112 protein-coding genes, 2 tRNA genes and 1 pseudogene (1 of these 115 running past the window's edge) are annotated in these 110,792 nt (G+C 61.0%); 57 read left to right on the top strand and 58 right to left on the bottom strand.

The genetic code is table 11. From position 1 onward, the window contains the following. Together rocD and rocF are read right to left on the bottom strand one after the other, a co-directional pair. On the bottom strand, positions 1–1,155 hold the 5' portion of the coding sequence (gene rocD, locus EX00_RS29765; protein ID WP_047465982.1) for an ornithine--oxo-acid transaminase. The gene continues 48 nt to the left of window position 1, outside the view; 1,155 of the gene's 1,203 nt are visible here — the first part of the coding sequence; it begins with the start codon at positions 1,153–1,155; its stop codon lies off the left edge, out of view. A 17-nt stretch (positions 1,156–1,172) separates the two neighbouring features. Beyond that, positions 1,173–2,108 (bottom strand): arginase, encoded by a 936-nt coding sequence (gene rocF / locus EX00_RS29760; RefSeq protein ID WP_047465979.1) that lies wholly within the window; start codon positions 2,106–2,108, stop codon positions 1,173–1,175. 138 nt (positions 2,109–2,246) lie between these two features. Between rocF and EX00_RS29755 the strand changes: the two genes are divergently transcribed. From EX00_RS29755 to EX00_RS29745, 3 genes are all read left to right on the top strand, one after another. Then, entirely contained in the window at positions 2,247–2,675 is a 429-nt protein-coding gene (locus EX00_RS29755; RefSeq protein WP_047465976.1) for an Lrp/AsnC family transcriptional regulator, read from the top strand. 107 nt (positions 2,676–2,782) lie between these two features. Continuing rightward, positions 2,783–3,553 carry a helix-turn-helix domain-containing protein gene (locus tag EX00_RS29750; RefSeq protein ID WP_047465973.1) on the top strand — a complete coding sequence of 257 codons (771 nt, stop codon included), beginning with the start codon at positions 2,783–2,785 and terminating at the stop codon, positions 3,551–3,553. A gap of 102 nt (positions 3,554–3,655) precedes the next feature. Further along, positions 3,656–4,384, top strand: coding sequence for a haloacid dehalogenase type II (locus tag EX00_RS29745; protein ID WP_047465971.1), 729 nt, complete (start codon positions 3,656–3,658; stop codon positions 4,382–4,384). A gap of 71 nt (positions 4,385–4,455) precedes the next feature. Here EX00_RS29745 and EX00_RS29740 read toward each other — a convergent pair whose 3' ends face one another. The 3 genes and pseudogenes from EX00_RS29740 to EX00_RS29730 all read right to left on the bottom strand — a co-directional run. Further along, the gene (locus EX00_RS29740) at positions 4,456–8,640 is read right to left on the bottom strand and encodes a translocation/assembly module TamB domain-containing protein (protein WP_047465970.1); all 4,185 of its coding nucleotides are present in this window, start codon (positions 8,638–8,640) and stop codon (positions 4,456–4,458) included. 63 nt (positions 8,641–8,703) lie between these two features. Then, entirely contained in the window at positions 8,704–10,629 is a 1,926-nt protein-coding gene (locus EX00_RS29735; RefSeq protein ID WP_080761362.1) for an autotransporter assembly complex protein TamA, read from the bottom strand. 398 nt (positions 10,630–11,027) lie between these two features. Then, positions 11,028–11,282 (bottom strand): annotated as a pseudogene (locus tag EX00_RS29730) (YMGG-like glycine zipper-containing protein); the annotation flags it as partial. 297 nt (positions 11,283–11,579) lie between these two features. Here EX00_RS29730 and EX00_RS29725 point away from each other — a divergent pair. From EX00_RS29725 to hemA, 4 genes are all read left to right on the top strand, one after another. Further along, the gene (locus EX00_RS29725) at positions 11,580–12,068 is read left to right on the top strand and encodes a (2Fe-2S)-binding protein (RefSeq protein WP_007690047.1); all 489 of its coding nucleotides are present in this window, start codon (positions 11,580–11,582) and stop codon (positions 12,066–12,068) included. A gap of 83 nt (positions 12,069–12,151) precedes the next feature. Next, complete coding sequence (locus EX00_RS29720; protein ID WP_047465961.1) at positions 12,152–14,497, top strand: xanthine dehydrogenase family protein molybdopterin-binding subunit; 2,346 nt, start codon at positions 12,152–12,154, stop codon at positions 14,495–14,497. Between the two features lie 18 nt (positions 14,498–14,515). Beyond that, positions 14,516–15,310, top strand: a complete 795-nt coding sequence (locus EX00_RS29715; protein ID WP_047465959.1) for an FAD binding domain-containing protein — start codon at positions 14,516–14,518, stop codon at positions 15,308–15,310. A gap of 219 nt (positions 15,311–15,529) precedes the next feature. After that, positions 15,530–16,741: a 5-aminolevulinate synthase gene (gene hemA, locus EX00_RS29710; protein ID WP_047466385.1), complete on the top strand. Its 1,212-nt coding sequence runs from the start codon at positions 15,530–15,532 to the stop codon at positions 16,739–16,741. Between the two features lie 35 nt (positions 16,742–16,776). Here hemA and dxr read toward each other — a convergent pair whose 3' ends face one another. After that, positions 16,777–17,970, bottom strand: a complete 1,194-nt coding sequence (gene dxr, locus EX00_RS29705) for a 1-deoxy-D-xylulose-5-phosphate reductoisomerase (RefSeq protein WP_047465958.1) — start codon at positions 17,968–17,970, stop codon at positions 16,777–16,779. 206 nt (positions 17,971–18,176) lie between these two features. Between dxr and EX00_RS29700 the strand changes: the two genes are divergently transcribed. After that, positions 18,177–18,443, top strand: a complete 267-nt coding sequence (locus EX00_RS29700; protein WP_047466382.1) for a BON domain-containing protein — start codon at positions 18,177–18,179, stop codon at positions 18,441–18,443. A 36-nt stretch (positions 18,444–18,479) separates the two neighbouring features. Here EX00_RS29700 and EX00_RS29695 read toward each other — a convergent pair whose 3' ends face one another. Then, on the bottom strand, positions 18,480–19,073 hold the full coding sequence (locus EX00_RS29695; RefSeq protein WP_047465955.1) for a GNAT family N-acetyltransferase: 594 nt from the start codon (positions 19,071–19,073) through the stop codon (positions 18,480–18,482). Between the two features lie 145 nt (positions 19,074–19,218). Between EX00_RS29695 and EX00_RS29690 the strand changes: the two genes are divergently transcribed. After that, positions 19,219–19,464, top strand: a complete 246-nt coding sequence (locus EX00_RS29690) for a DUF6074 family protein (RefSeq protein WP_047465952.1) — start codon at positions 19,219–19,221, stop codon at positions 19,462–19,464. Between the two features lie 23 nt (positions 19,465–19,487). On the opposite strand, the gene EX00_RS30860 is transcribed toward EX00_RS29690, so the two are convergent. The 4 genes from EX00_RS30860 to EX00_RS29675 form a co-directional block, all read right to left on the bottom strand. Next, positions 19,488–19,772, bottom strand: a complete 285-nt coding sequence (locus tag EX00_RS30860; protein WP_052211029.1) for a P-loop NTPase family protein — start codon at positions 19,770–19,772, stop codon at positions 19,488–19,490. Between the two features lie 60 nt (positions 19,773–19,832). Further along, entirely contained in the window at positions 19,833–19,988 is a 156-nt protein-coding gene (locus EX00_RS32325; RefSeq protein WP_404944052.1) for a P-loop NTPase family protein, read from the bottom strand. 79 nt (positions 19,989–20,067) lie between these two features. Then, a tRNA-Arg gene (locus tag EX00_RS29680) sits at positions 20,068–20,144 on the bottom strand. Positions 20,145–20,264: 120 nt separating this feature from the next. Continuing rightward, positions 20,265–21,425 (bottom strand): M20 aminoacylase family protein, encoded by a 1,161-nt coding sequence (locus tag EX00_RS29675; protein ID WP_047465947.1) that lies wholly within the window; start codon positions 21,423–21,425, stop codon positions 20,265–20,267. 308 nt (positions 21,426–21,733) lie between these two features. Between EX00_RS29675 and EX00_RS29670 the strand changes: the two genes are divergently transcribed. Together EX00_RS29670 and EX00_RS29665 are read left to right on the top strand one after the other, a co-directional pair. Next, the gene (locus EX00_RS29670) at positions 21,734–22,900 is read left to right on the top strand and encodes a D-alanyl-D-alanine carboxypeptidase family protein (RefSeq protein ID WP_047465943.1); all 1,167 of its coding nucleotides are present in this window, start codon (positions 21,734–21,736) and stop codon (positions 22,898–22,900) included. Between the two features lie 13 nt (positions 22,901–22,913). Then, on the top strand, positions 22,914–24,098 hold the full coding sequence (locus EX00_RS29665; RefSeq protein WP_047465942.1) for a CobW family GTP-binding protein: 1,185 nt from the start codon (positions 22,914–22,916) through the stop codon (positions 24,096–24,098). 13 nt (positions 24,099–24,111) lie between these two features. Here the strand turns inward: EX00_RS29665 and EX00_RS29660 are convergent, their stop codons facing one another. The 5 genes from EX00_RS29660 to EX00_RS31835 all read right to left on the bottom strand — a co-directional run bounded on the left by EX00_RS29660 (position 24,112) and on the right by EX00_RS31835 (position 28,030). After that, on the bottom strand, positions 24,112–24,345 hold the full coding sequence (locus EX00_RS29660) for a sulfurtransferase TusA family protein (protein ID WP_047465940.1): 234 nt from the start codon (positions 24,343–24,345) through the stop codon (positions 24,112–24,114). Next, the gene (locus EX00_RS29655; RefSeq protein ID WP_047465939.1) at positions 24,338–25,645 is read right to left on the bottom strand and encodes a L,D-transpeptidase family protein; all 1,308 of its coding nucleotides are present in this window, start codon (positions 25,643–25,645) and stop codon (positions 24,338–24,340) included. Before EX00_RS29655 ends, EX00_RS29660 begins: the two co-directional genes overlap by 8 nt. Positions 25,646–25,874: 229 nt before the next feature. After that, on the bottom strand, positions 25,875–26,828 hold the full coding sequence (locus EX00_RS29650; RefSeq protein ID WP_047465936.1) for an acetyl-CoA carboxylase carboxyltransferase subunit alpha: 954 nt from the start codon (positions 26,826–26,828) through the stop codon (positions 25,875–25,877). A gap of 63 nt (positions 26,829–26,891) precedes the next feature. Next, entirely contained in the window at positions 26,892–27,848 is a 957-nt protein-coding gene (gene xerD / locus EX00_RS29645) for a site-specific tyrosine recombinase XerD (protein ID WP_202903793.1), read from the bottom strand. Between the two features lie 14 nt (positions 27,849–27,862). Next, positions 27,863–28,030: a hypothetical protein gene (locus EX00_RS31835; protein WP_047465933.1), complete on the bottom strand. Its 168-nt coding sequence runs from the start codon at positions 28,028–28,030 to the stop codon at positions 27,863–27,865. Between the two features lie 160 nt (positions 28,031–28,190). On the opposite strand from EX00_RS31835, the gene EX00_RS29635 reads away from it, so the two are divergent. The 5 genes from EX00_RS29635 to EX00_RS29615 all read left to right on the top strand — a co-directional run bounded on the left by EX00_RS29635 (position 28,191) and on the right by EX00_RS29615 (position 32,446). Next, a complete protein-coding gene (locus tag EX00_RS29635) occupies positions 28,191–28,781 on the top strand; it encodes a shikimate kinase (protein ID WP_047466380.1) in 591 nt (196 codons plus the stop codon). Beyond that, a complete protein-coding gene (gene aroB / locus EX00_RS29630) occupies positions 28,778–29,902 on the top strand; it encodes a 3-dehydroquinate synthase (protein WP_047465932.1) in 1,125 nt (374 codons plus the stop codon). Before EX00_RS29635 ends, aroB begins: the two co-directional genes overlap by 4 nt. Beyond that, complete coding sequence (locus EX00_RS29625; RefSeq protein ID WP_047465931.1) at positions 29,902–31,212, top strand: HlyC/CorC family transporter; 1,311 nt, start codon at positions 29,902–29,904, stop codon at positions 31,210–31,212. The genes aroB and EX00_RS29625 overlap by 1 nt, the downstream gene beginning before the upstream one ends. 188 nt (positions 31,213–31,400) lie before the next feature. Then, positions 31,401–31,862, top strand: a complete 462-nt coding sequence (locus EX00_RS29620) for a mobile mystery protein A (protein WP_047466377.1) — start codon at positions 31,401–31,403, stop codon at positions 31,860–31,862. After that, positions 31,862–32,446 (top strand): mobile mystery protein B, encoded by a 585-nt coding sequence (locus EX00_RS29615; RefSeq protein WP_047465929.1) that lies wholly within the window; start codon positions 31,862–31,864, stop codon positions 32,444–32,446. The genes EX00_RS29620 and EX00_RS29615 overlap by 1 nt, the downstream gene beginning before the upstream one ends. A gap of 67 nt (positions 32,447–32,513) precedes the next feature. On the opposite strand, the gene EX00_RS29610 is transcribed toward EX00_RS29615, so the two are convergent. Next, complete coding sequence (locus EX00_RS29610) at positions 32,514–32,801, bottom strand: BolA family protein (protein WP_007690001.1); 288 nt, start codon at positions 32,799–32,801, stop codon at positions 32,514–32,516. Positions 32,802–32,907: 106 nt separating this feature from the next. Between EX00_RS29610 and EX00_RS29605 the strand changes: the two genes are divergently transcribed. From EX00_RS29605 to EX00_RS29590, 4 genes are all read left to right on the top strand, one after another. After that, positions 32,908–33,531 carry a J domain-containing protein gene (locus tag EX00_RS29605; protein WP_047465927.1) on the top strand — a complete coding sequence of 208 codons (624 nt, stop codon included), beginning with the start codon at positions 32,908–32,910 and terminating at the stop codon, positions 33,529–33,531. Between the two features lie 305 nt (positions 33,532–33,836). Continuing rightward, positions 33,837–34,826, top strand: a complete 990-nt coding sequence (gene cobS, locus EX00_RS29600) for a cobaltochelatase subunit CobS (RefSeq protein WP_047465925.1) — start codon at positions 33,837–33,839, stop codon at positions 34,824–34,826. A gap of 17 nt (positions 34,827–34,843) precedes the next feature. Beyond that, a complete protein-coding gene (cobT, locus tag EX00_RS29595; RefSeq protein ID WP_047465924.1) occupies positions 34,844–36,742 on the top strand; it encodes a cobaltochelatase subunit CobT in 1,899 nt (632 codons plus the stop codon). A gap of 86 nt (positions 36,743–36,828) precedes the next feature. Beyond that, a complete protein-coding gene (locus EX00_RS29590; protein ID WP_047465921.1) occupies positions 36,829–37,845 on the top strand; it encodes an esterase-like activity of phytase family protein in 1,017 nt (338 codons plus the stop codon). Between the two features lie 50 nt (positions 37,846–37,895). Here EX00_RS29590 and EX00_RS29585 read toward each other — a convergent pair whose 3' ends face one another. Further along, positions 37,896–38,534 carry a queuosine precursor transporter gene (locus EX00_RS29585; RefSeq protein ID WP_047465919.1) on the bottom strand — a complete coding sequence of 213 codons (639 nt, stop codon included), beginning with the start codon at positions 38,532–38,534 and terminating at the stop codon, positions 37,896–37,898. Positions 38,535–38,650: 116 nt separating this feature from the next. Continuing rightward, the gene (rpmB, locus tag EX00_RS29580) at positions 38,651–38,959 is read right to left on the bottom strand and encodes a 50S ribosomal protein L28 (RefSeq protein WP_047465918.1); all 309 of its coding nucleotides are present in this window, start codon (positions 38,957–38,959) and stop codon (positions 38,651–38,653) included. Positions 38,960–39,196: 237 nt separating this feature from the next. Between rpmB and EX00_RS29575 the strand changes: the two genes are divergently transcribed. Both EX00_RS29575 and yddG read left to right on the top strand, forming a co-directional pair. Continuing rightward, complete coding sequence (locus EX00_RS29575) at positions 39,197–39,973, top strand: DUF3108 domain-containing protein (protein ID WP_047465916.1); 777 nt, start codon at positions 39,197–39,199, stop codon at positions 39,971–39,973. Positions 39,974–40,021: 48 nt separating this feature from the next. Continuing rightward, positions 40,022–40,927 carry an aromatic amino acid exporter YddG gene (gene yddG, locus EX00_RS29570; RefSeq protein WP_047465913.1) on the top strand — a complete coding sequence of 302 codons (906 nt, stop codon included), beginning with the start codon at positions 40,022–40,024 and terminating at the stop codon, positions 40,925–40,927. A gap of 23 nt (positions 40,928–40,950) precedes the next feature. Here the strand turns inward: yddG and EX00_RS29565 are convergent, their stop codons facing one another. From EX00_RS29565 to gloB, 3 genes are all read right to left on the bottom strand, one after another. Next, complete coding sequence (locus EX00_RS29565; protein ID WP_047465911.1) at positions 40,951–42,108, bottom strand: esterase; 1,158 nt, start codon at positions 42,106–42,108, stop codon at positions 40,951–40,953. Positions 42,109–42,240: 132 nt separating this feature from the next. Beyond that, the gene (locus EX00_RS29560) at positions 42,241–42,669 is read right to left on the bottom strand and encodes a cupin domain-containing protein (RefSeq protein WP_047465909.1); all 429 of its coding nucleotides are present in this window, start codon (positions 42,667–42,669) and stop codon (positions 42,241–42,243) included. After that, a complete protein-coding gene (gloB, locus tag EX00_RS29555; protein ID WP_047465907.1) occupies positions 42,669–43,439 on the bottom strand; it encodes a hydroxyacylglutathione hydrolase in 771 nt (256 codons plus the stop codon). The genes EX00_RS29560 and gloB overlap by 1 nt, the downstream gene beginning before the upstream one ends. A gap of 54 nt (positions 43,440–43,493) precedes the next feature. On the opposite strand from gloB, the gene EX00_RS29550 reads away from it, so the two are divergent. The 3 genes from EX00_RS29550 to EX00_RS29540 all read left to right on the top strand — a co-directional run bounded on the left by EX00_RS29550 (position 43,494) and on the right by EX00_RS29540 (position 46,412). After that, on the top strand, positions 43,494–44,273 hold the full coding sequence (locus tag EX00_RS29550; RefSeq protein WP_047465905.1) for a class I SAM-dependent methyltransferase: 780 nt from the start codon (positions 43,494–43,496) through the stop codon (positions 44,271–44,273). Positions 44,274–44,376: 103 nt separating this feature from the next. Continuing rightward, positions 44,377–45,486 carry a histidinol-phosphate transaminase gene (gene hisC / locus EX00_RS29545; RefSeq protein ID WP_047465902.1) on the top strand — a complete coding sequence of 370 codons (1,110 nt, stop codon included), beginning with the start codon at positions 44,377–44,379 and terminating at the stop codon, positions 45,484–45,486. After that, a complete protein-coding gene (locus tag EX00_RS29540; RefSeq protein WP_047465900.1) occupies positions 45,483–46,412 on the top strand; it encodes a prephenate/arogenate dehydrogenase family protein in 930 nt (309 codons plus the stop codon). The genes hisC and EX00_RS29540 overlap by 4 nt, the downstream gene beginning before the upstream one ends. A 47-nt stretch (positions 46,413–46,459) precedes the next feature. Here the strand turns inward: EX00_RS29540 and EX00_RS29535 are convergent, their stop codons facing one another. The 3 genes from EX00_RS29535 to EX00_RS29525 form a co-directional block, all read right to left on the bottom strand. Continuing rightward, a complete protein-coding gene (locus EX00_RS29535) occupies positions 46,460–46,741 on the bottom strand; it encodes a type II toxin-antitoxin system RelE family toxin (RefSeq protein ID WP_047465898.1) in 282 nt (93 codons plus the stop codon). Then, complete coding sequence (locus EX00_RS29530; protein WP_047465897.1) at positions 46,731–46,979, bottom strand: type II toxin-antitoxin system Phd/YefM family antitoxin; 249 nt, start codon at positions 46,977–46,979, stop codon at positions 46,731–46,733. The genes EX00_RS29535 and EX00_RS29530 overlap by 11 nt, the downstream gene beginning before the upstream one ends. Positions 46,980–47,058: 79 nt before the next feature. After that, a complete protein-coding gene (locus tag EX00_RS29525; RefSeq protein ID WP_047465896.1) occupies positions 47,059–48,072 on the bottom strand; it encodes a DUF2125 domain-containing protein in 1,014 nt (337 codons plus the stop codon). A gap of 51 nt (positions 48,073–48,123) precedes the next feature. Here EX00_RS29525 and EX00_RS29520 point away from each other — a divergent pair, with 51 nt between their 5' ends. After that, positions 48,124–48,657 carry a gamma-glutamylcyclotransferase gene (locus EX00_RS29520; protein WP_047465895.1) on the top strand — a complete coding sequence of 178 codons (534 nt, stop codon included), beginning with the start codon at positions 48,124–48,126 and terminating at the stop codon, positions 48,655–48,657. A gap of 59 nt (positions 48,658–48,716) precedes the next feature. On the opposite strand, the gene EX00_RS29515 is transcribed toward EX00_RS29520, so the two are convergent. From EX00_RS29515 to ftsE, 4 genes are all read right to left on the bottom strand, one after another. After that, on the bottom strand, positions 48,717–49,517 hold the full coding sequence (locus EX00_RS29515; protein ID WP_047465894.1) for a lysophospholipid acyltransferase family protein: 801 nt from the start codon (positions 49,515–49,517) through the stop codon (positions 48,717–48,719). A 99-nt stretch (positions 49,518–49,616) separates the two neighbouring features. Beyond that, entirely contained in the window at positions 49,617–50,333 is a 717-nt protein-coding gene (locus EX00_RS29510) for a YdcF family protein (RefSeq protein WP_047465893.1), read from the bottom strand. Positions 50,334–50,408: 75 nt separating this feature from the next. After that, positions 50,409–51,356, bottom strand: a complete 948-nt coding sequence (locus EX00_RS29505) for a cell division protein FtsX (RefSeq protein WP_047465891.1) — start codon at positions 51,354–51,356, stop codon at positions 50,409–50,411. Between the two features lie 91 nt (positions 51,357–51,447). After that, positions 51,448–52,107, bottom strand: coding sequence for a cell division ATP-binding protein FtsE (gene ftsE / locus EX00_RS29500; RefSeq protein WP_047465890.1), 660 nt, complete (start codon positions 52,105–52,107; stop codon positions 51,448–51,450). Positions 52,108–52,317: 210 nt separating this feature from the next. Between ftsE and EX00_RS29495 the strand changes: the two genes are divergently transcribed. The 3 genes from EX00_RS29495 (at position 52,318) to EX00_RS29485 (ending at position 54,145) form a co-directional block, all read left to right on the top strand. After that, a complete protein-coding gene (locus EX00_RS29495; protein WP_047465889.1) occupies positions 52,318–52,968 on the top strand; it encodes a hypothetical protein in 651 nt (216 codons plus the stop codon). A gap of 88 nt (positions 52,969–53,056) precedes the next feature. After that, positions 53,057–53,605 carry a hypoxanthine phosphoribosyltransferase gene (gene hpt, locus EX00_RS29490; protein ID WP_047465888.1) on the top strand — a complete coding sequence of 183 codons (549 nt, stop codon included), beginning with the start codon at positions 53,057–53,059 and terminating at the stop codon, positions 53,603–53,605. Positions 53,606–53,785: 180 nt separating this feature from the next. Continuing rightward, complete coding sequence (locus EX00_RS29485; RefSeq protein WP_007693627.1) at positions 53,786–54,145, top strand: response regulator; 360 nt, start codon at positions 53,786–53,788, stop codon at positions 54,143–54,145. Between the two features lie 193 nt (positions 54,146–54,338). Here the strand turns inward: EX00_RS29485 and EX00_RS29480 are convergent, their stop codons facing one another. The 6 genes from EX00_RS29480 to argH form a co-directional block, all read right to left on the bottom strand. Next, positions 54,339–55,106, bottom strand: coding sequence for a class I SAM-dependent methyltransferase (locus EX00_RS29480; RefSeq protein WP_047465887.1), 768 nt, complete (start codon positions 55,104–55,106; stop codon positions 54,339–54,341). Positions 55,107–55,137: 31 nt separating this feature from the next. Further along, on the bottom strand, positions 55,138–55,716 hold the full coding sequence (locus EX00_RS29475) for a nucleotidyltransferase family protein (protein WP_047465886.1): 579 nt from the start codon (positions 55,714–55,716) through the stop codon (positions 55,138–55,140). Positions 55,717–55,783: 67 nt separating this feature from the next. Further along, on the bottom strand, positions 55,784–58,555 hold the full coding sequence (locus tag EX00_RS29470; RefSeq protein ID WP_047465885.1) for a TIGR02302 family protein: 2,772 nt from the start codon (positions 58,553–58,555) through the stop codon (positions 55,784–55,786). A 197-nt stretch (positions 58,556–58,752) separates the two neighbouring features. Next, entirely contained in the window at positions 58,753–60,021 is a 1,269-nt protein-coding gene (gene lysA, locus EX00_RS29465; protein WP_047465884.1) for a diaminopimelate decarboxylase, read from the bottom strand. A 13-nt stretch (positions 60,022–60,034) separates the two neighbouring features. Continuing rightward, positions 60,035–60,229, bottom strand: coding sequence for an LPS translocon maturation chaperone LptM (gene lptM / locus EX00_RS29460; RefSeq protein ID WP_047466374.1), 195 nt, complete (start codon positions 60,227–60,229; stop codon positions 60,035–60,037). Positions 60,230–60,329: 100 nt separating this feature from the next. Next, on the bottom strand, positions 60,330–61,730 hold the full coding sequence (gene argH, locus EX00_RS29455; RefSeq protein WP_047465883.1) for an argininosuccinate lyase: 1,401 nt from the start codon (positions 61,728–61,730) through the stop codon (positions 60,330–60,332). Positions 61,731–61,753: 23 nt separating this feature from the next. On the opposite strand from argH, the gene tlpA reads away from it, so the two are divergent. Next, positions 61,754–62,419: a thiol:disulfide interchange protein TlpA gene (gene tlpA, locus EX00_RS29450; RefSeq protein ID WP_047465882.1), complete on the top strand. Its 666-nt coding sequence runs from the start codon at positions 61,754–61,756 to the stop codon at positions 62,417–62,419. Positions 62,420–62,651: 232 nt separating this feature from the next. On the opposite strand, the gene EX00_RS29445 is transcribed toward tlpA, so the two are convergent. The 6 genes from EX00_RS29445 to EX00_RS29420 all read right to left on the bottom strand — a co-directional run bounded on the left by EX00_RS29445 (position 62,652) and on the right by EX00_RS29420 (position 67,230). Then, a complete protein-coding gene (locus tag EX00_RS29445) occupies positions 62,652–63,530 on the bottom strand; it encodes a 3-hydroxybutyryl-CoA dehydrogenase (protein ID WP_047465881.1) in 879 nt (292 codons plus the stop codon). A 149-nt stretch (positions 63,531–63,679) separates the two neighbouring features. After that, positions 63,680–64,609 (bottom strand): electron transfer flavoprotein subunit alpha/FixB family protein, encoded by a 930-nt coding sequence (locus tag EX00_RS29440; RefSeq protein ID WP_047465880.1) that lies wholly within the window; start codon positions 64,607–64,609, stop codon positions 63,680–63,682. A gap of 23 nt (positions 64,610–64,632) precedes the next feature. Then, the gene (locus EX00_RS29435) at positions 64,633–65,382 is read right to left on the bottom strand and encodes an electron transfer flavoprotein subunit beta/FixA family protein (protein ID WP_012652567.1); all 750 of its coding nucleotides are present in this window, start codon (positions 65,380–65,382) and stop codon (positions 64,633–64,635) included. Positions 65,383–65,580: 198 nt separating this feature from the next. Next, entirely contained in the window at positions 65,581–66,159 is a 579-nt protein-coding gene (locus tag EX00_RS29430; RefSeq protein WP_047465878.1) for a cob(I)yrinic acid a,c-diamide adenosyltransferase, read from the bottom strand. A gap of 13 nt (positions 66,160–66,172) precedes the next feature. After that, the gene (locus EX00_RS29425; protein ID WP_047465877.1) at positions 66,173–66,376 is read right to left on the bottom strand and encodes a twin transmembrane helix small protein; all 204 of its coding nucleotides are present in this window, start codon (positions 66,374–66,376) and stop codon (positions 66,173–66,175) included. 20 nt (positions 66,377–66,396) lie between these two features. Further along, entirely contained in the window at positions 66,397–67,230 is an 834-nt protein-coding gene (locus EX00_RS29420; RefSeq protein ID WP_047465875.1) for an SDR family oxidoreductase, read from the bottom strand. A 98-nt stretch (positions 67,231–67,328) separates the two neighbouring features. Between EX00_RS29420 and EX00_RS29415 the strand changes: the two genes are divergently transcribed. Beyond that, entirely contained in the window at positions 67,329–68,264 is a 936-nt protein-coding gene (locus EX00_RS29415; RefSeq protein WP_047465872.1) for a YihY/virulence factor BrkB family protein, read from the top strand. Here the strand turns inward: EX00_RS29415 and gluQRS are convergent. Continuing rightward, entirely contained in the window at positions 68,229–69,110 is an 882-nt protein-coding gene (gene gluQRS, locus EX00_RS29410; RefSeq protein ID WP_047466373.1) for a tRNA glutamyl-Q(34) synthetase GluQRS, read from the bottom strand. The genes EX00_RS29415 and gluQRS overlap by 36 nt on opposite strands. A 43-nt stretch (positions 69,111–69,153) precedes the next feature. Here gluQRS and EX00_RS29405 point away from each other — a divergent pair, with 43 nt between their 5' ends. Together EX00_RS29405 and EX00_RS29400 are read left to right on the top strand one after the other, a co-directional pair. Continuing rightward, positions 69,154–69,798, top strand: a complete 645-nt coding sequence (locus EX00_RS29405; protein ID WP_047465871.1) for a DNA-3-methyladenine glycosylase family protein — start codon at positions 69,154–69,156, stop codon at positions 69,796–69,798. A gap of 111 nt (positions 69,799–69,909) precedes the next feature. Continuing rightward, positions 69,910–70,467: an HNH endonuclease gene (locus EX00_RS29400; protein ID WP_007693658.1), complete on the top strand. Its 558-nt coding sequence runs from the start codon at positions 69,910–69,912 to the stop codon at positions 70,465–70,467. Positions 70,468–70,552: 85 nt separating this feature from the next. Here EX00_RS29400 and EX00_RS29395 read toward each other — a convergent pair whose 3' ends face one another. Both EX00_RS29395 and EX00_RS29390 read right to left on the bottom strand, forming a co-directional pair. Next, on the bottom strand, positions 70,553–71,062 hold the full coding sequence (locus EX00_RS29395) for a disulfide bond formation protein B (RefSeq protein WP_047465869.1): 510 nt from the start codon (positions 71,060–71,062) through the stop codon (positions 70,553–70,555). Positions 71,063–71,077: 15 nt separating this feature from the next. Then, positions 71,078–71,671: a YqaA family protein gene (locus EX00_RS29390; protein WP_047465868.1), complete on the bottom strand. Its 594-nt coding sequence runs from the start codon at positions 71,669–71,671 to the stop codon at positions 71,078–71,080. 55 nt (positions 71,672–71,726) lie between these two features. Between EX00_RS29390 and EX00_RS31605 the strand changes: the two genes are divergently transcribed. Together EX00_RS31605 and EX00_RS29385 are read left to right on the top strand one after the other, a co-directional pair. Beyond that, complete coding sequence (locus EX00_RS31605) at positions 71,727–71,876, top strand: hypothetical protein (RefSeq protein ID WP_155294157.1); 150 nt, start codon at positions 71,727–71,729, stop codon at positions 71,874–71,876. 951 nt (positions 71,877–72,827) lie between these two features. Beyond that, the gene (locus tag EX00_RS29385; protein WP_047465867.1) at positions 72,828–73,016 is read left to right on the top strand and encodes a hypothetical protein; all 189 of its coding nucleotides are present in this window, start codon (positions 72,828–72,830) and stop codon (positions 73,014–73,016) included. Positions 73,017–73,135: 119 nt separating this feature from the next. Here EX00_RS29385 and EX00_RS29380 read toward each other — a convergent pair. Both EX00_RS29380 and EX00_RS29375 read right to left on the bottom strand, forming a co-directional pair. Next, positions 73,136–73,220: transfer RNA gene (locus EX00_RS29380), tRNA-Leu, on the bottom strand. 142 nt (positions 73,221–73,362) lie between these two features. Then, positions 73,363–74,661, bottom strand: a complete 1,299-nt coding sequence (locus EX00_RS29375; RefSeq protein WP_047465865.1) for an MFS transporter — start codon at positions 74,659–74,661, stop codon at positions 73,363–73,365. A gap of 230 nt (positions 74,662–74,891) precedes the next feature. On the opposite strand from EX00_RS29375, the gene EX00_RS29370 reads away from it, so the two are divergent. After that, positions 74,892–75,479 carry a TetR/AcrR family transcriptional regulator gene (locus EX00_RS29370; protein WP_047465863.1) on the top strand — a complete coding sequence of 196 codons (588 nt, stop codon included), beginning with the start codon at positions 74,892–74,894 and terminating at the stop codon, positions 75,477–75,479. A gap of 109 nt (positions 75,480–75,588) precedes the next feature. On the opposite strand, the gene EX00_RS29365 is transcribed toward EX00_RS29370, so the two are convergent. After that, positions 75,589–76,383 (bottom strand): class I SAM-dependent methyltransferase, encoded by a 795-nt coding sequence (locus EX00_RS29365; RefSeq protein ID WP_047465861.1) that lies wholly within the window; start codon positions 76,381–76,383, stop codon positions 75,589–75,591. Positions 76,384–76,696: 313 nt separating this feature from the next. Then, the gene (locus EX00_RS29360; RefSeq protein WP_047465858.1) at positions 76,697–77,677 is read right to left on the bottom strand and encodes an aldo/keto reductase; all 981 of its coding nucleotides are present in this window, start codon (positions 77,675–77,677) and stop codon (positions 76,697–76,699) included. 241 nt (positions 77,678–77,918) lie between these two features. On the opposite strand from EX00_RS29360, the gene lepB reads away from it, so the two are divergent. Both lepB and EX00_RS29350 read left to right on the top strand, forming a co-directional pair. Further along, the gene (lepB, locus tag EX00_RS29355; protein WP_047465857.1) at positions 77,919–78,872 is read left to right on the top strand and encodes a signal peptidase I; all 954 of its coding nucleotides are present in this window, start codon (positions 77,919–77,921) and stop codon (positions 78,870–78,872) included. Between the two features lie 103 nt (positions 78,873–78,975). Continuing rightward, complete coding sequence (locus tag EX00_RS29350) at positions 78,976–80,622, top strand: AMP-binding protein (protein ID WP_047465855.1); 1,647 nt, start codon at positions 78,976–78,978, stop codon at positions 80,620–80,622. Positions 80,623–80,676: 54 nt separating this feature from the next. Here EX00_RS29350 and EX00_RS29345 read toward each other — a convergent pair whose 3' ends face one another. Both EX00_RS29345 and EX00_RS29340 read right to left on the bottom strand, forming a co-directional pair. Beyond that, a complete protein-coding gene (locus tag EX00_RS29345; RefSeq protein ID WP_047465852.1) occupies positions 80,677–81,948 on the bottom strand; it encodes a GNAT family N-acetyltransferase in 1,272 nt (423 codons plus the stop codon). A gap of 2 nt (positions 81,949–81,950) precedes the next feature. Next, positions 81,951–83,366 (bottom strand): lipopolysaccharide biosynthesis protein, encoded by a 1,416-nt coding sequence (locus EX00_RS29340; protein ID WP_047465850.1) that lies wholly within the window; start codon positions 83,364–83,366, stop codon positions 81,951–81,953. Between the two features lie 256 nt (positions 83,367–83,622). On the opposite strand from EX00_RS29340, the gene EX00_RS29335 reads away from it, so the two are divergent. After that, positions 83,623–84,252 (top strand): glutathione S-transferase family protein, encoded by a 630-nt coding sequence (locus EX00_RS29335; RefSeq protein ID WP_047465848.1) that lies wholly within the window; start codon positions 83,623–83,625, stop codon positions 84,250–84,252. 172 nt (positions 84,253–84,424) lie between these two features. Here EX00_RS29335 and EX00_RS29330 read toward each other — a convergent pair whose 3' ends face one another. Beyond that, on the bottom strand, positions 84,425–84,634 hold the full coding sequence (locus EX00_RS29330; protein ID WP_047465846.1) for a 4-oxalocrotonate tautomerase: 210 nt from the start codon (positions 84,632–84,634) through the stop codon (positions 84,425–84,427). A 124-nt stretch (positions 84,635–84,758) separates the two neighbouring features. Between EX00_RS29330 and EX00_RS29325 the strand changes: the two genes are divergently transcribed. Beyond that, positions 84,759–85,652, top strand: coding sequence for a LysR family transcriptional regulator (locus tag EX00_RS29325; protein WP_047465844.1), 894 nt, complete (start codon positions 84,759–84,761; stop codon positions 85,650–85,652). A 101-nt stretch (positions 85,653–85,753) separates the two neighbouring features. On the opposite strand, the gene secA is transcribed toward EX00_RS29325, so the two are convergent. Beyond that, on the bottom strand, positions 85,754–88,474 hold the full coding sequence (gene secA, locus EX00_RS29320) for a preprotein translocase subunit SecA (protein ID WP_047465842.1): 2,721 nt from the start codon (positions 88,472–88,474) through the stop codon (positions 85,754–85,756). 246 nt (positions 88,475–88,720) lie between these two features. On the opposite strand from secA, the gene EX00_RS29315 reads away from it, so the two are divergent. The 4 genes from EX00_RS29315 to mutT all read left to right on the top strand — a co-directional run bounded on the left by EX00_RS29315 (position 88,721) and on the right by mutT (position 92,127). Further along, positions 88,721–89,623, top strand: coding sequence for a peptidylprolyl isomerase (locus tag EX00_RS29315; RefSeq protein WP_047465839.1), 903 nt, complete (start codon positions 88,721–88,723; stop codon positions 89,621–89,623). A 62-nt stretch (positions 89,624–89,685) separates the two neighbouring features. Continuing rightward, positions 89,686–90,927: a bifunctional glutamate N-acetyltransferase/amino-acid acetyltransferase ArgJ gene (argJ, locus tag EX00_RS29310; RefSeq protein WP_047465837.1), complete on the top strand. Its 1,242-nt coding sequence runs from the start codon at positions 89,686–89,688 to the stop codon at positions 90,925–90,927. Beyond that, entirely contained in the window at positions 90,908–91,717 is an 810-nt protein-coding gene (locus EX00_RS29305) for a GNAT family N-acetyltransferase (RefSeq protein ID WP_047465835.1), read from the top strand. Before argJ ends, EX00_RS29305 begins: the two co-directional genes overlap by 20 nt. Beyond that, the gene (gene mutT, locus EX00_RS29300) at positions 91,714–92,127 is read left to right on the top strand and encodes an 8-oxo-dGTP diphosphatase MutT (RefSeq protein ID WP_047465833.1); all 414 of its coding nucleotides are present in this window, start codon (positions 91,714–91,716) and stop codon (positions 92,125–92,127) included. The genes EX00_RS29305 and mutT overlap by 4 nt, the downstream gene beginning before the upstream one ends. 2 nt (positions 92,128–92,129) lie before the next feature. On the opposite strand, the gene EX00_RS29295 is transcribed toward mutT, so the two are convergent. Beyond that, positions 92,130–92,456 carry a hypothetical protein gene (locus EX00_RS29295; RefSeq protein WP_047465831.1) on the bottom strand — a complete coding sequence of 109 codons (327 nt, stop codon included), beginning with the start codon at positions 92,454–92,456 and terminating at the stop codon, positions 92,130–92,132. 387 nt (positions 92,457–92,843) lie between these two features. Between EX00_RS29295 and EX00_RS29290 the strand changes: the two genes are divergently transcribed. Both EX00_RS29290 and EX00_RS29285 read left to right on the top strand, forming a co-directional pair. Next, positions 92,844–93,158, top strand: coding sequence for a hypothetical protein (locus tag EX00_RS29290; RefSeq protein ID WP_047465829.1), 315 nt, complete (start codon positions 92,844–92,846; stop codon positions 93,156–93,158). Between the two features lie 79 nt (positions 93,159–93,237). Then, the gene (locus tag EX00_RS29285) at positions 93,238–93,420 is read left to right on the top strand and encodes a Flp family type IVb pilin (protein WP_047465828.1); all 183 of its coding nucleotides are present in this window, start codon (positions 93,238–93,240) and stop codon (positions 93,418–93,420) included. Positions 93,421–93,462: 42 nt separating this feature from the next. On the opposite strand, the gene EX00_RS29280 is transcribed toward EX00_RS29285, so the two are convergent. Continuing rightward, positions 93,463–94,347 carry a class I SAM-dependent methyltransferase gene (locus tag EX00_RS29280; protein WP_047465827.1) on the bottom strand — a complete coding sequence of 295 codons (885 nt, stop codon included), beginning with the start codon at positions 94,345–94,347 and terminating at the stop codon, positions 93,463–93,465. A 113-nt stretch (positions 94,348–94,460) separates the two neighbouring features. Between EX00_RS29280 and EX00_RS29275 the strand changes: the two genes are divergently transcribed. The 4 genes from EX00_RS29275 to EX00_RS29260 are packed head-to-tail and all read left to right on the top strand — an operon-like array spanning position 94,461 to position 96,832. Further along, complete coding sequence (locus EX00_RS29275) at positions 94,461–95,237, top strand: ComF family protein (RefSeq protein WP_047465825.1); 777 nt, start codon at positions 94,461–94,463, stop codon at positions 95,235–95,237. Between the two features lie 30 nt (positions 95,238–95,267). Then, the gene (gene grxC / locus EX00_RS29270; RefSeq protein WP_047465823.1) at positions 95,268–95,525 is read left to right on the top strand and encodes a glutaredoxin 3; all 258 of its coding nucleotides are present in this window, start codon (positions 95,268–95,270) and stop codon (positions 95,523–95,525) included. 24 nt (positions 95,526–95,549) lie between these two features. After that, positions 95,550–96,407, top strand: a complete 858-nt coding sequence (locus EX00_RS29265; protein ID WP_047465820.1) for a carbon-nitrogen hydrolase family protein — start codon at positions 95,550–95,552, stop codon at positions 96,405–96,407. Next, positions 96,404–96,832: a DUF1178 family protein gene (locus tag EX00_RS29260; RefSeq protein ID WP_047465818.1), complete on the top strand. Its 429-nt coding sequence runs from the start codon at positions 96,404–96,406 to the stop codon at positions 96,830–96,832. The genes EX00_RS29265 and EX00_RS29260 overlap by 4 nt, the downstream gene beginning before the upstream one ends. A 16-nt stretch (positions 96,833–96,848) precedes the next feature. Here the strand turns inward: EX00_RS29260 and ubiG are convergent, their stop codons facing one another. Then, complete coding sequence (gene ubiG, locus EX00_RS29255; protein WP_047465815.1) at positions 96,849–97,592, bottom strand: bifunctional 2-polyprenyl-6-hydroxyphenol methylase/3-demethylubiquinol 3-O-methyltransferase UbiG; 744 nt, start codon at positions 97,590–97,592, stop codon at positions 96,849–96,851. 359 nt (positions 97,593–97,951) lie between these two features. On the opposite strand from ubiG, the gene EX00_RS29250 reads away from it, so the two are divergent. The 6 genes from EX00_RS29250 (at position 97,952) to clpB (ending at position 107,477) form a co-directional block, all read left to right on the top strand. Continuing rightward, on the top strand, positions 97,952–99,226 hold the full coding sequence (locus tag EX00_RS29250; RefSeq protein ID WP_047465813.1) for an aspartate kinase: 1,275 nt from the start codon (positions 97,952–97,954) through the stop codon (positions 99,224–99,226). A gap of 102 nt (positions 99,227–99,328) precedes the next feature. Continuing rightward, positions 99,329–101,596 (top strand): phosphoenolpyruvate--protein phosphotransferase, encoded by a 2,268-nt coding sequence (gene ptsP / locus EX00_RS29245; RefSeq protein ID WP_047465810.1) that lies wholly within the window; start codon positions 99,329–99,331, stop codon positions 101,594–101,596. A 31-nt stretch (positions 101,597–101,627) separates the two neighbouring features. Continuing rightward, entirely contained in the window at positions 101,628–102,707 is a 1,080-nt protein-coding gene (gene prfA / locus EX00_RS29240) for a peptide chain release factor 1 (RefSeq protein ID WP_047465807.1), read from the top strand. Continuing rightward, complete coding sequence (prmC, locus tag EX00_RS29235) at positions 102,704–103,579, top strand: peptide chain release factor N(5)-glutamine methyltransferase (RefSeq protein WP_047465804.1); 876 nt, start codon at positions 102,704–102,706, stop codon at positions 103,577–103,579. Before prfA ends, prmC begins: the two co-directional genes overlap by 4 nt. A gap of 346 nt (positions 103,580–103,925) precedes the next feature. Next, complete coding sequence (locus tag EX00_RS29230) at positions 103,926–104,627, top strand: DUF4167 domain-containing protein (RefSeq protein WP_047465801.1); 702 nt, start codon at positions 103,926–103,928, stop codon at positions 104,625–104,627. Between the two features lie 249 nt (positions 104,628–104,876). Continuing rightward, entirely contained in the window at positions 104,877–107,477 is a 2,601-nt protein-coding gene (gene clpB, locus EX00_RS29225) for an ATP-dependent chaperone ClpB (RefSeq protein WP_047465800.1), read from the top strand. Positions 107,478–107,501: 24 nt separating this feature from the next. On the opposite strand, the gene EX00_RS32180 is transcribed toward clpB, so the two are convergent. Beyond that, a complete protein-coding gene (locus EX00_RS32180; protein WP_267884800.1) occupies positions 107,502–107,624 on the bottom strand; it encodes a hypothetical protein in 123 nt (40 codons plus the stop codon). Between EX00_RS32180 and EX00_RS29220 the strand changes: the two genes are divergently transcribed. Then, a complete protein-coding gene (locus EX00_RS29220) occupies positions 107,623–108,132 on the top strand; it encodes a P-loop nucleotide/nucleoside kinase family protein (RefSeq protein ID WP_047465798.1) in 510 nt (169 codons plus the stop codon). The two genes, EX00_RS32180 and EX00_RS29220, sit on opposite strands and share 2 nt — an antisense overlap. Positions 108,133–108,172: 40 nt before the next feature. Here EX00_RS29220 and EX00_RS29215 read toward each other — a convergent pair whose 3' ends face one another. Together EX00_RS29215 and EX00_RS31875 are read right to left on the bottom strand one after the other, a co-directional pair. Beyond that, positions 108,173–110,122 carry a M23 family metallopeptidase gene (locus tag EX00_RS29215; RefSeq protein WP_047465796.1) on the bottom strand — a complete coding sequence of 650 codons (1,950 nt, stop codon included), beginning with the start codon at positions 110,120–110,122 and terminating at the stop codon, positions 108,173–108,175. A 412-nt stretch (positions 110,123–110,534) separates the two neighbouring features. After that, the coding region (locus EX00_RS31875; protein WP_210165820.1) for a hypothetical protein at positions 110,535–110,792 on the bottom strand (258 nt) is incomplete at its 5' end.

Below are 110,792 nucleotides of genomic sequence, written 5' to 3'. Positions count from 1 at the left end.
GCCTCGGGTGATGACCAGCGGCGGGGCGAGGCGGATCGTGTGGTCGTGGGTGTCCTTGGCGAGCAGGCCGAGATCCTTGAGCTGATAGCAATATTGCCGCGCGCCGCCGGCTTCCGGTACCAGTTCCACCGCCAGCATCAGGCCGCGTCCGCGCACGTTCTTGACGATGTTGGAGCGGATCGAGCGCAGGCCCTCGAGGAAATAATCCCCCATGACGGCGGCGTTCTCGATCATACCCTCTTCGGTCAGGACACGCAGAGCCGCGCGGGCAATGGCGCAGGCGAGCGGATTGCCGCCAAAGGTGGAGCCATGCTGTCCGGGTTTCAGCACGCCGAGCACCTCGGAGTTGGAGAGGACCGCCGAAACCGGATAGTAGCCGCCCGACAAAGCCTTGCCGATCAGCGTCACGTCGGCCTCGATGCCTTCATGCTCCTCGGCCAGCAGTTTGCCGGTGCGGCCGAGGCCGGTCTGGATCTCGTCCAGGATGAGCGTGATGTTGTTGGCAGTGCAAAGTTCGCGCAAACGGGTGAAATAACCGGCAGGCGGTATGATGACGCCGGCTTCGCCCTGGATCGGCTCGATCAGCGCCGCAACGGTGTTGCTGTTGATCGCGGCGGAGAAGGCATCGGCGTCGCCGAAGGGCACGACGCGGAAACCCGGCGTATAGGGGCCGAAGCCAGCGCGGGCATCCGGATCGGTCGAGAAGCTGATGATGCTCAGCGTCCGGCCGTGGAAATTGTCGGCGAAGACGATGATCTCCGCCTGGTTTTCCGGCACGCCCTTGACCTCATAGCCCCATTTGCGCACCGCCTTGATCGCGGTCTCGACGGCCTCGGCGCCGGAGTTCATCGGCAGGATCTTGTGGGAGCCGGTGAGTGCCGCCAGCTCCTCATAGAGATAGGCGAGCTGATCGTTGCGGAAGGCGCGGGAGGTGAGCGTCAATTTGCCGGCCTGCTCGATCATCGCCTCGCGGATCTTCGGGTGGCAATGACCCTGGTTGACCGCCGAATAGGCTGAGAGGCAATCGAGATAGCGCTTGCCGTCGGTATCCCAGACATAGACGCCTTCGCCGCGGGTGAGCACGACGTCGAGCGGCTTGTAGTTATGGGCGCCGAGACGCTGCTCGGTGGCAATCAGATCGGCTGGTGCGCTCATGGTAACTTCCCCCAGAACTATGCGGCCCTTGTCGGGCGGTCGAAGATGCGCCGGCCGAACAGGCTTGCCGCCATCTCCACCAGGACGCGGGCGCTCTTGCCGCGATCGTCGAGGAAGGGATTGAGCTCGACCAGATCGAGCGCCGAGACGAGGCCGCTGTCGGACAGCATTTCCATGATCAGATGGGCTTCGCGATAGGTCGCGCCGCCCGGCACCGTCGTTCCGACGCCCGGCGCGATGTCCGGGTCGATAAAATCGACGTCGAAGCTAACATGCAGCAGACCGTTGGCGGCGCTGACGGTGTCGAGCACCCGGCGCATGATCGCGGCCACGCCCTGTTCGTCGAGCGAGCGCATGTCGAAGACGTTGACGCCGTGCTCGCGGATCTGCTCACGCTCGTGCGGATCGACGGAGCGGATGCCGACCTGGAAGACCTTCTTCGGATCGACCAGCGGCCGCCCGGCCGGCAGCACATTGGCGATCTCCGCCTGGCCGCAGAAGTAGGCGACAGGCATGCCGTGAATATTGCCTGACGGCGATGTCGCCGGCGAATTGAAGTCCGAATGCGCGTCCAGCCAGAGCACGAACAGCGGCCGGCCGACCTCTGCCGCATGGCGCGCCATGCCGGAGACGCTACCCATGGAGAGGCTGTGGTCGCCGCCGAGGATCAGCGGGAATCCGCCGGACGAGGCGACGTCATAGACCTTGGCTTCGAGCGCGCGGGTGAAGGCGCCGACGATCTTCAGATGATGCGCCTTCGGATCGTCCGGCAGGTCGGCGGCGGGGGCGGGATGCAGATCGCCGCTGTCGGTGACGCGATGGCCGAGCTCGGTCAGCATCGTCTCGATGCCGGCGATACGCAGGGCTGTCGGGCCCATGCTGGCGCCGCGGCGACCTGAGCCTTCCTCAAGCGGAACGCCGATCAGGGTGACGGATGTGGATTCTACGCTCATTGGGCGGCGCTCCAAAGGGTTAGGGGCTGTTGATTCGCATTATTCGCCAGGGAGGCGACAGCAAAAAGATGGAAAATTGTCGAAAAGTGAGTAGATCTCGACAGATTGAACAGTTCAACTTAGCAGAATGATAAGTCCATGGATGATCTCGACCGCGACCTCCTGAGTGCATTGCGTCACAATGCCCGTACTTCCGTCTCCTCACTTGCGGCAGAGACCGGTGCTTCACGCGCGACGGTGGCCGCCCGCATCGAACGGCTGGTCGACAACGGTACCATCACCGCCTTCACCATCCGAACCGGCCACGAAACCCGGGCTGCCGGCGTCCGCGCCATCGTGCTGATCGAAGTGCTCGGCAAGCTGGCGGACAAGGTTGCCGATCAGCTTCGCGGCCTGCCGCAGGTGAGAGCGCTGCACAGCACCAACGGCAAGTGGGATTTCATCGCGGAACTCGAAGACCGCGACCTTGCCTCCTTCGACGAAACGCTGCGCCGCATCCGGCTCATCAATGGTATCAACACGACGGAGTCTAATATCTTGCTGAAAACGAGCAAGATGGGATTTTGAATACGAGGCCACAGCGGTGGTCTGGTAGTCTGTTCTGGGGCATAGTTACCGAGAACGATGCCCGCGCGCACAATGGGTCAGATGGAGCGGCTTGCCCCGAGGTCAACATGTCAATCAATCTTGAGATTCGGCAATATGCCGGCCCGGATCGTCATCGTCACGACTATAGCCAGATTCTGTTTCCCATGCGTGGTTCCATGCTGGTCGATATCGAAGGGCGGGCCGATGTCGTCTCAAGCCATAGTCTGGCGATCATCCCGCAGGACCGCATGCACAATTTCACGCCGAGCGCGGATTGCAGCCTCATGGTCATGGATGTGGAGCTCGGGTCTCTTCCCGATGCGCTTGTTCCGTCCGTCTTATGCGGCCCGTCGGCTTTGACGGTCAGGATCGAGCCGTGGCTCTGGCGGGTCTTCAACCAGCTTGGCCGCGAGGTCGAGGCGGATGGGCGTCGCGCCCGGGATGTCGCCCATCTGGCGTTGAGCGGGTTGCAGCTTGTCCGGCAGGAGCAGGTGACGGTAGCTCCACCCCGGAGTCTGGCCGAGCAGCGTGTTCTTGACGCAGCCGGTGCGTTTGGAGATCTCCTTGGGCAAACCAGCGTGACAAACATGGCGCGCAAGGTCGGCCTTGGGCAAAGCCAGTTCCATGCGCTTTTTCGGGAAACGGTCGGTCAATCGCCGAGGCAATACCAGTTGCGGAAGCTCTTCGATCGCGCCGTCGATCTGCTCGTCAACACATCGCTGCCGATTTCGGAAATCGCCTATGATCTCGGCTATCGAAACGCCTCGTCCTTTAACCGGCAGTTCAAGCAGAGATTCGGCCTGACCCCATCGGCCTTCCGCAATGCCGATGCGGATAGCAGGTCCGTTCCGGACTAAGGATCGGAGGTTCGGTCAAGTCATTCGGAGCTTCGCCGCATCACAAGGGCTCCGATTTCTGCGAAATTCCGCCAGACAAACATCTGGCTTCAGGAGGCCCGCTTGACCAAACTGACTGATTTCAAGGCTCTCACTTTCGATTGCTACGGCACGCTCATCGATTGGGAAACCGGCATCTGGAACGCACTTCAGCCGCTCTTGAGCGAAGGCCGGCTAACCATAAGCCGCAATGAGACACTCGAACTGTTCGGCCGGCTGGAAACGGAGCAGGAGCTGCAAACGCCGTCCCTGCGTTATTCGACCCTGCTCGCGGCGATGCATGCGCGCATCGCAAAGGTGCTGGGTGCGCATGTCTCTCCGGATCTGCATGAGCGCTTCGGCGGCTCCGTCTCCGATTGGCCGCCCTTTCCTGATTCAGCTAAGGCGCTTGGCTATCTCAAGAAACACTACAAGCTCATCATCCTGTCGAATGTCGATCGCACCAGTTTTGCTGCCAGCAACCGGAAACTGGGCGTGAATTTCGACGCCGTCTATACCGCAGAGGATGTCGGGTCCTATAAGCCCGATCCGCGCAATTTCACTTATCTGCTCGACCATCTGCAGGGTGATCTCGGCATCGCGCCTTCAGAGGTGCTTCACGTCGCACAGAGCCTCCATCACGACCATGTGCCGGCGGCGAAGGCGGGCCTCGCCCGCGCCTGGATCGACCGGCGTTCCGGACAGCCTGGCGGCGGAGCGACGCCGATTCCGCCCAATATTCCGACGGTCGATTTTGTGTTTACGAGCCTTGCCGAATTCGCCGACGCGCATCGCGCCGCCATTGGCGGCTGATATCTCGAGCAAGATTTCGGGAAGCTATAATCGACGGCCGGGGTGCTAAGAGGCGTCCCGGCCATGTCGCCTTAATATTCGTGCTCGTAGACGATACCGGCTTCGCCCGCGCCATTCGAGCCGGCGGCACCCCGCAGCTTCACCCCGCGCCCGACATCGAGATTGATGATCGCCTTGGTGTTGTTGGCGGCACCTTGCTGTAGTTCGATATAGGTGCGCTTGTTCAGGTACTTGCCGGCGCCGACCTGCGCCTGGCCGTTCGCATCGGTCGAGATGTCGAGATCATCGACGCCGAGATGGCTGCGCAGGCCGTCGAACAGCGAGGTAGAGCGGCCGCCGGCAAGCTGGCTGGCGGCATCGGCGAGCTGGGCGATCTGCATCGCCGAGAGCTTCGACATGGATTGGCCGAAAATCAGCTGCGCCATCACCTCGTCCTGCGGCAGGGCAGGCGAGGAGGAGAAGGCGATCTGCGGGTCGGTGGCCAGACCCGTGACATCCACGGTGATGGTGGTGGAGTTTACCGACGAGGTCGCTTCCATGTTGAGTGCGGGCGTCAGGTCGCCGCCGAAGGTGATCTTGCTGGTGTCGGTGAAATCCAGACGGCGGCTGAGGATGGTCAGGCGGCCGCGCCGCATGGTGAAGCCGCCGGAGACGACGGGATTTGCCGCCGTGCCGCGAACGGTAATACTGCCGCCTAGTTCCGCGTCGATGCCACGGCCGCGCACGAAAATCTGCGACGGCGCATCGAGTTGCAGTTCGATGCCCAGGCTGGTGGATTTGCTGCTCGGAGCCTGCGGTTTCTGACCCTTGAACTGGGCGGTGACCGCGGCCGGTGCGTTCTTGTGCTTGATGTTGATTTCTGAAAGCGAGGCCGGCAGCTTTTCCGGCACGGTGATCGATGCCTTGCTGAGCTTCAGATTGCCGGTCAGCACCGGTGCGGTCATCAGCGGCCCCTTGATACCGAGCGCGCCGTTGACGGTCGCTGTCACCAATGTGCCGTCAACATAGGTGGCGTTGTTGAATTTCAACTGGATATCGGCGGGAAAGCCGCCGTCCTGGACGATGCCGACCGTGCCGCTCGCCGAGACGCTGCCGCCGCTGGCGAGATTGCCGTTGAGGCGCGAGATCGTGGCCTGCCTGCCGTCGAGGGTGACGGTGACGGCAAGGCCGTTAAGGGTGAGATTGCGGCGGACATCGACGAGCTTACTGCCGTCGGTGATGATCGTGCCGGTAACGGCGGGTGCGGCTGTCGTGCCGCCGATCTGCAGGTCGATCCTGGCCGTGCCGGTCATGACCAGGCCCTGTGCCGCGAGCTGGCCGGCCAGCGCGTCGAAAGGCAGGTTTCCTGTGACTTTTATCGCCAGCGCCTTGCTGCCGGCGACAGCGACCGTGCCGCCGCCGTTGAGCGCGAGACCGCTCTGGCCGGTGAGATTGGTGTCGATGGTGACGACGTTGTCGGCGAACTGGCCGTTTGCCTTGATGCCGAGTGGGCCTAGCCCGGCCGATTTCGTCTGGCTGGTCGCAGCCCCCGACCAATCGGTCTGAAACCGGACGACGGGTGCCGCCGGCTTGCCGGTGGCGGTTACCGTGCCGGAGATCGTGCCCTCGGCGGCAAGCATCGGGGCGAAGACATTGGCGAGGCTGGCGGGCAGGCTGGCGATCTTGGCATTGATGTTGAGCGCCTGGCCCGCAGTGCCATCGACGACGACGGAGCCACCACCGGTCTGGATGGTAAGCCCATTCAGCGTGACCGTGCCGTCCTTGATGGTGATCTTGGTGGGCGAGGCCAGCTTCACCGGAATGGTGCGTGGCGCACCGGCGAAGTTGTCGAGGCTGACGACCGTCTGGCCGCCGCCGGTCTCGACATTGCCGCCGGTGGTGAGCGGCGCGTTGTCATAGGTCGACTTGAGATCGAAGACGGTGCGGCTGCCCTGTTGCGTGAAGGTCAGCCCGAGATCGGCGATGCGATTGGCGCCGGAGGCGATGGCGCCGGCGCGGATGCTGCCATTGGCGGAAAAGGCTTTCAGGTCATCGACAGTGAGGGCGATGGCCGGTTTGTCGATGACGAGATCGTCGCGGCGAATGCCGCCGCCGGTGGCATTGACCTTCAGGCCGATCTTGCCATTGGCATTGGAGAGATCGAGCGTACCCTTCAGGTCGCCGGCGGCCTTTTGCCCGGCGAGGGCGGCGATGAGGCTGAGATCGGGAAGATCGAAAGTCAGCGCGCCCGATGGTTCGAAACTCGAAGAGAAATCCAGCTTGCCCTGCAGTCTGTTGGGGCCGATCTCGACGGCAAGCGCCGGGATACTGGTGCGGCCATCTTGCGAGGTAGCGTTAGCGGTGATGCTGATCGGTTTGCCGTCGATGGCGCCGTTCGCCTCTACGTTCGCCTGCGGGGCATTCGGATCGGCGGTGCCGGTCAAAGCGACATCGAGCGTATCCAGCAATCGCCCAGCGAGCTTGACGTTGACGGCCTTCACCGTCGCGTCGACGCCGAGTGCTGTCAGCGGTCCCTTGGTCTTCAGCCCGATGTCCGCCTGGCCCTCGGCATTCGGGATCAGCTTGGAAAGGTCGAGCAGCTTGCCCGTCAGGTTCGAGGCCAGAGTCTGGCCGTCGAGCGTGGCATTGCCGTTGATTTCGCCGACATTCGATTTCAGCGCCAGATTGGAGAGGTTGATCTTCGTCGGCACGGTGCCGGCGACCTGGCCCTCCAGCGAGATCGTTCCCTCGAACTTGTTCGACACACCGTCCGGCAGCACGGCGGGCAGGGCGAAGAGCTTGAAGTTGCCGGTCAGCGCCTTCGACGACAGCGTATATTTGCCGTTGACGGTGCCGCCGATGCTGGCGCTTTCCAATGTCGTGTTGTTGAAGCCGATCGTGTCGGGCGAGATCTGCAACGGCGCGGTCAGCGAAATCGGCGCGCGGATCAGGCGGTTGAGATCCGGACTGACGAATGCCGTTTGGCCGACAACGAGGCGAAGCTGCAGCGGACCGGAGCCGCTGGTCAGATTGAAAGCGTCGCTTGTGGCGCTGAGGTTTATCTGGCCGATCTGGCCTTGCGGCGCGCTGGCGCTGTCGAGCGTGGCCTTGGCATCGATCTTTACCGCTTGCGAGGCGCCTGTCAGCGCGACATCGACGCGCGAGATCATCGCCCGCAACTCGCCGTTTTCCATCGGCCAGCGGAAATCGACTGGTCCGGAGGTGCCGAGCAGGTTGGCGTTGAGACTGTTGTTTCCCGAGGGATCGAGCGTGCCGGAGGCGGCAATGACGACGCTGCCGGTAGCGAGATTGCCGGTCTGGATGTCGATCTTGCCCTTGCCGTCGAAGGTTGCGGAAAGGTCGATCGTCGTCTGGCCGGCAAATAGCGGGCGCAAGGTCGGTGGCAGCAGAGAATCGACGTCGCCGCCGCCCTTGACGTCGATATGGTGCAGCCCATCGGCAGACATGGCGTGATGGCCGTCGATCGATACTGTCGGCTTGCCGTCCAGCGCCGCCTGAAGCTTGCCGGCCCAGTTCGATAGCGGACCCTCGCCGGAGAGTTTGATATTGATCGCGGGGCCGCCCGGCAGATGCAACAGTCCAGCGAGCAGGCCATCCCGAGGCTCTGCGATTTCGGCCTTCAGGTTCAGCCGGTTTTCGGCCGGCGCGAAGGAGATATTGGTCGAGAGCTTGGCATCGGGAACGTCCTGGCGATTGGCATCGAGGATGAGATCGACGCTGCTGTTGTTCGCCTTGACGCTGCCATTGGCCGCAAGGGCGAAATCCTGGCCGGCAATGGCTTGGCCGATGCGCAGGTCCGGCAGGGCGATGGCGCCGATATCGACAGCGATGGGCAGCGAGAAACCGCTGCTTTCGCTGGTCGCAGCCTGGGGTTCGGCTTTCACCGTCGATACCGGCAGGCGCTGGACGTCCACGACATCTGCGGCAACGCGGTCGGCATGGAAGGTGCCCGTCAGCAGCGAGAGCGGCGACCAGTCGATGGCGAGGTTCTGCACCTTGGCGACGGTGCCCTTGGTATCGGCAACGGTGATTGCGCCGACCCTGAGGCTGCCGGTCAGAAGTCCCGAGGGCTGGGCAATCGTGATGGTGCGGTCCGGTGTAGAGACGAGTTCTGCCACCCGGTTCACGGCATAGCCGGTTGCGCCGGGCACAAAGCCGACGACGAGCACGGCGGCAATGGCCAGCACGAGAACTGCCACGACCGCATAGCCGACGAAGCGCAACAATCTCCCGAGAATTCGAATCAACATGCTCATGAGAGCGACAGTAACCTCACTTTTGTAACCGCGTGCTGAACTGATCTCCGATCATACGGCTGGTCAGAAGGATTGGCCGATGCCGGCATAGATGCCGTATGCCGTGCCGTCGGGATATTTCTTCAGGGGAACGGCGACATCGAGCCTGATTGGGCCGAAGGGCGTAGCGTAGCGCACACCGACGCCCGCGCCAATGCGAAGATCGGAAAAGTCGGGAAAACTGCTGTCGGTGACGCTACCCATGTCGACGAAGGGCACGATGCCGATCGTGTCGGTAATCTTGATGCGGGCTTCGAAGGAGGCCGTGCCATAGGAGCGGCCGCCGAGCGCATCGCCATTGGAGTTATAGGGCGAGATTTCCTGGTAGGCGTAGCCGCGCACTGAGCCGCCGCCGCCGGCATAGAATCGCCGGGTCGCCGGAATGTCCTCGATGCTGTTGGCGCCGAGGAGCGAGCCAAGGGAAAGCTTGCCGGCGAAGACGACATTGTTGTTGGCGCCGACGCCCTGATAACCGGAAATCGAACCCTCGAAGGAACTGAACACCGTGCCGCCCATGGCTTCATAGCTCGGCTTGGCGCTAATCGAGGCGCGGTAGCCCTCGGTCGGGTCCAGCTTGTTGTCGCGGGTGTCCCTGATATATTCGAGCGGGATCGCCACCGTCAGATAGTTTTGATCGCCATAGGCGTCCGTGCTGTCTTGTTCATAGGACACTTCACCACCGGCGGAGACGGTGTCCTGATCGGACAGCTCGTAGGCAAGGCCGGCGCTCGCGGTGGCGGTATCGGCATCGTAGGCGTCCGGATGTAGGCTCTGCATCTTCAGGCCAGCGGTGAAGGTTGCCGAGGGATAGAGGGTCGCGGGCCGGACGTAGGTAATGCCGGCGCTATAGTCGAGCTGGCCGACATCGGTGGTTTCGCCGAGCCGGGAGACCGATCCCTCGATGCGTAGCGAGTCCGCCCGGCCGGTCAGGTTGCGGTGACCCCAATAGCCCTGCAGGCCGAAGCCGTCGATGGTGGAATATTGCGCGCCGACGCCAAAATAGCGTTGCTTGCCTTCCGACACTTCGATGGTCATGGGAATGCTGCCGTCCGGCGCCAGTCTGTCGGCCTCGCGGATGGTGATGCTGGAAAAGACGCCAAGCTTGCGCAGGCGGTCGGAGGCCTTCTTCAGCTCTTCCGGGGAATAGGGCCTGCCCTCATTGATGCGGGCATAGCGCTTGATGAAATCCGGATCGACTGACTTCTGGCCGGTGACGCCGACATTACCGACGGGTGCGATGGGGCCACTGTCGACCCTCAGTGTCACCTCGACGGTGCGGCTCGCGTGATCTGCGACGACATCGCGTCTGGTCAGCCTGGCGAGCGGATGGCCCTCGTTCTTGAAATCGGCGACGATCTTGTCGCCGGCCTTGATGATGGTCAGCGATCCCGCGCCATCGCCGGGCACAAGCCCGTATTGCACAGCGTTGCGGCTGGCTGCGTCGCCGAGCAGGTTGACCTTGCCGAGTTTGAAGAGCGGGCCGGGATCGATGCTGACGGTGATGGCTACGGGCTTCGAGCGGCTGAAGGTCGGGTTCGGCGGCAGCGCGTCCAGATTGGTGCCGTCGACGGTGACGGTGACCACCGCGCCGTAACGGGCTTTTTCGTAAAGGGTGGCGATCAGCCGGTCGCGATCGTCGCGTGCCTTGATGACGACGCCGAGGTCGCCGGAAACCGGCTTCTTCTTGTCGGCGACCAGCATCGAGCTGTCGGTCAGGGATTCCTTGAGGTCCTTGTCGATATTGTCGGTCTTCAGATCGACCGTGTAACGGACGGGATCGGAAACCTGATCCTTTGTCTCGTCCTCGCCCCAGAGGGTCATGCCGAACAATTTGAAAGCAAAGGCATTTTTGATGCCGAGCGGGGCGAGCGCAAGCGTCGCCGCAACCGCCATTACGGTGCCTGCTCGCCGATACGCAATACTCTTTCTCGGGTCAGTTCTTCTACGCATACGCCGCTTTACGGTTATATGAGAACTTACTCAGTTTGGTGTTTCCCCGGGGTTAACGCGGGGGCACCATAGAGACAAAACTTCGTCAGGTGTACCTTTTTTAGACTCGAAAACCTGTAAAAGGCGGATGGGAAAATGAAGAATCCCGGATTTTCGTCCGGGACTTAGGGCAGTTGCGATTGTTTCCACGGAGTGGGGGATGGCCGTTATTTCGCACTCCGCGCTTTCGGCCCGACATGGAAATCGAGATCGAATTTTGCCGGCGATCGACAAGAAAAAGCCCCGGACGCAAGATCCGGGGCTTCGCTATCTCGATCTGTAATTGATCAGTAGTCGCTGTTGTAACCGCCACGGTAACCACCACCATCCCGATAGCCGCCACCATCGCGATAACCGCCGCGTGGGCAATTATCGATGTAACGACGGCCATAGCGGTCGCGGTAGTAGCACTGGCCCGGCTGTTCGGAAACGCTGCCGATGACAGCGCCGGAAACGCCGCCGATCGCGGCGCCGACGGCTGCGCCGCGGACGTTGCCGGTGACTGCACCGCCGATAATGGCGCCGGATGCCGCGCCGATGCCGGCGCCCTGTTCAGTCGGGGTGCAGCTTGCGATCGACAAGCCGATCAATGCGAGCATAAGAACTTTCTTCATTCACTCTCTCCAACGTTAGTTAAGCCGGTACCCCCGGCCAACGCCGTCCCATTCTTCAGCTCCACCACGATGGGCTGTCCTTACAGTCCTGCAGCTACGAAGAAATATCGCGTAAAATATGATTGTCCATTGGCTATCTTTATTTTCTTTAATGCTAAAATATATAAATCTACAATAGGTAAGTGAAATAAATTACGTGAAGAGAAAATCCACGATCTTTCTAAAGTAGAGGTTGATCGTACTTCAAAAAAGTCAAATGATGGCAATTGCCTCTGGAGGAGAGGCGTGGAGGAAAATATGGCAAAGGTGACTTTGACGGTGAACGGCCGAACGGTCGGCGGCGAGTGCGAGGAGCGCACGCTGCTTGTCCATTTCATCCGGGAAAAGCTTGGCCTGACGGGAACCCATGTCGGCTGCGACACCAGCCAGTGCGGCGCCTGTGTGGTTCATATGGACGGAAAATCGGTCAAGAGCTGTTCGATCCTCGCCGTGCAGGCGTCCGGCTCGGCGATCACCACCATCGAGGGTCTGGCCGCCAATGGCGAGTTGCATCCCGTTCAGGCCGCCTTCAAGGAACATCACGGCCTGCAATGCGGCTTCTGTACGCCGGGCATGGTGATGACGGCGGTCGACATGATCAATCGTCACGGCGGTTCGCTCGATGAAAAGACCGTGCGGGCCGAGCTGGAAGGCAATATTTGTCGTTGCACCGGCTATCACAATATCGTCCAGGCGGTCCTTGCCGCCAATGCCGAAATGCACGCCGCCAAGCAGGCGGCCGAGTAAGATTTCACCGAGACTGTCTGGCGAACGCCAACGGCTGTTATCTTGGCGGATTGCTAGGCCCGGAACCCCAATGGGAGGATATCATGGGCGTTGAAGGCATTGGTGCGCGCGTTACGCGCAAGGAAGACAAACGATTTCTGACGGGCAAGGGGCGCTATACCGACGACATGGTGACGCCGGGTATGAAGTACGCCTATTTCGTCCGCAGCCCGCATGCGCATGCGAAGATTGCCGGCCTCGACACTGCGGCTGCACTGGCCATGCCAGGGGTGATCGGTGTGCTGGACGGTAAGCAATTGCTTGCCGACGGAATCGGCAACCTGATCTGCGGTTGGATGATCCATTCCAAGGATGGCTCGCCGATGAAGATGGGTGCATGGCGGCCCCTGGCGGTCGATACCGTACGCTATGTCGGCGATGCCGTCGCCATCGTGGTTGCCGACAGTCTGGGCGAGGCCCGCGACGCGGCCGAGGCCGTGGTGGTGGATTACGATGAGCTTCCCGCCGTCGTTGAGGCGATCGAGGCGCTGAAGCCCGATGCGCCGCAGATTCATCCAGAGGCGGCAGGCAACCTGATCTTCGATTGGGAGATCGGCGATGGCGCCGCGACCGACAGTGCGATCGCCGCGGCGGCGCATGTCACCGAGATCGAGATCCATAACAACCGGCTGTCGCCGAATGCGATGGAGCCGCGCGCCACGCTTGGCATCTACGATGCCGCCGAGGATCACTATACCTGCTACACCACCAGCCAGAACCCGCATGTGGCACGGCTGGTGATGAGCGCCTTCTATAATGTCGCGCCAGAAAACAAGCTGCGGGTGATCGCGCCTGATGTCGGCGGCGGCTTTGGCTCGAAAATCTATATCTATCCGGAGGAGATCGTCTGTCTCTGGGCCTCGAAGAAAACCGGCGTGCCGGTCAAGTGGACGTCCGACCGCACCGAGGCTTTCCTTACAGATGCTCACGGCCGCGACCATGTTTCCAAGGTGAAGATGGCCTTTGATGCCGAGAACCGTATCATCGGGTTGAAGGTCGACACCATCGCCAATCTCGGCGCCTATATGTCGCTGTTTTCATCCTGCGTGCCGACCTATCTCTACGCGACGCTGCTGTCCGGCCAATATGCGATCCCGGCGATCCACGCCAATGTCCGCACCGTCTATACCAATACGGTGCCGGTCGACGCCTATCGCGGCGCGGGGCGTCCGGAAGCGACCTATCTTCTCGAGCGCACCATGGAAACGGCGGCGCGCGAGCTTGGCATTTCGCCGGCGGAACTGCGACGCGCCAATTTCATCCGCTCTTTCCCCTATCAGACGCAGGTGATCATGAATTATGACGCCGGCGACTACGAGGCGTCGCTGAATGCCTCCATGCAGCAGGCGGACTGGAACGGCTTTCCGGCCCGCAAGGCGGAAGCGGCGTCGCGCGGCATGAAGCGCGGCATCGGCATGAGCTGCTATATCGAGGCCTGTGGCCTTGCGCCGTCGCAAGCGGTCGGTGCGCTCGGCGCTGGCGTCGGCCTCTGGGAATCGGCCGAGGTTCGCGTCAACGCGGTCGGCACCATCGAGGTGCTCACCGGCTCGCACAGCCATGGCCAGGGGCATGAAACCACTTTCGCGCAGCTCGTCGCCGACCGGCTCGGCGTGCCGATCGACAGTATCTCGATCGTTCACGGCGACACCGACAAGGTGCAGATGGGCATGGGCACCTATGGCTCGCGCTCCGGCGCCGTCGGCATGTCCGCCGTGGTCAAGGCGCTCGACAAGGTGGAGGCCAAGGCGAAGAAAATTGCGGCCCATCTGATGGAGGCCGATGAAAGCGATATCGTCATCGAGGACGGCAATGTCAAAGTTGCCGGCACGGACAAATCGCTGCCCTGGTTCCAGGTGGCTCTGGCCGCCTATACCGCGCATAACCTGCCTTCCGGCATGGAGCCGGGCCTGAAGGAAACCGCCTTCTACGATCCTGCCAATTTCACCTTCCCAGCCGGCTGCTACATCTGCGAAGTCGAGGTCGATCCGGAAACCGGCAAGACCGAGATCATCCAGTTCGTCGCCGCCGACGATTTCGGCAATATCATCAATCCGATGATCGTCGAGGGCCAGGTGCATGGCGGCATTGCGCAGGGGATCGGCCAGGCCTTGCTCGAGGGCGTGCACTATGACGAGAACGGCCAGCTGCTGACGGCGAGCTTCATGGACTACACCATGCCGCGCGCCGACGACCTGCCGTCCTTCGATATTTCGCATCAATGCACGCCGAGCCCGAGCAATCCTTTGGGCCTGAAGGGCTGCGGCGAGGCGGGCGCCATCGGTTCGCCGCCGGCGGTGATCAATGCCATCACCGATGCGATCGGTAACAACGCGCTTACCATGCCGGCCACGCCGCTGAAGGTTTGGGAAGCCGCTCGGGCCGTGGCCTGAGAAGAGGAGGAGAAAGCCATGTATGCAACCAACTATCACCGCGCCTCCTCGGTCGACGAAGCCGTCAAGTTTCTGTCGGGCGCCGATGAGGGCAAATACGTCTCCGGCGGCATGACGCTGATCGCCACCATGAAGCAGCGGCTGGCCTCGCCGACCGATCTTGTCGATCTCCGGCATATTCCATCGCTGAAGGGCATCCGCGTCGATGGCCGCAGGGTCACGATCGGAGCGGCGACCACGCATGCGGAGGTCGCCTCGTCGGCGGCGATCCGTGCGGTCTGTCCGGCGCTCCCGGATCTTGCCGGCATGATCGGCGATCCGCATGTTCGCCATATGGGGACGATCGGCGGTTCGGTCGCCAACAACGATCCGGCGGCGGATTATCCCTCGGCCATGCTGGCGCTCAACGCCACCATCGTCACCGACAAGCGGCAGATTACCGCCGATGATTTCTTCACCGGCCTGTTCGAGACGGCATTGGAAGACGGCGAGCTGATCACCGCCATCACCTTCGAGGCACCGGAGAGGGCGGGCTACGCCAAATTCCCCAATCCGGCCTCGCGCTACGCCATGACCGGTGTCTTCGTCGCCAAGGGTGCGGGCGGTGCTCGGGTCGCGGTTACTGGCGCGGGTGCGGACGGCGTGTTCCGCCATGGCGGCATGGAGCAGGCGCTCGCGGCGAACTGGTCGCCGGACGCGGTCGCCAATGCAACCGTCGATTCGTCGGCGCTGATGTCCGACCTGCATGCCACGGCCGAATACCGTGCCAATCTGGTCAAGGTCATGGCCAAGCGCGCGGTGGCGGCGGCGTAAATTGCCGTGAAAAATGCCGGAGCGGCGGCTTGGTCATCGCTCCGGTTATTCCCGTTGGCGGCGTGAGTTTAATTGTCAATTCGTCGTGATTATCTATTCTTGTCTAGAATTGTTCAAAATTATGGGCGATTTGCCGCAGTGGGGCGTGAAAGCAGTGCGCAGGGGTTGACGTGCGGACCGGCATTCAGGAAAAACGGTTGCATGGTTCTGGAGCAGATGATGGATTTCGAAGCATTTTTTAAGGGCGAGCTGGACGGGCTGCACAAGGAAGGCCGCTACCGTGTGTTCGCCGATCTGGAGCGTCATCGCGGCAGCTTTCCGCGCGCGACGCGGCATACGCCCAACGGCCCGCAGGACGTGACCGTCTGGTGCTCCAACGACTATCTCGGTATGGGCCAGCATCCGAAAGTGATCGAAGCGATGAAAGAGGCGATCGATCACTGTGGCGCGGGTGCGGGAGGCACCCGGAATATTTCTGGCACCAACCACTACCATGTCATGCTCGAGCAGGAGCTCGCCGATCTGCACGGCAAGGAAGCCGCGCTGATCTTCACCTCCGGCTATATTTCCAACTGGGCGACGCTCGGCACGCTCGGCGCGCGCATTCCCGGCCTGATCGTCTTCTCCGACGCGCTGAACCATGCGTCGATGATCGAGGGCATCCGTCACGCGAAATGCGACAAGGTCATCTGGAAGCATAACGACCTGCATGATCTCGAAGCCAAGCTCAAGGCCGCCGATCCGAAGGCGCCGAAGCTGATCGCTTTCGAGAGCGTCTATTCGATGGATGGCGACATCGCTCCGATCAAGGAAATCTGCGATCTCGCCGACAAGTATGGCGCCATGACCTATCTCGATGAAGTGCATGCCGTCGGCATGTATGGCCCGCGTGGCGGCGGCATTGCCGAGCGCGAAGGCTTGATGGATCGGCTGACGGTCATTGAAGGCACACTCGGCAAGGCGTTCGGCGTCATGGGCGGCTACATCGCCGCGTCGACGGCATTGTGCGACTACATCCGCTCCTTCTCCTCCGGCTTCATCTTCACGACATCGCTGCCGCCATCGCTTGCCGCTGGCGCCGTCGCCTCAATCCAGCATCTGAAGGTCAGCCAGTTCGAACGCGCCCGTCATCAGGACCGTGTCCGCCGGCTGCGCGCCCAGCTCGACGCCGCCGGTATCCCGCATATGCCGAACCCGAGCCATGTCGTGCCGGTTCTGGTCGGTGACGCCGCCAAGTGCAAGTGGATCTCCGACCTCTTGCTCGACAACGGTGTCTATGTTCAGCCGATCAATTATCCGACCGTGCCGAAGAAGACCGAGCGCCTGCGCATCACGCCGACGCCGCTGCATTCCGACGCCGATATCGAGCACCTGGTTGGAGCGCTGCACGCACTCTGGTCACGCTGCGCGCTGGCAAGGGCTGTGGCGTAAGCCATCGCTTACATTTAATGGGAAACGGCCGCTGTCTACGCAGCCTTTTCCCTTTGCGCCACAAGGACGCCTGCGCGCCGTCGCGCCTCCTCATCGGCGGCAAAGACCGCATCCATCGTCTCGGCGGCTCCGGTGGCCATCATCTGGTCCATGACGGCTTCGGCAATGTCGGCCATTTCCAGGAAGCCGATACGGCCATCCACGAAGGCCTGGAAAGCGATTTCCTCGGCGGCGTTCATGATCGCGCCCTGCAGGCCGCCGCGTTCCAGCGCGGTGCGCGCCAACCGCAATGCGGGAAAGCGAACCTCGTCGGGCGCCTCGAAATCCAGCCGCGCCAGCTTGGTAAAGTCCAGACGGTCGACATTGAGCTTCGGCCGCGTCGGATAGGTCAGTGCATAGCCGATGGCCGTGCGCATGTCCGGACAGCCGAGCTGCGCCAGCACCGAACCGTCGGTATAGCCGACCATAGAGTGGATGACGGATTGCGGATGGACCACGACCTCGATCTGGTCCGGGCGGACGTTGAAGAGGTGCTTGGCCTCAATCATCTCAAGCGCCTTGTTGAACATCGAGGCGCTGCCGATGGAGATCTTCAGGCCCATGGACCAGTTCGGATGCGCGCGCGCCGTCGCGGCCGTGACATTGGCCATCTGCTCGCGCGACCATGTGCGGAAGGGGCCACCGGAGGCCGTGAGGATGATGCGCTCGACCGCGTGCTGCTGGTCGTCCTCCAGCGTCTGAAAAATCGCGCTGTGTTCGCTGTCGACCGGGATCAGCCGTCCGCCACCTTCCGAAACAGCACGCACAAAGAGATCGCCGGCGGAGACCAGGCATTCCTTGTTGGCAAGCGCGATATCGGCGCCCCGGCGCGCGGCTTCGAGCGTCGGCGCAAGGCCTGCCGTGCCGACGATCGCCGCCATCACCCAGTCCGAGGGAATGGAGGCGGCCTCGATCAACGCGTTCCGGCCGGCGGCGACTGCGATGCCGGTACCGGCAAGGGCTTGCTTCAGCGCCTGGTAGTGGTCTTCATTGGCGGTGACGGCAAGTGCTGCGCCGCAGGCTTTCGCTTGGCTTGCCAGCAGATCGATATTGTCGTGTCCGGTGATCGCGGTGATCTCGAAGGCGTCTCGTCCGCCCAATTGGGCAATGACATCGAGCGTGTTCTGGCCGATCGAGCCGGTCGAACCCAATATCGTCAGGCGGTGTGGCGCCTTGCTCCCGGTTGTCATTTCCAAGTATCCGCATCTTGCTGTCGTCGCCCATGGCTCTACAGGGGATCGCGGAGAGCGGCAAGTCCGCAGCCATCGCGGCGAACGTCTGCTCCAGTCCACTACTCCGGAGATTACTGATTCTAATGATAATTTACAGGCATCTGGTGAACCATTTGCCGAATGCCACGTTTCATGTCGGCGAAACGGCGGGAGACAGGCAAGGAATGGTTTTCAAGGCGGCTACATTTCATGGCATCGCACCGGTGATGGAAAGCGAATACGCGATGCGTTCGGCGCTGGAATGCGAGGTCGCCAATGCACTCGCCGTTGCAGGCGGTCTTGACGCCTCCGACGTCACGGTCACCGCCGTTGGCCAGGAAATCCGTCTTGCCGGAACGGTGGCGACACTGGACGAGGTGAAGCGGGCCAGTGCGGTGGCGGAGGCGATGCGGGGAGTGAGGCTGGTGAGGAACAGGATCGTGGTGGGGTGAAGAGCGCGGGGGGAACGGCGCGCACGAAAAATAGGTTCATACGCTGCTCGTCGTTGCCAGCCAAAAGAACAGCTTGGTCGTATCCGGGTCATCCGACGGATCGGAACCGGTGCGGTGGAGCACGCCGCCTAATTTCTCGATGACCCGCCTCGAGGCAAGGTTATCTTCGTTGCAGATGATGCTTATTCTTTTAAAGCCGGCCTGGGCTGCAATGGGCAGCAAGAGGCGAAGCGCTTGCGTGGCGTAGCCTCTGCCCTGCTTCCACGGGACGATCGAGTAACCCACATGGCCCGGCAGATGAAGCGGCAATTGGCTTGTTCCCGGTAGATGACGAAGTGTGATGTAGCCGCAAAATTCTCCATCCCAGATCCAGAATGGCCGGAGAATGATGCGTTGAGGCTCTCGGCTGGATACTGATGTCGCAACGACATCGCCGGATGTGAAGCGGGCCAGGAAACCCGCCCTATCGTTTCTGAGCATATCGAGTTCGGCTTCGACATAGGCCTTGTCCTGCTGGCGCCTGGGGTCGGGTGACCATCCCTTTGCCAAGGCGTCCTCGAAGCCGGACAAGTTCAGCAGGCTTGGCTCGATCAGGACAAGGGAGCCTGACGACTCTTGGTGCTCTGCCATCTCTCCTCCTTGTTCGAAACGATAATGCCGATCGCTCCCACCGGCTGTTGAATAGAATCTCGTGAGATGGTTCACGTTTTATGAAGAACTGGCGGCGATGGTACCGGCATTGCTATGTGATTCGAACCGCAATGACGGAGATGGTATGACGCTTCTACAGTTCCCGGCCGACAGACGCACCGCAGACGTAAGACGCTGTGCCGAAGCCCTGCAGCAATTGCATGGAGAGGCGGCAAATCGCTTTTGGCGGTCGGAAATGGCTGGATTTGCAGCCGGGCTCAGGGGACAGGGCGTCGCCGAGGACGAGATCGGTCATCAGGCCGGCCTGTTCATGCGCGCGGTGCAGATGGAGCTGGAGATGGTGTTCGCCGCTGAAGAGGCTCTGGCCTAGGTCTTTCGAAGCTCGATGGTCGCCTAGCTTGGATTGGCGGCGAAGGCGGCAAGCTGTCTTGGCGATCGAATATGGATGATCCGGGCGTGCCCGCGATGCGCTTCGATGGCGTCAAGCAGCTTCGGCCGCATGTCCCGATGCAGCCGCCACATCATTTTAAAGAGACGAATGGTCACCGGAAACATTGGGCATCCCTCCGGTCCGTCCGGACGGCCAAGGAAAAGCGACTTCATCTGGCGCTTGCTGGCCCACCAGTAGTGAACCCAGATCGGATGATCCACGAACACGATCGTATCAGCGATATCCATGCGACGTTGAACGGACTCCCACGACCCGTAGCCGTCGATCAGCCACCGCTCTTGCGAAAGCTAGGCTTCGTGGGAGGCGGTAAATTCAGACTGAGACGCCTGAACCCAATTCGGTTTCCATTGGATCTTGTCGATTGCGTAATAGGGGAGTGTTTGCACAGCGCTCAACGCCCTGCACATCGTCGACTTCCCGCCGCCCGCATTGCCGATCACCATCACCCGTGTCATGGATGAAGGATAGCCTGATGGCGGCATGGGCGCAAAGACTGCTCTGGTCGTTTCAGGAAGAAAATAGTGGTGATCTCGACGCGATTCGAACGCGTGACCCCCAGATTAGGAATCTGGTGCTCTATCCTGCTGAGCTACGAGACCACTTGGGATGATCCATACAAAAGCAAAGGCGTGAAGCCAAGCCCTTTTACGTCCTAGGGACAATTCGCTTTTGTGCTGCCATGCGCCCCGGTCAGGCGCATGGCAAATGGCGGTAGTGCCTCAGGCGTTCAAGCGCTGTTCCGCGAGGCGGACCCAGTAGGAGACGCCGTGGGCGATGGCTTCGTCGTTGAAGTCGTAGGCGGCGTTGTGCAGGCCCGCCGTGTCGCCGTTGCCGACGAAGATGAAGGCGCCGGGGCGGGCGTTCAGCATGTAGGAGAAATCCTCGCCGCCCATCATCGGATCGACATCAGGGACGACATTGGCCGTGCCAGCGATATCCTGGGCAGCGGCAAGCGCGTACTCGGTCTCGTCGGCGTGGTTGAATGTCACCGGATAGTTGCGCTGGAACTGGATATCGGCCTCGGCGTCGTGGCTGGCGGCAATGCCGGCGACGATCTGCTTGAAGCGTCGCTCGGCGAGATCGCGGATCGCCGGATCGAGGGTGCGGACCGTGCCTGCAAAGCCGGCATTGTCGGGAATGACGTTATAGGCGTTGCCGGCATTGAACTTGGTGACGGTGACGACCACGGACTTCAGCGGATCGGCACTGCGCGAGGCGATCAGCTGCAGGTTGGTGACGATCTGGGCGCCGATGGCGATCGGGTCGATGGTCTTGTGCGGCATGGCTGCATGGCCGCCGCGGCCCTTGATGGTGACGGTGAATTCGTCGGTCGCCGCCATGATCGGGCCCTTGCGGATGGCGAACTGGCCGACCGGCAGCCCAGGCAGGTTATGCATGCCGTAGACCTCGGCGATCTCGAAGCGCTCCATCATGCCGTCCTTGACCATGGCGTCGCCGCCGGCGCCGCCTTCTTCGGCGGGCTGGAAGATCACGGCGACATTGCCGCTGAAATTGCGGGTCTCGGCGAGATATTTCGCGGCTCCCAGCAGCATGGCGGTGTGGCCGTCATGGCCGCAGGCATGCATCTTGCCGGGCGTGGTCGAGGCCCAGGGCTTGCCGGAAATTTCGGTGAGCGGCAGCGCATCCATGTCGGCGCGCAGGCCGACGGTGCGGCCCGGACCCCGGCCACGGATGAGGCCGACGACGCCGGTGCGGCCGATGCCGGTGACGACCTCATCGACGCCGAAGGACTTGAGCTTCTCGGCGACGAAGGCGGCGGTCTTTTCCACCGCGTAGAGGAGTTCCGGGTTGGTGTGGATATGGCGGCGCCATTCGGTCACTTCATCCTGGAGTTCGGCGGCTCTGTTCAAGATCGGCATATTGACTTTCCTGCTGCTCAATATCGGATTCGGGTTCGGCATTCGGTCTGGCAAACACGTTTCACCATCGCATCGCCTATTTCAAAGCGTTGCGCATGATCAAAAGGCTGTGATCCAAGACCATCCACTTTTCTGTCAAAAAAGAGTAAGATGGTCTGAATTCATGGAACTGGAGCACCCGTTTCGCCCTAGGCGAATGCATGGCCCTCCGGGTAAATAAACTCGTCGATCGCCTTTGCCTTCTCCTAGCCATATAGGTTAAATAGGCGGAGCTTTCGAGAGAATTTCGGACTTCTGAAGGATAGATCGTGCCGACGAAGCAGAATCGTTTGTATGCCGCCTTGCGGCTTGTTCCCATGGCCGCCGCCGCATCCATGCTTTTCCTGTCGACAGCCGGGGTGGCTGGCGCCAATCCGCACGTCCTTGTCGACGCCAATACCGGCCGCGTGCTCGATCATCAGGAAGCCTTCAGCAAGTGGTATCCGGCCTCGCTGACCAAGCTGATGACGGCTTACGTCACCTTCCGCGCCATCCAGTCCGGACAGGTCTCGCTCGATACGCCGGTCGTCATGTCCAAGCTTGCCTCCGCGCAGCCGCCGGCGAAGATGTACTTCAAGCCGGGCCAGAAGATGACGCTCGACAATGCCTTGAAGATGATGCTGATCAAGTCCGCCAACGACCTCGCCATGGCCGTTTCCGAGACGATCGGCGGTTCGCAGCAGGGCTTCGTGGCGCGGATGAATGCGGAAGCCGCCCGTCTCGGGATGCTCGACACGCACTTCATCAATCCCAATGGCCTGCCCGGCCAGGGCCAATATACGACCGCGCGTGACCTTGCCGTTCTGAGCGTCGCGCTCAGACGCGAGTTTCCGCAATATGCCGGCTATTTCTCGCTCGAAGGCTTCACCAACGGCGTCAAGCAGGTGCCGAACATCAACATGCTCATTGGCCGCTACGACGGTGCCGACGGCATGAAGACCGGCTTCATCTGCGCTGCCGGCTTCAACCAGATCGCCTCTGCCACCCGCAACGGCCGTACGCTGATTTCCGTCGTGCTCGGCACCGACAGCCTGGCGGCGCGCGCCGATGATTCCGCCAATTTCCTGGAAAAGGGCTTCCAGAACCAGTTTTCCGGCAAGGATACGCTGGCAAGCCTCAGGCCCTATGGGCCGGGTCAGGATCAGGTCGCTGACCTCACAGCCGAAATCTGCAGCGCCAAGGGCGCGAAGATCCGCAGCGAAACGCGCGACGAAGCCGGCCGCATGAAGGTAAGCTCGCCCTATCTTCACGAAATGGATCATGAGCCGAACTTCGTTTATGCCGGCCTGATCGGCGGACAGGACGCCGCGACCGCCAGCAAGGGCGACAAGGGCGATCTGACGGCCAAGGGCGACAAGACTACAAAGGGCGACAAGATCGCCGCCTCCGGCAATGCCGTGGGCATACCTGTCCCGTTGCCGCGTCCCACGTTCTGATCGGACTTGAACCATGAGCATTCCGCAGCAGAGAGTGCCGGTATCGATCCTGACCGGTTTTCTCGGAGCCGGTAAATCGACGCTTCTGAACCGCATCCTCAAGGATCCAGAGATGCGCGACGCGGCCGTCATCATCAATGAGTTCGGCGATGTCGGCATCGACCATCTTCTGGTCGAAAGTTCCGGCGATGCCATTATCGAGCTCTCCGATGGCTGCCTTTGCTGCACGGTGCGCGGCGAGCTGGTGGATACGCTGGCGAACCTGATGGACGCCATGCAGACCGGCCGCATCCGGCCGCTGAAGCGCGTCGTCATCGAGACGACAGGCCTTGCCGACCCGGCGCCGGTGATGCAGTCGATCATGGGCAACCCGGTCATTGCCAACAATTTCGATCTGGACGGCGTGATCACTGTCGTCGACGCCGTCAACGGCTTGCAGACGCTCGACAATCATGAGGAAGCGCGCAAGCAGGTGGCGGTTGCTGACCGGCTGATCGTCTCCAAGACCGGCATCGAGGGCGCTGCTCCCGCCGGTGCTTTGGAAAGCCGGCTAAGGACACTCAATCCGCGGGCACACATGCTGAAGGCCGACAGCGACGAGGCCGGCCGCGCGGCCATTCTCGTCAATGGCCTCTACGATCCCGCCTCGAAGATCGCCGATGTCGGCCGCTGGCTGCACGACGAGCTGGAGACGGACGACGATCATCACCACGACCATGGGCACGATCACGACCATCACCATGATGGAGATGGGCACCATCATCACCATGGACATCATCACGGCCACCGGCATCAGCATGCCCATGATGTGAACCGCCACGACGACTCGATCAAATCCTTCTCGATTGTCGAAACGCAGCCGATCGATCCGGTCGCGCTGGAAATGTTCATCGATCTGCTGCGGTCCGCGCATGGCGAGAAGCTTTTGCGCATGAAGGCGATTGTTTCCGTGTCGGACAGGCCGGAGCGTCCCGTGGTGTTGCATGGCGTGCAGAACATCTTCCATCCGCCGGTGCGTTTGCCCGCCTGGCCTGATCCGAACGACCGGCGCACGCGCATGGTGGTCATCACCAAAGATCTGCCGGAGGATTTCGTGAAGGGCCTGTTCGACGCTTTCCTGAGCAAACCGAGCATCGATACGCCGGATCGGGCAGCACTTCAGGATAATCCGCTGGCCGTTCCAGGCATGCGGTTCTGATTTCGGGATAAGGCTACGTTTTGCGGATGGTGAAGCGATGGCCGTTGCCGGTCTTTTCGCTTGTCAGCAGGGCATGGCCGTTTTCGTTGCAGAAATGCGGGATGTCGATGATTGCCAAGGGATCGCTGGTCTCGACCGTCAATATGGTCCCAGACGACATGCCGCGCAGGCGCTTTTCTGTCTTCAGGACGGGGAGCGGGCACTTCAGCCCACGCAGGTCGTAGACCCCGTCGTCCAGGCTATTCACCCTTGGCCCAGAACTTCCAGAAGGGCGGCTTCTTGGCCGTGTCGGTCTGCGCGGTTTCCACCGGTGGGGGCGGCGCGTAGGCAAGCGGCGCGCTGACCATGGGGTTCATGGGGTTCGCCATCGGGATCGGCACATTCGTGGGAATGTTGGAAGCGACAGCGATATCGCCGGTCTGAGCCGGCTGCTGTGCGACCGGATCCACTGGAGCCGGAGCGGCCGTTGCCATGCGGATGCTGGCCGTCGTCGGATTAGCGGTGGTGCCGCCGCGGGCGATCTGCTGGGACGACTGGTTCGACATCATCGTCTCCAGATCGGCGACCTTCATCATCTTGCCGGCGGCGAGCGCCGTGCCGGTCGGGGCATAGGCGAGGTCGCGGCCCTTGCGTTGCTTGGCGACGACAGCCTTGCGCTCTGCCTCGGTCGGGTCGTACCAGGCTACGTCATCATATTTCTTCGTGGCTGAAGCATAGTCGGCCTGATATTGCTTGTCGTAGGTGGCAAGCGCGACCTGCAAGGCGGGCGGTGTCGTCATCACAGGGCATTTGCCGCCGGCGTTGAACGGCTCGCCGGCCTGCTGGTTGAAGACATATTTCTTTTCGCAGACTTCCACTTCCGGCGGCCGCTTGGTGACTTCGAAGTTGTCGTAGCCGACCTTCAGCATCTTCCAGAAATCGATATTGGGGCTGAGCCGGTGCTTCCACATGTTTTCCGCCGTCATGCGGAAGGGGAAGGCTTCCAGCTGGATCGACTTCTGGCCGCCCTTGAAGGCGTCGCGCGCGAAGGCGTAGATTTCGAGCACCTGCTGGTCGGTCATCGAATAGCAGCCCGACGATGAGCAGGCGCCATGGATCATCAGGTTGGCGCCGCTGCGGCCATTGGCGGCGTCATAGCGGTTCGGGAAGCCGGTGTTGATGGCGAGATAGTATTTCGAATTCGGATTGAGGTTGGCCGGCGTCAGATTGTAGAAGCCTTCCGGAGCCTGCCGGTCGCCTTCCTTGACCTTCGGGCCGAGACGGCCGGACCAGGCGCAGATGCTGTAGCTGGCGATCACCTCGAAGCGATTGCTCTGGTTCGCCTTGAGGATCTCCATCGTACCTTCTTCCTTGAAGATACGGATCATGATCGGCGAATTGCGGTCCATGCCCTTTTTCGTCATGTCGGCAAGGATACGGCTGGGCAGCGGCTGCTCGACCTTGTTTTTCACCTTCGACAGATCGATCGACGCGGTATCGAGCGCGTCGTTGCAGCCGGCGAGAGCCAGCGCCATCAGGGACATATAGGCAAGGTGACGGATGCGCATTCTGACTTAGCCCATAGATGCGAAGAGCGGCCGTACGATCTGTTTCGCCGCCCCTTCGAAACATGAAACGGAAGCATAGACGGCTTATACTTGATAATTCCTTACCAGCCTATGCCGCGCCTGCGGCGCACCCGCAAGCTTTTCTTTGCCATGAATGGTTCGATAACAAGAATGTGGCCAAGATTTGGCCTCATTCCCGCTCCGAGCGATTACAGGTCTCAAACCAAAGTTAGAGATTGCGACCCATATTGAGGAATTTCTGCCGGCGGTCGCTTCGCAACTGTTCGCCCGAACGGCTGGAGAGCTCGCCGAGCGCGTTGAAAATCACGTCACCGGCAGCCGCGATCACCATCTGCGGGTCGCGATGCGCGCCGCCGAGCGGCTCGGGGATGATGCCGTCGATGATCCCAAGTCCCTTGAGGTCTTCGGCGGTGATCTTCATGTTGGTGGCGGCTTCCTTGGCGCGGGTCGAATCGCGCCAGAGGATCGAGGCAGCACCTTCGGGCGAAATCACGCTGTAGATCGAATGCTCGAGCATATAGACGCGGTTGCCGACGGCGATCGCGATGGCGCCGCCCGAGCCGCCTTCGCCGATGACGAGGGAGATGATCGGCACCTTGAGGCCAAGGCACATTTCCGTGGAGCGGGCAATCGCTTCCGCCTGGCCGCGCTCTTCGGCGCCGACGCCGGGATAGGCGCCCGCCGTATCGACGAGCGTGATCACCGGAAGCTGGAAACGGTCAGCCATCTCCAGGATACGGATCGCCTTGCGGTAGCCCTCGGGGCGGGCGCTGCCGAAATTATGCTTCAGGCGCGACTTGGTGTCGTTGCCCTTTTCCTGGCCGATGATGGCGATGGGCTGGCCGCGGAAGCGGGCGAAGCCCGCCTGGATGGCGGCATCCTCGGCAAATTTGCGATCACCGGCCAGCGGCGTGAATTCCGTAAACAGCGCCTTGGCGTAGTCGACGAAATGCGGGCGCTGCGGATGGCGGGCGACCTGCGTCTTTTGCCAGGCGTTGAGTTTGGAATAGATGTCGGCCATCGACTCACGAACGCGAATCTCGAGCCGGCCCACTTCGTCCGAAGTGTCGATGCTCTCATCTTCGCTCGCGAGCTTCTTGAGCTCGTGAATCTTGCCTTCGAGGTCCGAGATGGGTTTTTCGAAGTCGAGATAATTGTGCATGAGGTGCGTTTCCGATCCTTTTGCCTGTGACGAGAGCCGGCCCGTATAATCTATGTGCCGGTCCTATTCCTGTTTTTTGCCCTGTTTGGCAAGGGGGTGATGCGTTTGCACCAGCTGGTGAAGGCGTTCTTCCAGCACATGTGTGTAGATTTGTGTCGTCGAAATGTCGGAATGGCCGAGAAGTTCTTGCACCACGCGCAAATCCGCACCGTTGGCAAGTAGGTGGCTGGCGAAGGCATGGCGCATGACATGCGGCGAGATCAGCGATGGCGTCAGCCCGGCGCGGATGGCGAGATCCTTCAGGTCGCGCGCGAAGACCTGCCGCGGCAGATAGCCCTGCTTGGAGGCTGCGGGGAAGAGCCAGGCGCTTTCCGGTGCCGGCTGCTTGGCGCTTGCCGCCACTTGCGCCTGCAACTTGCCATAGGTTTTCAGCGCCGCAATGGCTGATTGCGACAGCGGCACCAGCCGCTCCTTGTTTCCCTTGCCTCGGATCATCAGGAAGCGCCCTTCCTGATCCAGCACCTTGGCCGGCAGGGTAACGAGTTCGCTGACGCGCATGCCGGTGGCATAGAGCAGTTCGAGGAGAACGAGCATGCGCAGGCGCTGCAATTGATCGGGACCTTCTTCGGCGGCTTCCTTTTCCGCCTGGGTGAGAAGGCGGGTCACCTCTTCGACCCCCATGGTTTTCGGTAAAGCGCGGCCTTTCTTCGGCGCGTCGAGGATGCCGGTCGGATCGTCCGTGCGCAGACCTTCGGCATAGAGGAACTTGTAGAACTGGCGCATGGCCGAAAGCCGGCGCGCCTGTGACGACGGCTTGAAGCCCTGGCGTGAGAGGCCGGAGAGATAGGCGCCGAGATCGTTCGATCCGGCCTCGGTCAGGCGGACGCTGCGCTCGGACAGAAAGGAATGGAGGTCGTCGAGATCGCGTTCATAGGATTGCAGTGTGTTGACCGCAGCACCACGTTCCGCGCTCATCATTTCCAGAAAGGCTTCCATATGAACGCGGCTCAGATCCTTCACCATGACCTCAGCCCTCATGGTTTCACCGAACCGGTCACCGGCGGGTTGACGCGTTCCGACGGAATGCGGATCGTCACGTCGCGCGGCTGCGGGTCGACGAAGAGAACCAGAGCCCACATTGCCCCATACACCGATCCGGCGATCACCGCGCAGATGACGAGGAAGCGAAACAGGGTCGGCATTTAAAAACTCTCCTCGTCCCAGTCATTGGTCCGGCAATCGGTTATAATCATAGGCAGCAAGCGTTAGCCGAAGGATAATGCTGGCATGTTTACGATGCTGCGTCTTGACGCTACAGGCGCATTTGACGATACCGTTTCCAAACAAATTGTGAATGGGCCAATGAGTGAACAAGTCCTGACCCTTACGGAAAGCCTCAGAGACAGGGCGCGCGCCGCGCTGGGCACGCGTAATCTTGTCCTCGTCGGGCTGATGGGGGCCGGAAAATCTTCGATCGGCCGGCTGGTCGCGAACCAGCTCGGCATCCCCTTTGTCGATACCGATATCGAGATCGAGCGCGTATCGCGCATGACGATCGCGGAATTGTTCGCCGCATACGGCGAGGAAGAGTTCCGGGCGCTGGAGATGCGGGTGATCAAGCGGCTGCTCAAGGGTGGGCCGCGCGTCGTCTCCACGGGCGGCGGTGCCTTCATCAACGAACGCACGCGCCGGCATGTCAAACGCAGCGGCGTGTCGGTCTGGCTGAAGGCCGATCTCGACGTGCTATGGGAGCGCGTCAGCAAGCGCGAGACGCGGCCGCTGCTCAAAACCGAGAATCCGAAACAGACCCTCGAAAGACTGATGACCGCGCGCTATCCGATCTATGCGGAGGCCGACCTTGTGGTTTTATCCCGCGATGTGAACAAGGATATCATGGTCAAGGAAGTCCTTGCAGCGATCGCCGAGGGGAGACAGGAAAGCGAAACACCATGAATGCGATGACATCCGCGGAACGCCTCGTCCGCGTGCCGCTTGGCGAGCGCGCCTATGACATTTTGATCGGGCCGGGCCTGATCGCCCGAGCCGGCGCGGAGATTGCGGCGAGGCTGAAGGGTCGCAAGGCGGCCGTTATCACCGACGAAAACGTCGCGCCGATCTATCTCGATGCGCTGACGGCGAGTCTGCAGGCGGCAGGTATTCAGTCGTCCAGCCTGGTATTGCCGGCCGGTGAGAAGACCAAGAGCTTCGAACACCTGATGACCGTCTGCGATGCCGTGCTCACCGCGCGTATCGAGCGCAACGACGTCGTTATCGCGCTCGGCGGCGGCGTCATCGGCGATCTCTCCGGCTTTGCCGCCGGCATTGTGCGCCGTGGCGTTCGTTTCGTGCAGGTGCCGACCTCGCTGCTGTCGCAGGTGGATTCCTCCGTTGGCGGCAAGACCGGCATCAACACCCGTCACGGCAAGAATCTTGTCGGCGTCTTCCATCAGCCGGATCTGGTGCTTGCCGATACCGACGTATTGAACACGCTCAGCCAACGCGAATTCCGCGCCGGTTACGCAGAAGTCGCCAAGTACGGCCTGATCGACAAGCCGGATTTCTTCGCCTGGCTGGAGGCCAATTGGCGGGACGTATTTTCCGGTGGTGCCGCTCGCATCGAGGCGATTGCCGCGAGCTGCCAGGCGAAATCCGATGTCGTCGTGGCCGACGAGCGTGAAAACGGTCCGCGAGCCCTGCTCAATCTCGGTCATACTTTCGGCCATGCCCTGGAGGCGGCCACCACCTATGACAGCCGACGGCTGGTGCATGGCGAGGGGGTGTCGATCGGCATGGTGCTGGCGCATGAGTTTTCCTCGCGCCTCAATCTGGCAAGCCCTGATGACGCCAAGCGTGTCGAGACGCATCTGAAGGCGGTCGGCCTGCCGACGCGGATGGGCGATATTCCGGGCGAGCTGCCGCCGGCCGAAGTGCTGATGGACGCGATCGCGCAGGACAAGAAGGTCAAGAGCGGCCAGCTCACCTTCATTCTCACGCGCGGCGTCGGCCAATCCTTCGTGGCCGATGATGTGCCTTCCTCCGAAGTTCTGAGTTTCCTCAAGGAAAAACATCCGTGATGATGGTCGAGGGCACGCTGGCGATTTTATGGGAATACTGGCCCGAGATCGTTTCGATCGTCGCTCTCGTGCTGCTGTCGGCGTTTTTCTCCGGTTCCGAAACCGCGCTGACGGCGGCTTCGCGCAGTCGCATTCACACGCTGGAGGCGAATGGCGACGAGCGGGCGGGGATCGTGCGCAAGCTGATCGAGCGCCGCGACCGCCTGATCGGTGCGCTGCTGATCGGCAATAACCTTGCCAATATTCTGGCGTCGTCGTTGGCGACCAGCGTGTTTCTCGGTCTGTTCGGCAATTCCGGCGTGGCGCTGGCGACGCTGGCGATGACCGTCATCCTCGTCATCTTCTCGGAAGTGCTGCCGAAAAGCTGGGCGATTTCGGCGCCGGATCGTTTTGCGCTGAACGTCGCCGGCACGGTGCGCCTCTTCGTCGCTGTCGTCGGGCCGGTATCGAGCTTCGTCAACGCCATCGTCCGGCAGATTCTCGGCATCTTCGGCATCAATCTCTCCAAGGAGGTGTCGATGCTGTCGGCGCACGAGGAGCTGCGCGGCGCCGTCGACCTGCTGCATCGCGAGGGGTCGGTGGTCAAGGCCGACCGAGACCGTCTTGGCGGCGTGCTCGACCTCGGCGAGCTGGAGCTCTCCGACATCATGGTCCACCGCATGGCGATGCGCGCCATCAATGCCGACGATCCGCCCGATGTCGTGGTGCGCGCCATTCTCGACAGCCCCTATACGCGTATGCCGCTCTGGCGCGGTACGATCGACAACATCATTGGCGTGGTGCATGCCAAGGACCTGCTGAGGGCACTGGCCGAGCGGAATGCCGAGCCGGAGAACCTGGATATCGTCAAGATCGCCCAGAAGCCCTGGTTCGTGCCCGACAGCACCAATCTCGAAGACCAGTTGAATGCCTTCCTGCGCCGCAAGCAGCATTTCGCCGTCGTCGTCGACGAATATGGCGAGGTGCAGGGGATCGTCACGCTGGAAGATATTCTGGAAGAGATTGTCGGCGACATCGCCGACGAGCACGATCTCGATATCCAGGGCGTGCGCCAGGAGGCGGACGGCTCGATCGTCGTCGACGGCGTCGTGCCAATCCGCGACCTGAACCGCGCCCTCGACTGGCATTTGCCGGACGGAGAAGCGACGACGATCGCCGGCCTGGTCATCCACGAATCGATGACCATCCCCGAAGAGCGCCAGGCTTTCACCTTCTACGGCAAGCGCTTCATCGTCATGAAGCGGGAAAAGAACCGCATCACCAAGCTCCGCATCCGCCCCGCCGAGACGGAAGAGAGCAAGCCGCAGTAGGTTCGGCGATCAGAATCGATCGTCTCCGACAGGCAAAAACACCTCGTTTCAAGTCGTATCTGCGCATCCAAGTTAATTATGTATAGCTATCCCTATATATAATCTTTGTTTTTGTAGTCTTATAGCTGGACAAAATAGCCATAATTGTGTAGCTATCGATGGACATTCTGGCGATCGGCAGCGGGCCAATGAGCATCAAGAAAACAGTGGTGAAGCAATATGTCCGGCTGGTTGACGCGGCTGCGAGCCAGCGCTCGAACAGCGTGCCGCCGGAAGGCTGGATAACGACTGTCAGGAAAGCGCTGGGAATGTCCGTGCTGCAGCTTGCCGATCGGTTGGCGGTGGGTCGTAGCGCGATTTATCAAGCAGAACAGAATGAACGCTCGAAGGCGATTTCTATCGGGCAGATGGAAAAACTCGCGGAAGCGATGGGGGCGCGTTTCGTCTATGGCATCGTGCTGAAAGGCTCGGTCGAGGAGATGATCCTGGATCAGGCACGACTGAGGGCGCGGTCGATGATCCGCCGGACAAACGCCCATATGGCTCTGGAGAAACAGGCTTTGCCTTCGGATGTTCTCAATGACGAGATCGAGAGCCTGGCCAAGGAAATCGCGGAAAAAAGGCCTTCGGATCTCTGGGCGGCTGATTGATGTTTCAGGAGCCTGAGGGAGCGACGCCGCTTGACGCAGACGATATCGAAGGACTTATGTTCAAGCACATTACCACTCGTCTTCAACTCGATGAGCTTGAAAGCGCAAATATCACGGCTGGTCTTCGATGGGTCGGGCGACGGCGTGCGGGCGACATCTTGACGGACGAGTTTGTGAGGGTGCTGCATAAGAGACTGTTTGGCGACGTTTGGATGTGGGCGGGGACCTATCGTCTCACCGAGAAAAATATCGGCATCGATCCTCTTCAGATCTCTGTCCAGGTTCACAATCTCCTGGGGGATGCGCGTTACTGGGCAGAGCACTCTGTTTTCCCGCCGAAGGAAGCTGCTGCCCGCTTTCATCACAGGATGGTGCAGATACATCCGTTCCCGAACGGAAACGGTCGACATGCCCGGATAGCGGCTGATATTTTCCTTCAGGACTATTTCAGACATCCGGCGATCTCGTGGGCGAGCGGTACGGATCTGCAGGCTGATAATGAGCGTCGAAACGCATATATCCTCGCTCTTCGAGCGGCAGATGCCGGCAATATGGCGCCACTTTTTGATTTTGTCGGCGCTTAATTTGATTTTGTCGGCGCTTAATACGTGCCGCTAGGCGCTGGGCTATCGGTGGTCGGCCGCAGCCGAGTTACCACCGCACCGCTTCTCCGGGTGCTGCCGGCTCCACGGCGAGTGCGTGCAGCCCCGCATCCAGTTCCGGCTTCAATAGCTCGTTGATCGCCCTATGGCGGGCAAGGCGCGGCATGCCGGCGAACTTGGCGGAGACGATTCGAACTCTTATATGAGTTTCGCCGGTTCCGGTCATGTCGGGCTGGTGGCCGGCGTGCATGTGGCTTTCGTTGATGACCGCAAGACGCTCGGGCGCGAAGGCGTCGGTGAGCTTTTTTTCAATGCGGGATTGAAGCGTCGTTTCCATATTCCCGCCATGTCCTCGTTCGCGAAAAAGGTTCCCACAAAGCCTATAACATTCCCATTTGTCAATTCTTGTTGTGGGGTAGCCAAGGCCTCATAATTAGGGCGTCATGAAACTTGATTCAAAATATTTCGATCGCATTCGAACCCGCCGCAAACGCGAGCCGGAGCCCGAGCAGGCTCCGCCGACGTGCCAGTGGGACGGCTGCGACAAAAAGGGTACGCATCGCGCTCCGGTCGGGCGCAATGCGGAAGGGCAGTTCTTTTTGTTCTGCTTCGAGCACGTCAAGGACTACAATAAGGGCTATAATTATTTCTCCGGCCTTTCGGACAGTGAGATCGCGCGTTACCAGAAGGAAGCGATCACCGGTCATCGCCCAACCTGGACCGTCGGCGTCAACAAGGCGGCGAAGAACAGCCCCTTGCAATCGGAGGTCCGCTCCGGTGCCTATACCCGGGTTCGTGATCCTTTCGGCTTCGTCAAGGACGGCGACGGCCGTGGTAGCGGTCCGCGCTTCCCCGAGCAGCAGCGCAAACTGAAGACGCTGGAGTCAAAGGCCTTCGACACGATGGGTCTCAGCGCCAACGCGACCTCGGTGGAAATCAAGAGCCGCTACAAGGAACTGGTGAAAAAACACCATCCGGATGCCAATGGCGGCGACCGTGGGTCGGAGGAGCGTTTCCGCGCGGTCATCCAGGCTTATCAATTATTGAAACAGAACGGTTTTTGTTAATTCCTGTCCTTGCTCTCCGTCTTCAATCAGGTATGGTCCAAATCGGCTGAAGCCGTGGGCAACTGCGGCAGGGTGCGCATTTGGCTGGCACCTTGGCCGACTTTCCGGACGCGGCGTTTCTTGTCCGGGACTCTGTTCAAGAATGCTCGCAAGCGATCATTTTATCGCGTCGAGGTTTCGCTTCAGTCCCGGAGAAGTATCGCCGACGTTCCGACCAGACGGATGCGGATAATAAACTGCGGCGTCATGATGCAAATGGCTGAGATTGATATGGCTGGGTGACAGTCACCCGCCTTGGAGACATGATGAGCAAGATTGACCTTGATATTTCCGAGATTCCCGACACCACCGTTTCGGTTCGTGACGTCTTTGGCATCGATTCAGATATTCGCGTTCCGGCCTACAGCAAGGGCGGCGCCTATGTGCCTGATCTCGACACCGATTATCTGTTCGACCGCGAGACGACGCTCGCCATTCTCGCCGGGTTTGCCCATAACCGCCGCGTGATGATCTCGGGCTACCACGGCACCGGCAAGTCCTCGCATATCGAGCAGGTTGCCGCCCGCCTCAACTGGCCTTGCGTGCGTATCAACCTCGACAGCCATGTCAGCCGTATCGACCTGGTCGGCAAGGATGCCATCGTCGTCAAGGACGGGTTGCAGATCACCGAATTCAAGGACGGTATCCTGCCCTGGGCCTACCAGCACAATGTCGCGCTCGTCTTTGACGAGTACGATGCCGGCCGCCCGGACGTGATGTTCGTCATCCAGCGCGTGCTGGAATCCTCCGGCCGCCTGACGCTGCTCGACCAGAGCCGTGTCATTCGTCCGCACCCGGCCTTCCGTCTGTTTGCGACCGCCAACACCATTGGTCTCGGCGACACGACCGGCCTTTATCACGGCACGCAGCAGATCAACCAGGCGCAGATGGACCGTTGGTCGATCGTCACGACGCTGAATTACCTGCCGCACGAGAATGAGGTCAACATCGTGCTCGCGAAGGTGAAGTCCTTCCGCACCGACAAGGGCCGCGACACGGTATCGAAGATGGTTCGCGTCGCCGATCTCACCCGTGCTGCCTTCATGAACGGCGATCTGTCGACCGTCATGAGTCCGCGTACGGTCATCACTTGGGCGGAAAATGCGGAAATCTTCGGCGATATCGCCTTTGCCTTCCGCGTTACCTTCCTCAACAAGTGCGATGAGCTGGAGCGGCCGCTGGTCGCCGAGCAATATCAGCGTTCCTTCGGCGTCGAGCTGAAGGAAAGCGCTGCCAACATTGTGCTCGAAGCCTAGGGAAGAATCGACAAGTCATGGCAGGTCGGGGAGACAATTCCAAAGCGAAGCCGAATGGTCCGGTGGACATGGAGCCGTTGCGTCGGGCGATTACCGGCTGTGTGCGCTCGATCGCCGGCGATGCCGAGGTCGAGGTCGCCTTCGCCAACGAGCGTCCGGGAATGACGGGCGAGCGCATCCGTCTGCCAGAGCTTTCGAAGCGACCAACAGCGCATGAGCTGGCGGTGACGCGCGGTCTCGGCGATTCGATGGCGCTGAGGCTTGCCTGTCACGATGCCCGCGTACATGCCGTCATGGCGCCTCAGGGCGCCGATGCCCGCTCGATCTTCGATGCGGTCGAGCAGGCGCGCGTGGAATCGATCGGTTCGCTGCGGATGAGCGGCATGGCCTCCAATATCAACTCGATGAATTCGGAAAAATACGCCAAGGCGAACTTCTCCGGCATCGAGCGGCAGGAAGACGCGCCCATCGGCGAAGCCATGGCGATGATCGTGCGCGAAAAGCTGACCGGTCAGAAGCCTCCGGAAAGCGCTGGCAAGGTTCTCGATCTCTGGCGGTCCTTCATCGAGGAAAAGACCGGCGGCGAACTCGACAATCTCACCTCCAGCATCAACGACCAGCAGAGCTTTGCTCGTGTCGTCCGCAACATGCTGACGGCCATGGAGATGGCCGAGGAGTACGGCGACCAGGAGATGGAGCCGGATTCCGACGAGGAGTCCACCGAAGAAGATAAGCCGAGCGGCGAGGATCAGGACGATCAGGATGTCGAGAGCGACGATGGCTCCGATTCCGCGCCCGCCGAGGACAGCGAAGCCTCCGACGAGCAGATGGACGACGGCGAGATGGACGGCGCCGAAATCTCCGACGACGACATGAGCGAAGAGGGTGAGGAGGATTCGGAGACGCCGGGCGAAACCCGCCGTCCGAACACGCCCTTTGCCGACTTCAACGAAAAGGTCGACTACCACGTCTTCACCGAGGAATACGACGAGACCACGATGGCGCAGGAACTCTGCGACGTGGCGGAACTCGAGCGCCTGCGCGCTTTCCTCGACAAGCAGCTCGCACACTTGCAGGGTGCGGTCGGGCGGCTCGCCAACCGCTTGCAGCGCCGGCTGATGGCGCAGCAGAACCGTTCCTGGGACTTCGACCTGGAAGAGGGCTATCTCGATCCGGCACGGTTGACCCGCCTGATCATCGACCCGATGCAGGCGCTGTCCTTCAAGATGGAGCGCGACACGCAGTTCCGCGATACGGTCGTGACATTGCTGATCGACAATTCCGGTTCGATGCGTGGCCGGCCGATCACGGTTGCCGCCTCCTGCGCCGATATTCTGGCGCGCACGCTGGAGCGCTGCGGCGTCAAGGTCGAGATCCTCGGCTTCACCACCAAGGCCTGGAAGGGTGGACAGGCGCGTGAAAAGTGGCTCGCCAGCGGCAAGCCGCAGACGCCGGGCCGCCTCAACGACCTGCGCCATATCATCTACAAATCCGCCGACGAGCCTTATCGCCGGTCGCGCGTCAATCTTGGCCTGATGATGCGTGAAGGCCTGCTCAAGGAAAATATCGACGGCGAGGCGCTGATCTGGGCGCATAACCGCCTACTTGGCCGCCGCGAGCAGCGCCGTATCCTGATGATGATTTCGGATGGTGCGCCGGTCGACGATTCGACGCTGTCGGTCAATCCGGGCAACTATCTGGAACGGCACCTGCGCGCTGTCATCGAGCAGATCGAGACACGCTCGCCGGTGGAGCTGCTGGCGATTGGCATTGGCCATGACGTCACGCGCTACTATCGCCGCGCCGTGACCATCGTCGACGCCGACGAGCTGGCTGGCGCCATGACCGAGCAGCTTGCTTCGCTGTTCGAGGATCAGGCGAGCCAGCCGCGCTCGCGCATGCGCCGCGCAAGCTGAACACATTAGGCTTGTCTCTAGCACCGGCCGTTCGGCCGGTGCTCTTGCCGACTACCTTCCTGATCCCGCAGGCCCCGTGAGAGCCCATGAAATGCTTCTGCCGCGCGACCATGCTTATGCTGCTGCTCGCCGGCTGTGCCGCCGTGGACGCGCCGGAAGGCGGGCCGGCGGAGATCCATGCGACGGCGATCTCGGCTTTCAAGCCCGGTTCCGAACAGACACGATTCGGCGCGCTCGAATTCCTGGGTGGTCTGGAGCTTAGTTCCAGCAATCCGCTTCTCGGCGCCATGTCCGCCATCCGCTTCCGTTCTGATCAGCACCATTTCGTCTCGGTGCTGGATACTGGCCACTGGCTGACCGGAACCATCGAGCGTGACGGGGAGGGAAGGCTGAATGGTATCGCCGATGCCCGCATCATGCCGATGCTCGATCGCCTTGGTGAGACGGATACCGGCAAGAGCGCGATGGATGCGGAGGGGCTGGCGCTCAAGGGCGACCATGTGCTCGTCAGCTATGAGCAGTATCATCGGGTCGACGCCTATCCCGATCCGGGCTTCGAGACCTCGCCGCCCGACGGCACCATTCCGATTCTCATCCCGAGAAAGAAATTGCGCGGCAACCGCAGTCTGGAAGCCTTGATGATCGCGCCGTCCTCGATCCCGCTTTCGGGAGCTACGGTTGTTGTCGCGGAAGACAGTCTGGACGAACAGGGCAATATGCTGGCGGCGGTCCTGGAAGGGCCATTGAAGGGCCGCTTCACCGTGCGCCACTACGATGATTTCGACGCCAGCGACGGCGTGTTCCTGCCGGATGGCGATCTGCTGCTTTTGGAGCGGCGCTTCAGTCTGGCGCGGGGTATCGGCATGCGCATCCGCCGCATCGCTGGGGCGGATATCAGGCCGGGAGCGGTCGTGGACGGCACGATCATCTTCGAGGCCAATTCCAGCTACCAGATCGACAATATGGAAGGGCTGGATGCCTTCCGCGCGGCCGACGGCACGACGCATTTGATCATGGTCTCCGACGACAATCATTCGATCCTGCAGCGAAGTCTGATGCTGGAGTTCCGGCTTCGGGATGGGAGCCTCATCAGCCAGAAATGAAAAAGCCTGCGGCTTGCCGCGGGCTTACATCTATTGGTCATGGCCGTTGCCTAGGCGGTCGGCGCCTGCGAGGCCGGCTTCAGCGTGCTCATCAGCGCACCGTAGGGCAGCAGCATGACGAGGCCGACCGTCACCTTCACCGAGAAATCGCCGATTGCCCAGGAGATCCAGCGCGGGGCCGAGGTGGAAAACACGCCGAGGATCGGAGCCCAGTCGATGGCGAAGGGATCGTTCGGGCCGAAGAAGACGAAGAAGGGCGCGAAGGCGAAGGAGAAGAAGATCAGCGTGTCGAGCAAGGAGCCGATCAGCGAGCCGAACAGCGGCGCGCGCCACCAGGCCATGCGGCGCAGGCGGTTGAATACGGAGATGTCAAGAAGCTGGCCGGCGAGATAGGCCGAGCCGGAAGCGATCGCGATACGTGGCTGGGCGGTGACGAAGGAGAGCGCGACACCGACGACGAAGCCGGCAAACACCACCTTGCGCGCGGCCTTCGGGCCGAACTGGCGATTGGTCAGGTCCGTGATCAGGAAGGCGACGGGATAGGTGAAGGCGCCCCAGGTCAGGATGTCGGCAAGATTGATGCCGGCGAACGTTGCCTGCAGCGGATACTGCACGAGGATGTTCGACGCGACGACGACGAGCGTCATCAGCAGAACGTAGATCAGGGTGTAACGCGATTTCATAAGCATTTTTTTATCCTGGGAGATGCCACCAGTTGGCGTGAAAACCGGACATGGGAAAAGGCTTGCCCGGAGATGATCCGTGCAAGCCTCTCAGCCCGTATGATAGTCAGACGTACAGAAGCTTAGGCAGCTACAGTAGCAGCAGCGGCTTCGGCGGTCTTCTTGACAATCTGGCGACGCAGCAAGCGGGCACGCTGGCTGAGTTCATTTTCGCTGGCCTTCAGAAGGAAAGCGTCGAGGCCGCCACGATGCTCGACCGAACGGAGGCCAGCAGCGGAAACGCGCAGACGATAACGCTGGCCAAGAACGTCAGAGATCAACGTAACCTGGCAAAGGTTCGGAAGGAACCGACGCTTGGTCTTGTTGTTGGCGTGGCTGACATTGTTGCCCACGAGGACGGCCTTGCCGGTCAATTCGCACATGCGGGACATGGAACACCTACTTTTGTTTTTCTTGGCCGCTGAAAAGTCGTTCCGGGCAAAACCCGGCACGCAATCCAACAGGCCATAATTGGAAAGTTGCGGTTCTATAGTCAGAGCAGCCGTCCGCGTCAAGCCAAACCTTGAGCTTTCCCGCAATTCCGTCAAAAAGCTGCTGTTTTCTGGCGGTCGCAGTGGGCACATAAAGTGTCTATATATCCTGCCTGTTCTTTATTGAAGGCTTCGGTGATGGTTCATGTTCGGAAGTGGCTTTTTGTTTCGGCGCTGATGGCATCGATGCCCTTGGCGGCGTCGGCCGATCCCCTGCGGCATGAAACCCAATACCGCGTCTCGCTCGCCGGCCTTCCGATCGCCAGGGCGGATTTCAAGACCGAGGTCAAGGACAAGCAGTTCACCATCCGGGGGGATATCACCTCATCGGGTCTTGCCGATCTCGTTACCTCGATCGATGCGAGAACCGATGTGAGCGGCGTGGTCAGTGATAACAAGCTGCAGGCGACGCATTACACGCTCTACTACAAAAGCGGCAAACGGGAGCGCACCTATGACGTCGCCTATACGGACGGCAATGTCACCTCGAACACGATCACGCCGGAGCCGAATCGGCCATCGACCTGGGTTCCCATCAGCGCCAGCGATTTGAAATCGGTGCTCGATCCGATTTCTGGCATGATCTTTCCAATCACCCCTAGCCTCAATCTCTGCAATCAGACTTTGTCTGTCTTCGACGGCGAGATGCGGATGGATCTGAAACTGTCGCCGAAGGGATCGCATCCGTTCTCGACGGAGGGTTTCAAGGGCAAGACGATCGCCTGCGGCGTCCGCTTCACGCCGAAGAGCGGCTACAAGTCGACGCGCAAGGACTATCTCTATCTTGCCAAGAGCGATGCCATGGAGATCTGGTTTGCCAAGGCCGATGTCATGAATGTATATGCTCCCGTCTACGTCCGCATACCCACGCAATATGGGACGGTGACGATCACCGCCGTGAAATACGGCAGCTAAGCGGATTTTCGCGGCGGAGACGCCCGCGGCGACGGACCGGGGGCAGGGTTGACGTTTCGCGCGACATTGACGGGGTTTGCGGCCATCGCGATGTGGTCGTTTCTGGCGCTGCTGACGGTCGCGTCCGGCAAGATGCCGCCGTTTCAGCTGCTCGCCATCTGTTTCGCTATCGGCAGCATCCCAGGCATCGTCGTTCTCGCGCTGAAGCCTGAGCGCCTGCAACTGCTGAGCCAGCCGGCCAAGGTGTGGGTTACCGGCATTGCCGGGCTGTTCGGCTATCATTTTCTCTATTTCACGGCATTGCGTCAGGCGCCTCCGGTCGAGGCCGGACTGATCGCCAATCTCTGGCCCCTCTTGCTCGTCGTCGGCTCGGCGCTTTTGCCAGGCGAGCGGCTGAGCTGGTATCACATTGTCGGTGCGCTGATGGGGCTTGCCGGCACGGTACTGATCGTCGGCCGCAACGGGTTTCATTTCGAGGGCGCCTATGCCATCGGCTATGGCGCCGCCTTCCTCTGCGCCTTCACCTGGTCCGGCTATTCGCTGATCACGCGCCGGTTCGAGGCGGTCTCGACCGATGTCGTCACCATCTTTTGCATGGCCACCTCAGCGCTGTCTCTGCTCTGCCATCTCGGACTTGAAGACACGATCTGGCCTGAAACGGCATCGCAGTGGACAGCGGTGCTCGGGCTCGGGCTATTCCCGGTGGGGGCCGCCTTCTATGCCTGGGATTATGGCGTCAAGAACGGTGATATCCAGATTCTCGGCGCTGCGAGCTATGCAGCACCGCTGCTGTCGACACTGATCCTGACGCTTTTCGGCTTTGCCGAACCGAGCTGGGGCATCGCGCTTGCCTGCCTGCTGGTCACCGGCGGCGCGGTTCTGGCTGCGCACCGGATGATCCTGCGCCGCAATGATGGTGGTGCGGCGCAGGCGGAAGCGGTGGAGCGGGCGTAGTTCACGCGCCCGAAGCCTGTCTGTTATTTCTTGAAGACCTTCTCCAGAAACGCCACCAGCGATGGCCGCCAGACATCCATCTCATGCTGGAGGTCCGGATATTCATGGTAGTCATGGGCAATCTTCTTTTCGTCCAGGATTGCCTTGAGGCCGGCAATATCCTTGCCGGTGACCTGGTCTCTCGATCCGACGGTCACCGTGAAGCCGCGCAGCGCCTTGTTGATCTTGGTCGGATCGTTCAGCGCGGCATCGACCGCCTTGTTCGGCACGGTGGTGGTTGAGACCCCACTGAAAGTTGCCACCCAGCCGAAGGTGCCGAGATGCGAGAGGCCGGAGACAAGCGCCTGATATCCGCCCTGCGACAGGCCCACGACCGCGCGTCCATCGGCATTGTCGCGCACCCGATAGTGCTTCTTCATGTAGGGGATAAGATCCTGCGTCAGCTCCCGGTCGGCCGCGTCGGCATTGATCGGATAGAAATTCTTGCGGCGGTCGGCGCCAGGGAAATTCTCGGCGATCGCGTCCGGAATATCGGTTTCCGTGTCCGGGATGACGACGATCATCGGCTGGATCTTTTTCTCCGCCAGCAGATTGTCGAGGATCTGCGGTGCCCGGCCCTGCTCCACCCAGGAGGCCACCGTGTCGCCGAAGCCGTGATAGAGATAGACGACCGGCAGCGGTTTTGACGCATCGGTGTAACCGGGCGGCGTGTAGACATACATCTGCCGTTCGGAATTGAGTGCCTTGGAATGCAGCGTCACCAGCCTGAGGTCGCCATGTGCAACGTTTCGGGTGTCGAGGATGCCGCCGGGCACCAGAATGAGGCTGGTATTCACCTGCCGCTGCGGCTTGGGCGCATTGGTGCCGGTGTCGATGCTGCGGAAGCCGTCGATGTTGAAATAATATTCATAGAGATTGGCTTTCAGCGGCTCGGTTTTGGCGGTCCATACGCCATCGTCGCTCCGCTGTAGCGCGATTGGATCACGCGAGCCGAGGACGACGGAAATGGCCTTGGCGGCGGGAGCATAGAGGCGGAAGGTGATCGATCCGTCCTTTTCTACCGATGTGACGAAGTCTTTTAGTGGCCGATCCGCCGGCGGTGTAGCGGGGGCATCAAGGGCTAAGGCGGGGACACTCACGACGCAGCCTGCCACGACGAGTAAGGGAAATAACAAACGCACCAGAAAACCTCCTCCGAATGAATCAATAGTCTCTCTCCCGGTGTAAAGCTGACACAGTGCGAAGGTTTTTCAAGGCGGCAGGTGCACGCAGCGGCCTTCGGCCGCTTAGCGCGTCGATGAATGGTAAAATGTTCAGCTCACCGCCCCGGGTTTCCAATCCGGAGGCGCCATTTCGAAACTGGAAAATTCAAAACCCGGCGCGACCGTGCAGCCGACCAGGCTGAAGTCGCCGAGGCTTTCGGCTGACTGCCAGCAGTCGGCCGGAATGATCGCCTGCGGGCGCTCGCCTTTCAGCAGGTCGATACCGAGGACGATCGTCTCGCTCTGCTTGCCGTCGGCGGAGCGATGCAGGGCCAGAGGCGCGCCGGCATAATAGTGCCAGACCTCGGCCGCATCATGCACCCTATGCCAATGCGAACGTTCGCCCGCTTCCAGCAGGTAATAGATCGCGGTGGAATGGCCGCGCGCACCGCCGTGATCGTCACGGAATGTCTGTACGTACCAGCCGCCTTCCGGATGCCGTTGCATGGACAGTGTCTCGATGATCTCTTGCGGCCGCATCAGAAATTGTCCTTGCGCTTGCGGATCTCGGTAAAGACTTCTTCATTGCTGCGGCTCTCCATCAGGAGATGCCGGCGGATCGAGGGATCGGCGGCGCGCAGGAAGGGATTGGTTTCCTTCTCCAGGGCCAGCGTTGTCGGAATGGTGAACTTGCCTTCGGCTCGCAGCGCCTCGATATCGGCGACCCGGGTTTTCAGCCGCTCATTGTCGGGGTCGATCGTCAGCGCGAAGCGGGCATTGGACAGTGTATATTCGTGGCCGAAATAGATCGCCGTCTCGTCCGGCAGCACCGCGAGCTTCTGCAGCGACGACCACATGTCCGTCGCCGGGCGTTCGAACAGCCGGCCGCAGCCGAGCGCGAACAGTGTGTCGGCGGCAAACAGCAGCTTGTCGTCGACGAAATGGTAACAGATATGGCCGGCGGTATGACCTGGTGTCTCGATGACATCGACGGTGTGGTTGCCGAACTCGAAGGTGTCGCCGTCGCCGAAGGCGCGGTCGAGACCGGGAATGGCTATGGCCTCATTGATCGGCCCGATGATCTCGCAGCCGAATTGCTCCTTCAGCACCAGATTGGCGTCGACATGGTCGGTGTGGTGATGGGTGGTCAGGATATGGGTGATCGTCCAGCCGCGACGCTTGGCCGCCGCCAGAATAGGGGCCGCTTCGGGTGCGTCGATCGATGCCGTATAGCCGGTTTCGGGGTCATGGACCAGGACGCCAAAATTATCGGAGCGGCAGATAAATACCTCTAATTCCAAGGGTTTCATGGTCAAAATCATCCTCGTTTTACAGGGTTGATTCGGAATGTAGGCGGTTCGGCCTTGAAGTCCAACGGGCGGCTGATAACATTTGAGGCAATGCACGCCGATATCGTCGACCTCCGCCAATTCTATCATTCCGAGCTCGGTCGCTTGGCCGAGCAGTCTATCGCCATGGCGCTGTCCTCGATCTGGGCGCGCCTGCCGGAAGAGCGCCTCGTCGGCCTCGGCTATGCCGTTCCCTATCTCGACCGTTTCCGCGCCGACACCGAGCGGACTTTCGCCTTCATGCCGGCGGGGCAGGGGGCGGTGAACTGGCCGATGGATTCGGCGTCCTCGACGGCGCTGATTTTCGACGAGGAACTGCCACTGCCGGATAGCTCGATCGACCGGGTGCTGATGGCGCATTCGCTGGAATTCGCCGAGAGCCCGCGCGAGACGCTGAAAGAGCTTTGGCGGGTGCTGGCGCCGGGCGGCCGGCTTGTCATCGTCGTGCCGAACCGCAGGGGTGTCTGGGCGCGCATGGAGCATACGCCCTTCGGCTCCGGCCGGCCCTATTCGCGCGGCCAGCTCACCTCACTGTTGCGCGAGACCAATTTCACGCCGGGAGCGACCGCCGAGGCATTGCTCTTTCCGCCCTCCAAGCTGCGCACCGTCCTCAGCCTCCGGCGCGCCTTCGAACGGGTGGGACGCACGTTGTGGCCTGCCTTTTCCGGCGTGATCATCGTCGAGGCGCAGAAGCGGCTCTATCAGGGCCTGCCGGTTGCCGTGCGCGCCTCGCGCCGTGTCTTCGTGCCGGTGCTGGCGCCGCGGGGCATACCGACGACACGCGACGGCGTGTAGCGTCCCTTGCCAGCTCGCAAACACTCGACAAATTCGTCAATCCGCATTAATGCGACGGGGTGTTTAAAGCCGGAACTTTCCGGCCCTTCCCAAGGTCGATCCCATGAGCATGGAAATGAGCAAGCCCGTCCCGCGTCCCGGCATTCTCGATATCGCCGCCTATGTGCCGGGCAAGGAACATGCGCCGGGCGTGGCACGGGTGTTCAAGCTCTCCTCGAACGAGACGCCGCTGGGCGCCAGCCCCAAGGCCATCGAGGCTTTTCGGGAAACGGCGACGAATCTGGAGCGCTATCCGGACGGACAGGCCAAGGAATTGCGCCAGGCGATCGCCGACGTGCATGGGCTGAACCCGGCCAATATCCTTTGCGGCAATGGTTCCGACGAGCTGCTCGGCCTCATCTGCCATGTTTATCTCGGCGTGGGCGATGAAGCTGTTATCACCGAGCATGGTTTCCTGGTCTACAAGATCCAGATCATGGCTGCGGGCGCGACGCCGGTCACGGTGAAGGAAAAGGACTGCACGGTCGACGTCGATGCGATCCTCGCCGCTGTCACCGGGAAGACCAGGATGGTGTTCATTGCCAATCCGGGCAATCCGACCGGCACCTATGTCCCGGTCAGCGAAATTCGTCGCTTGCAGGCGAGCTTGCCGAAGCATGTTATCCTCGTGCTCGACGCCGCCTATGCCGAATATGTCCGCCGCAACGACTATGAGGCCGGCCTTGAGCTTGTTTCCGCGAACCCGAACGTCGTCATGACCCGCACCTTCTCGAAGGTCTACGGTCTGGCAGCGCTACGCGTCGGCTGGGTCTACGCGCCTGCCGACATCATCGATGCGCTGAACCGCGTGCGCGGCCCGTTCAACATGAATGCCGGCGCTATTGCCGCTGGCGCTGCCGCCGTTCGCGATCAGGCCTTCACGGAAAAGGCCGTGGCGTTCAACACGCTGTGGATCGGCAAGGTGACGGAAGCGCTGGAATCGATCGGCCTCAAGGTGACGCCGTCGGTCGCCAATTTCGTTCTTATCCATTTCCCCGATGTCGAGGGCAAGCGCGCCACCGAGGCCGACGATTTCCTGACCAGCCGTGGCTACATCGTGCGCGCGGTGCGGTCTTACGGCTTCCCGAATTCGCTGCGCATCAGCATCGGTACGGAAGAGGCCAATCTCGGCGTCATCGACACGCTGACCGAATTTATGGGGCGCAAGGCATGAGCAGCGTCCAGTTCGACCGGATCGCGTTGATCGGCATCGGCCTGATCGGCTCCTCGATCGCCTATGACATCAAGCGCCTCGGCCTTGCCAAGGACGTGGTGATCTCGACACGCAGCGCCGAGACGCTGAAGCGCGCCGAGGAGCTAAAGCTCGGCGATCGCTATACGTCGTCGTCGGCCGAAGCGGTCAAGGACGCCGATCTCGTCATCGTCTCTGTACCGGTCGGTGCCTCCGAAAGCGTCGCCAAGGAGATTGCCGCGCATCTGAAGCCCGGTGCCATCGTCACCGACGTCGGCTCGACCAAGGCCTCCGTCATCGCGCAGATGCAGCCGCATATGCCCGATAACGTGCATTTCATTCCCGGCCACCCGCTGGCGGGCACGGAAAAGTCGGGACCGGATGCGGGCTTTGCCGGTCTGTTCGAGGGGCGCTGGTGCATCTTCACGCCGATCCCAGGCACCGACGAGGCGGCCCTCAAGAAGCTCCGTGATTTCTGGGAGACTCTCGGTTCGCGTGTCGACGAAATGGACCCGGAACATCACGACAAGGTGCTGGCGATCGTCTCGCACCTGCCGCATCTGATTGCCTATAACATCGTCGGCACGGCCGACGATCTGGAGACGGTGACGGAATCGGAAGTGATCAAATATTCCGCCTCCGGCTTCCGCGACTTCACGCGATTGGCCGCCTCCGATCCGACCATGTGGCGCGATGTCTGCCTGCACAATCGCGATGCCATTCTGGAAATGCTGTCGCGCTTCTCGGAAGATCTGGCTTCCCTGCAGCGGGCGATCCGTTGGGGCGAGGGCGACAAGATCTTCGAACTTTTCAGCCGCACCCGCGCCGTCCGCCGCTCGATCGTCGAGGCCGGTCAGGACGTCGACACTCCGGACTTCGGTCGTCATGCGCTGGATACGAAGAAGTAAGATTCCTGCTGGATGAGGGTAAGTGAGGCATCGCCGCAGATTAAGGCTCAACGCCTGTCTGCGGCTTTGTAGACTTCGCTGCGATCTCTCTTACCGACAGCCACGACGATGACCACGAGCTGCTCGTCGCGAACTTCATAGACAAGGCGATAGCCGACGCCACGCAATTTGATTTTATATCGATCTTTGCTTCCGAAAAGCTTGGCGGACGGTACACGCGGGTTTTCGCAGCGCTCGGCAAGCTTCTTCTTAAATTGCTCTCGCGTATTGGCGTCGAGCTTTCGCCACTCTTTTAAAGCGGCATCCAGAAAGCCGAGCTCATAGGTCATCCAGCGTGACCTTGATGACACGCTCGCCTGCACGCGCGTCAGCGATGGCGTTGAGTTCGATATCCTCAAGACGGTCCAGCATCGCTTCATAGAGGCGAGCCGGGACACAATAGAATGCGGGCGCATTCCTGTTGAGAATTGCAACCGTCGCCCCTTCGCCGGCTGCCACGGTTCCCATCGGGTTCTTTTTCAGTTCCGATACGCTAGCGGTCACTTCAGCGAGAATTACATTTGTCATCGTACCCTCGAAGGTTCCTTTATGAGTGCTTTAAATAGCACCTTTAACTGGTCTCTTCAAGAGAAGGGCGGAGCCGAGGTCAAATCGGCGGGATCTTCCCGAGCGGGATGAAGCCGCTGAGGGAGAGGCGACCGCGATCGGCGGTGAGGTCGACGGAGACCTTGTCGCCGCCGCTGGCGAGCGCCTTGAGCAGCTTGGTGGCGGTGTTGACGATATTCTTGGCGGCGGGGATCGTTGCCTTCAGGCTATCGCCCCAAGGGCCGATCTGATTGATCTCCAGCTTGAACTGGCCGGACAGCAGGCCCTGATCATCAAAGTTGAAAGGCCCGGAGAGGGTCATGACGCGGCCGTCGCCGATGTCGATGACGGCCTGGTGCAGCACGCCGGCGGCACCGTGGAGATCATTGCCGCCGCTGCCGTCGAGCATGCCGGCCTTGCCGGTGAGCGTGATATTGGCGCTTGTCGAGGCCGTTGGCAGCACCTGCGGGAAATCCTTGATGGTGGCGTTGGCGTTTTCGATGCCGATCGCCAGTTCCAGATCGCCGCCGTTCTGGCGCGCATGCATCTCTGTATGAGCGGCGGTGACATCGGCGCTCTGGCCGGTGGAGGAGGAGACGATGCTGGCCTTCAGCCCGTCTATGACGGTCTGGCTCTGCTCGATGCCCCGGCCCTTGGCAACGAGGTTCGATTGCAGGTCGGTCCATTCAGCCGAGGCGGTCAGGCCTTGCGTGGTGCGTAATTCCGCCGGCGATTTCAGCGTCCAGCCGATATGGTTCGGCTGATAGACCGGTGCCGAAGCCTGGAGATTGTCGAAGGCGGCGGAAACACCCTTTTCTTGATTATCGACATTCACCTTGGCGCAGGAGAGGTCGATCGAGAAGGGAAAGCCGCTGAAAGTCATGTTCGTGCATTCGCCCGAGAGACCGGCGGTATTCTGCTGGCCGAGCGCCTTGAGAACGTTCGCCTTGACCATGGTGGTCGCGTAGTACCAACCGCCGGCGTAAAGGCCGGCGAGGATCACGATTAGTCCCAGCGCGGCGAACCAAATGCGTTTGCCTGTGCTGGATGTGACGCTCTGGCTTGACGCTGCCATGTTGTTCTCCAATGGTTGAACTGATGTGGTCACAATGATTTGGCGTTGGATATGGACGAATTTTGGGTATTTGGCTACGGATCGCTCATGTGGAATCCGGGGTTTAGCCATGTCGAGAAATCGGAGGCGCTGATTTTCGGCTATCGCCGCTCCCTTTGCGTCCATTCCTGGGTTCATCGCGGCACGGAGGCGAGCCCCGGCCTCGTGCTGGGCCTCGATCGCGGCGGGTCCTGCCGCGGCATGGCGTTTCGCGTGGCCGCTACCGAATGGGACGAGGTGCTGACCTATCTGCGCGAGCGCGAGTTGGTCACCCATGTCTATCTGGAAAGGACGTTGCCCATTCGCCTCGCCGATGGCCGGCGGGTCACCGCCGTCGCCTATATTGTCGACCGAGACCACAGGCAATATGCCGGCGGGCTGGACGCCATCGATGCGGCCCATATCGTCGAATCGGCGGTCGGCCAGTCCGGTCCGAACGATGCCTATGTTTTCAATACGCTGGCGCATCTGCGTGAGATGGGCATTCGCGACCAATGGCTGGAGCAGGTTACCGACGAGATCGAACGGATGCGGGAAGCGTCCTAGCTTATTGTTTCTACGCAATTCCGGACGGAAAACCGCTACGCACTTTTCCTGGAGTTGCTCTAAACCGCTGCCGCCACCTTGGCCTTATCGATCTCCGCCAGGCGCTTTGCGGCTGTCGGCGGCACGGGCAGATCGGGGTTGCTAGCGATGGTTTCCACCAACAGCTCGTCACTTGCCTTCTCCGTTTCCTGCATCAGCCGCTCAAAAAACGCGTCCGGGTCCATGCCCGGCTGGATCGGCGGCAGGATGCGGACCTTGAAGTGGCCCGGATATTTGCGGAAAGTGCGGCGCGGCCAGAACAGGCCGGGATGCATGGCGACCGCGACGACCGGGATATCCAGGTCGCGATACATGCGGGCGATGCCGTATTTATAGACCGGTTCGGCGCCCGGTGGGCGGCGGGTTCCCTCGGGATAGATGATCAGCTGGCGGCCCGTGGACAGTTCCTCCCGCGTGCGTTTCATCACGTCGAACATCACCTTGCCACGGGCGCTGCGATCGACGGGGATCATGCGCTGCTTCTTCGCATACCAGCCGAAGAGCGGAATCCACATCAGCTCGCGCTTCAGAATATAGACCGGATCGTCGAGATAGGGCAGCAGCGCGAAGGTATCCCAGAAGGACTGGTGTTTTGGCGCAAAGATAAAGCTTCCCTTGGGGATGTTCTCCAAACCTTCGATCTCGAAGGTGGTGCCGACGATCTTTTTCATCAGCCAAACGCTGGATTTTGCCCAGGCTTTGGGGATTGCATAGGCTGCCTTGCGCGGCATCAGGAAATAAATCGGCGTGAGCACGATCATGCGAATGATCAAGTTGGCATAGAAGGCGATATTGAACAGGATCGAACGCAGGGTGATCATCAAGGCTTTCCCAATACGCCGGCTTGCGCCAGCATCCGAAGCCTTGCCTACACGATTACGTCGTCAATAAAAAGTCGGCCCGCGTTGTCACCCGACATCTCAGTCCGGATCATCGCCGAGTTCCTGCGAGCGCAGGCCGAGCGGGCGCCCCAGGCCCGTGATATTGCGGGCGCCGGCGAGAAGAACCTTGGCATATTCATAGATCATGGTGCGCAGCGCATTGGGGTCCGTGAACCAGTTCTTGGTCTTGAGGTCGGAATTGACCACCGGGTAGGGAATGTAGTCCGTACCCGGGTCGACATATTTCAACTCAGCCAGGCTGCGCGGCATATGATAATTGTTGGTCACCACCAATATGCTTTTGTAGCCCCTGGCGTGGATCCATTTCGCCGCCTCGCGGGCATTGCCGATAGTGTCGATGGCGTCATAGCCGATATCGACGCAGCAATTGAAGAGGTTGGCGGGGCTCTGCGTCAGCTTGCGGATTTGCGACGGCGTCGTCGTCGGATGCGCGCCGGAGATCAAAAGCCGGTTGCCGGCGCCGGTGCGCAACAGCTCCACGGCCTGGTCTATGCGCTGGTAGCCGCCGGTCAGGACGATGATCGCATCCGCCTTCGGCTCCAGCGGCGGCTTCAGCGTGGTGATCGAATCGGCAAAATGCAGGAAACCGCCGAAAACGATGGCGACGAAAAAGACAAAGGCGAAGCCGCCCCAACGCAGAAAACGGCGAAAAAAACTACGCCGCACGGGCCTGTCGCTGTGGAAGCGCTCCCACAACGATTGAGAACTCACAGCCTTGCGAGTCGTCAGGTCCATGCTCATGATTCGTCATTATACGCCAAATGCGGCAAGGAACGGGCCATGGAATCATAAAAAATAGTTAGCAAACCGTCAGTTCTGTACATTTTCGGTCCTTCCGGGGTCGGAGCGGACCAAATCAATCTCGTCAATCGTGCGCATGACCGTGAAGCGCGCCGTGACCGTGGTGAGCAAAGCGATGATGAGCATGGTCGCGAGAATGCCGAGATAGCCGAGTGTTCCGACCGAGAACGTCCCGAAGAGGGCGGTTGCCTGGTCGGTCTGTGGCGTGGCGATCGTGCTTCTTTGCAGGAGGCCGGCGATGGCGAAGAACAGGGCAGCCAGCGCGCTGCCGGCTGCTGACCCTTTCAGGCTGATCTTCAGAAAATGCTTCTGGAACTCGGTCGCAACGAAGGTGCTCTCGGCGCCGACGAAATGCAGCACCTCGACGATATGGCGATTGCCCGAGAGCGCGCCGCGGGTAGCAAAGACCACGGTCAGCACCATGGCGGTGAACACTAGCAGCAGCACGCCGGTGCCGATGAGGACGGTAGTGTGCGCCATGGAGACCAGCCGGTCGACCCAGGTGCGATGGTCGTCCAGCGTCGCTTGGGGAATCTCGCCCTTGAGGAGGCTGCGCATCGCCTCGAAATCCGGCGGATGCGTCTCGTCGATGGTGATGATCACCAGGCGCGGGATGGGCAGTTCCTTAAAGTCGAGGCCTGAGCCGAGCCAGGGTTCGAGCAGGCGGGCGGTTGCTGCTTCATCGACGATCTGGCCGCTTTTGGTGCCGACGAAGCCCAGCGCGATATCGCGGGCGCTGGCAAGCGCCTTGTCCATGTCGAGATTGTCGTCCGGCTTGATCTGGATGGTGATCTCGCGGGCAATCTGGCTCTCCCAGCTTGCCGCGGTCGAACGCACCATGCTGACGGCGCCGAGCGTCAGGCAGGCGAGGAAAGCCATGATGGCGATGACGACGATCAGGGCATTGCCCTGGATGTTGGAGGAAGGCACGATCGGCCCGGTTGGGCGCACGCGCATCTCCGGCCGTCTCTTTTCGGGCGGCGCGGCGGTGGGTCTTTGCGTGTTGCCGGCAGCCCTTGCATTGGCAGGGCTCCTGCGGGGTGTGGGCTCAGTCATAGATATCGAGATGCCCCCCCGACAGGATCATGCGCCGGGCTTCAACCTGATCCATCAGCGTCAGGTCGTGCGTGGCGATGACGACGGCCGTCCCGAGGCGATTGAGTTCGAGGAACAGGTTGAGCAGGCGCCGCGCCATCGGCGGATCGACATTGCCGGTCGGTTCGTCGGCAAGCAGGATCTCTGGTCGGTCGATCAGCGCGCGGGCAATGGCGGCGCGCTGCTTTTCGCCGCCCGACAACACCGGCGGCAGCACGTTGATGCGCTCGCCGAGGCCGACCCATTTCAACAGTTCCAGCACATCGTTGCGATAGGAGCTTTCGTCCTTGCCACGCACACGCAGGGGCAGGGCGACATTCTCATAGGTCGTCAGATGATCGAGCAGGCGGAAATCCTGGAAGACGATGCCGACGCGGCGGCGCAGCAGCGGCAGTTCGTTGCGCGGGATCGAGGAAATCTCGCGGTCGAACATGCGGATCAGCCCGCGGGTCGGCTGCAACGACATGAACAGCAGGCGCAGCAAGGTCGTCTTGCCGGCGCCCGAGGGGCCTGTCAGGAACTGGAACGATTTTTTCGGAATGTCGAAGCTCAGGTCGCGGAGGATTTCCGGACCCATGCCATAGCGCAAACCGACGTTCTCAAAATGGATCAACGGGCAGTCCAGTCTTCCGCAGTGTTCAATCAGGCGACTTGTTAACCAATAGCGTTAACGGACGGTAAATTTTGCTGGAAAGGCGGCCCATTCATGGCGGTCTTTGCGAAGCATTAACCATTAAAATTTACGACTGGGCGGGATTCGTTTCAATGCCCAGAATTCAGATGGGCGTGGAAACCATGTGGATCACCGGAAAGGGAGGTCGTCATGGGTGCTTTTCGCCACCGTCGGCAGCAGGCGGGGCTGGTCTATGACCTGCTTCCGCCCGATCGTGGATCGGTTTTACAGCCGGCGCATCGCTTCGGGCCGAAGCCGGATATTGTCGACGCCGAGTTCGTGACCGTCATTCCCGGCCGCGCCAATAACAACTTTGACAGGACTACCCGCGCGCGGTTGCAGCTCAAGCCGGCGCCGAGCGGCATTCTCGTTCGTGCAATCAGCGGCTTCCGCCTTGCCGAGGGATGGCTGCAGCGAGCATCGCGACGCAGCTTCGTGGCGTTGATCGCGGCACTGGCCCTTTTGGTTTTCGGCCTTGCCGGCGGCTTCTCCGGATTGTCCGGCACGCCGGCACCGGCAACGGCCGAGCCGCTGCAATTTACCCATGTGACGCTGACGCCGCGCGACGAGAACGGCATGCGGGTGCTCACCGTCAATGGCATTATCGAGAACCAGACCGGCGCCACGCTCACCGTGCCGCCAGTGCGCGCCGACATCTTCTCCGGTAATCAGTTGCTGACGAGCGTCGTGGTGAATCCGCTCGCGAACCGTATCGGGCCGCGCGAGAGTCGCGGCTTTTCCACCAGATTGCAGCATCCCGGTGGAAAAACGCCGGATGTTCGACTTTCCTTCATGCCTTAGGGGGTGTGTCGGCCGTCGTGATTGTGCTACGGGCTAGGGCTTGATCAGCGGACAAGTGCCGCAGCACAGCCATGGAGCATGCCAATCAATGCCTGTCGTACGCGGGAAGAATATCGAGCCGCTTTTCACCGCCGAGCAGATCGCCGAGCGTAACAAGGTTTTGGCACAGCAGATCGCCAGCGGTCCGACGAAGGACCTGCTCGTCATCGCTATTCTCAAGGGCTCGTTCATCTTCGCCGCCGACCTGTTGCGCGCGCTTCATGACACCGGGCTTGCACCGGAAGTCGAATTCATCACGCTGTCGAGCTATGGCGCGGGCACGACGTCCCAGGGCGTCCGTATCGTCAAGGACATCGACAGCGACGTCAGGGATCGTGACGTGCTGCTGGTCGACGATATCCTCGAATCCGGCCGGACCCTGCGTTTCGCCAAGGAACTGCTCTATGAGCGCGGGGCCCGCCACGTCTCGCTCGCCGTGCTGCTCGACAAGAGCGTCAAGCGTCAGGAAGAGCTGGAGGCCGATTATGTCGGCTTCGAATGCCCCGACTATTTCGTTGTCGGCTACGGCATGGACGTCGCCTATGCCTTCCGCGAGCTGCCCTTCGTGGGTGTTGTTACCGGCGATGCCGACGAATAGCTATAGCGCATCGGGCGCCGATTCTGGGTTAATCCGGCGCTCCGGCAAACCGTCCCAATATGCTCCAGCGATGACGAACCGTTAACCACGGGACAGGATCGCACCTTCGTTGTTTACCGATCGCAAACGGAATTCTGGTGATTTCGTTCTCGGAACATGACGGACCACGGAGCATAGACCATGGCAAGAATTCTGATCACGGAAGACGAGGACTCTCTTCGCACCTTTGTCGCCCGGGCCCTGCGCCTGGATGGCCACGAGACCGAAGAGGCGGCCGACGGCGCCGAAGGTCTGGAAAAACTGAAGCAGGGCGTCTACGACCTGCTGCTCTCCGATATCCGCATGCCGGTGATGGACGGCATCGAGCTGGCGCACCAGGCGGCCTCGACTTGCCCCGGCATGAAGATCCTGCTGATGACCGGCTATGCCGAACAGCGCGAGCGTGCCGATGACCTCATGGAAAAGATCGTCGACGTCGTCTCCAAACCTTTTGCTCTGCCGGATATCCGCAAGGCGGTTGCACGCGCTTTGGCTGCTTAATTGGCAATGGCAAGAAGGAGCCTTCACCGGATCGGCGGAGGTGAGGTAGGCCTACTGGAGTCATTTGCGGCGTGGGTCGAAACACCACCCTTAAGAACGACCAGTTCAAGGGTCATGCTCAGAGATTGGCGGGTGAGCAGAACGGCGCGGCGGCAATGGCTGCGTTCCGCTCTTGACCATCTCAGTGGAAAACCTACTGGACCTTTCGGCCTGTTGCGTGAAACAGCCGGGCCATTACCCTGTACGGGTCGCGCATCGAAGCTGCCTGCTCCAACGCGATGAGTGCATCAGCCAGATTATCGTCAAAGCTGTTCGCATCGAGATGATCTGAGAAGATGCGGATCCCCCTCCACTGGCAGTCGTCAAAACCGCACCGCTTCATGAGATCAACAATCGCCGAAGGATCGTCACCGCGCGTGCTAATGCCAAGGTTGCCGATGCTGCTGGCCGCGCCAGTCTCGATCAACTGCCGTGCGAGCATATAGTCTCCTCGGAGCGCTTCGCGAAAACCACTGGAGAGTGCGTTCTTGGTCAGAATACTGAGCACGCCACCACGGGTCACATGCTCTGACAATTTTTGAATGGCAGCGCTGCTGTCGTCCAAGTACATAAACACGCCATGACAACAGACGGCATCGAACGTCCGTCCTGGCTCGAAGTTTTCGATATCGCCAACCGCAAAATCAAGCCGTTTACGGGCTCGTTCCCGCAATTGGGCCTTACGCACATTTGCCCGACGCAGCATTTCGGGCGATGCATCGACGCCAAGGACATTGAAACCGGCTTCGCATAGACGCACGGATATTTCACCGTCGCCACATCCCATGTCCAGCACGGTTCCGCCAGCCGTTGTCAGTCCGGCCACGACTTCGAACACCAGTTCGTGTCGTATTCTGCCGCGTATGCCGTCCGAATATCTCCGGTAGTCGTCTCCGACACTTCCGAAATCATTTAGCGGCATATCTTCCTCCTTGTCCGAGTAAATCAAGGATTCAATCGTCCCAGCCTACCACCGTAAGCTTTGGCCATACGGTGATCCATCGATTGGCTTTCTGCATATATATATCGCGAGTGATCTGCCTTTTGTTCGGACGGACAATTCCACCAAGCAGATCGGAGAGCCCAAAGGGCGCATAGAATTCTAAACTGTTGTCGTCAGACTGCAGGCCGACGGCCGTTGCTGTTGTCGGAAACGTGGTGATGGCATGCGATGCCGAAGTATATGGCTCAATCGGATATCCGAACTTCGCCTCATACCAGAGGTGAACCCTGGCCTCATTTTTTACATCGATCCAGACAGGTAGGTCGGAAAAGACCTTTTTAATTCGAGCGGCCTGTTCTGCTTCGGCATTTTCGGAAAGATCATTGGCGTCAAAATAGACGATGTCGATGTCGTTGATGCCATGCATGAATGGAAAACCGAAAGCGTGGTTCCAAACAGTCTGGGTAACAGCGCCAGCCACAAGCCAGCAATCCGGAAGCGCAATTTTACCCCAATTGCCAAGAAGCGAAGAAATCAACGGGCTCCCCAGGACGATGGATTGCAATTCCCGAACCTGCTCGTTGTTCATTTCTAGTCCTTCTAGCGGTGGTGACGCCCTTGATTCCCAAGGATGTGCCATCGCGACGGATTTTGCCCTACTGCCCCATATCGAGCAGGCGTTCCAGGTAGTTCCGTTCGTCGGACAGTGACGGATTGTTGCTCAGACGCTCGCGGATGGCGTCGAGAATTTCACGGGCGCGTTGCGCATCAATGATTTTCGGTATTTTGTTCTCGTTCGTATCGTTAAATGGGTAAGGGCCATCGCGCAGCCGGCCGAGCGGATCGCGGCCGTTCTGGTTGCCCTGGCCGGGTTGTCCCTGCTGCTGGCCCTGGCCTTGCCCCTGCTGTTGCATCTGCGCCATGAGCTGGTTCATCATGTCGCGCGTGCCCTTGCGCAGCGCTTCAAGAGCGCGGCCCTGGTTTTGAACAGCGCCTTCGCCATTGCCCTTGCCGAGCTCGCCGGTGGCGCCCTTCATCTCCTGCTGCGCCTTGCCATAATTCTGGTTCGGCTTCATGCCCATGGAGCCGAGTTCCTTTTGCAGCTCGCCGAGCTGTTTGCCGAGATCATCCTGCTGCTGGCGCAATTGCTTCAGCGCGTCGCGCAACTGGTCGGCGGTCATGCCGTCGGTCTGGTTGTCGCCCTGTTGCTTCTGACCCTGCTGCTGGCCCTGCGGTTGCTGCCGCTGCTGGTTCTTGCCCTGCTGTTGATCCTGCTGGCCCTGATCCTGCTGGCCCATGTCCGGTTGCTGCAGATCGTCCAGGCCCGGCATGGGCTGGTTCAGCGCGTCGTCGCCATCCTCGTTGGGATCGCCGCGCTGCATGCGGTCGCGCATGGTCTGGTCGAGCTTGAAGGTCTGCTCCATCAGCTTCTGCTGGTCGCGCAGGATGCGGCCGAGCTTGTCCATCTGCTGGCGCATCTTGTCGTTTGCCTGGCCCTGCTGCTGGTTCTGGTCGCGCTGCGGCCGGCCGGCCTGGAGGTTGTTCATCATCTGCTGCAGCTCTGACAGCATCTGCTGCGCCGCCTGACGGTTGCCGGAGCGGGCGAGATTCTCGATCTGGTCCATCATCCGCTGCAGATCCTGCTGGCGCAGGATATTGGCGGACTTCTGGTTGGGCTGCGCCGGCATGTTCTTCATGCGTTCGGCGAGCTCCTTCATATAGCTGTTCATCGCCTTGCGCAGCTCGTCCATCAATTTCTTGATTTCCGCGTCCGGCGCATTGCGCTGCAGGGCGTCGGAGAGCTTCTGCTGGGCGTCGCGGAGCGCCTTCTCCGCGTCGGTCAGTTGAGCGTCTTCCATGCCGAGCGCGATCTGCCAGAGATAATCGGCGGTATCCTTCAGCGCGGCATCGCCGCTGGCGAGCTTCATGCGTGTCAGCGCCGATTCGATCAGCAGGTAGTTGCCGAGATCGGGGATCGTCTCGTCGGGGCGGATCGTCAGCGACTTGTTGAGCTCGATCGCCTCCGGCATCTTGCGGGTGTCGAGCGCGAAAACCTGGCGCTCCTCGGCAACGGCTGCGGCGAGCGGCTGGCCGAAATTGCGCGAAGGCAGGGTCATCTCATAGGGCGCGCTGCGCCCCGTCTGGCCAGCGCCGTCGCGCGCGACGAGGGTGATGCGCACCTGCTTGCCGGCAAGCGGATCCTGCGTTAGATCGCGACTTGCCAGCCCCTTGCCATCTCGGCGGTCGCGACGCGAGATTTCCAGCTTGTATTCCGGCAGGCCATAGAGCGGCTTGGCCTGCGGATCGACATCGACGGGCGCGATCTCGGCACGCGCTTCCTCGACGCCATAGTCGTCCTTCACCTTGAAGCCGATTTCGAGCGAGCCGTTGGTGGTGGCGTGCGGGATGCCGTCGAAGGTGATTTCCGGCGGTTTGTCGGTGACCACGTTGAAGGACCAGGACTTGCCGTTGACCGTCAGCTTGCCGCCTTTTTCAAGTTTCTGCACATGGGTACGGGCGACCATCGCTTCCGTGCCAGCCACGGGCGGCGAGACATTGGCGGTGACGGGCTGGGCGGCGGCGGGGATGGCTGGGTTGCCGTTCGCCGTCGCCTGCTTGCCGGCGTCCGCTACCTGTTCGGGCATTTCGGCGCTGGTGTCGCTGCCGGCGGCCTGGAACAGCACTTTTTCATCCGTGGAGGCGCCGGTGACGCGCACGGTGAGCTCGGAGAATTGCGGGACGTTGACGCTGTCGCCGGCATTGCCGGTCAGATAGACCGGCGCTTCGCCGGTATAGTAGGGCGGTGTCACCCAGGCGTCGACACGGACATCCGGATTGTTCGATGTGACGGCCGGGGCGATGAAGGCATCACTCAGTGAGCCGCCGCTGTTGGACATGGAGAAGCTGAACGCCGTCACCAACAGCAGCGCCGGAATGGTGCGGAGCGCAAAGCGGTCATAGCGGGCGATATCCGGGCGCGGCAGGCCGGCATCCAGGGCGGCTATGCGCGCTGCCATGCGGGTCTGATGCTCCCGCCACAGTGCACGGGCAAAGGGCGTGTCGAAAGCCGGCTCGTCTTCCTGCACGGTGACCGGCTGGTGCGGGAGACCGTTGCGCTCCTCCAGCATCCGGTCGGCTTCACCGACGGTTGGCCAGCGCAGGCGGCGGAAGGGGATGCAGGCGGCGGCAAAGGCGATCGCTAAAGCGGCTAGCAGGGCGAGCCGCAGCATGTCCGGCGCGATGCGGAAGATGCCGAACCAGGCGGCCGAGAGGAAAAGGGCAAGGATCGACAGCGGCAGCAGCAATAACGGCAGGATCTGCTCGGACACCAGCACCAGCCGTGCGAAGAGACGTTTGACCGCAACCAGCCGTGCCAGCGCCGGACGGCTGGCGAAAGCGCCCTTCCTGGGGTTGCTTGGGCTGGTCATCGGTCCGGTTTTCTCCCCGATCTGGCGTTGATGGCACTCTGCCCATTGGAGATGGTGGGGCGTCCCACACGCCCAAGCCTAGGGCGCCCGGCGAGACACCCGTTATGGAAAGATAACATTCTTTGTGGCGAAGACGAGAGCAAGCGGCGGCAAAGGCCACTTTTTCATCGGATTTCGCTTAAACGTGATCAAGTTCTTTAGTCGAGCCAGACGGGAATAGAATCGAGGCCGATCAGCTCCTCATAGGTCCGGCGCGGACGAATGACGTGGAAATCGCCGCCCTTGACGAGCACTTCGGGCACCAGAAGCCGGCTGTTATAGGTGCCGGCCTGGACCGCGCCATAGGCTCCGCCGGAGCTGACGGCCAGGAGATCGCCGGGCTTCGGCATCGCCATTTCGCGGTCGAGCGCCAGATAGTCGCCGGTCTCGCAGACCGGGCCGACGATATCGGCCTTGATGCGCGGGGCATTGGCGGCGGTGATCTCGACGGGGCGGATTTCGTGATAGGCCTCATAGAGCGTCGGCCGGATCAGGTCGTTCATGGCGGCGTCGACGATGACGAAGCTCTTGTTGCCGCCGTCCTTCACATAGATGACTTCCGTCACCAGGATGCCGGCATTGCCGACGATCAGGCGGCCGGGCTCGGTGACGATCTTGCAGTTCAGGCTGCGCAGCTGGTTCTTGACGATATGGGCATAGGCATCCGGCAGCGGCGGCGGTGTGTTGTCGTCGCGGTAAGGAATGCCGAGGCCGCCGCCGATGTCGACATGGTGGATGTCATGGCCGTCGCCGCGCAGCGTCTCGACGAGTTCGCGCAGCAGCTTGAAGGCATCCTCGAAGGGCTGCAGCTCGGTGATCTGGCTGCCGATATGCATGTCGATGCCGGTGGCGTCGATGCCTGGCAGATTGGCGGCGCGAGCATAGACGGCGCGGGCGCGCTCCCAGGAGATGCCGAACTTGTTTTCCTTCTTGCCGGTCGAGATCTTCGCATGGGTGCGGGCATCGACGTCGGGATTGATACGGAAGGAAACGGGGGCGATCTTGCCGGCGCGGACGGCGCGCTGGTTCAGCACTTCCAGTTCCGGCTCGGATTCGACGTTGAAACAATAGATGCCGGCTTCGAGCGCGACATCCATTTCCTGGGCGGTCTTGCCGACGCCGGAGAACATGATGCGGTTTGCCGGGATGCCGGCGGCAAGCGCGCGCTGCAACTCGCCGACGGAGACGACGTCGACGCCGGCGCCGAGGCGGCCGAGCGTCTTCAGCACCGCCTGGTTGGAATTGGCCTTCATGGCGTAGCAGACCATGGCGTCGACATCGCTGAAGGCCTCGGAGAAGACACGATAGTGCCGCTCGAGCGTCGCCGTCGAATAGACGTAGAAAGGCGTTCCGACCGCCTTGACGATCTCGGGAACGGGAACGTCCTCCGCGTAGAGAATGCCGTCGCGGTACTGGAAATGGTTCACGGTTTCAGCCTGCTCAGAGAAGCGGATCGAGGAGGAACTTCTTGTCCTCGGTGCCCGGCTGCTTCGTCGGCTTGGAGACGTCGCCGCCCTTGGTCGCGCCGGCGCTCGGCGGATCGAGATCGCCCTTGCGGCCACATCCGACGACGGCAAGGCCGATGACCGAAAGGACGACGGTCAGGCGGATGATATGCGGCATGTTGATCTGCATCGAAATCCTCTTGGGCGGCAAACGCGGAAGCAATCCTTCATAGCGAAGTTTCCGCGCCTTGTGCACCCTGATTGTTAGAGTGTGGTTTTCGGCGATTGTCTCAGTTGCGGGCGCGCCAGAAGGCGATTTGCTTGCGCACTTCCGACGGCGCCGTGCCGCCGAAGCTCTTGCGGCTGGCGACCGAGGCTTCGACGGTCAGGACACTGAAAATCTTGTCGGTGATATCGGGATGGATCGCCTGCAGCTCTGCCAGCGACAGATCGGCAAGATCGCAGGACTTACTCTCGGCAAGCGCCACGGCGCGGCCGGTGACATGGTGGGCGTCGCGGAAGGGCAGGCCCGCCTCGCGCACCAGCCAGTCTGCAAGGTCGGTGGCGGTTGAATAGCCGGAACCGGCAGCGGCCTTCATGCGGGCGGCATTGATGGTCATGTCGCGCACCATGCCGGTCATGGCGGCAATCGCCAGCTCCAGGCTTTCGGCGGCATCGAAGACCTGTTCCTTGTCTTCCTGCATGTCCTTGGAATAGGCGAGCGGCAAGCCCTTCATGATGGTCAGAAGTGCGACCAGCGAGCCGTTGATGCGGCCGGTCTTGGCGCGCACCAGCTCGGCCGCGTCCGGGTTCTTCTTCTGCGGCATGATCGAGGAGCCGGTGGAGAAGGCGTCCGACAGGCGCACAAAGCCGAATTGCGGCGTCGACCAGATGACGATTTCTTCGGCGAGTCGCGACAGGTGCATGCCGGCGATGGCGGCGATCGACAGGAATTCGATGGCGAAGTCACGGTCGGAGACGGTGTCGATCGAGTTGCGGGTCGGTTCGCGGAAGCCCAGCGCCTTGGCCGTCATGTGACGGTCGATCGGGAAGCCGGTGCCGGCAAGCGCGGCAGCGCCGATCGGCGATTCGTCCATGTGCTCGATGGCATGGCGCACGCGCGAACGGTCGCGGCCGAACATCTCGACATAGGCCATGCAATGATGGCCAAAGGTGACGGGCTGCGCCGTCTGCATATGCGTGAAGCCGGGCATGACGGTGTCGGCGTGCTCTTCGGCGCGATCAAGGAAAGCGGCGATCAGGCCGGTCAGCGCCTGCTCGCATTTCTGCAGCTCTTCCTTGACCCAGAGGCGGAAATCGAGCGCCACCTGGTCGTTGCGCGAACGGGCCGTGTGCAGTCTGCCGGCGGCGGGGCCGACCAGGGCTGCGAGCCGCGACTCGACGTTCATATGGATGTCTTCGAGGCTGCGGGAGAATTCGAAATTACCGGCTTGGATCTCTGACAGGATCGTGTTCAGGCCGTGAACGATCTTGTCTTTATCCTCGGTTGAAATGATGCCTTGATGGGCGAGCATGGTGGCATGGGCGATGGAGCCACGGATATCCTGCGCAAACAGCTTCTTGTCGAAACCGATCGATGCATTTATCTCCTCCATGATGGCCGCGGGGCCGGAGGCGAAACGTCCGCCCCACATCTGGTTGGAGGATTTGGTGTCCGTGCCGTCAGCCATGAGATGCCTACCTGGAGAATGTAATGACAGCGAAGAAGCCGTTTGGTCTGCCGTCCGTGAAACTTGTCCTGCTTGCCGCCGTCGCCGGGGTCGTCGCCGGTGCGGCAGCGGTATACGTGAAGGAGGCGGGGTATGGCAATGGTATTGGTGAAACGGCCTCCTCCGGACAATGCGAAACGGCCAAGGAACGCGCCGCGGCCCTGACGCCCTTCACCAAGGGGCAGGTCGCCGCCATGGCCGCGCCGCAGACGCCGATCTCCCTGCACGACGTTTCCTTCAAGGGAGCGGACGGCCAGCCGCTGTCGATCGCCAATTTCTCCGGCAAGACGCTGCTGCTCAACGTCTGGGCGACGTGGTGCGTGCCCTGCCGCGAGGAAATGCCGGCGTTGAACGCGCTGGAAAAGAGCATGGGCAACGACAAATTCGAGGTCGTCGCGGTCAATATCGACACCGGCGACGATGAGAAGCCGAAAGCGTTCCGCACCGATTACGGCATCGACAAGCTCGGCTATTACCGTGACAGCACCATGGGCGTCTTCAATGCGCTGAAGAAACAGGGCTTGGCCTTCGGCCTGCCGGTGACGCTGCTGATCGACGGCAAGGGCTGCCTGGTCTCGGCCATGAATGGTCCTGCGGCATGGGACAGCGACGATGCGAAGAATCTCATCAAGGCAGCGGTGGGGATTTGAGCGGTCTCGTTGCTCGATCATCCGCCCTCGCCCTTCGAGGGTCGCTGCGCTCCCACCTCAGGGTGAGGGCTAACCTACTACGCTTGATGAAATTTCCACCATTTTCAATGCCATCCGTTCGGTTGGCGGGTGGCTTTGTTCCGCCCTCATGGTGAGGTGCGCTGGCGCCAGAGCGTAGCGGCGGCGGTAGGGCGTCGAACCAAGAGGGTCGGCCCCGAGGCCACCGTAAAAGCTACCGCGTCGGAACCGGCACTTCGCCGCGATAGTCGTAGAAACCGCGGCCGGATTTGCGGCCGAGCCAGCCGGCTTCGACATATTTCACCAGCAACGGGCAGGGGCGGTATTTCGAGTCCGCCAGGCCGTCATGTAGAACCTGCATGATCGACAGGCAGGTGTCGAGGCCGATGAAATCGGCAAGTTGCAAAGGGCCCATCGGATGATTGGCGCCGAGCTTCATGGCCGTGTCGATGGCATCGACGGTGCCGACGCCTTCGTAAAGCGTGTAGATCGCCTCGTTGATCATCGGCAGCAGGATGCGGTTGACGATGAAGGCCGGGAAGTCTTCGGCCACCGTGATCGTCTTGTCCAGCGAGCTGACATATTCCTTGGCGGCGGAGAAGGTCGTTTCCTCGGTGGCGATGCCGCGCACCAGTTCGACCAGCTTCATCACCGGTACCGGGTTCATGAAGTGGATGCCCATGAAGCGTTCCGGCCGGTCGGTTGCGGAGGCGAGCCGGGTGATCGACAGCGACGAGGTGTTGGTCGCGAGCATCGCCTCGGGCTTCAGGATCGGACAAATCTGGGCATAGATCTTGCGCTTGACGCTTTCGTCTTCGGTCGCGGCCTCGATGGCGAGGTCGACCTGGGCGAGGTCATTGAGGTCGGAAGAGCCTGATATCAGGGATAGCGCCGCCTTGCGCTCCTCGTCGGTCATCTTGCCGGAGGAGACCTGACGGGCAAGGTTGCCATTGATGGTGGCAAGGCCGCTCTCGATGCGTTCCTGCGACAGATCGTAGATGTGCACCTTATAACCGGCCATGGCGGATACGTGGGCAATGCCGCAGCCCATCTGGCCCGCTCCGATAACACCAATCGTCTTCAGCGAACTCATTGCCAACTCCCCCGGGCGGCGCGTTCTTGGCGGCGCGCCATGCTCTTCGTCATAAATTTGCCGGACTATTTCTAGCCCGGCAAGATTGATAGACCCATAAAGGACAATTTTCCAGTCTTTCGCAACTGCGAAAGAGAAGAGGAGCGCGATCAGAGCGCCTTTTCGAGTTCCGGCAGTGCCTCGAAGAGATCGGCGACGAGGCCATAGTCGGCGATCTGGAAGATCGGGGCCTCTTCGTCCTTGTTGATGGCGACGATGACCTTTGAGTCCTTCATGCCGGCCAGGTGTTGGATGGCGCCGGAAATGCCGACCGCGATGTAGAGCTGCGGCGCCACCACCTTGCCGGTCTGACCAACCTGCCAGTCGTTCGGCGCATAGCCGGCATCGACCGCAGCACGGCTTGCGCCGACGGCGGCACCGAGCTTGTCAGCGACGGGAAGGATGACCTCGCGGAATTTCTCGGCAGAGCCAAGTGCGCGGCCACCCGAGATGATGATCTTCGCCGAGGTCAGTTCCGGACGGTCGGATGAGGACAGCGCATCACTGACGAAGCTGGAGAGGCCGGGATTGGCAACGGCCGCGATCGCCTCGACGGCAGCCGAACCGCCTTCTGGGGCCGATGCGAAGGACGCCGTGCGAACGGTGATCACCCGCTTTGCATCGCTCGACTGCACCGTCTGGATGGCGTTGCCGGCATAGATCGGGCGCTTGAAGGTATCGGCGGAGACGACGTCGGTGATCTCAGAGATCTGGGCGACGTCGAGGAGGGCTGCGACACGCGGCAACACGTTCTTGCCGACCGAGGTGGCAGCCGTGATGATGGTGTCGTAGCCGGCGGCCAGCGACACGATCAGATCGGCCAGCGGCTCGGCGAGGTTGTTGGCAAGCTCGTCGCTTTCAGCTAGCAGCACCTTGGAGACGCCGGCAAGCTTTGCAGCGGCATCGGCGGCAGCCTTGGCGCCCTTGCCTGCGACGAGGATATGCACGTCGCCACCGATCTTGGCGGCAGCCGTCAGCGTCTTGGCGGTCTGGTCGGAAAGGCTTTGATTGTCGTGGTCAGCCAGAAGAAGAATGGCCATGATGATTGTCTCCCTTTCCTATCCTAGAGCACGCCGGCTTCGGTCTTCAGCTTCTCGACGAGCTCGGCGACCGAACCCACCTTGATACCCGCCTTGCGGCCGGATGGCTCTTCCGTCTTCAGCACTTTCAGGCGCGGCTCGGTCGAGACGCCGAAGTCGGCCGGCGACTTCTTGTCGAGCGGCTTCTTCTTCGCCTTCATGATGTTCGGCAGCGAGGCATAGCGCGGCTCGTTGAGGCGAAGGTCTGTCGTGACAACAGCCGGAAGCTTGATCTCGATGGTCTGCAGGCCGCCGTCGACTTCGCGGGTCACGGTTGCCTTGCCGTCACCGATCTCGATCTTCGAAGCGAAGGTCGCCTGTGCCGAGCCGAGGAGGGCTGCCAGCATCTGGCCGGTCTGGTTCGAATCGTCGTCGATCGCCTGTTTGCCGACGATGATCAGGCCGGGCTGTTCGGCGTCTGCGACACCCTTGAGAATCTTGGCGACCGCCAGCGGCTCGACGGCATCATCGGTCTCGACCAGGATCGCCCGGTCGGCGCCCATGGCAAGTGCGGTGCGCAGCGTCTCTTCAGCCTTGGCAGGCCCGATCGAGACGACCACGACTTCTTCAGCCTTGCCAGCCTCCTTCAGCCGCAGCGCTTCCTCGACCGAGATCTCGTCGAATGGGTTCATCGACATCTTGACGTTGGCAAGCTCAACGCCGGTACCATCCGGCTTGACCCGAATCTTGACGTTGTAATCAACTACCCGCTTCACGGGGACCAGAATCTTCATGGAATCCTTCCTTCAACACTGCGCTCCAGACCATGGCCTGTTCCGCGCCGCTCCGTTTGTCGAATGGCGACATGGATACGCGTTTTTCCTCCAAATACAACGCTTCCATGCCGCAGACAGGCAAATTGCTTTAGGGATGTAAATAACGTTTACGTTAACGTCAATACAATCGCCTGTCGCCGGACATGATTTGTCTTGCTATCGATTCTTGCCGGGAACCCAGAGGACATCGGCGCGGCCGCGATCGTTCGCATGGCGCGCGGCGACAAACAGGAAGTCCGAGAGGCGGTTGACGTATTTCAATGCGGCCGGGCTGACACGCTCGCTTTCGGTGCGCGACAGGGCCACCATCAGCCGTTCGGCGCGCCGCGCGATGGTGCGGGCGAGGTGGAGATGCGCGGAGGCGGGGCTGCCGGCGGGCAGGACGAAGGAGTTCAGCGGTTCGAGACCGGCATTGAGAGCGTCGATATCCTGTTCGATGCGCGACACCTGATTGTCGATGATCCGGAGCGGCTCGTAGGGAAGCGGTTCATCCGTTTCCGGCGCCGAGAGATCGGCGCCGAGATCGAACAGGTCGTTTTGAATACGCATCAGCATGGCGTCGAGCTCGGGCATACCGACTGTGTGCAGCCGGGCAACGCCGATCGCGGAATTGGTTTCGTCGATCGTGCCGTAGGATTCGACGCGCAGATCGTGCTTCAGCCGGCGCGGGCCGGAGACGAGGCCGGTGGTGCCGTCGTCGCCGGTCTTGGTGTAGATCTTGTTGAGCTTGACCATCTTGATCCCGTAATCAGGCCGGACGGCCGCCGCCGGTCAGCCACAGCGTCAGCATGATCAGGATGACGGCGACCGCCTGCAGCAGCACGCGAAGCTGCATCAGCCGGTTGGAGAGATTGGGGTTGTCACCCTTCATCATGTTGAACAGGCCGCGAATGAGGACGAGCACGACGAGGCCCATGGCAATGATAGCGGCGATATAGGTAAATGTGGACATGGCTCCTCCGTCCCCCTCTTTCAATCCAGCCGGCGCATCAGACGATAGAAAAGGTTGGCCGGCAACAGCCTTTTCAGAAGAACGCCCTGCTTGGCAGGGGTGGTCACGAGATAGTGCGGACGCGGATTTTTCGCATTCAAGGCGGATTTTAACACGTCATAGACCGCTTCGGGTCCCAATTTATGCTTGTTGACCGGACCTGTGCCATTCAGTCGCGCCAGTTGCCGCCGGTATTCGACGGAATGGGTCGAATGTTTGAGATCGATATGTTCCTCGATCTTGGCGAGCGCATTGGCGGTGAAGCGCGTGGCGATCGGGCCGGGCTCGATCAGGCTGACATGGATGCCGCTATCCTGCAGCTCCATCCTGAGCGTGATCGTCAGGCCTTCAAGCGCGAATTTCGAGGCCGTGTAGGCGCCGCGGAAGCGATAAGGAATGAGGCCGAGGATGGAAGAACAATTGACGATGCGGCCCTGGCCTTGGGCACGCATGAGCGGGATCACCTGCCGCGTCAGCTCATGCCAGCCGAAGAAATTTGTCTCGAACTGTTCGCGCAGCACATCCGTGGAGAGGTCTTCGACAGCGCCCGGCTGGCCGTAGGCACCGTTGTTGAACAGGGCGTCGACGCGGTCACCGGTGCGTTCACGCACGGTCGCGACCAGCGCCGAGATCGTGTCCGGCCGAGTGTAGTCCATCAGCAGGGTCTCGATGCCGTCGGCTTCGAGGGACGTGCGATCCGTCTCCTTGCGCACGGTGGCGAAAACGCGCCAACCATCGGCCTTCAGCGCCCGGGCGCAATAGGCGCCGATGCCGGAAGAGCAACCCGTCACGATGATGGTGCGTTGATCGGCCATGGAATGATTCCTGTACAAAGTGGGAGTCGTTTCCCATATTCAGGAGCCCGATACAATCGACAACCGGCGGACGAGAACCGGGCTCAAGCGGAGATGGAATGCCGACATTCGTGCGTGCGCTTTACAAGGTCGTCTACGATGCAGTGTTCCATTTCGTCGAGGACGATGGGTTCGCCATGGCGAGCCATGTTGCGCTCTCGACGCTGCTGGCGGTTTTCCCGTTTTTGATCTTCGGCACGGCACTTGCAAGCTTCCTTGGCGCCAGCCAGTTTTCCTCGACCGCGGTGCACCTGATCTTCGACACCTGGCCGGAGGCGATCGCCAAGCCGGTGGCCGATCAGGTGGTGCAGGTGCTGACCATTCCGCGCGGCGGGTTGCTGACGATCTCCGTGCTGGCCGCCGCCTATTTCGCCTCCAACGGTGTCGAGGCGCTGCGCATCTCGCTCAACCGTGCCTATCGCGTGCCGGAAACGCGGCCATGGTATTTCAACCGTCTCGCCAGCCTCGGCTATGTGCTGATCGCGGTTCTGATCTTTGCGCTGCTGAGCATCCTCCTGGTCGCCGTGCCACTGGCGTTGAATTATACCCGGCAATGGCTGCCGGCGCTTGCCGATATCCTCGACGTCGTTTTCAGCTGGCGGATCTACGGGACCATCTTCCTGCTGGTGGCGGGGCTGCTGATCCTGCATCTGTGGCTGGCGGCGGGGCGGCGGCGATTGTTCGACGTCATTCCCGGCGTGTTCCTGACCCTGGTCTTCTGGTCGATCGGGGCGCTGCTGTTTGCCTATTATCTCTCGACCTTCGCCAACTACACCGCCACCTATGCGGGCCTCGCCTCGGTGATGATCGTCCTCATCTTCCTCTATATGCTGGCGGTGATCTTCATCATGGGCGCGGAGATCAACGCGGCGCTGATGAAATTCAAGGTGCGGCGCCTGCTTTTCGGCAAGGTGGCAGCCATCCCGCATACAGACAAGCAAGAGGCCGTGAAGCAGCAATCAGAGGCCGATGCGTCGGCGAAGCTGCGCCGGTGACAAGCCCTTTTCGCGCCATTCGGCAATGCCGGTATCGCCCTGGCTCTTCGACAGTTTCCGGCCGTCGTCGCCGAGAATCAGCCGGTGATGGTGGTAGAGCGGCTCCGGCAGGCCGAGCAGGGTCTGCAACAGGCGGTGGATCGAGGTGGCGTGGAAGAGGTCGAGGCCGCGCACCACATGGGTGATGCCCTGCGCCGCGTCATCAACGACCACGGAGAGGTGATAGCTCGACGGCGCATCGGAGCGCGACAGCACCACATCGCCCCAGGCGGCGGGATCGGCAAGGATGTCGCCCGTGTCGCCATCGCCGCTTTCGTGCCAATGGAGTGGCCGGCCGACCTCGGCTACTGCCTTTTCCATGTCGAGCCGCCAGGCATGCTTGAGGCCGGCATCCAGCAACCGTCGCCTCTCATCGTCGCCACGCTCGCGATCGTCAGGCGGATAGAGCGGCGTGCCGTCCGGATCGCGCGGCCAGGGCTTGCCGCTGGTTTCGCCCGCCGCGACCCGTGCCTTCACCTCACCGCGCGTCAAAAAGGCGGGATAGACGAGGTCGCGGTCGATCAGCGACTGCAGGGCGCTCTGGTAGGCGGGGAAATGCTCGGACTGCCGGCGCACCGGTTCTTCCCACGAAAGGCCGAGCCAGGCGAGGTCGGTCAAAATCCCCGCTTCGAAATCGGGTGTACAGCGGGCCTGATCTATGTCCTCGATGCGCAGGAGAAATTCGCCGCCGGCCTTGGTCGCCATGTCGTGATTGAGGATCCCCGACAGCGCATGACCGAGATGTAGCGGGCCGTTCGGGCTCGGCGCGAAGCGGAATCTCGGCTTTTGACGGGGAATCGCGATCATGCTTTCTTCTGCCACGAATTTTAATCCCGGACCATGAGACGCCATGCATATCATTCGCGATGAAGACGATATCAGGGAAGGGCTGGCGGCGCTGGTCGAGCTCGATCCGCGCCTCCGGCAGATTATCCTGGAAGCCGGCCCCGTGCCGCTGCGCCTGCGTGAGCCGGGCTTCGAGGGGCTGGCCCATATCATCGTCTCGCAGGTTGTGTCGCGAGCAAGCGCCGATGCGATCTGGGGACGGATGATGGCGAGGCTCGGCCGGGTGACGGCCGAGGCCTATGCCGGGCTGGAGCCGGATGCCTGGCGGGTTTTCGGCCTGTCGCGAATCAAGGCGGATACGCTGGCGCGGGTTGCCGATGCGGTTGTCGAAGGCCGAATCGATCTGCATTCATTGAGCACTGAGCATCCGGAAAAGGCACTGTCCGAGCTGACGTCGATCAAGGGAATAGGCCCATGGACGGCGGAGGTCTACCTGATGTTCTGCGGCGGTCACGCAGATGTGTTTCCGGTCGGCGATGTCGCCCTGCAGGCGGCCGTCGGCATGGCGTTCGGCCATGAGATCAGGCCCTTGCCGAAGCTTTTGGCCCGGGAAGCCGCGGTTTGGTCGCCCTGGCGTTCGGTGGCGGCCCGGCTTTTCTGGGCTTATTATGCCGTCAGGACCCGGCGCGACGCGCTGCCTATCGATTAATCGGTGGGTCTCATAGATTCGCCTCTTTGCACTGAATTTATTGGACTTCACAATCCTGTAACAACCGGCCTAATATACAGGTGCAGATGCCGAATCGATCAGGAGGGTTCCTTGACGATTGCAGTCTCCCCGCAGTCCTTGCCGGCGCTCGTGTTGAACGCTGACTATAGACCGCTAAGTTATTACCCCTTGTCGCTCTGGTCCTGGCAGGACGCGATCAAGGCGGTTTTCCTTGACCGTGTGAATATCATTGCTGAATACGATCAGTGCGTATCGTCGCCGAGCTTCTCGATGCGGCTGCCGAGCGTTGTCTGCCTGAAGACGTACGTTCAGCCGTCCCGCAACCCGGCCTTTACCCGGTTCAACGTCTTTCTGCGCGACCGGTTCGAGTGCCAGTATTGCGGCACCCACGACGACCTGACCTTCGACCATGTCATCCCGCGCGCCCATGGTGGCGAGACGACCTGGCAGAACGTCGTGGCAGCCTGCTCGCCGTGCAATCTGCGCAAGGGCAGCAAGCTGCCGAAGCAGGCGGGCATGTTCCCGGCGCAGAAGCCGTATCAGCCGACCGTGCAGGACCTGCACAATAATGGCCGGCTGTTCCCGCCGAACTATCTGCACGATAGCTGGCTCGACTATCTCTACTGGGATACGGAACTGCAGCCTTAAGGGGCAGTCTCCAGTGGCGACCGAGTTCGTAGAGAGTGCGGTATCAGAGGTGCGGCAGACGAGAAATTGCGACCTCTGTCTAAGATCAACCAGCCTTCTTCGCACCCACAAAAGCGATTGCCGCGAGGATCACGCTGGCGACGACGTTCCAGCCTGCCATTGAGATGCCGAGGACGCGCAGGGCTGCTTCCGTGCAGGACGGGCCCTTGATGGTGCTGAGCTCGTTCAGGAGGTCGCCGGCATTCTGTGTCATGCTGCTGGCCGAGGTAGAGCAGGTCGTGGGACCCGCCCAGAAGTGCCATTCGACACCGGCGTGGTAGACGCCGATGCCGCCGCCGACCACCATCATCAGACTGGCAATGGCCAGCAGCGCGCGCGTGATCCAGGAGGGCAGGCGGAGGGCGGCCGTCAGGGCGGCGGCGATCGCGATGGGAATGCCGTAATAATAGGGCTGGCGTTGCTCCAGGCAGAGCGCGCAGGGAATATAACCGCCGATATGCTGGAAACCGAGGGCCGAGCCGACGACAATGATCATGCCGATCGCAAGCAGCGCTGAATAGCCAAGGCCGGCGCGAGAAGTCAAAGTCTGGGACATGCGGAAGCTCCGTGGTCAGTTCGCCAGGACATAGTGGAAGATGCCGTAGAGGGCGATGAGAACGCCGGCGGCGGCCATGGTGATCTGGCCGAGGCGCTTTTCGATGAAATGCCGGATCGATTCGCCGTAGCGGCGCAGCAGGAAGGCGAGGAAGAAGAAACGTGCGCCACGCGCGACGATCGCCGAGATGATGAAGAGACCGAGATCGATATGGGCAACGCCGGAGAGGATCGTCACCACCTTGATCGGCGGCAGATGCGCAAGGCCCGAGGTGACCAGTAGCAGCAGGATCCATTCATAGGTAATGCCGGCGCTCATCTGGTTGAAGGCGTCGAGCTTGCCGTAGAATTCCAGGATCGGCTTGGCGATGGTCTCGAAGGCATAGTAGCCGAGCGCCCAGCCGGCGATACCGCCGAGCACGGAGGCGACGGTCGCCGTCAGCGCATAGCGCCAGGCCCGTTCGGGCTTTGCGAGCGACATGGGCAGGAACAGGACATCCGCGGGGACAAGAAAGACGGAGCTTTCGACGAACGCGATAACGGCCAACCAGACTTCCGCCGATTTGCGGCCGGCCAGAGACATGGTCCAATCGTAGAGTCTACGTAGCATAATATCCCCTTTTTGCTGCGTTGCACACCTTTAGGGACGAGGATTGTGGCTGTAAATGGCCGCGGGCTTCGGCGGGGAGCACAAAGTCAAAATTTTTCGTGAAGCTGGGGTGATCGGCGGCGGCGTGTTTTATTTAGTGTTTTCTTATGTTTCGCGTCAGTGGTGGTATTCCGGTGAAGGTTTTTACACCTTTCGCGTTCAGTAAATATCCGTCTACACGATGAATTTTCCAAAGAAATTAAATATTTCTGTGTAATCCATGTTATGGATGGGAAATAATTAAAATAATCCTCAAGGAGAATTTGGATGAGACGGTTTAATTTATTTTTCACCGGGCGGCAGTACGCAATTTTCTTCATTGAGACATCGGTTATTTTTGCTGGAATTGCTCTTATGATAATCTCTAATCTTCCAACGATTCATTGAATTCTTCTGGCTCGCCCGGAAGGGCGGCGTCCGCTACGTGGTTGATATCTCTTTCCACATGTACTTTTCCGCGCTCTGGAACCTTTGTTGCAGCCAGGGGTTTATCATGCGGAGGAGTATCGCTATGAGCAATGATCTCAACAGACCAAATTCGGACCTCGGAACGCCGCCGCTTTCACGTCGCCCTCCTTGGGCATCGTGGATCGTTATCCTGGCAGCGGTCGTCGTAGCCGCGCTGGCGTGGAATTTCTGGCCTCATACACGCTCGACGGAAGCAACAGCTCCGTCGTCTCAGACCACAACCACCCAGCCACCGGCAACGTCAACGCCGCCTGCGACGGCGCCTGCTCAGCAATAGGGAAAGCCCGCCAGCAATGGCGGGTTTTCCATTCGCGAGATCACGGCCACGCCTTGAGGGAGCGCTTTGCTCCTTCATCTCCGAAAGCTGCGGTCATTTTGACGCGGGGCGGGTTCCGCATGCATGTTCAATGCGTTACGCTGATATAAAAGTTAATCTGAAATTAAAGTAAAATATTGCCAATAAACTATGGTATGGTGACTTTCATAGGAAACGGTTTCCGCGTTTCACGAAAAAGTGAAATCGTCTTCTTTCATTCCTGGCAGGCAACGATACGTGAGAATTGCCGGTGATGACGGCAGGCGCCATCATGATGCTAGCGGTGAGAGCCCCTGCCCAACTGACCAACAGCACAAACGGAGGATGCAGATAATGCCAATCCATATCGCTCCAACCTTGAAAACTCGCAAGGGTTTCAAGTGCAAGATCAGTGAAAAGACCGACACGGTGTTTCGCGAGATCACCACAGGCAAGGTCGACCAACGGCTGGAGAAGGCGGCACTTCTTAAAGCTTTGCGTATAGAGCGGGAACGGCCGACACGCCCGCAGCGCCCGCTTTGATTACGCTTTAAAGGTGGCGGCGGCCTGAAAGACCTGTTCAGCCAATTAAACGTTCGAATCGGAAGGCCCGCTCTGTGCGGGTTTTTTGTTGGGTGAAATTTGGCTGTTCCGCCGGATGGTGGTGCCCCATGCCGGAGTCGAACCAGCACTTCTTTCGAAACTCGATTTTGAGTCGAGCGCGTCTACCAATTCCGCCAATGGGGCAACGGATCCTGACGAGGCGGGTGTCTAGCATGTGATCGCCCGAGCGCGCAAGTCGGGTGGGTGAGTTATTGCGAGTGTTTCCGCAGGGTTGCGGTTCAGCCCATGGCGATCAATTGTCGCCATGGTTTTTTTCCTGTTTGCCTCAGTGCGCCATTGCCGGGGCCTTGTCCGTCGAGCCGGACTTGCTGATCGTCAGCGCCAGGATCGCGGCAAGCACACAGAAGGCGCCGGCGACGAAGAAGGCGGGGAGGTAGGTGTTGAGTTCGGTGCGGGTCAGGCCGGCGCCATAGGCGGCGGTGGCGGCGCCCATCTGGTGGGCGGCAAAGACCCAGCCGAAGACGAGGCCGGCCTTCTCGCGGCCGAAACGGTCGGCGGCGATCTTGACGGTCGGCGGCACGGTGGCGATCCAGTCGAGGCCGTAGAAGACGGCGAAGATCGACAGGCCGTAGAAGGTGAAGTCGCTAAAGGGCAGATAGACCAGCGACAGGCCGCGCAGGCCGTAATACCAGAAGAGCAGCCAGCGATTGTCGAAGCGGTCGGAGAGCCAGCCGGAGCCGATGGTGCCGAAGAAATCGAAGATGCCCATGACGGCAAGCACGCTGGCGGCGGCCACCGGCACGATGCCGAAATCGCCGCAGAGCGTGACGAAATGCGTCTGGACCAGGCCGTTGGTGGAGAGTCCGCAGATGAAGAAGGTGGCGGCCAGGATCCAGAAGGTCGAGCTTGTGGATGCTTCCTTCAGAATGGTGATCGGCGAGGCGAGCGCCGCCTTCAGGTTCTTCGTGGCGGGTGGCGGTGGCGTGACGTGGATCTCGCCGACGAGCGGCAGGTTGATGTCCGACGGCCGGTCGCGCATCAAAAGCAGCACGACCAGGGCTGCGACGACGATCATGCCGCAGACGAAGATGACGGTGGCGCGCCAGCCGTAGCGCGTCGTCAGCTCGGCCATCAGTGGCAGGAAGACGAGCTGGCCGGTGGCGGAGCTTGCCGAGAGCATGCCGATGACAAGGCCGCGATGCTTGGTGAACCAGCGCGTCGAGACCGTGGCGGCGAGCACCATGGCGGTGAGGCCAGTGCCGAAGCCGACGATGATCCCCCAGCAGAGCAGTAGCTGCCAGACCTCGGTCATGAATAGCGAGCCGATGAAGCCGACGCTGATGGTGGCGAGCGCGAAGACGATGACCTTGCGGACGCCGAAATAATTCATGAAGGCGGCGGCGAAGGGACCCATGAGGCCGAACAGCACGAGCCGGACGGCGAGCGCGGAGGAAATGGACGAGGTGCTCCAGCCGAACTCGTCTTGCAGCGGCTTGATGAGCACGCCGGGGGCACCCATGGCGCCTGCGGTGACGAGCATGGTGAGGAAGGTGGCGCCGACGACGACCCATCCGTAATGGATGTTGCGGCGGGCCAGCGTCGAGGCGAGGACTGTGGAGACCATGGGATGCGTTCCAGTGGGGTTTCGTGTTTCGGCGGTCAGGATCGGGAAAGGTCGGCAGCTGCCGAAAGGGATGGCGATGTCATGTTCGCTTGTACCGCAATGCCCTTCTCCCGGCTTGAACGATTGTGCAATGACGTTTAGATGATAGGGATCATATTTGTTGCACATTCATGATGGCCATCATATAAATTGTCAATCAAGATTTATTGAAGCTCTGATGGAGTTTTTTGATGAGAGTGAGCCGGGAAAAATTCGCCGAAAACCGTGAGAAGATCCTCGCGGTGGCGGGGGAGCTTTTTCGTGAAAAGGGTTTTGACGGCATTGGTGTCGCCGACATCATGAAGGCGGCCGGGCTGACGCATGGCGGTTTCTACGGCCATTTCGAATCGAAGGACGAACTGGCCTGCGAGGCCAGCAAGGCGGTGGTATCCCGCTCGCTGGAGCGCTGGAAGGAAGTGGTCGACGATGCGCCGGGTGAGCCGCTGGATGCGCTGCTTACGCATTATCTGTCGCATCGCAATGTCGTGGAGCATGCGACCGGCTGCGTCTTCGCGGCGTTGACGCAGGAGGTCAGCCGTCACGGCCCGAAAATGCAGTCGACCTTTACTGGTGGCCTGATGGGCATGGCGGCGATCCTCGAGGAGATCACGCCTGGCGAAACGCCGGAGGAGCGCCGCCGCAAGGCGCTTGTCAGCCTTTCGGCCATGGTCGGCGCCGTCATCCTGGCACGGGCAATGGATAATCCCGATCTATCGCAGGAGTTCCTCGCCGCCACCCGGCAGGAACTGACGCCCACGCCGGAGAGCGGCAAGGAATGATGTTGGTCTAGAACGGTTCCGCGTTTCATGGAATCGCGGAACCGTTCTATCTCTTTGCTTTTACGCAATTCCGGACGGAAAACCGCTTCGCACTTTTCCTGGAATTGCTTTAATCGCGGAAGGCGAGAAGTCCGTTGGCCTCGACGATCTCGGTGATCTTGCCGTCGGGAGCGACTTCCAGCAGTTCGGCCCGGAGTGCTGCCTCGAAGTCCGCCAGTTTATCGCCAAGCGCCTGCGGCGAGGTGGAGGACATCGAGAAGACCCGGCCGACGATATCCTCGATGTCGCGCTCATAGTCCCTGATGATACCGATGCGCTCGAGATTGCGGAAAGGCGAGGCAAACAGCATGGTTTCATGCGGCGCCCATGTCTTGCCCTTGCGCAGCAGCCGTTCCTCGTGGCGCTCCGGCGAAAAAGTCTCCGCCAGCTTGTCGACGATACCGCGCCAGTCCGGGCTCGCCACGATCGTCTTGTCATGGAACAGCACGACCGCGCCATCAGGCTCGATCAGCTTGTCGAGTGCTGCGAGCGTCGCCGGGCGATCCATCCAGTGGAAGGAACGGCCCATGATGCAGAGACGCAGTTTGCCGATATCAGGCCCGAGATCATAGGAAGATCCTTGGCGGACCGTAATCTCGACGCCGGCTTCCTTCGCGCCGGTTTCAGCGGCGGCGAGCATTTCCGGCTCGGGGTCCATGGCGGTGACAGTGGCACCCTCGAGCCGCGCGAAGGCGATGCCGAGTTGGCCAGGGCCGCAGCCGAGATCAAGCACATGGCCGCCTGTTTTCAGGCCACTGCGCTCGGCGACGCGAGCGATCAGGGTGTCCGGATAGGGGATGCGATAGCGTAGGTAATAGGCCGCGGTGGACTGAAAACGCCGCGCTTCGAAGGGCATGGTGGTCATGGGAAGGATCCTCGGGGGCAGGGAGCCTTAACCTGTTATGGCTCAACTGTGACCGGGGCGTGAAATAACGTTTGCGCGATTTGCGGCGGGCTCAATTGGCTTCGGAGATTGGGACCGCCCCTCACCCTAGCCCTCTCCCCGCAGGCGGGGCGAGGGGACCGCTCGGCGTTTGCTCTTCTCTCCCATTCACTCATGACACACTGACTGAATGCGATAACCCCCTCTCCCCGCATTGACGAGAAGAGGGTTGGGGTGAGTGGTCAGGCACATCGTTGCCGCAACCGCAGCCGTGCCTGACCAGCATTCAAAATGCTCACTTAAACCCAGCAACTCCATGCGGAACATAGGGCGATTCCAGCGCTTCGATCTCTTCCGGCGTCAGTTTGACGGCCAGCGAGGCGATGGCGTCGGCGATGTGGCCGGGCTTGGAGGCGCCGACGATCGGGGCGGTGACGGCGCTTTTCTGCAGGATCCAGGCGGTGGCGACCTGGGCGCGGGCAATGCCGCGAGCCTTGGCGATCACGCCGACGGCCTCGACGACCTTGCGGTCGGATTCGAGCGCCTGGGTGTAGAGGGTCTTGCCGAATTCATCGGTTTCCGTGCGCGCCGTCGCCTCATCCCAGTCGCGGGTGAGGCGGCCACGGGCCAGCGGACTCCAGGGGATAACGGCGATCTTCTGGTCTTCGCAAAAAGGCAGCATTTCGCGCTCCTCCTCGCGATAAAGCAGGTTCAGGTGATCCTGCATGCTGACGAATTCGGTCCAGCCATTGAGGCGCGAGGTGTAGATCGCCTTGGCGAACTGCCAGGCATACATCGAGGAGGCGCCGATATAGCGGGCTTTGCCGGCCTTGACGACATCGTGCAGCGCTTCCAGCGTTTCCTCGATCGGCGTCGTATAGTCCCAGCGGTGGATCTGGTAGAGGTCGACATAGTCGGTGCCGAGGCGGCGCAGGCTGTTGTCGATCTCATCGAAGATCGCCTTGCGCGACAGGCCGGCGCCGTTCGGGCCGGGACGCATGCGGTTGAACACCTTTGTTGCGAGCACGATGTCTTCGCGGCGGGAAAAATCCTTGATGGCGCGGCCGACGATCTCCTCCGACGAGCCGTTGGAATAGGTGTTCGCCGTATCGAGGAAATTGATGCCGGCCTCGATCGCCTGTCGCAGCAGCGGACGGCTTTCCTCTTCCTTCAGCGACCAGGCGTGCGTGCCCTTGTCGGGGGCGCCATAGGTCATGCAGCCCAGACAGATGCGGGACACTTCAAGACCGGTTTTGCCAAACTTTACATATTCCATCGATCGTCTCCATCCTGTTCCGGATATCCGAGAGGCTCCGCCCATGCGGGAAGCAGGGCGGATGAAAGTATCAAACGCAGACTAGCAGAGCTTGATGTCGCCGATTAACTCAATAATTCGCGATAAGCCCAGCGCTCGCGCTCAACGAAGATAGTGCAGCCCTGGGGATTGTCATATAAGGGCATTCAAATGCAGGTGCTGGTTGTGTAACGATATCCGCCCGAGCAGCCGGAGAGCTTCCATGCGTTTCATCCGATTCTTCCGAGATCGCCGCCCCCTTGCCGCTGGGATCATCGGCCTGGTCCTTGGGCCAGCCATGGTCATGGCCTATCTCGGCAAGGGACGCCTGGCCGTTGCCTATCTCCTGCTCTCCAATCTGGCGGTGTTTTTCGCAGTCTTTGCGCTGCCGCAATTGACCCTGATGGCGGCTGCGGCGGTAGCGGCGGGGTGCTTCCATCTGCTCGGCTGCATCCACGGCTATTTGCTGGCGCGAAGAGGAACAGCCGATTGGCAATATCGCTGGTTCTCCCGCTGGTACAATATTTTCCTGTTTTTCTGGCTGTTGCCGATCGTCGTCGTGCTCCTCATCCGCTCCTTCGTCGCCCAGCCGTTCACGATCCCTTCCGGCTCGATGATGCCGACGCTGACGCCGGGCGATTATGCCTTCGTGACGAAATTCAATTACGGCTATGGCCGCTATTCCTTCCCGTACCGGGCCGATTGGATTCCGCTGAAAATGTTCGGTGCGAAGCCCGAGCGAGGCGACGTCGTCCTTTTTGCCTATCCTCCGACGCCGGAGGTCGACTATGTGAAGCGCGTCATCGGATTGCCCGGCGATCACATCCAGATGAAGGGCGGAATCCTCTTCATCAATGGACAGGCCGTGCCGCGCGATGCCGAGGGCACGATCACATCGACTTACAGCATGGAACCGGGCGTGCTTCCCGTCTTCGGTGAGGTGCTGGACAATGGCGCCCGTTACCGGACGCTCGATCTCTCACCGAATTCGCGAGGGGACAACACCGATGAATACATCGTGCCCGAGGGATACTATTTCGTCATGGGCGACAATCGTGACAATTCCAACGATAGCCGCTTCGATGTCGGCTTCGTGCCGGAGGCGAATATCTATGGCAAGTTCTGGCTATTGTTTCACCGCGACGGCACGAAGACCGGCTGGTCGCTTGTGCGTTAGGCGGGCAGTTGCGTTCGGTGGAAGTTGGGCTATCCCAATTGTTTTCTTGAATAGCCCGCTCGGGAAGTGTTAGCTGCGCTGCAACATTTTTCCGGAATTCCGCATGAAACTGCCCCCGCGCGACACCTATGAGGCCCTTTATCGTGATTTTCGCTGGGAGATTCCGGCGAAATTCAACATCGGGCGCGCGGTCTGCGACGATTGGGCCGAGCGGGAGCCGGAGCGGATCTGCCTCGAACATTTCAGCCCCGACGGCCGTCATCTCACCCTGACCTATGGTGAGCTGCGCGAACGCTCCGCCGCCTTCGCCAACGCCCTGACGATGCTTGGTGTTGAGCGCGGCGACCGGGTGGCGCTGCTCTTGCCGCAAAGCTTCGAGACGGTTGTCGCGCATGTGGCGATTTATAAGATGGGCGGGATTGCCCTGCCGCTGGCGCTGCTGTTTGGTGCGGAGGCACTGGAATATCGGCTGAAGGTTTCGGGTGCCTCGGTGATCGTCACCAATCGGTTCGGCCTCGAACGGCTGCGGCCGATCCGCGACCGCCTGCCGGAACTGGTTCATGTGATCAGCATCGATGGCGGCGAGGAGGGGGTGGCCGGCTTTGCCGATCTCATCGCCGCGCATCCGCCGCTTTTCGAGGTCGCCGATACCGGGCCGGACGATCCGGCGCTGATGATTTTCACCTCCGGCACGACCGGGCCGCCCAAGGGCGCGCTGCATGGTCACCGTGTTCTGCCGGGGCATATTCCCGGCATGCAGTTTGCTCACGAGGGTTTTCCGCAGCCGGGCGACAAGCTCTGGACGCCGTCGGACTGGGCCTGGGCGGGCGGTCTTCTGAACGCGCTGTTGCCAAGCCTGATGCTCGGCGTGCCCGTCGTCTCCTCGCCGGCGCAGAAATTCGATGCGTATACGGCTTTCCGCATCATGGCCGAGATGGGCGTGCGCAATGCCTTCATTCCGCCGACGGCGCTGCGGCTGCTGAAATCGATCGACAATCCCCAAGCGCTTTATGACCTGAAGCTGCGCACTATTGGTTCGGCTGGAGAGGCGCTCGGACGCGAGACCTATGAATGGGCGCGGTCCGCGCTCGGCGTCACCGTCAACGAATTCTTCGGCCAGACCGAGTGCAATTTCGTTCTGTCCTCCAGCGCTGCATTCGATGTCAGCCGTGGTGGCGCGACCGGCAAGCCCGTGCCCGGCCATCGCGTTGCGATCGTCGATGCCGAGGGCCGGGAGATGCCGATGGGCGAGATCGGCCAGATCGCCATCCAGCGACCCGATCCGGTGATGTTTCTCGGCTATTGGCAGGATGAAAAGGCGACGCAGGCGAAATTTGCCGGCGACTGGATGCTGACCGGCGATCTCGGCCGGCAGGACGCGGACGGCTATGTCTCTTTCATCGGCCGCGATGATGATGTCATCACCTCCTCCGGCTATCGTATCGGCCCTAGCGAGATCGAGGATTGTCTCGGCGGTCATCCGGCCGTGCAGCTGGCGGCCGCCGTCGGCAAGCCGGATGCGGTCCGCACGGAAATCGTCAAGGCCTATCTGGTGCTGGTGCAGGGCCACGCGCCGAGCGAGGCGCTGGCCACGGACATTCGCAACTGGGTGAAGACGCGGCTCTCCATGCATGAATATCCGCGCGAGATCGAATTCGTCGACGAATTGCCGCTGACGACCTCCGGCAAGGTGATCCGCCGCTTGCTGCGCGACCGCGCCGCCGCCGAGGCCGTTGATACGAAGGACTAGCTTATTTTCGTAATTCCGGACGGAAAACTGCTTGCCGCATTTTTCCTGGAATTGCTAGCGCTTCGTCAGCGAGAGAATCTTCTGGCGCAGCAGCTTCGCCATGTTGCGAGTGCTGCGATACATATGCAGCTGCGCCGCCACCTGCCGCACGTCGCGGTCGCCGTTCTGGGTCAGGCCGATGATCAGCGTGCCCATGTCCTCGCGCTCCTGCCAGAAGCGGCTCATGACGGGATGGTCTGGTGCTGCGCAGGAATCGGAGCGAACGATATTGGCGTCGTCGAGATGCCATTCCGTGAGCTCGCCCAGCAACAGCTTGCCCGGTGAGAAGCGGGCGTAGTCCTCATTATAGGCGGTCTTCCAAGTATAGGCTTCGCCGCCCATCATCAGCACGATCATCGAGGCGATTGCCCGACCGTTGAGGTCGATGGTGTGAATACGCACGGCGTCGACAGCGGCGAGGTTGGAGACTGCTTCGCGGGCAAAGGCTGCGTGGTGACGATCGGTCACCAACGCGCTGCGCTTCTTGCCCTTCCAGCCGCTCGCCTCCAGCGCGAGGAATTCCTCCATGCGCTGATGGATTTCGCGCGGCTGGCGGGCGACGGAGTAGACGACCTCGCCATGGCTTTCCAGCAGGCGCCACTGGCGACGCATTTCACGCAGGTGCGCGTTCGAGATCGTCCGCTTGAGATAGGCGAGCGCATCGTCGCTGCTGTGGAGCATCGGCCGCTGATAGGGGTTGGCGACGGTCAGCGGCAGGTTGCGGCCGATGGCGACGGCCTTTGCCATCTGTGCGAAACGGCCGTTCAGCCGGATATCCGGCAGCACCAGCATCGTCGGTAGTTGCAACTCGCGCTGGATCAGCGCCTCGAAGAGATTGTCGAGTGTTTCGCCGGCCTCCTCGGCATCCACCAGCGGCGTGCCGAGCGGTCCGAAGGAATTCGACCAGACGCGGATGATCGACGGGCCGATGGCAAAACCCGGCTTGTCGACGGTGAAGGGCATCAGCAGGCGCATGCGGCTGCGGGCGCCGCTCTGGTCGCGCATTAGTGCAAGGCGGATATGCCGATCCTCGAGGCGCGGCATGGCCGGCGCCAGGAAGCGGCCGGAGAAGAAGACATTCGGCTCCATCGCGCGGTTGGAAAGGAAATCCAGCTCGTCCTGCAGCTCATAGCCGAGCTTGCCGGGATAGAGGCAGAGTTCGCGGCCGGTTCGGCCGACTTCCACACGGGCCTCGGCCTTGGGCGGTTCGAAATGCAGCGCCGCAAGCGTATGCGTGAGCGCATTGACTTGGCTGTCAGTGCTTTCGGTGAAGGGAGCGCGTGCCATGGTCAGAGTGCTCCGCTGGTTGCTGGTGTTGTCGGTCCGCGGATGAGGGCGAAAAGCACGATGCCGAGTGTGCGACGCACGGCAATGTGCAGCAGCACGGCTTCGATGGCCATGGCGCTCGCCGTGGCGATGGCTGCACCTTCGATCCCGAAATGCGGAATGAGCAGGAGGTTGAGGCCGATATTGGCGACGAGCGCTGCGGCATAGAGATAGACGCAGAGCATCTGTCGGTCCGCCATCATCAATAGTATCTCCGCTGGGCCGACCAATGCCCTCACGAGTACGCCGGCAAGGAGAATGGCGATGACCACCTGGCCCTCGATAAAGGCGGCGCCGAAGAGCGAGAGCAGGAATTGCCCTGCGGTCAATACAACAAGGCCGAGGGCCAGCGCCGGAAAGAAGGTCCAGCGCGTGGCCTCGGTCGCGTAGGCTGCAAGCTTGGTACGGTCATTCTCGGCGATGATGGCGGCAAAGCGCGGGCCGATGGCGGCCTTGACGGCGAAATAGACGAAATGCACCAGCGCCATGATCTTGGCGGCGGCGAAATAGACGGCGACTTCGCCGGGATCAAGGAAGATGCCGACCACCACGACATCGGAATTGGTCAGCAGATAGCCGACGCCCTCGACCAGGAAGACCGGGAAGGCGACGGCGAGCCAGGCGTTGAACTCGATGGCTTTCGGTCCATTCGGATAATGACGGCGCAGGCGGAAGGTGACGGCGAGATATTGGCAGAGCACGGTGACGAATGCCGCCGCGAGCGCGGCTGCCATGGCAGTGACCGCATCATGCGCGGCGCCAGTGAGGATCGCGGCCAGCATGAAGAGTAGGATCAGCGTTGGGCGGATGAGGAAGGTCGGGCTCAGCGCCATGACCGGCCAGTGATTGGCACGCGCCGTACCATCAAGCACGTCACCGAGCGCGATCATCGGCACGGCGATGAGGCCGAGGAAAATCGGCATCACATAATAGCTCTCCATCATGCCGCTGCAGGCATAGAGTGCCGCCATGCCGACCAGCGCCAGCCCGCCGGCAACGGAGAGCACGAAGAGGCGCGCGGTCCGGTTCAGCCCGCGAATGGCGTCATGATTGCCGCTCGCGTCATACTGCGGCAGGAAACGGATGATCGCGGTCGGAAAGCCGAGGCAGGCGAGGTTGCCGAAGAGGATCATCAACACCCAGACGAAGACGAAGATGCCGTATTCGAAGCGGCCCATCATGCGGGCAAGCGCGATCTGCGAAACAAAGGCGAGGGCGGCGCCGGCGATGCGGATGGCAAAGGCAATGAGCGCCATGCGTTGAGAGATGGATTTTTCGTCAGTGCCGGTGAAGAGAGGGGCGAGTTTGCGCAAATAAGGAGACAGCACGATCCGCAGCCCGGACGGCAGCATTCTCTCTGCTGTTTGAAAGACCGTCATGATCGTTACGCAATACTTTAAATATGAGCTCAACCTCGCGATAGTTTTGGCAGAGGAGGGTTAAGAATCGGTTCTCCCGGCAGGTAAAAATGAAATGGCGGGCACAGGGCGGCGATGTGTTCACCAAATGCGCCATCTGGCGGTAGCAGCGATCGGCGCATCGGCATGCCTGCCACCCTTTCTATGGTCGCGCAAGAATCGGGTGGCCTGTGGCGCGCCGGCGTGCAGAGTCGACAGGCCACGAATGGAGGACCGGATGCTCACGCTTTACGATTACTTGCCATCGCAGAACGGCTGGAAGGTCAGGGTACTGTTTGGGCTGCTGAATATTCCGTACCATAGTCGCTTGGTGTCGATTTTTGAGGGCGGGGGTCGTACCGATGCTTTTCTCGATCTTAACCCCGCAGGTGGCATTCCCGTTCTGGAGCTGGAGGACGGGCGGACGATCGCTGAATCAAACGCAATCCTTGCCTATCTCGCCGACGGCACGCCGTTTCTTCCGGTGGACCGCTATCAACGCGCCAAGGTCATGCAGTGGCTGTTCTTCGAGCAATATCACGTCGAACCGGTCATCGGGACGCTACGCTTCTGGACGCTGACGGGACGGCTTGAGATAAATCAGGCCATGGTCGCCGCCAAACGCGCAGCCGGAACCCGTGCTCTCGCCGCGCTGGAGCGTGGCCTCACAAAGACGCCGTTTCTTGTCGGCAAGAAGTTTTCGATCGCGGATATCGCGGTCTACGCCTATGGCCACCGGGCAGAGGATTGCGGCTTCGGTCTCACCGACTATCCGGCGCTTGCCGCCTGGTTTGATCGCGTGCGGGAGGTTATCGGTTCCGGCTATCCGATCTATCCATACAGCGACGATCCACATTCCGCTGTCTGAGCGCAATGGCTTACCTATGAGGTTGCTGCTTGGACGCGATCAGATTTCCTGAATGCCGCCAGGCGGCGGCATTCTATTCATCGCTGTCGGATCATGAAGCCTCAAACGGCGTCGTTTCTTTCAAACATCGGTGACAATGCCTTTGTAGCTGGTGCTGCGGACGATCATCGCGTCATCGTGCGATTTTTTGGGGCGCATCCTTATCCGATACGAGCCGGCCACCCTTGGCCCAGTGTTCGCGAGAAATCTCGCTGATCAGTACATCCACACTGTCCGTCGGGCAGGCAAGCGTTTCAGCGGTAATCTGAGTGACCTTGCGGACGAAATCACGCTTTTGTTCGAGCGTTCGGCCTGGATGCATTTCGAGGTGAATTGTCGGCATTGGAGAGCTCCTGTTTCACTGCCTTCTCGAACTGAGATGGCTGAGGCAAGGGAACTATGACCGCTAGCCTGCCTCTGATAAACGTGTTCTATGTTCATTCATTTAGAACCACTGGGTTTATAATATGGATAAATTATCCGGCATGACCATGTTCGTGCGGGTGGTTGAACATGGCAGCTTTAGCGCCGCGGCGGACGCCGCCGGCGTGTCGCCGACCATGGCGGGCAAGCAAATCCGGGCAATAGAGGCAAGCTTGGGAGCCCGCCTGCTGCACCGGACCACCCGGCGGCAGCAGCTAACTGAAATCGGTCGTTTGTATTACGAGCGCTGCAAGCAAGTGTTGGCCGACGTGCAGCTGGCTGACGCAAGCGCAAGCGAATTGCAGGCCGAGCCTCGTGGTCTCCTGCGCATCGTCTCTCCCGTTACCTTCGGAAGTCATCGTCTGATGCCGGCGCTTTCCGATTATCTCGCCATGTATCCCGCCGTCAGCGTGGACCTCATGCTGGACAATGGGACGCCCGACTTGTCGCGAGAAGGATGTGAACTTGCAATCAGGATAGGCGCGGTTGCCGAGGCCGATCTGGTGGCGCGTCCTCTACAGCCATATCGAAGAATAATGGCTGCGTCCGCGACCTATCTGGAGCGCCGGGGTACACCGATGCACCCCAGGGATCTCCCCGCGCATGACTGTCTCGGCCTCTCCTATTGGCGCCACCGGGACCAGTGGCACCTGTTCGGCCCGGATGGCGAGTGGCGGTCGGACGTGAGCGGGCGATTGTCCGCCGACAATGGCGATGCGCTGCGCGTGGCGGCCCTGAACGGAGCGGGCATCGTTCTTCAGCCGGAAGTCATGCTTGCTGATGATCTCGCCAGAGGCCGGCTTGTGCAGGTTCTGCCCGAATGGACGCCCGTCGCCTCGCCGATGTACCTGCTATATGCCGTGGATCGTCGGCCGACCGCGAAGCTGCGCAGCATGATCGATTTCCTGCTGAAACGCTTTGGCGCATCCGCAGAATAGCTAGTCTCGCGGTTCATTGTTCGGGAGTTTCGGGCGAGGAATGCGCAAAAAAATGCCGCCCTGAAGGCGGCATTTTGATTGTGCTGAGAGATTGCGAAATCTCAAACCACTTCGTTGTTCTCGAATGCTCCGTGGCAATGCTTGTACTTCTTGCCGGAGCCGCAGGGGCAGGCCTCGTTGCGGCCGATGCGGCCCCAGGTCGTCGGGTTCTGCGGGTCGCGATTTTCCGGAGAGACGACGGTTTCGTTGATCATAGTGAGCGGCGCGAACTCGTCTTGGCCGGTGGTGGCGTCGATATGGCTCCCGTGCATCGCGGGGGGCTGCGGCTCGGCCGGCTGCTGCACCAGCTCGACGCGCGAAAGCTGCGCGGTGACGGCCTGGCGAAGATTGTTCAACAGGGCCTGGAACAGCTCGAAGGCTTCGGCCTTGTATTCCTGCAGCGGATCGCGCTGGGCGTAGCCGCGGAAGCCGATGACGGAGCGCAGGTGATCGAGGTTGACGATGTGCTCGCGCCAGAGATTGTCCAGTGTCTGCAGCACGATGGAGCGCTCGACATAGGTCATGATCTCGGGGCCGAAGCGCTCGGCCTTTTCAGTGGCAGCCTTTTCAGCGACTTCCGTCAGGCGGGCGCGAATGTCGTCCTCGGCAATGCCTTCTTCCTTGACCCAAGCGTCGATCGGCAGGTCCAGGTCGAAGAAGTTGGCGACGGCGGTCTTCAGGCCGTCTGCATCCCACTGTTCGGCATAGGCGCGCTCCGGAATATGCTTGGCGACCAGATCCTCGATGACGTCGTGACGCATGTCGCCGACGGTCTCCGTGAGATCGGTCGCATCCATCAGCTCGACGCGCTGCTCGAAGATGACCTTGCGCTGATCGTTCAGCACGTCGTCATACTTCAGAACGTTCTTGCGGATGTCGAAGTTACGGGCTTCGACCTTCTTCTGAGCGCGTTCCAGGGCCTTGTTGATCCAGGGATGGACGATGGCTTCGCCTTCCTTGAGACCGAGCTTCTGCAGCATGCCGTCCATGCGGTCGGAGCCGAAGATGCGCATCAGGTCGTCCTGGAGCGACAGGTAGAATTTCGAGCGGCCCGGGTCGCCCTGACGGCCGGAACGGCCGCGCAGCTGGTTGTCGATGCGGCGGCTTTCATGGCGTTCGCTGGCAATAACATAGAGACCGCCGGCGGCGATCGAGCGCTGCTTGAGTACCTGGATTTCCTCGGCAATCCTGGCGATCGCCGCGTCACGCTCGGGGCCGGGCTCCACGTCATGCAGGTCGCGCTCGACGCGCATTTCGAGGTTGCCGCCGAGCTGGATGTCGGTGCCGCGACCGGCCATGTTGGTGGCGATCGTCACGGCACCGGGAACGCCGGCCTGGGCGACGATATAGGCTTCCTGCTCATGGTAGCGGGCGTTCAGGACCTGGAAATTGTTGAAGCCCTGCTTGCGCATCAACTCAGCGAGAAGTTCCGACTTTTCGATCGAGGTGGTGCCGACGAGCACCGGCTGGTCGCGCTTATGCGCCTCCAGGATCTCGGCAATGATCGCCTTGAACTTCTCTTCATGCGTACGATAGACCTCGTCGTCCTCGTCGATACGCTGGATCGGCAGGTTGGTCGGCACTTCGACCACTTCGAGGCCGTAGATGTTGCCGAATTCTTCGGCTTCCGTCGAGGCCGTGCCGGTCATGCCGGCGAGCTTGCCGTACATGCGGAAATAGTTCTGGAAGGTGATCTGCGCCAGCGTCTGGTTTTCCGGCTGGATCTGAACCCGTTCCTTGGCTTCCAACGCCTGATGCTGGCCGTCCGAATAACGCCTGCCCGGCATCATGCGGCCGGTGAATTCGTCGATGATGACGACTTCGTCGTTGCGGACGATGTAGTCCTTGTCGCGCTGGAACAGCTTGTGGGCCTTGAGCGCGTTATTGATGTGGTGAACGATCGCGACGTTTTCGACGTCGTAGAGCGATTCACCCTTCAAGAGGCCGGCATCGCGCAGCATGGTTTCAAGCTTCTCGGTGCCGTCTTCGGAGAAGTTGGCCGAGCGCTGCTTTTCATCGATCTCGTAGTCGTCCTTCGTCAGGCCCGGAATGAAGGCGTCGATGGTGGTGTAGAGATCGGAGCGGTCGTCGAGCGGGCCGGAAATGATCAGCGGCGTGCGCGCTTCGTCGACCAGGATCGAGTCCACTTCGTCGACGATCGCGAAATTGTGACCACGCTGCACCATCTGGCCGCGATCATATTTCATGTTGTCGCGCAGATAGTCGAAGCCGAGTTCGTTGTTGGTGGCGTAGGTGACGTCGCAGGCATAGGCCTCACGGCGTTCGTCATCCGACAGGCCGTGGACGATGACGCCGGTGCGCATGCCGAGGAATTCGTAGAGGCGGCCCATGGTGGCGCTATCGCGCTGTGCCAGGTAGTCGTTGACGGTGACGACATGCACGCCCTTGCCGGCAAGGGCGTTCAGATAGACCGGCAGGGTTCCGACCAGGGTCTTGCCTTCGCCGGTCTTCATCTCGGCGATGGCGTTGGAATGCAGGATCATACCGCCGACGAGCTGTACGTCAAAAGGTCGCATGCCGAGGACACGCCGCGAGGCTTCGCGCGCCACGGCGAAGGCCGGAACGAGGAGATCGTCGAGCGTCTTGCCGTCGGCGAGCTGCTGGCGGAACTCGACCGTCTTGGCGGCCAAAGCTTCGTCGGACAAAGCGCGCATCTGCTCTTCGAGCGCGTTGATCGCAACGACATTCGGCTGGAACGACTTGACCCGGCGGTCGTTGGACGAGCCAAACAACTTGCGGGCAATTCCACCTAGGCTGACCATGTGACTGGTCCTTTCTGAGATTTCATCCTGTCGTTTTCTGCTTTATTCATCTCCGAAAAAATCGGGAGTACAGCACAAAACGCCCGGAAACTGTTCTGGACGCGAGGTTGCGTGACAGATAAGAGGGGGGTCGATTGATGTCAACGGGAATTGGCCGATACAGAAAGGCCACATTCTCCTGCTGAAGGCTTTTTTCCTGCCGGATTCACAGCTTCGAGCCGGTCGAGACCACCGAAAGGTTATTTTATGCTGAACTATAATAAACTTGCCGCGGTTGCTTTCGCAACATTCGTTACCTTGCATGCGCCGGCCTTTGCCGATGATGCGAAGGATCCGGTTGTCGCCAAGGTCGGCGATGTCGAAATCCATCAGTCCGAACTCAATCTTGCGATCGCCAACCTCGATCCGCAGCTCGGCCAGCTTCCGGACGACCAGAAGAAGGTTGCCGCGCTTTCGGCTTCGATCGACGTCAAGCTGCTCGCCAAGGACGCCGCCGCAGAAAAGCTCGACCAGACGCCGGACTTCCAGTCGCATATGGCCTATCTACGTGACCGCGAGCTGCACAATGCCTACTTCAAGGCTCATGTGGCCGACGCCATCACCGACGATGAAGTCAAGGCTCGCTACGACAAGGAAGTCGCCGCCCTGCCGAAGCAGGAAGAAGTTCATGCCCGCCACATCCTGGTGAAGACCGAGGACGAAGCCAAGGCGATCATCAAGGAACTCGACGCCGGCAAGGATTTCGCCACGCTCGCCAAGGAAAAGTCCACCGACCCGAACAAGGCCGATGGCGGTGATCTCGGCTATTTCGCCCATGGCCGCATGGTCAAGGAATTCGAAGACGCAGCCTTCGCGCTGCCGGTTGGCACCTACACCAAGACCCCGGTCAAGAGCGATTTCGGCTGGCACGTCATCAAGGTTGAAGACAAGCGCGTTGCTCCTCCTCCGCCGTTCGACCAGGTGAAGGATCAGGTTCGTCAGCTCGTCATGCGCGACAAGTATCTTGAGCTTCTGAACAAGGCCAAGCAGGAATCGAAGGTCGTCATCAGTGACCCGGCGCTCAGCAAGGCCTATGAAGACGCGCAGAAGCAGCAGGATGCAGCACCGGCGGACGACGCCATTGCGCCTGACGCCCAGCCGCAGCAGTAAGCAGTCGCAGTCACAACCATCTGGGCCCGGTTTTTCCGGGCCCTTCATTATCAGGTGGCCTCATGTCCGGTTCCGTCTCTCCGCTTGCTCCCAAATCCTTTACTGCCATGCCGGCTTTGCGCGGCGTGCGCATGATCACGGCGTCCGCCGGTATCAAGTACAAGAACCGGACCGATGTCCTGCTCATGGTGTTCGACAAGCCGGCCACGGTTGCCGGTGTCTTCACCCGCTCGAAGTGCCCGTCGGCTCCCGTCGATTTCTGTCGCTCGAACCTGGCCCATGGCATCGCCCGCGCCGTCGTCGTCAATTCTGGCAATGCCAATGCCTTTACCGGCCTCAAGGGTCGCCAGGCGACCGAGCTCACCGCCAAGTCGGCGGCTGCCGCCGTCGGCTGCGACGAGAACGAAGTTTACCTCGCCTCGACCGGCGTCATCGGCGAGCCGCTCGACGCGACCAAGTTTGCCGGCGTGCTCGACACCATGGCGAAGGACGCAACCGGCGACTTTTGGTTCGAAGCTGCCAAGGCGATCATGACCACGGATACCTATCCGAAGGTCGCGACCCGCAGCACCGAGATCGGCGGCGTCAAGGTCACCATCAACGGCATCGCCAAGGGCGCCGGCATGATCGCGCCCGACATGGCGACGATGCTGTCCTTCGTCGTCACCGACGCCGACATTTCCGCTTCCGCCCTGCAGGCTCTGCTCTCCGACGGCGTCGGCCCGAGCTTCAATTCGATGACCATCGACAGCGATACGTCGACCTCGGACACGCTGATGCTGTTTGCCACAGGCGCTGCCGCTGCCGACGGCCAGGCGCATATCGAGCGCGCCGACGATCCGAAGCTTGCCGGTTTCCGCGCGGCGCTGAACGAGCTCCTCAAGGACCTCGCCATCCAGGTCGTCCGCGACGGCGAGGGCGCCACCAAGATGTTGGAGATCACGGTCACCGGCGCCGAGAGTGATGCCAGCGCCAAGCGCATCGCGCTCTCGATCGCCAATTCGCCACTGGTCAAGACGGCCGCCGCCGGCGAGGACGCCAATTGGGGTCGTATCGTCATGGCTGTCGGCAAGGCCGGTGAAGTGGCTGACCGCGACAAGCTTGCCATCTGGTTCGGCGATGTCCGCGTTGCCGTCGACGGCGAGCGCGACGCCACCTATTCCGAGGAGGCCGCTTCCAACGTGATGAAGCGGCAGGATATTCCCGTGAAAGTCGACCTCGGGCTCGGCAATGGCCGTGCAACGGTCTGGACCTGCGACCTCACCAAGGAATATGTTGCCATCAATGGCGACTACCGGAGCTGATATTGAACTGATGCATGCGCTGTCCTCTATGAACAAACTGCCTTTGGTGCGCAGGCTCGAAGCCGTTGGTTTCCGGGCCTGGCCTGCCTCGTCCGTGCAGTATGACGGCAGCTGGCAGGTACGGCTGACGGCGGGTCATCCGTCGAAGCGGCTGAATTGCGTCGTGCCGCTCGATCCCTCCGACCATCGCGATCTGGAAATCCGGCTGACGAAGGCGCAGCGCAAGTTCGAAGCCTATGGTCGGCTGATGGTGGTGCGCGAAACGCCGCTGGCCTCGCCGATGCTGATCGAGCTGTTGCAGAGCAAGGGCTGGACGCGGTTCGAGGAGACCATCGTCATGATCGCCGATCTCGTCGATCTCGAGCTGCCGGACGCGCTTGACCATCTGCCGAGCCACGATGTCGGCCGCTATGTCGATGCCAGCCTTCTGGTCGATCGCGCCGATCCCGCGCTCAAGCCTGCCCTGGCGGAAGTGGTGAGCGGCATCAAGCCGCCCTCGGGTCTTTTCGTCATCGAGAATGACGATGCCGGTCCGGTGGCGACGACACTCTGCGTGCAGGACAATGATCTTGCCGGCATCATGTCGGTGTCTGTTTCGGCCGAGCATCGGCGCAAGGGATTGGGTGTCGAGATCCTGACATCGGCGCTGCGCTGGGCGCGCATGCGCAGCGCCCGGACGGCCTGGCTTCAGGTTGGCGCCACCAACGACCCGGCACTGGCGCTTTATGCTCGTTTCGGTTTCCGCGAGGCCTATCGTTATTGTTACTGGCGGTCCCCGGGGGAAGCATGAGCGAAGCCGGCCGGAAGATCATTCTCGTCACCGCCTGTGCGCTGATCGACACCGATGGCCGCATTCTTCTGGCACAACGGCCGGAAGGCAAATCGCTTGCCGGCCTCTGGGAGTTTCCCGGCGGCAAGGTCGAACCTGGCGAGACACCGGAGGAGACGCTGGTGCGCGAGCTTGAGGAAGAGCTCGGCATCCAGACGAAGATCGCTTGCCTCGCGCCGCTGACCTTTGCCAGCCACACCTACGAGACCTTCCATCTGTTGATGCCGCTTTACATTTGCCGGCGTTACGAGGGCATCCCGCACGGCCGCGAAGGCCAGGCGATCAAATGGGTGCGGCCGCAGGCCCTGCGCGACTACCCGATGCCGCCGGCCGACGAGCCGTTGATCCCGTTTCTGCAGGATCTGCTGTAGGTTCAGATTTCCTTGAAGCGGAAGTTCGACTTCGAGAGATGATCGAGACTGTTTGCTGCTCCATCTCTGCCAGACAGACGTGCATTTGAGCCTCCCTGGAGCAACTCCGTCAGCATTTCCGACTGTCTGATTGAATTCCGGTGGATGGCCTCCAGATGTTCGAGCATCACGCCAAAGGCAAAAATCACGGCACCGCAAAATGCGTATAATAGAGCCGCGACCAGCCCGGCGGCAAAGCCACCAATGCCTCCAATAGCAAGCATCCAGACGGCCATCACGATCGCAAGGGCTATAACGAGGCCGCCGACAACTTTAAATAGCCCCACCATATGTTAGCTCCGCTACAACTTATGATAACAATATTTGCGCTATACGTTGCATCATGGCGAGCAAAGATCAACATCAATTTATCGGTGTATTCTGATTTTATTTACTCTTATGCGTGTTGCCGCTGGGGAGAGTTGACGTTTGATGCTGCGCCGGCTCTCTTTTGGACCTGCCGCGCGCACCTTTAACGCGCCTCGCGATGACGCATGACAAGCATGGTTAACGAAAATTAGCCATTTAATATCAATCCTATAGCCCGAATCAGAGTTGTCTCGAAATTTTACGTCTCATTAATTCGCCTGTGGATATTAAGGGATCGTTTATGACCTTCTGGCATTCAATGATCGCGATCAAGCAGTTGTTGTTTGCGTTAAAGAAGGCTTGACATCATGGACGACGATTTCTGGAAAGCTGTTCAGGAAAAAGAGCAGTCTTATTCCACATCGCGTAGGACGGGCGCGTTGAATATCGCTTTGCTGTTTGGAACAGCGGCGGTCGCGCTGTCGCTTATCCTGACGCCAATGCTGTCCGACAAGTCCAAGTCCAACGTGCTTGCCAGCGCGCCCGACCTCGACACCATGACGACTGGCTCCATTCGGCAGACGGAAGACGGTAAGCATTATACCATCCGCCGCAGCGTGCTGCAGCAGGAGCCCGGTTCGGTCTGCATCGTCCAAGGCTATGGCGCCGATGGCGGCTGCTGACCACTATAGAGGTTTAAGCCTATCGGGTGCATGAACGCGCCGGATTCGCTCGTTTTCAAATGCTAGGAGCTTGAAACGTATGCGTTCCGTTCGGCGTTTTTTTAATGACAAGACCGGTGCTACGGTCATCGAATATGGCTTGATCGCCGCTCTTATGTCGGTGGCGATCATCAGCGGTTACGGCGCTTTCGCCGGCAGCCTGACAAACATATTCAACACCGTTTCCACCACGCTTAGCGGCCCGGCAACGCCGACGAACTGATGTCGCGTGTCCGGGCGGTCAGATCCAGCTCCGTCGATCCATCTATTGCTTGAGCTTATGCTCCTCGACCTTCAGGGCATCGGCGAGCCGCGCCTTGGCTGAGCCCGGCTGTAGCGGCTTCTGCTGGCTTTCATGTGGCGTCCAGCCGGATGCATAGATGATCGTGAAAGTCGCCCTTATTCTCCCATCGGGATCGGAATAGCGCTCGGCATAAAGCTCGGCCGCGCGCAGGAAGAAGGCGCGGCTCAGCGGCTTGCGGCTACGGTCGGCAAGCGGATTGGTCATGCCCATGGCGCGCAGGTCGCGCATCAGCGCAAAGAGATTGTCGTAGCGCACCGTGTAGTTCTCCGCATCGATCACCGGCAGGGTGAAGCCGGCGCGCTGCAGCAGGCCGCCGACATCGCGGACTTCCGCAAAGGGGATGACGCGGGGGCTAGCACCGCCGGTAAGCTCGATCTCGGTGGCAAGCAGCACGTCGCGCAGCTCCTGCAGTGTGCCCAGGCCGGGGATTGCGGCCAGGAACAGGCCATCAGCCTTCAGCGCGCGGCGCACCTGGATGAAGACGCCGGGCGTGTCGTTGGTGACGTGCAGGCTGAGCGGCGACAGCACGAGGTTAACGGATTCAGCCGCCAGCGGCAGTTCCTCCAGCGGCGCGTTGATCAGTTCCTCGCCGGGAGCGGCAAAGCCGGCCTCGCTCTCGATGCGCCTGATGTGGCCGATCTTGCCGGTTGCGAGCGCCTCACGCGCCGCAATGCCGGTCGCGCCATGCAGCTCGATCGCCTCATCGAAATGCCGCTCGATGACGGAGAGCCGTTCCGCCAATTCGCGGGCGGCGATCTCCAGCAGGAAGGCGGCTTTCGTGTCTCCCTGTTTCAGCGCCCGATGTCTGCGGGTGGCGAGCAGCGATTGGTCGAACACGATGTCCATGGCGGTTTCCTGCAATCTGATCTCATCGGCGCAGCCTTGCGGCCACGCATGTTTTCCCTTCGCAAAGCCCGTGGGAAAAAGCTAGTGTCAATCATATAGGCATTGTGGGGCGCATGGGCATCATCGGGGACGAAATCACGCTGTCGAGATTGCGGGCCGGCTTGGCAAAACCGTGGCTGGCGCTCGCCGATCTCGTCTATCCGCCCGCCTGTCCCGGCTGCGGCGCCTCGACGGGCGCGCATCGCAGCCTTTGCCCGACCTGCTGGTCGGGCGTCCGCTTCGTCGAGCGGCCCTATTGCGAAGTGTTGGGCAGCCCGTTTACCCACGATCTCGGTTCGGGGATCTTGAGCGCGGAAGCGATTGCCGATCCGCCCGTCTTCGACCGGCTGCGCTCGGCGGCTATTCACGATGGTGTGGTCCGCGATCTCGTGCTTAGCTTGAAATATCGCGACCGCACCGATCTGGCGCCGATGATGGCGGGCTGGATGCTGCGGGCCAGCGACGGCATGGTTGCCGCCTGCGATGCGATCATTCCGGTGCCGCTGCATCGGGCACGGCTTTTTTCTCGCAAATACAATCAGGCGGCGGAACTGGCACGGCATCTCGCCCGGCTCTCCGGCAAGCCGCTGCTGGCGGCGACATTGCTGCGCACCAAGCGAACGAGCCAACAGGTCGGTCTCGGCGCGAAGGCGCGGCAGGACAATGTGCGCGGCGCTTTCGCCATTCCCGAAGGCCGCGCCATCGATATTCTCGACCGTCGCGTCGTGCTGATCGACGACGTTTATACGACTGGCGCGACGGTGGCGGCTGCAACACGGGCGTTGAAAAAAGCCGGTGCCTCGGATGTGACGGTTTTGACCTTTGCAAGGGCTGTCGGCGAGCTTATATGACAGATAACCTGTAATTTTCCGGAGTGGGTCATGGCATCCGTTGTCATCTATACGCGCGAGTTCTGCGGCTATTGTGCCCGGGCAAAATCCCTGCTCGAAACCAAGGGCGTCGACTATGTCGAACATAACGCCACCTATTCGCCCGAGCTGCGCCAGGAGATGATCGAGAAGGCCAAGGGCCACTCGACTTTCCCGCAGATTTTCATCAATGGCGAGCATGTCGGCGGATGCGACGATATCCATGCGCTCGATCGGGCCGGCAAGCTCGACCCGTTGCTGGCCGCCTGAACCGGATTACACTCGGAGACAATGATGACCTTCAAAGCCGCCGCCATTCAGATGTGTTCCGGTGTCGATCCGGTGAAGAACGCCGCCGATATGGCGCGGCTGGTTCGCGAGGCAGCGGCCCAGGGCGCCGTCTATGTGCAGACGCCGGAAATGACCGGCGCCGTGCAGAAGGACCGGCCGGGTTTGCGCGCCGTGCTGCGCGACGAGGCCAATGACATCATCGTCAAGACGGCGTCGGACCTCGCCAAGGAACTCGGCATCCATGTGCATGTCGGCTCGACGGCGATCCCGCTTGATGATGGCAAGATCGCCAATCGCGGCTTCCTCTTCGGGCCGGACGGCAAGCTCATCAGCCGGTACGACAAGATCCACATGTTCGACGTCGATCTCGACAATGGCGAGAGCTGGCGCGAGAGCGCGGTCTATCGGCCCGGCTCGGAGGCGCGCATCGTGTCGCTGCCTTTCGCTGAGCTTGGGTTCTCTATCTGCTACGACGTGCGCTTTCCGCAGCTCTTCCGCGCCCAGGCCGTTGCCGGTGCCGAGGTGATGACGGTGCCGGCCGCCTTCACCCGGCAGACCGGTGAGGCGCATTGGGAGATTTTGCTCCGGGCGCGGGCCATCGAGAACGGCATGTTCATCATTGCCGCCGCCCAGGCAGGCGTTCACGAGGATGGCCGCGAGACCTTTGGTCATTCGATGATCATCGACCCATGGGGCAAGGTGCTGGCGTCGGCCGGCGGTACGGGCGAGGCGGTCCTCGTCGCCGACATCGATGTCGCGGCGGTCAAATCCGCCCATGACAAGATCCCCAATCTTAAGAATGCGCGTGAGTTCTCGCTGGAGAAGATCGCGACGCCGGCGGCTGGAGGCGTCGCTGCTTGATCCGTTATTCGCTCAGCTGTGATAAGGCCCATGAGTTCGAGGGCTGGTTTTCGGAAAGCGCCGATTTCGACCGGCAGGTCGCAAGCGGTTTCCTGACCTGCCCCGTCTGCAATTCGGGTGCGATCTCCAAACTCCTGATGGCGCCGTCGGTTTCCACCGCGCGCAAGAAGGATGAGTTGCAGACGCTTGCCATGGACGCTGCCCGCAAGGAGGCGATGATCAAGCTCAAGGAGGCGGTCGACAGCATCAAGGCAAACGCCGAGGATGTCGGCGCGAAGTTCCCGGAAGAGGCTCGCAAGATCCACTATGGCGAGGCAGACGCTCGCGGGATCATCGGCAAGGCGACGCCCGACGAGGCGCAAGCCCTGGTCGAGGAAGGCATCGAGATCGCGGCAATTCCGGTCTTGCCGGACGATATCAACTGATGCGAGGAGGCTTTCCTCAACCCCGCTTCGCCAGCAGCATGTAATTCACATCCATGTCCTTCGACAGGTTCCATCGGTCCTGCAGCGGCGAGTAGAAGACGCCGGTGCGGGCGATGATATCGAGGCCGTCGGCGGCGAGCGGCTTTTCGATCTCTTCGGGACGGACGAGCTTTTCATATTGATGCGTGCCGCGCGGCAGCCAGCGCAGGACGTTTTCGGCGGCGAAGATGGCGAGCGCCGCTGCCTTCATCGTGCGGTTGATGGTGGCGACGTACATCAGGCCGCCGGGGCGCACCATCCTGGCGCAGGTCGTGATGAAGAACTCGACGTCGGCGACATGCTCGACCACTTCCATGTTGAGTACGATATCGAAGGTCTCGCCGGCTTCGGCCAGTTGCTCGGCGGTCACGGCGCGATAGTCGACGGGAACGCCGGAGGCTTTCGCATGGGTCGAGGCGATGCCGATGTTCTTTTCTGAAGGATCGGCACCGACGACCGAGGCGCCCATGCGCGCCATCGGCTCCGACAGCAATCCGCCGCCGCAGCCGATATCGAGTACACGCAGGCCTTCCAGCGGCCGGGCGCTCTTCGGATCGCGGCCGAAATTCTCGCAGGCATGGTCGCGGATATAGGCAAGCCGCACCGGATTGAACTTGTGCAGCGGCTTGAACTTGCCGGTCGGGCTCCACCATTCCGCCGCCATGGCGGAAAAGCGATCCACTTCGCTCTGGTCGATCGTGCTTTTCGCCGCTTCGCTCATGGTTCCGCTCCTTGGTCTGGGTGGCACTTCGGTAGATGTGAAGTCGGACGATCGCAAGCCGATGTCAAGGGTCGGGCGACTTTGAGGTCGTCATGACGGATGGTCTTCTTGTCGCAACTTTCGTCAACACGGCAAATCGTCGGAAGGAGGGCGCGATCCTCGACAGGCTCTGGTCGAGGATCAAAGTGGAGTATTAAAGAAAACTATTACGCCGCGCCATGCTATTGCACCCGCCTGCCAAACTCGCTAAGAGACGCCCCCATTGAGATTAGGCTTTTCCGGCTCATGCAGCGGAAGGCTATTTAGCATGCCGGGCTCATCGCGTTTCGGCCGCCCGGCGCTGGTACTGGTAGAGGCACATGGCACGCATCGTGATGAAATTCGGCGGAACGTCCGTCGCGGATCTGGACCGTATCAAGAATGTCGCACGCCATGTGAAACGTGAAGTCGACGCGGGCCATGAGGTCGCGGTCGTCGTTTCCGCCATGTCCGGCAAGACCAACGAGCTGGTCGGCTGGGTGCAGAACATGCCGAAGGTCGCCGGCGCCAATCATTCCATCTATGACGCGCGCGAATATGACGCCATCGTCGCTTCCGGCGAGCAGGTGACCTCCGGGCTCCTGGCGATCGCGCTGCAGGCGATGGGCATCAATGCGCGCTCCTGGCAGGGCTGGCAGATCCCGATCCGGACCGACAACGCCCATGGCGCGGCGCGCATCCTCGAGATTGAAGGCACGGAAATCATCCGCCGCATGGGAGAAGGCCAGGTGGCTGTCGTCGCCGGCTTCCAGGGCCTTGGCCCGGACAATCGCCTCTCGACACTCGGTCGCGGCGGCTCGGATACTTCTGCCGTGGCGATCGCCGCCGCCGTCAAGGCCGATCGCTGCGATATCTATACCGATGTCGACGGCGTCTACACGACCGATCCGCGCATCGAGCCGAAGGCACGGCGTCTGAAGAAGATCGCCTTCGAAGAAATGCTCGAAATGGCCTCGCTCGGTGCCAAGGTGCTGCAGGTGCGCTCCGTCGAGCTGGCCATGGTTTTTAAGGTCCGCACCTTCGTGCGTTCCTCATTTGAAGATCCCGATGCACCGGGCATGGGCGATCTGTTGAACCCGCCCGGAACGCTGATTTGTGACGAGGAAGAAATCGTGGAACAGGAAGTAGTCACCGGCATTGCCTATGCCAAGGATGAAGCCCAGATCTCGCTGCGCCGTCTTGCCGACCGGCCGGGCGTCTCCGCCGCGATCTTCGGGCCTCTGGCCGAAAGCCATATCAACGTCGACATGATCGTCCAGAACATTTCCGAGGACGGTTCCAAGACCGACATGACCTTCACGGTTCCCTCGGGCGATGTCGAAAAGGCGCTGCGCGTTCTCGGCGAGAACAAGGACAAGATCGGCTACGACGTCGTCCAAAACGAATCAGGTCTGGTCAAGGTTTCCGTCATCGGCATCGGCATGCGCTCGCATGCTGGCGTTGCCGCGACCGCTTTCCAGGCACTTGCCGAAAAAGGCATCAACATCAAGGCTATTACGACGTCGGAAATCAAGATTTCGATCCTGATCGACGGTCCTTATGCGGAACTGGCAGTCAGGACTTTGCATTCCTGCTACGGTCTGGATAAGAGTTGATTCAGAACTGCTGACGACGGACCGTGACGGAGGTGAGTTTCGGCCGGCCCTGACATGGGCAAGACTGGCGGCAATATCTTGATTTCGGGAGCTAGAGACGCAATGAGAGACCTATCCGGCGGTCCACGCGTTCTGCTCAAGCGGCTGCGCGAATTGATGGCGGAGCCGCTGGAGCCGCAGGAGCGTCTTGACCGGATCGTCCGCCAGATCGCCAGCAATATGGTCGCCGAAGTCTGCTCGGTCTACGTGCTGCGCGCCGACGGCGTGCTCGAACTCTACGCCACCGAAGGTCTGAACAAGGAAGCCGTCCACCTTTCGCAACTGAAGATGGGCCAGGGCCTGGTCGGCACGATCGCCGCTTCCGCCCAGCCGCTCAATCTCTCCGACGCGCAATCGCATCCCGCTTTCCGCTACCTGCCGGAAACCGGTGAAGAGGTCTACCACTCCTTCCTCGGCGTGCCGATCCTGCGCACGGGCCGCTCGCTCGGCGTTCTCGTCGTGCAGAACAAGGCGAGCCGCAACTATCGCGAAGAAGAGCTGGAAGCGCTCGAGACGACGGCGATGGTGCTGGCCGAGATGATCGCCACCGGCGAGCTGAAGAAGATCACAAAGCCGGGCCTCGAACTCGATCTTACCCGCTCGGTCACCATCGACGGCGATAGCTACAACGAAGGCATCGGTCTCGGCTATGTCGTGCTGCACGAGCCGCGCATCGTCGTCACCAATCTGCTGAACGAGGATACCGACAAGGAAATCGGCCGGCTGGCGGAGGCGCTCGGTTCGCTGCGTATCTCCATCGACGACATGCTGTCGCGCCGCGACGTTTCCATGGAGGGCGAGCACCGCGAGGTTCTGGAAACCTACCGCATGTTCGCCCACGACCAGGGCTGGGTGCGCAAGCTGGAAGAGGCGATCCGCAACGGCCTGACCGCGGAAGCCGCGGTCGAAAAGGTGCAGAGCGATACCAAGGCGCGGATGATGCGCCTGACCGATCCTTACCTGCGCGAGCGCATGCATGATTTCGAGGATCTGGCCAACCGGCTTCTCCGACAGCTCACCGGCTATTCCGGCCGTACGGCGGCCGACGGCTTCCCGAGCGATGCGGTGATCTTCGCGCGCGCCATGGGCGCCGCCGAGCTGCTCGACTATCCCCGTGCCAATATTCGCGGCCTGGTGCTGGAAGAGGGCGCGGTCACCAGCCACGTCGTCATCGTCGCCCGCGCCATGGGTATTCCGGTCGTCGGCCAGGCAGCGGGCGTCGTGGCTCTCGCCGAAAACGGTGATTCCGTCATCATTGATGGCGATGGCGGCCATGTGCATCTGCGGCCGATGGCCGATCACCTGCGTTCCTATGAAGAAAAGGTGCGTTTTCGCGCCCGCCGGCAGGAGCAGTTCCGGGCCCTGCGTTCGGTCGAGCCGGTCACCAAGGACGGGCAGCGCATTTCGCTGTTGATGAATGCCGGTCTGCTGGTCGATCTGCCGCAGCTTGCCGAATCCGGCGCGGAAGGCATCGGCCTGTTCCGCACCGAACTACAATTCATGATCGCCTCGACCATGCCGAAGGCGGAAGAGCAGGAAGCCTTCTATCGCAGCGTGCTGAAGCAGGCGGGCGGGCGCATCGTCACTTTTAGGACGCTCGATATCGGCGGCGACAAGGTCGTGCCTTATTTCCGCGCCCATGAGGAAGAGAACCCGGCGCTCGGCTGGCGCGCAATTCGCCTGTCGCTCGACCGGCCCGGCTTGCTCCGTACGCAGTTGCGCGCCATGCTGAAAGCGGCGGCCGATAGCGAATTGAAGATGATGGTGCCGATGGTCACGGAGGTCTCCGAGATCGAAGCGGTGCGCGAACTCGTGCAGAAGGAAGTGCAGCATCTGTCGCGCTTCGGCCATGGTCTGCCGCGCAAGCTACAGTTCGGCGCCATGCTGGAAGTGCCGGCGCTGCTCTGGCAGCTCGACGAGCTGATGGCGGCGGTCGATTTCGTCTCGGTCGGCTCCAACGATCTTTTCCAGTTCTCGATGGCGGTCGATCGTGGCAATGCGCGCGTGGCGGACCGTTTCGATCCGCTCGGACGTCCATTCCTGCGCATCCTGCGCGACATCGTGCGCGCCGGCGAGCGCAACAAGACGCCGGTGACACTCTGCGGCGAACTCGCCGGCAAGACGATTTCGGCGATGGCGCTTCTGGGGCTGGGCTTCCGCTCGGTGTCGATGTCTCCGGCCTCCATCGGTCCGGTCAAGGCGATGCTACTGGGTCTCGACCTGCAGGCCTTGTCGAAGGTCATGGAAGAGGCGCTGGACGACAAGCGTCCGACGGCCTCAATGCGAGAGATCCTTGCCGGTTTCGCCGAGAGCCACAATATTCCATTGTAGACAGAACGAATAAGAAGAATTGGAGTGTGGGGTGGCAAACCTTCCCATTGAAAAAATGCGCGAATTGGAACGCCGTTTCGGCGAGATCGAAGCGCGTATGTCCGCCGGTCCGGCGGCGGATGTCTATGTGAAGCTTGCTTCCGAATATTCCGAATTACAACCGGTGGTCGCCAAGATCCGCGACTATGAGAAGGCGATCGCCGAGGCTTCGGATCTGGAAGCCATGCTTGCCGACAAGTCGGTCGATCGCGAAATGCGCGATCTCGCCGACATGGAATTGCCCGAGGTCAAGGAGCGGATCGAGGTGCTGGAGCAGGACATCCAGATCCTGCTGCTGCCGAAGGATGCCGCCGACGAGAAGAGTGCGATCCTGGAAATTCGCGCCGGTACGGGCGGCTCCGAGGCCGCCCTTTTCGGCGGCGATCTCTTCCGCATGTATGAGCGCTTCGCCGCGAACAACGGCTGGAAAGTCGAAATCCTTTCGGCCAGCGACGGCGAAGCCGGCGGCTACAAGGAAGTCATTGCGACGATCACCGGCAAGGGGGTGTTCTCGCGGCTGAAATTCGAGTCCGGCGTGCATCGTGTTCAACGCGTGCCGGCAACCGAGGCGGGCGGGCGCATCCACACATCGGCGGCAACCGTCGCCGTTTTGCCGGAAGCCGAGGAAATCGATATCGAAGTTCGCGCCGAGGATATCCGCATCGACACCATGCGCTCCTCCGGCGCCGGCGGCCAGCATGTCAATACGACGGACTCGGCCGTGCGTATCACCCATCTTCCTTCGGGGATCGTGGTGACGAGCTCTGAAAAGTCGCAGCATCAGAACCGCGCCAAGGCGATGCAGGTGCTGCGTTCGCGTCTGTTCGACATGGAGCGCCAGCGCGCCGACAACGAACGCTCCGCCGACCGCAAGAGCCAGGTCGGCTCCGGCGACCGCTCCGAGCGCATCCGCACCTATAATTTCCCGCAGGGGCGCGTCACCGACCATCGCATCAACCTGACGCTCTACAAACTCGACCGGATGATGGAAGGCGAGATCGATGAAGTGGTCGATGCGCTTCGCGCGGATTACCAGGCGAGCCAACTCGCCCAGCTCGGCGAACAGGCATGAGCGCCGGGCCGGGAGCAACCGTCGCTGGACTGTTCCAGGAGGTGCGCGCCCGCTTCATCGAGGCCGATCTCGATGATCCCGCAACCGAGGCCCGCATCCTTGTCGGCGGTCTTCTTCATTTGTCATCGACGGAGCTGGTCTCGCGCGGCGCCGAGGTGGTGGCACCGGATCGCGTGGAGGCGGCGCGGGCGGGGATCTCACGCCGGCTTAATCACGAGCCGGTGCATCGCATTCTCGGCGAGCGGGAGTTTTACGGCCTGCCCATGACGCTATCGCGCGCGACGCTGGAGCCACGTCCCGACACGGAGATCCTCGTCGATACGCTGCTGCCGCACGCGCGACGCCTTGCAACGGAACACGAGACGATCCATATATTGGATATGGGAACAGGCACCGGGGCTATCTGTCTCGCACTGCTCCATGAATGCCCGCAGGCGATGGGCATCGGTTCCGATATTTCCGGCGAGGCTTTGGAGACGGCGCGGACGAATGCAGTGCGCAATGGTTTGGCCGCACGGTTTGACACCATACAAGGAAGCTGGTTTGAGGCCATCCACGGTCAATTTCACGTTATTGTCTCAAATCCGCCCTATATTGAGTCCAGTGTCATTTCCACTCTCGCTCCAGAAGTAAAGAATTTCGATCCTCCGGCAGCTCTCGATGGCGGCCTTGATGGGCTGGATGCCTACAGAGCAATCGCAAAGGATGCGGCGCGGTTTCTACACCGAGATGGTGTTGTCGGCGTGGAGATCGGTTATGATCAGCGCAAGACGGTGACTTCGGTTTTTGAAGGAGCAGGATTTTTCCTTATCGAAGCGGCCCGGGACTATGGACACAACGACCGGGTGCTCGTGTTTCAATATCACCATTAACGCGACAATTTGCAGCAGGTCCGTGTGACCTTGTTGTTATCGCAAAGAAAAGGCTTGGATTTCCTGAGGAAGCAATATAGGTTGCGCTCACGCGTTGGGCGGCTGGGAATAGGCGAGACGATTCGCCTGTCTTGGACAGCCTCGGGGATCCGCTCTCTGATAAGAGTGTCAAAGGTTGAAGATAACCCAATGCGTGATCAGTTAATCTGACGTAGTCGAGCGGCAGACCGGCGCTAAAGGCGCAGTTTGCTTGCGGCACGCAGGCCCTGGCTTGGAGGTTTCCAGCCACGGCGGCAGGTGCCGTGTATAATTTCATCCCAACTAAGAAAATTCAGGTGAAGGATCTATGAGGCCAGGACAGCAGAATAAGCGCGGTCGGGGGCGTGGTAACAACAACGGCGGCGGCGGCGGAAACAACAACAACAATAATAACAATTTCAACCGCAAGGGCTCGAACCCGCTGACCAGGACTTACGACAGCTCCGGTCCCGATGTGAAAATCCGCGGAACCGCGCAGCATATCGCCGAGAAGTATTCGACTCTCGCCCGCGATGCGCACAGCTCCGGCGACCGCGTCATGGCGGAAAACTATCTTCAGCACGCTGAACATTACAATCGGATCATTGCCAGCGCTCAGGCGCAGATGCAGGAACGTTTTCAGCGCGACGAACAGCAAAACCCCAATGACCGTGACAATTCCGACCGCGACATGGATGACATGGATGCGAACGACAACGACATGGACGATCAGCCGCAGATGGCTCCGCCTCCGGTGCGCGTCCGTGCTCCTGCTCCAGCCGTGGTTGCCGCGCCTGAGCCCGAGGTTATCGACGGCACCGGCCCGCAGCCGGTGATCGAAGGCATTCCGGCCGAAGTTGCGATCGAGGAAGAAACGCCCGTCGCTGCCGGCGAACGCCAGCCCCGCCGCCGCAATGCCGGCAATCGTCCTCGCCGCCAGCCGCGCCGCAGTGCCGACGCTGAAGGTCAGGGCGAAGGCGAAGGTGCTCCGAGCGAGGCCCCCGCACTGGTGGACGCTGGCACGGAGTAAGGACGGTTCAGATGTGCAGGTCGCCGCCGTAGAGGCGATCCGGCCATATGTCTGCAAAAAACCCCGGTATGCGCCGGGGTTTTTTCGTTTCTGCTGCCCTTTAAACTTTTCAAATCCCCTCCCATATTCTCCCCTGTTGCCTCGCCGCAAATCTCAATCGGCGGCGGGCGGGGTCTGCCTTTTCAGGGGGCTCAATCTCAAACATCGGTCTGTGCCAGTCTGGGCAGAGCGATTCATGGAGGTCTACAAATGAATATTGAAAAATACTCCGAGCGCGTGCGTGGCTTTTTACAGTCCGCGCAGACCAATGCCTTGTCGCAAGGAAATCAGCAATTCACGCCCGAGCATGTGTTGAAGGTGCTTCTGGACGACGACCAGGGCATGGCGTCTTCGTTGATCGAGCGTGCCGGCGGCGATGCCAAGGCTGCGCGTCTCGCCAATGATGCCGCCCTTGCCAAGCTGCCGAAAGTGTCCGGTGGCGATGGCCAGGTCTATCTCTCGCAGCCACTTGCCAAGGTCTTCACCACTGCCGAAGAGGCTTCAAAGAAGGCCGGCGACAGCTTCGTCACGGTCGAGCGCCTGCTGCAGGCATTGGCGATCGAGTCTTCCGCATCGACTTCGGCAACGCTGAAGAAAGCGGGCGTGACGCCAGCCGGGCTCAATCAGGTCATCAACGATATCCGCAAGGGCCGTACCGCTGATTCCGCCAATGCGGAACAGGGCTTCGATTCCCTGAAGAAATATGCCCGCGACCTCACCGCCGAGGCCCGCGAAGGCAGGCTCGATCCCGTGATCGGTCGCGACGACGAAATCCGTCGCACCATCCAGGTCCTCTCCCGCCGCACGAAGAACAACCCCGTGCTGATCGGCGAGCCGGGCGTCGGCAAGACGGCCATCGTCGAGGGGCTGGCGTTGCGGATCGTCAACGGCGATGTACCGGAATCGCTAAAGGACAAGAAGCTGATGGCGCTCGACATGGGTGCCCTGATCGCCGGCGCGAAGTTTCGCGGCGAGTTCGAAGAGCGGCTGAAGGCTGTGCTCAACGAAGTCCAGTCGGAAAACGGCGAGATCATCCTGTTCATCGACGAGATGCACACGCTTGTTGGCGCCGGCAAGGCCGATGGCGCTATGGATGCGTCCAACCTTTTGAAGCCCGCGCTTGCCCGTGGCGAGCTGCATTGCGTCGGCGCGACCACGCTTGACGAATACCGCAAGCATGTCGAGAAGGACCCGGCGCTTGCCCGCCGCTTCCAGCCCGTCATGGTCGAGGAGCCGACGGTCGAGGACACGATCTCGATCCTGCGCGGCCTGAAGGAAAAATACGAGCAGCACCACAAGGTCCGCATCGCCGATGCCGCCCTGGTGGCCGCCGCAACCCTGTCGAACCGCTACATCACCGACCGCTTTCTGCCGGACAAGGCCATCGACCTGATGGACGAGGCCGCCGCGCGTCTGCGCATGCAGGTGGATTCGAAGCCGGAAGAACTCGACGAACTCGATCGTCGCATCATCCAGCTGAAGATCGAGCGCGAAGCGCTGAAGAAGGAAACCGACCAGGCCTCGGCCGACCGGCTGAAGCGGCTGGAGACCGAGCTGACCTCGCTGGAAGAAGAGGCCGATGCGCTGACCGCACGCTGGCAGGCTGAAAAGCAGAAGCTGGGTCTTGCCGCCGACCTGAAGAAAAAGCTTGATGAGGCCCGCAACGAATTGGCCATTGCCCAACGCAAGGGTGAGTTCCAGCGCGCCGGCGAGCTTGCCTATGGCGTGATCCCCGATCTGGAAAAGGATCTCCAGACCGCCGAAGAGCAGGATGGCGGTCGCGACACCATGGTGCAGGAAGTGGTCACCGCCGACAACATCGCCCATATCGTTTCCCGCTGGACCGGGATTCCCGTCGACAAGATGCTGGAAGGCGAGCGCGACAAGCTGCTGCGGATGGAAGACGAGCTGGCGAAGTGGGTTGTCGGTCAGGGTGATGCCGTCCAGGCGGTGTCGCGCGCCGTTCGCCGTTCGCGCGCCGGCCTGCAGGATCCGAACCGGCCGATCGGCTCGTTCATCTTCCTCGGCCCGACCGGCGTCGGCAAAACGGAGCTCACCAAGGCGCTTGCCCGTTTCCTCTTCGATGATGATACGGCCATGGTACGCATGGACATGTCGGAATATATGGAGAAGCACTCCGTTGCTCGGCTGATCGGCGCTCCTCCCGGCTATGTCGGCTATGAGGAAGGCGGCGCGCTGACGGAGGCCGTTCGCCGCCGGCCCTATCAGGTGGTGCTGTTCGACGAGATCGAGAAGGCGCACCCCGATGTCTTCAACGTCCTGCTCCAGGTTCTGGACGACGGGCGCTTGACCGACGGACAGGGCCGCACCGTCGATTTCCGCAACACCATGATCATCATGACCTCGAACCTAGGTGCCGAATACCTGACCCAGCTGAAGGAAGGTGAAGACAGCGAAGAGGTGCGCGAGCAGGTGATGGATGTGGTGCGGGCGCATTTCCGGCCGGAATTCCTGAACCGCGTCGACGAAATCATCCTGTTCCATCGCCTGAAGCGCGAAGAGATGGGGGCGATCGTCGATATCCAGCTGGAGCGGCTGCTGAAGCTTTTGTCCGAACGCAAGATTGCGCTCGAACTGGACCAGGATGCTCGCAACTGGCTCGCCAACAAGGGTTACGATCCGGTCTACGGCGCAAGGCCGCTGAAGCGCGTGATTCAGAAATACGTTCAGGATCCGCTCGCCGAGCAGATCCTCTCCGGCCAGTTGCCGGATGGGTCGCGCGTGCTCGTCACCAGTGGTTCCGACAGGTTGCTGTTCCGCCTGCGTGGGGCGGTCAGCGAAGCCGCGTAAGCGGCTTGGTTTTGTGTGACTCTATCAATGGCGGCTCTCGGGCCGCCATTTTTCGTCCGAGACATGTGTCGTAATCGCCTTGCCGCCGCGAGACTCTTCGGTAAAGCTGACATCGGCGTTGGAGATTCGCTCGGGGAGGGACATCATGCTCATTATCTTCGGCGGCTTGCCGGGCAGCGGTAAAACCACGACTGCGCAGGCCTTGGCGAAACAGTTGAAGGCTATGTATGTCCGGGTCGATACGATCGAGCAGGCGTTGCGAAATTCCGATGTTCTGAAAGCGGATGAAGGCCCGGCCGGTTATATGATTGCCTATGGTGTCGCCGGGGACAATCTCAGGCTGGGACAGACGGTCGTCGCGGATTCGGTCAATTCCATCCGTATCACGCGTGACGCCTGGCTGTCGGTCGCAAAGCGAGTCGACGTGCGTGCTGTCGAAGTGGAAGTCATTTGTTCGGATAAAGCCGAGCATCGCCGGCGTGTTGAAACGCGCATGACGGATGTCGAAGGACTGGTAAAGCCGACATGGGACAAGACCGTCAACCGGCATTATGACGACTGGGGCACGCGCCCGCTCGTTGTCGACACCGCCCATAAATCCGTGGAAGACCTCATCGCCGAACTGATCGTCCGGCTGGCGCTCAACCAGGAATGAAATCCATGGTTGTTGGTTGGTCACTCAAGAGCGCCCTGCGCTAGTCCTTGCTTGCAACCTGCTTCGACTTTTCGTCGCTTAGAAGCGTGTCGATACGCTTGCGTTCGTCCTGGAATTTTGCGAGCGCATCGCCGCCCAGCGTCTTGCCGCCGGGAAGGCGGATGCGTAGGGGATCGACCTTGGTGCCGTTGACGATCAGCTCGTAATGCAGATGCGGCCCGGTGGCGAGACCCGTCGATCCGATGAAGCCGATGACTTGACCCTGTACCACCTTGGCGCCGGGAACCACGCCCTTGGCGATGGCGCTCTGATGGTTGTAGGAGGAGACGTAGCCATTGGCATGGCGGATCAACGTCTGATTGCCAAAGCCGCCGGAATCCCAGCCGGCCTTTTCGACGATGCCGTTGCCGGCGGAGATGATCGGCGTGCCACGAGGGGCTGCCCAGTCGACACCGGTATGCATGCGCGCGAAGCCGAGGATCGGATGGCGCCGCATGCCGAAGCCCGATTTGAATATACCGGTCGGCACGGGATTGCGCAGCAGGAACTGCCGGATGCTCTTGCCGCTTTCATCGAAGTAGTCGATCGAATGATCGTCCGGATCCTCGAAGCGATAGAAGCGGGTGACCGTGTCGCCGAATTTGGCGTTGACGTAGAGCAGTTCTGAATCGGCCGTCGCCTGGCCGTTTGCGTCGGTGACGGAGAAGAAGGCTTCCAGCGAATCCGTGGGCTTCAACTGCGCCTGGAAATCGACGTTGCTGGCGAGCAGCTTGACGACCTGCGCCACCATTTCCCTGGACATGCCGTAGGAGAGGGCGGCGCGATAGATGCCGTCATAGACGCTCGGCAGGTCGCGGCCGGCGGCAACCACGGGCGCGTCATTGTCGAAGGCGGTGGCGATGGCATCGAGCATCGGCGGCTCGCTGCCGGCAACGAAATCGCCATGGTCGTTCTCGGCGATGGTCAGGATATGCTTGGTACCGCGATAGATGCTGGCGCGGATGATCCTTGCCTGCTCGCCCTTCTGCAGAATGCCGATGCGCAGCACGTCGCCGCCGGAAAGATTGGAAGCGCCGAACAACGGCACGATCTTCGCCGTGATGTCATCCGCGTCCGCCTTGAGATAGCCGGCACTGACGAGCGCCGTTGCGATCTTCGTGTTTTCTCGGACCGGGATGATGTCGTCGGCAAATTCCTGTGTCTGCGGCGTGACTGCCTCGGGGGCGGAGACCGACATGTTTTCCTCGACAATGCGGGCGGCAAGCCCGGCGGTCAGGTCGACATCGGTGTCATCGGTCGCAAAACGGCGCGGATCGATATAATAGAGTGCCGAAAGCTGGGTATTGCCGTCGGTGAGCACCGAGCCGTTGGAACGAACATTCTCCTCGACCTCGTCAAGCGACATCGAGCCGGCAAGCGGGAATGGCATATCCTTGGCCGGGAAGGGCACGGTCTTCAGGCTGACTTCGGATTCGACGTCGGAACCGTAGATGGCGCCGGTGCGATTGGCCGGCGGCGGAATGTTCTCGTCGGCGGAAAAGATCGCGAGTGGATCGAAGGCCGGATAGTTTTCGGTGGCGACGCGGTTGGTGGCAAGCGCGATCTTCACATGCGCGAAGGGCTGGCGGCGCACCACTTCCTTGTCACCGTCGCGCACCACGGTCGAGACCTCCAGGATGCTCCGGTCGGACGGCTTTGACGCGATCGCGGTCGACACGAGGCGCCCGCCGCGAACGACCTGATCCTCTGTACTATCGTGATTTCCGCTGTCCGATGTCGCGTAGGCTTCGGCAGGGATGGCGAGTTGCTGGCGTCCGTCGAGTGCTGCAAACAGCGCGACGCCCATCAATATGCTGGAGGTGATGCCGGTAAGGAAGGTGCCCGAAAGCCAGCGGAGAGAAACCTCGCGCCGGTCCGGCGCCCGCCTGCCATCGGCCAGGATTGGCGGCTCGTTTCCGAGCGATCGGAGCATCATCTTGTCCGTCATCATGCCAATCGAGATCCGGTTCCTTCATGCGAGCCGTGTAGCTGGGGGCGAAGATGTGCATATTTATGACGGGCGAGTCAAATGAGGCGCATCTGGTCTGTGGACTGTTCCGGTGCTTTGGAAGCCCCGGTTTCAATGACAAGGTCGGCCTTATCTGGTGTTGACCGGGTGGGGATCAAGGGCCGCTCATTGTCATACGACGCGATCCCCTACATGTAATGTCATCGCTCCAGCGCAGTTTGATGGTGTTATCGGGGTTTTTGGGGCCTATTCTGAGCCGGCTTCGGCAGGCTTCATAAAACTATCATAAGAATCAATCACTTGTTCTTTTTCTGGTTTTTTTAAAAATCCAGTGTTGACTTGGTTCTGGGGGTGGGTTTATAAGCCCACTCACTGAACGAGGGCGGCGGCGCTGCTAGCGACGAAGTCTTTCGCTCTGGTGTTTCCTAAAGAATTGGCTGCGATGCTGATTGGAGGTTCTGGGTTTACCTGGGGTCGATGGGAAAAGGTTTTGACTGGTTTTACTGGTCTGTTCTTTGACAATTGAAGATGAGAAGAAAGAGAAACGTGGGCGGCGGAGCTTGCGGGACAGGTAGCGATACTTGTCCTTTGAATAGACTTCGACGGTCACGTTTTGAACAAGAGAATACACTCTGTTTCTTTGGCTCATAAG

Source organism: Martinezella rhizogenes, assembly GCF_000799715.1.
In the GTDB taxonomy this organism is placed as follows: Bacteria; Pseudomonadota; Alphaproteobacteria; order Rhizobiales; family Rhizobiaceae; genus Rhizobium; species Rhizobium rhizogenes_C.
Note: the sequence above shows the minus strand (reverse complement) of the source record. Positions and strands in the feature narration are given on the sequence as shown.

What these genes read in the sequence shown, in the direction of transcription:
- rocF (WP_047465979.1), bottom strand. Translation starts at nt 2,108, where the DNA reads ATGAGCGTAGAATCCACATCCGTCACCCTGATCGGCGTTCCGCTTGAG.
- EX00_RS29755 (WP_047465976.1), top strand. Translation starts at nt 2,247, where the DNA reads ATGGATGATCTCGACCGCGACCTCCTGAGTGCATTGCGTCACAATGCC.
- EX00_RS29750 (WP_047465973.1), top strand. Translation starts at nt 2,783, where the DNA reads ATGTCAATCAATCTTGAGATTCGGCAATATGCCGGCCCGGATCGTCAT.
- EX00_RS29740 (WP_047465970.1), bottom strand. Translation starts at nt 8,640, where the DNA reads ATGAGCATGTTGATTCGAATTCTCGGGAGATTGTTGCGCTTCGTCGGC.
- EX00_RS29735 (WP_080761362.1), bottom strand. Translation starts at nt 10,629, where the DNA reads ATGCGTAGAAGAACTGACCCGAGAAAGAGTATTGCGTATCGGCGAGCA.
- EX00_RS29725 (WP_007690047.1), top strand. Translation starts at nt 11,580, where the DNA reads ATGGCAAAGGTGACTTTGACGGTGAACGGCCGAACGGTCGGCGGCGAG.
- EX00_RS29720 (WP_047465961.1), top strand. Translation starts at nt 12,152, where the DNA reads ATGGGCGTTGAAGGCATTGGTGCGCGCGTTACGCGCAAGGAAGACAAA.
- EX00_RS29715 (WP_047465959.1), top strand. Translation starts at nt 14,516, where the DNA reads ATGTATGCAACCAACTATCACCGCGCCTCCTCGGTCGACGAAGCCGTC.
- hemA (WP_047466385.1), top strand. Translation starts at nt 15,530, where the DNA reads ATGGATTTCGAAGCATTTTTTAAGGGCGAGCTGGACGGGCTGCACAAG.
- dxr (WP_047465958.1), bottom strand. Translation starts at nt 17,970, where the DNA reads ATGACAACCGGGAGCAAGGCGCCACACCGCCTGACGATATTGGGTTCG.
- EX00_RS29700 (WP_047466382.1), top strand. Translation starts at nt 18,177, where the DNA reads ATGGTTTTCAAGGCGGCTACATTTCATGGCATCGCACCGGTGATGGAA.
- EX00_RS29695 (WP_047465955.1), bottom strand. Translation starts at nt 19,073, where the DNA reads ATGGCAGAGCACCAAGAGTCGTCAGGCTCCCTTGTCCTGATCGAGCCA.
- EX00_RS29690 (WP_047465952.1), top strand. Translation starts at nt 19,219, where the DNA reads ATGACGCTTCTACAGTTCCCGGCCGACAGACGCACCGCAGACGTAAGA.
- EX00_RS30860 (WP_052211029.1), bottom strand. Translation starts at nt 19,772, where the DNA reads ATGGATATCGCTGATACGATCGTGTTCGTGGATCATCCGATCTGGGTT.
- EX00_RS32325 (WP_404944052.1), bottom strand. Translation starts at nt 19,988, where the DNA reads ATGGTGATCGGCAATGCGGGCGGCGGGAAGTCGACGATGTGCAGGGCG.
- EX00_RS29675 (WP_047465947.1), bottom strand. Translation starts at nt 21,425, where the DNA reads ATGCCGATCTTGAACAGAGCCGCCGAACTCCAGGATGAAGTGACCGAA.
- EX00_RS29665 (WP_047465942.1), top strand. Translation starts at nt 22,914, where the DNA reads ATGAGCATTCCGCAGCAGAGAGTGCCGGTATCGATCCTGACCGGTTTT.
- EX00_RS29655 (WP_047465939.1), bottom strand. Translation starts at nt 25,645, where the DNA reads ATGCGCATCCGTCACCTTGCCTATATGTCCCTGATGGCGCTGGCTCTC.
- EX00_RS29650 (WP_047465936.1), bottom strand. Translation starts at nt 26,828, where the DNA reads ATGCACAATTATCTCGACTTCGAAAAACCCATCTCGGACCTCGAAGGC.
- EX00_RS31835 (WP_047465933.1), bottom strand. Translation starts at nt 28,030, where the DNA reads ATGCCGACCCTGTTTCGCTTCCTCGTCATCTGCGCGGTGATCGCCGGA.
- EX00_RS29635 (WP_047466380.1), top strand. Translation starts at nt 28,191, where the DNA reads ATGAGTGAACAAGTCCTGACCCTTACGGAAAGCCTCAGAGACAGGGCG.
- aroB (WP_047465932.1), top strand. Translation starts at nt 28,778, where the DNA reads ATGAATGCGATGACATCCGCGGAACGCCTCGTCCGCGTGCCGCTTGGC.
- EX00_RS29625 (WP_047465931.1), top strand. Translation starts at nt 29,902, where the DNA reads ATGATGGTCGAGGGCACGCTGGCGATTTTATGGGAATACTGGCCCGAG.
- EX00_RS29620 (WP_047466377.1), top strand. Translation starts at nt 31,401, where the DNA reads ATGAGCATCAAGAAAACAGTGGTGAAGCAATATGTCCGGCTGGTTGAC.
- EX00_RS29615 (WP_047465929.1), top strand. Translation starts at nt 31,862, where the DNA reads ATGTTTCAGGAGCCTGAGGGAGCGACGCCGCTTGACGCAGACGATATC.
- EX00_RS29610 (WP_007690001.1), bottom strand. Translation starts at nt 32,801, where the DNA reads ATGGAAACGACGCTTCAATCCCGCATTGAAAAAAAGCTCACCGACGCC.
- EX00_RS29605 (WP_047465927.1), top strand. Translation starts at nt 32,908, where the DNA reads ATGAAACTTGATTCAAAATATTTCGATCGCATTCGAACCCGCCGCAAA.
- cobS (WP_047465925.1), top strand. Translation starts at nt 33,837, where the DNA reads ATGAGCAAGATTGACCTTGATATTTCCGAGATTCCCGACACCACCGTT.
- cobT (WP_047465924.1), top strand. Translation starts at nt 34,844, where the DNA reads ATGGCAGGTCGGGGAGACAATTCCAAAGCGAAGCCGAATGGTCCGGTG.
- EX00_RS29590 (WP_047465921.1), top strand. Translation starts at nt 36,829, where the DNA reads ATGAAATGCTTCTGCCGCGCGACCATGCTTATGCTGCTGCTCGCCGGC.
- EX00_RS29585 (WP_047465919.1), bottom strand. Translation starts at nt 38,534, where the DNA reads ATGCTTATGAAATCGCGTTACACCCTGATCTACGTTCTGCTGATGACG.
- rpmB (WP_047465918.1), bottom strand. Translation starts at nt 38,959, where the DNA reads ATGTCCCGCATGTGCGAATTGACCGGCAAGGCCGTCCTCGTGGGCAAC.
- EX00_RS29575 (WP_047465916.1), top strand. Translation starts at nt 39,197, where the DNA reads ATGGTTCATGTTCGGAAGTGGCTTTTTGTTTCGGCGCTGATGGCATCG.
- EX00_RS29560 (WP_047465909.1), bottom strand. Translation starts at nt 42,669, where the DNA reads ATGCGGCCGCAAGAGATCATCGAGACACTGTCCATGCAACGGCATCCG.
- gloB (WP_047465907.1), bottom strand. Translation starts at nt 43,439, where the DNA reads ATGAAACCCTTGGAATTAGAGGTATTTATCTGCCGCTCCGATAATTTT.
- hisC (WP_047465902.1), top strand. Translation starts at nt 44,377, where the DNA reads ATGAGCATGGAAATGAGCAAGCCCGTCCCGCGTCCCGGCATTCTCGAT.
- EX00_RS29540 (WP_047465900.1), top strand. Translation starts at nt 45,483, where the DNA reads ATGAGCAGCGTCCAGTTCGACCGGATCGCGTTGATCGGCATCGGCCTG.
- EX00_RS29535 (WP_047465898.1), bottom strand. Translation starts at nt 46,741, where the DNA reads ATGACCTATGAGCTCGGCTTTCTGGATGCCGCTTTAAAAGAGTGGCGA.
- EX00_RS29530 (WP_047465897.1), bottom strand. Translation starts at nt 46,979, where the DNA reads ATGACAAATGTAATTCTCGCTGAAGTGACCGCTAGCGTATCGGAACTG.
- EX00_RS29525 (WP_047465896.1), bottom strand. Translation starts at nt 48,072, where the DNA reads ATGGCAGCGTCAAGCCAGAGCGTCACATCCAGCACAGGCAAACGCATT.
- EX00_RS29520 (WP_047465895.1), top strand. Translation starts at nt 48,124, where the DNA reads ATGGACGAATTTTGGGTATTTGGCTACGGATCGCTCATGTGGAATCCG.
- EX00_RS29515 (WP_047465894.1), bottom strand. Translation starts at nt 49,517, where the DNA reads ATGATCACCCTGCGTTCGATCCTGTTCAATATCGCCTTCTATGCCAAC.
- EX00_RS29510 (WP_047465893.1), bottom strand. Translation starts at nt 50,333, where the DNA reads ATGGACCTGACGACTCGCAAGGCTGTGAGTTCTCAATCGTTGTGGGAG.
- EX00_RS29505 (WP_047465891.1), bottom strand. Translation starts at nt 51,356, where the DNA reads ATGCGCGTGCGCCCAACCGGGCCGATCGTGCCTTCCTCCAACATCCAG.
- EX00_RS29495 (WP_047465889.1), top strand. Translation starts at nt 52,318, where the DNA reads ATGGGTGCTTTTCGCCACCGTCGGCAGCAGGCGGGGCTGGTCTATGAC.
- hpt (WP_047465888.1), top strand. Translation starts at nt 53,057, where the DNA reads ATGCCTGTCGTACGCGGGAAGAATATCGAGCCGCTTTTCACCGCCGAG.
- EX00_RS29485 (WP_007693627.1), top strand. Translation starts at nt 53,786, where the DNA reads ATGGCAAGAATTCTGATCACGGAAGACGAGGACTCTCTTCGCACCTTT.
- EX00_RS29480 (WP_047465887.1), bottom strand. Translation starts at nt 55,106, where the DNA reads ATGCCGCTAAATGATTTCGGAAGTGTCGGAGACGACTACCGGAGATAT.
- EX00_RS29475 (WP_047465886.1), bottom strand. Translation starts at nt 55,716, where the DNA reads ATGAACAACGAGCAGGTTCGGGAATTGCAATCCATCGTCCTGGGGAGC.
- EX00_RS29470 (WP_047465885.1), bottom strand. Translation starts at nt 58,555, where the DNA reads ATGACCAGCCCAAGCAACCCCAGGAAGGGCGCTTTCGCCAGCCGTCCG.
- lptM (WP_047466374.1), bottom strand. Translation starts at nt 60,229, where the DNA reads ATGCAGATCAACATGCCGCATATCATCCGCCTGACCGTCGTCCTTTCG.
- argH (WP_047465883.1), bottom strand. Translation starts at nt 61,730, where the DNA reads ATGGCTGACGGCACGGACACCAAATCCTCCAACCAGATGTGGGGCGGA.
- tlpA (WP_047465882.1), top strand. Translation starts at nt 61,754, where the DNA reads ATGACAGCGAAGAAGCCGTTTGGTCTGCCGTCCGTGAAACTTGTCCTG.
- EX00_RS29445 (WP_047465881.1), bottom strand. Translation starts at nt 63,530, where the DNA reads ATGAGTTCGCTGAAGACGATTGGTGTTATCGGAGCGGGCCAGATGGGC.
- EX00_RS29440 (WP_047465880.1), bottom strand. Translation starts at nt 64,609, where the DNA reads ATGGCCATTCTTCTTCTGGCTGACCACGACAATCAAAGCCTTTCCGAC.
- EX00_RS29435 (WP_012652567.1), bottom strand. Translation starts at nt 65,382, where the DNA reads ATGAAGATTCTGGTCCCCGTGAAGCGGGTAGTTGATTACAACGTCAAG.
- EX00_RS29430 (WP_047465878.1), bottom strand. Translation starts at nt 66,159, where the DNA reads ATGGTCAAGCTCAACAAGATCTACACCAAGACCGGCGACGACGGCACC.
- EX00_RS29425 (WP_047465877.1), bottom strand. Translation starts at nt 66,376, where the DNA reads ATGTCCACATTTACCTATATCGCCGCTATCATTGCCATGGGCCTCGTC.
- EX00_RS29420 (WP_047465875.1), bottom strand. Translation starts at nt 67,230, where the DNA reads ATGGCCGATCAACGCACCATCATCGTGACGGGTTGCTCTTCCGGCATC.
- EX00_RS29415 (WP_047465872.1), top strand. Translation starts at nt 67,329, where the DNA reads ATGCCGACATTCGTGCGTGCGCTTTACAAGGTCGTCTACGATGCAGTG.
- gluQRS (WP_047466373.1), bottom strand. Translation starts at nt 69,110, where the DNA reads ATGATCGCGATTCCCCGTCAAAAGCCGAGATTCCGCTTCGCGCCGAGC.
- EX00_RS29405 (WP_047465871.1), top strand. Translation starts at nt 69,154, where the DNA reads ATGCATATCATTCGCGATGAAGACGATATCAGGGAAGGGCTGGCGGCG.
- EX00_RS29395 (WP_047465869.1), bottom strand. Translation starts at nt 71,062, where the DNA reads ATGTCCCAGACTTTGACTTCTCGCGCCGGCCTTGGCTATTCAGCGCTG.
- EX00_RS29390 (WP_047465868.1), bottom strand. Translation starts at nt 71,671, where the DNA reads ATGCTACGTAGACTCTACGATTGGACCATGTCTCTGGCCGGCCGCAAA.
- EX00_RS31605 (WP_155294157.1), top strand. Translation starts at nt 71,727, where the DNA reads ATGGCCGCGGGCTTCGGCGGGGAGCACAAAGTCAAAATTTTTCGTGAA.
- EX00_RS29385 (WP_047465867.1), top strand. Translation starts at nt 72,828, where the DNA reads ATGCCAATCCATATCGCTCCAACCTTGAAAACTCGCAAGGGTTTCAAG.
- EX00_RS29375 (WP_047465865.1), bottom strand. Translation starts at nt 74,661, where the DNA reads ATGGTCTCCACAGTCCTCGCCTCGACGCTGGCCCGCCGCAACATCCAT.
- EX00_RS29370 (WP_047465863.1), top strand. Translation starts at nt 74,892, where the DNA reads ATGAGAGTGAGCCGGGAAAAATTCGCCGAAAACCGTGAGAAGATCCTC.
- EX00_RS29365 (WP_047465861.1), bottom strand. Translation starts at nt 76,383, where the DNA reads ATGACCACCATGCCCTTCGAAGCGCGGCGTTTTCAGTCCACCGCGGCC.
- EX00_RS29360 (WP_047465858.1), bottom strand. Translation starts at nt 77,677, where the DNA reads ATGGAATATGTAAAGTTTGGCAAAACCGGTCTTGAAGTGTCCCGCATC.
- lepB (WP_047465857.1), top strand. Translation starts at nt 77,919, where the DNA reads ATGCGTTTCATCCGATTCTTCCGAGATCGCCGCCCCCTTGCCGCTGGG.
- EX00_RS29350 (WP_047465855.1), top strand. Translation starts at nt 78,976, where the DNA reads ATGAAACTGCCCCCGCGCGACACCTATGAGGCCCTTTATCGTGATTTT.
- EX00_RS29345 (WP_047465852.1), bottom strand. Translation starts at nt 81,948, where the DNA reads ATGGCACGCGCTCCCTTCACCGAAAGCACTGACAGCCAAGTCAATGCG.
- EX00_RS29340 (WP_047465850.1), bottom strand. Translation starts at nt 83,366, where the DNA reads ATGACGGTCTTTCAAACAGCAGAGAGAATGCTGCCGTCCGGGCTGCGG.
- EX00_RS29335 (WP_047465848.1), top strand. Translation starts at nt 83,623, where the DNA reads ATGCTCACGCTTTACGATTACTTGCCATCGCAGAACGGCTGGAAGGTC.
- EX00_RS29330 (WP_047465846.1), bottom strand. Translation starts at nt 84,634, where the DNA reads ATGCCGACAATTCACCTCGAAATGCATCCAGGCCGAACGCTCGAACAA.
- EX00_RS29325 (WP_047465844.1), top strand. Translation starts at nt 84,759, where the DNA reads ATGGATAAATTATCCGGCATGACCATGTTCGTGCGGGTGGTTGAACAT.
- secA (WP_047465842.1), bottom strand. Translation starts at nt 88,474, where the DNA reads ATGGTCAGCCTAGGTGGAATTGCCCGCAAGTTGTTTGGCTCGTCCAAC.
- EX00_RS29315 (WP_047465839.1), top strand. Translation starts at nt 88,721, where the DNA reads ATGCTGAACTATAATAAACTTGCCGCGGTTGCTTTCGCAACATTCGTT.
- argJ (WP_047465837.1), top strand. Translation starts at nt 89,686, where the DNA reads ATGTCCGGTTCCGTCTCTCCGCTTGCTCCCAAATCCTTTACTGCCATG.
- EX00_RS29305 (WP_047465835.1), top strand. Translation starts at nt 90,908, where the DNA reads ATGGCGACTACCGGAGCTGATATTGAACTGATGCATGCGCTGTCCTCT.
- mutT (WP_047465833.1), top strand. Translation starts at nt 91,714, where the DNA reads ATGAGCGAAGCCGGCCGGAAGATCATTCTCGTCACCGCCTGTGCGCTG.
- EX00_RS29295 (WP_047465831.1), bottom strand. Translation starts at nt 92,456, where the DNA reads ATGGTGGGGCTATTTAAAGTTGTCGGCGGCCTCGTTATAGCCCTTGCG.
- EX00_RS29290 (WP_047465829.1), top strand. Translation starts at nt 92,844, where the DNA reads ATGGACGACGATTTCTGGAAAGCTGTTCAGGAAAAAGAGCAGTCTTAT.
- EX00_RS29285 (WP_047465828.1), top strand. Translation starts at nt 93,238, where the DNA reads ATGCGTTCCGTTCGGCGTTTTTTTAATGACAAGACCGGTGCTACGGTC.
- EX00_RS29280 (WP_047465827.1), bottom strand. Translation starts at nt 94,347, where the DNA reads ATGGACATCGTGTTCGACCAATCGCTGCTCGCCACCCGCAGACATCGG.
- EX00_RS29275 (WP_047465825.1), top strand. Translation starts at nt 94,461, where the DNA reads ATGGGCATCATCGGGGACGAAATCACGCTGTCGAGATTGCGGGCCGGC.
- grxC (WP_047465823.1), top strand. Translation starts at nt 95,268, where the DNA reads ATGGCATCCGTTGTCATCTATACGCGCGAGTTCTGCGGCTATTGTGCC.
- EX00_RS29265 (WP_047465820.1), top strand. Translation starts at nt 95,550, where the DNA reads ATGACCTTCAAAGCCGCCGCCATTCAGATGTGTTCCGGTGTCGATCCG.
- ubiG (WP_047465815.1), bottom strand. Translation starts at nt 97,592, where the DNA reads ATGAGCGAAGCGGCGAAAAGCACGATCGACCAGAGCGAAGTGGATCGC.
- EX00_RS29250 (WP_047465813.1), top strand. Translation starts at nt 97,952, where the DNA reads ATGGCACGCATCGTGATGAAATTCGGCGGAACGTCCGTCGCGGATCTG.
- ptsP (WP_047465810.1), top strand. Translation starts at nt 99,329, where the DNA reads ATGAGAGACCTATCCGGCGGTCCACGCGTTCTGCTCAAGCGGCTGCGC.
- prmC (WP_047465804.1), top strand. Translation starts at nt 102,704, where the DNA reads ATGAGCGCCGGGCCGGGAGCAACCGTCGCTGGACTGTTCCAGGAGGTG.
- EX00_RS29230 (WP_047465801.1), top strand. Translation starts at nt 103,926, where the DNA reads ATGAGGCCAGGACAGCAGAATAAGCGCGGTCGGGGGCGTGGTAACAAC.
- clpB (WP_047465800.1), top strand. Translation starts at nt 104,877, where the DNA reads ATGAATATTGAAAAATACTCCGAGCGCGTGCGTGGCTTTTTACAGTCC.
- EX00_RS29220 (WP_047465798.1), top strand. Translation starts at nt 107,623, where the DNA reads ATGCTCATTATCTTCGGCGGCTTGCCGGGCAGCGGTAAAACCACGACT.
- EX00_RS32180 (WP_267884800.1), bottom strand. Translation starts at nt 107,624, where the DNA reads ATGATGTCCCTCCCCGAGCGAATCTCCAACGCCGATGTCAGCTTTACC.
- EX00_RS29215 (WP_047465796.1), bottom strand. Translation starts at nt 110,122, where the DNA reads ATGATGACGGACAAGATGATGCTCCGATCGCTCGGAAACGAGCCGCCA.